Genomic DNA, 113,450 nt, shown 5'->3' on the forward strand with positions numbered 1-113,450 from the left:
ATTTCCTTGCAGCATCAAGTATCTCCTGTGACGTTAACTCCCTGTCAGAAGCTACGTAAACAATACCATGAACGCCAGTTAAGGAAGGAAAGCCTGCAGACATAATCCGAAGATGCGTTTCTTCACCGTTCGGATATTCCTGCCTGATAGAGGATATACCTTCCAGAACAGTCATGACTTTACAGGATTCAGCATTAAAGAAAACAAGGACTTTTATCATATTCCACTACCCTGTTCTCTCGTGGATGTAAACAGTCAGATGCCATAAGGTAAAAGCAAAGACGTGATGCTTTCGGAGGCAGCCTCGCCTCTTACGCACTTTATTATTTAACAAGCAGTTAGCTTCTGCTTTCAGACTTTTATGCAGCAGTCCTGCACTTCATCACATCGGTCAGCACACTCATAATTGCGAAAAAATATGCTGACCTGATATTAAGAATAAACGACTTTTATCTGATTTAAGTTATGGAACTGTCTACTCAGGAATAATTCTTCATCGGTATCGCAGATCCACAAAGATTTATTTATCGCAAAGTATTACGTTTGCAGCAGCAGGGCCTTTGTCACCACTGTGAATGGCGAATTCAACTTTCTGTCCTTCAAATAAGGTCTTAAAGTTGTCGCCGTTAAGCGCAGAAAAATGAACTGAGATGTCTTTACTACCATCAAGAGGAGAGATGAAGCCAAACCCTTTGTCTTCGTTAAACCATTTTACCAAACCTTTAATTCTTATGGACATACCAACTCCTGCCACACATGATTGTATTGATAGTAAACGCATAGTATTAAACGTATGGACTCAAAAGGGGGGGATATCAGCGATAACACCTGGTAATGAGGACTACACGGAAAATCTTTTAACGTTCGTCTGTACATTGAACTGATGGGATTCATTAAGGCACGGTAATTAATAATAAGCAAATTATATTTTAGCCATCCAGAGAATCTGCAAGAGAAATTAAACTGGCAAAGGCCTCAACCTCCCTTCAGGGTGCCTGTGGTTGCGAATATCTACCTCTCCTGAATTTAAGTGCCTCAAAATAAATAGATTAAAACTTAACCACATGTGATACGGTGAGGCTCGTTCATTGAAAGGTTAATGGTTATGTCTATTATCAATTACGCAATGAAACTCTTCACCAGTGCGTCTACCGCCACTGCCGTCTGCCCTGTTTGTGGCTTAAAATCGGCTCAACTTTTGTCAAAAATCCGGCGCAATCAGGCCATGCTTTGCCCTGGATGTAAGGCTCTGTTTATCTCCCGACGCTAGCTCGGCCAAAAAACGCAGACAAAACTCATATTCTATACTTAAGTCAAATCCCAGCAGCTGTTAAATCCCTGATGCCTTACGCCCATCCTGAGAGAACGTTTCTGAACTGATTTTGCAACTGCTCCTGCATGCTAACTCTGCATCAGAGCAATGCTATGAAAATGAACCCCAGGGCGTGGTTTAACCGCCCCCATATTCCGATGAATGCTACCGAAAGCGTAACGTTTTCGGCGAACGATCCTGCCGGTGAAGGCACTCTGCAGTCAGAACTCTTTTCGACCGCCCAGATGGAACGCTACGGTCAGAAGCTCGCCCGGACCCATAAATTATCGCCGGATAAACATCCTTATTATCTTCTAAAAAGACTCGGCGAGAATGAGGCCATCATCACCCAAAGCTGTTATGAGCTTAACGCGGGTAAAAAGACCAGCATCATGCCTGCCGGGGAGTGGTTGCTGGACAATTATTATCTTATTGAGGAACAAATCCGCACGGTCCGCCAGCACTTGCCGAAAAGCTTTGGTAAAGGTCTCCCGTCGCTGATGTCGCCGCTGAATTGCCCACGAATTTACAATATTGCATCAGAGGCCATTGCTCACGGTGACGGGCGCTGGGATGTCGCCAGCCTGACCAGCTATCTCACTGCCTATCAACAGGTGACACCGCTGACGCTGGGTGAAGTCTGGGCGTTACCGGGAATGCTGCGCCTGGCGCTGATTGAAAATCTTCGTCGTATCAGTATCGAAGTGATCAAAGCGCAGCAGGACAGAACGCTGGCTGATATGTGGATAACAAAGATTTTCGGATGTGCAGAGAATGCCCCTGGCGATTTAATCATGGTGGTTGCCGATATGGCACGCTCCCGACCTACGTTAACCAGTGCATTTGTCGCAGAGCTGGTGCGGCGCCTGCAGGGGCATGGCAATGCGTTGTCGTTACCTCTGACCTGGGTTGATCAGTGCCTTCGGGAACAGGGGATCACCACCGACGTTCTCATACATAATTTCAATCAACAGCTTGCCGCCAGCCAGCTATCTGTCAGTAACAGCATCGCGGGTCTGCGATTACTGAGTGAAACGGATTGGGCTGATTTCGCCGAAACGATAAGTGTCGTCGAACAGGCATTACGCAATGATCCTGCCGGTATCTATCCTCGGATGCACTTCAATACCCGGGATCATTACCGGCACGTTGTTGAGGTCCTGGCCAGGGACAGTGTTCTCAGCGAGCCTGAAGTTGCTGACAGGGTGCTGACGCTTTCAGGGAACAGTGCTCCCGATACACTGGAACATCATGTTGGTTATTATCTCGCAGGCGAAGGTCGGCAGGCGCTGGAAATTCATCTGTTAGCAGACACCTCAAGGCTCATGCGCTTGCGGCACAGTTTCAACAGAATAACCCTGCTGTCATGGCTTGGAAGCCTGGCGTTGTTGACAATCGCAACGACCGCAACGATTTTGCACGAAACAGCCATGCAGGGCGCAGACTGGCTGTTGATCGCAGTGATATTCCCTCTGATTATCGCTGTAACTCAGTTAATGAGCGATTTACTCAGTGACGCAACCACCCGTTTTCGCGTTCCTCGCCCATTGCCGCGGATGGATTTCTCAACCGGCATTCCCCCTGACAGCGCCACTCTGTTAGTCATCCCCTGCATGCTGACCAGCCACGAAAGTTTCAGCCAGCTCCTCACCAGTCTTGAAGTCTGCTGGCTGGGGAATGAAAACGAAAATCTCAGGTTTGCGCTGCTCACTGATTTCGCTGATTCTGCAAATGAACCCTCGCCGGAAAGCCAGATGCTGCTCAGACAGGCGATCGCTGATACGCAGGCGCTGAATCGCCGCTATCCCTCCAGCCGCCCACGTTTTTATCTGCTACACCGCCAGCCTGAATGGAACCCCGCGGAAGGAACGTGGATGGGCTATGAACGCAAGCGGGGAAAACTGGCGTTACTGAATAGTTGGTTGCGCCATCCGGGGACACAATTCGTCAGCGTTGCAGACATGCCTGCTAACCTTTTACCGGGCCACATTAAATACGTCATTACCCTGGACAGTGATACGGTGCTGCCGCGCGATACGGCGCACAAACTGGTCGCGACGATGGCGCATCCGCTGAATATGCCAGAGTATGATCCGGTACACCAGAGGGTTGTCAAAGGATTTGGTATTTTACAACCCGGCCTTGCGGAGGAGATACCACGCAACGGTCAGGGACGTTACGCCGCCATGCGCAGCAGCATACCGGGCAATAATCCCTATTCGATGATGTCTTCGGATATCTATCAGGATCTTTTTGGGGAAGGATCGTTCGTGGGCAAAGGGATTTACGATGTTGACATTTTTATGCAAGCCACTGCCAACACCTGCCCGGAAAACCTGGTTCTCAGCCATGATCTACTCGAAGGATGCTATGCACGTTCGGGTCTGCTGAGTGAGGTGTTACTCTATGAACAGTACCCGAATAATTATCTGTCGGATGTTGTACGCCGTTCACGCTGGATCCGGGGGGACTGGCAACTGCTTAACTGGCTGAAACCACGTGTCAGAAGAGCCGATGGAACCCGGACCAGGAATCCGCTGACCGCGCTTTCTTACTGGAAATTACTCGATAATCTGCGTCGCAGTCTGGTCGCCCCTTCATTACTGGTATTGCTGTTCTTCACCCTGCTAGGGGTACCTAATCCTGTTTACTGGCTGGGCGTACTGTCGCTGATATGGCTGTTGCCAACTATCCTCTGCATCACCCATGACCTGCTGCATAAACCTCTGCGTCGCCGCCTGAAGCCGCATCTGTTACTGGTAGGGGCGGGCGCGCTGAAGCGTTTGTCAGGTATCGGCCTTAATTTTGCGATACTGCCGCACGAAGCCGGATATTCGCTAAAAGCGATCGCCGTGACGTTATGGCGATTGGGGATCAGCAGGCGTCACCTCAGCCAGTGGGTCAGCCACAGCCTGGACAGCAATCAGGCCGGACCCACTGTCGCGCGTTTTTATCAGGCGATGTGGCTGAATGTTGCATGTGGTGTGATGCTGATAATACTGACCGGACAATTTGCTCCACAACTGCTGGGGATTGCGTTGCCGATCGGTTTGTTATGGTGTGTGGCACCGCTGCTGATGAGCTGGCTGAGTCGCCAGCCTGCGCGTAAGGTGTTTTCGCCCAATCCGGAACAAAAACAGCTGTTGCGCCAGACAAGCCGTGAAATCTGGGCGTTTTTTGAAACCTTTGCCACAGAAAAAGAGAACTGGCTTCCGCCTGATAACTACCAGGAAATACCGCAGCCGACGGTGGCCCATCGAACTTCTCCTACCAATATTGGCCTTTCCCTCATGGCTAACCTGACGGCATGGGACTTTGGCTACCTGCCCGGCGGGGAAGTGCTACGGCGCGTGTCGCTCACGCTCGACACAATGGATAAAATGGAGCACTACCGGGGCCATCTCTACAACTGGTATGACACTCGTACGCTGGCCCCCCTCAGCCCACGCTATATCTCAAGCGTCGACAGCGGCAACATGGCAGGGCATTTGTTGACACTGCGTGCAGGGCTGTCCGCCATGCGTCATCAGCCAGTTTTAAACCGCCAACAGATACTGGCAGGACTGAACGATACGCTGGATATTCTGGAAAAACAGTGGGGTCAGAACCCGCCTGACAGCTTGCGGTTGCTGCGAAAACACTGCCTGAGCGCGGTGTCGCTCTCTCCGCAGACATTTTTCAGCGAGCTGAAAAATATGCGCACCCAGTGCAATCACCTGAACACGCTATGCCGACAGGGATCTCCTCTTCAGATGCGTTGGGCAGGACATCTGGAGCATCAACTGGTTCAGCTTTGCCATGAGTGGTCGCTGCTGCTTGGCTGGTTACCCGCATCCTGGAACGAACAGACGCTGCCGACTTTGTGTGAGCTTGCCCGCGCAACATTTACTGGTGCAGGAACCCCCCCGGCGTCAGCGACGGAGCAGGCCCGGATGCGACTCAATATTATCACTGAACTTGAACAACGGCTGGATGAGCATGCCCGGATGGATTTCGCCTTTCTGTACAGCGAACCAACCAGTCTGCTCAGTGTTGGCTATAACTGTGACACGAATATGCCTGACAAGAGCCACTACGATCTTTTGCCGTCTGAAATCCGCCTGACCAGCTTTCTTGCCATTGCCACTAATCAGCTACCTCTTAAAAGCTGGTACGCGCTGGGGCGACTGTTCACCACCATTGACAATGAAACAGCCCTGATGTCATGGAGCGGGTCAATGTTTGAATACCTGATGCCGAATCTGGTAATGCCCACCTGGCCTGGCAGTCTGCTCGATGAAATGAGTCAGTCGGCGGTTATGCGCCAGATTCATTGGGGGAAAGAACGCGGAGTACCGTGGGGCGTTTCAGAGTCTGGTTATCATGCTTTTGATGTTCAGCATAATTATCAATATCAGGCATTTGGTGTGCCGGGTCTCGGCCTGCGAAGGGGGCTTGCTGATGACATGGTTGTCGCCCCTTACGCCACACTGCTGGCGTTGATGGTTTCCCCACAGAAAGCTTGTGAGAACCTGATAAGGCTGCAAAAAAATGGCGCACTTGGTGAATACGGTTTTTATGAAGCGCTGGACTATACTCCCTCACGCCTCGCAACCGGTCAGCTCTATGCGGTGGTTCAGTCCTGGATGGCGCATCACCAGGGGATGGCGTTTCAGGCGCTGGCTCATGTGCTACTTGACGCCCCGATGACTGAACGCTTCATGTCCAGTACGGTCTTCCGCTCAGCGAGCCTGCTGTTACAGGAACGCGTGCCGGATGCAGTCGATCTGTACAGTCCGCGCCGTCATTTTGAATCTCATGAGGGCAGGGTCAAACCCGTTCGCTATGAACCCCGTATTTTCTATGGCGTGGACACGCCGGCCCCGGATATTCAACTGCTGTCCAACAACCATTATCATCTGATGTTGACCACGGGCGGCGGCGGCTATAGTCGCTGGAATAACATTGCGCTCACGCGCTGGCGCAGTGATACCACCCGCGATAACTGGGGAGCATTCTGCTATATCCGCGATATACAGACGGGGAATGTGTCGAGCAATACCTGGCAACCGACAGCCCACACCAGCGGGCATGACGAGGAAGTGATATTCACCGATGCGAGTGCTGAATTCAGACGCTCTTTCGATGGGCTCAGCGTCAAAACTCAGGTTGTGATCTCCCCGGAGGATGATATTGAGTTGCGACGACTCACACTGATTCATCGTGGTCGCCAGCCTCGCTCTCTGGAAGTGACAACCTATGCCGAAGTAGTACTGGCACCTGAAGCCAGCGATCTGGCGCACCCGGCATTTAGCAATTTGTTTATTCAGACGGAACTGGATCCTGAGCGTGACGCTATTCTTTGCCACCGGCGCCCGCGTTCTCCGGGTGAAGCGAGTTCCTGCCTGTTTCACATGATGGTGGTGCATGGCGATAACCGTCATAACGTTTCGTTTGAAACAGACAGGGCAAAATTTCTTGGTCGTGGCAGAAACCCTGCGGATGCCCAGGCAATAAAGGCAGGCGGGGCGCTCAGCAACACGTCGGGGTCAGTGCTGGATCCGATCCTGGCAATACGCCACGCCATCACTCTGCAGCCGGGGCAGCCGGTCACGATTGATATCATTTATGGCATCAGCGAGACCCGCCAGCATAGCCTGGCATTGCTGGAAAAATACCGCGATTACCCTATCGCTGATCGTGTATTTGAACTGGCCTGGTCTCACAGTCTGGTGGTGTTACGCCAGATGAACGCCAGTGAAGATGATGCCACTTTGTTTAATCGTCTTGCCAGCGCGGTACTTTACCCTGTCCAGGAGCTGCGCGCCGAAGGCCAGGCGATCAGCCGCAACCGGCGTGGTCAGTCCGGTCTGTGGGGCTGGGCAATTTCAGGTGATCTGCCGATAGTGCTGATCAGTATTACCAGCGAGGAAAGTATTGCTTCAGTGACCACACTGATTCAGGCACACCGTTACTGGAGACAGAAAGGACTGGATGTTGATTTGGTTATCCTGAATAACAGTCCCGGCGGCTACCAGCAGGGCTTACAAAATCAGATTATGGACTTAATTTATGCCGGGTCTGAAGCCAGTCTGCTGGACAAAACGGGCGGTATTTTTGTTCGTAATGGCGAGCATCTCTCTGCTGAGGATAAGTTGCTTTTGATGAGCGTGGCCTGTCTTTATCTTGATGACCGCACAGGTAATATCAATGAGCAGCTTAATCAGCGTACTCATACCCTTAAACCTCAGGCCAGAGCACTCATTCCACGGGCTGTACGCGAGCGTAATCAACATACGGACTGGAGTCCCGATATCAGTCAGTTATGCCATTTCAATGGGTACGGTGGATTTTCTCAGGATGGTCGGGAATATCAGATTGTTCTGCGGGAAGATGCGCAGACACCGGCACCCTGGTCAAACGTACTGGCAAATGCCCGTTTTGGCACTGTGATTTCAGAGGCGGGACAGGCCTACTCCTGGTATGAGAATGCACATGAATACCGGTTGACACCGTGGGAGAACGATCCTGTGAGCGATCGCAGCGGCGAGGCGTTTTATCTGCGCGATGAAGAGAGTGGTGAGTGTTGGTCACCGACGGCTTTACCTGTTCGCGGACATGGTGATTACCTGACCCGCCATGGTTTTGGTTACAGCGTGTTTGCCCATCGAGAGAATGGTATAGACAGCGAGCTGACGGTCCTGGTTGCCGAAGAGGCGCCGGTTAAACTGGCGCTCCTGACGCTCAGTAACTCTTCGGGTCGGACACGCAAACTTTCCGTCACCGGCTATGTGGAGTGGACGCTCGGAGGAACACGAACTCGCTCAGCCCCTCACATTGTGACACATACGGCCAGACCACTTGGCGGCTGCGGAGTGCTGGCGAACAACTTTTATGGCGATAACGGTAGCGGTCGTACTGCCTTTTTTGCCGTCAGCGGTAATGACTGTTCGTTGACCGGGGACCGCCGGGAGTTTATCGGTCGTAATGGTTCTCTGCACGCCCCGTCGGTCATGAAGCTACGCAGGCTTTCAGGTAAAACGGGCGCCGGTCTGGATCCCTGCGGGGCAGTACAATCGGCGGTAACATTAATTGATGGGGATCAGAGGACGTTTATTTTTATCCTCGGCGCAGAGGAGGATCATATTCGAGCTCAGGAGACGCTTGCCCGTTATATGAATGAGGAGACGGTCCGCGAGGAGCTGAACCGGGTTCACAACCACTGGCACAATGTGCTCGATAAAATTGTGGTTAACACTCCCGACACATCGGTAAATTTACTGGTGAATGGCTGGCTATTGTACCAGACGGTAGCCTGTCGCCTGATGGCTCGCAGCGGTTACTACCAGTCCGGCGGCGCATTTGGTTTTCGCGATCAACTGCAGGATACGCTGGCGCTGAGCCATGCTGATCCGAACCGGATGCGAGAACAGATGATCCTGTGTGCATCACGGCAATTTATTGAGGGTGATGTACAGCACTGGTGGCACCCGCCACACGGCAATGGAGTGCGCACTCGCTGTTCCGATGATTATCTGTGGCTTCCGCTTGCCGTTTGCCACTATGTTGAAACGACGGGGGATATGGATGTACTGGAAACACGTATTCCTTATCTGGAGGGACGTCCGCTTCAGCCTGGTGAAGAGTCTGCCTATGATACGCCGGTGATCAGCGGTACCGAAGAGACACTCTGGTTACACTGCGTCAAAGCCATTAAGTATGGACAACAGTTCGGGGAGCATGGTCTGCCTCTGATGGGGGCTGGTGACTGGAATGACGGCATGAACCGGGTGGGGATCGAAGGCAAAGGTGAAAGCGTCTGGCTGGGCTTCTTCCTGTTCGACATTTTGCAGCGGTTTGCGGCACTGGCTGATCGCAGGCTGGATGAAAGCGTCGCCTCAATGTGCCGTTCACAGGCTATGCGCCTGCAAAGCAATCTCGAAGCCCACGCTTGGGATGGTGAATGGTACCGGCGTGGATATTTTGACGATGGTACTCCCCTGGGGTCGAAGGCTTCACAGGACTGCCGGATTGATGCGATTGTGCAGAGTTGGTCTGTATTGTCCGGGGCCGCAAGCCCGGGACGGTGCGCAATGGCCATGCAGGCGCTGGATAAGCACCTTGTGGATAACGAGGGGGGACTGATAAAACTATTAACACCTCCTTTCGATGGGCACGGTCCAAATCCTGGTTACATACAGGGTTACCTGCCTGGTGTGAGGGAAAACGGAGGACAGTATACACATGGCGCTATCTGGGCTGTGATGGCATTTGCCCGAATGGGGAATGCCGAACGCGCCTGGCAACTCTGGTCAATGCTCAACCCGATAAATCATACTCTGAATACAGACTCGGCCGGGATTTATAAAGCTGAACCTTATGTCATGAGTGCTGATGTCTACAGTGTCGCTCCCCATATCGGACGTGCAGGATGGAGCTGGTATACTGGTTCTGCAGGCTGGGCCTGGCGTTTACTTACCGAGGAATTACTGGGGATAAAACGTTCCGGTGCTGACTTTACGGTTCATGCCAGGTTGCCGGATGGGTGGACATCTTTTTCTATGAGCTACCAATATGGCGAAAGCCATTATCAAATTAGTGTCTCACGCGGCGATGCAGAATATCGCGTGACACTGGATGGTGTTCTCCTCCCTGATGACAGAATACCGCTGAAGGATGATGGACAAAACCATATGGTTGAGATCATTCAGAACTGACACTGAGTCCGGAGGCGCATTAACGTCTGCCGTTAATGCGCTGATTATCCCTGAGAACATCAATCGCAGTTTGCATGGCGATTTTGTCATCCCGCCTTTTTTGTTTGCCCTGCATGAACTGAAGGTATTCCAGCAAGGTGCGGGTATTAATCGGTCGGCCCTGTTTACCCACAGCCAGCACGGCTTCGCCAAGAATAATTTTCACTGGCGGTAGTTGTGCCGGATACCAGTCAAGGGTGTCTTCTGATTTCATTATAAATCTCTCACGGAAGGGTAGTGTATCATAAATCAGACGTTCAATTTTCAATATTTGATATCCTGATTCAGACACAACTTAACATAACTTATGCCAGTTATTTTTATATTAAAGCGTATAATAATTACTGTATCCCTCAGAGAATTATTTATGTCTTATACAAAAGGGCTCAGATATTTTAAAGAAAGACCGGTTCATGTTGCCTGCCCGGTATGCGCACACAAAGCTGATCAGAAAGCAGGTAAACTAAGAAAAGATGCAGTTCTTGAGTGCCCTGCCTGCGGACTGTTGTTCAGACCTTCAGAATGCTGGTGTATCGGCGGCTGATCAGCTTCTGCCACTTAACGTCAGTGATGTCGGAAAATGACAACGTTCCTCCTGTACTGCAGTTGTCGAGGGTATGATAATGAAATCTAAAAAATCTGTTTTTATTGAAGGACATATCCTGTCAAACAGCTGTCACGGGCAGGCCGGTCAACCTTTCTGTATTCACCGGGTCAGGTTTAGTAATGGTAAATATGCGATTATCCGGGTGACATCCGGGATATGTTTCAAACCTGGCGAAATTATTCAACGAAAAGATTGCGAGTGGTTTTATAAACTTACCAAAATTCGCCTTCTTTCTTTTGAGTACCTTGAGGATGATGAATCAAGGAGACAATTTACTGAATATCAATGATAAATCCATGAATTTAATAACAGCCGTTACACGTTTCGGCAGAAACTAATTATGTGTTGAGCTACAGAGTTACATCAATGTGGCCTTTAGAACTAATATGCACAGCTATATTAATACAGATATTAACTCATAGAAAACATGGAATTAATCTGGTTATTCCCTCTGTTGTTAGGCTATCTGGTTAGAGATTTAAGAAATCATTCATCCACATATCAGCCTCTTCAAACATATCCTCCAGCATGCGGTTCAGCTTTTCCCGATCGCTTTTGCTGGCGTCGCTATTCAAGCCGTTCGCCTGCATCGGCTTCACCCTCACTTCGGCATCAGGGAAAATCTGGTGCACCCGCTTCGTCAGTTCGGCCAGAATGATCTCTCTGGCCCCTTCGAGTCCTTCAACATTACGCTTGTCATAAACCAGTTCTACGAACATACGTGCTTCACTAGTTACTGTTTGGATATACAGTATTTTTGCTTTGGCGGTTTTGTCTGTCAAGGCATGAACCACTTGTTTTTAAATTTTGGGGAACATACTGCTGGCGTGTTTGTTATCGATTTGCCCTGTAGGGCTGATGGGGGCTGGCGTTGACTAAAATTATGTGTGGGGCATGGATGGGGCAAAAGTGGTCTGTGAAGTTCGTTAAAGTTCATTAACTCTGATTTTCATCGATCTCGCTCATCCCTTGTTTTATGCGCTCCTGGACGATTTTTATCGATTTTAAAAACTATGAGTACATATTATGAAAATGTAGCAAAAAGGGTGTTTGTGCCTGAAAAGATGAACATTCTGCGTAGCGCGATTTACGCAACAGGAATAGACTGAAGCCGAGACTCTATTAAAGATGCTAAAGGTTTTTTTATGACACAACAGCCACAAGCCAAATACCGTCACGACTATCGTGCACCGGATTACCAGATTACTGATATTGACTTGACCTTTGACCTGGATGCTGAAAAAACCGTGGTCACCGCAGTGAGCCAGGCTGTCCGTCATGGCGCGTCCGATGTGCCCCTGCGCCTGAATGGCGAAGATCTGACCCTGGTGTCGATCCACGTGAACGACGAGCCGTGGACAGAGTATAAAGAAGAAGAGGGCGCTCTGGTCATTAGTCAGTTGCCGGAACGTTTTACGCTGCGTATCGTGAATGAAATTAGCCCAGCGGCCAATACCGCGCTGGAAGGGCTGTACAAGTCTGGCGAAGCGCTGTGCACCCAGTGTGAAGCGGAAGGGTTCCGCCATATTACCTGGTATCTGGACAGGCCTGATGTCCTGGCGCGTTTTACCACCAAAATTATCGCCGATAAAACCCAATATCCGTTCCTGCTCTCTAACGGCAACCGTGTGGCGCAGGGCGAACTGGAAAATGGTCGTCACTGGGTACAGTGGCAAGATCCGTTCCCGAAACCGTGCTATCTGTTTGCGTTGGTAGCCGGTGATTTCGACGTTCTGCGCGATACCTTTATCACCCGTTCCGGGCGTGAAGTGGCGCTGGAACTGTACGTCGATCGCGGCAACCTTGACCGCGCGCCGTGGGCGATGACCTCGCTGAAAAACTCCATGAAATGGGATGAAGAGCGCTTTGGCCTCGAGTATGACCTCGACATCTATATGATTGTCGCTGTGGATTTCTTCAACATGGGCGCGATGGAGAATAAAGGTCTGAACATCTTTAACTCCAAATATGTGCTGGCACGTACCGATACAGCCACCGACAAAGACTACCTCGATATTGAGCGCGTTATCGGTCATGAGTATTTTCACAACTGGACCGGCAACCGTGTGACCTGCCGTGACTGGTTCCAGTTGAGCCTGAAAGAAGGCTTAACCGTGTTCCGCGATCAAGAGTTCAGTTCCGATCTTGGCTCACGCGCGGTAAACCGCATCAGCAATGTGCGCACCATGCGTGGTCTGCAGTTTGCTGAAGATGCCAGCCCGATGGCGCACCCTATCCGTCCGGATATGGTCATTGAAATGAACAACTTCTATACCCTGACCGTGTACGAAAAGGGCGCTGAAGTCATTCGTATGATCCACACCCTGCTCGGTGAGGCTAACTTCCAGAAAGGGATGCAACTTTACTTTGAGCGTCATGACGGAAGTGCTGCAACCTGTGATGATTTCGTGCAGGCGATGGAAGATGCTTCTAACGTTGATCTCTCCCATTTCCGCCGCTGGTACAGTCAGTCCGGTACGCCGATTCTGACCGTGCGTGATGACTACAATCCGTCAACTGAGCAGTACACGCTGACGATCAGCCAGCGCACGCCGGCCACGCCGGATCAGGCCGAAAAACAGCCGCTGCATATTCCTTTCGCCCTCGAGTTGTATGACAACGAAGGGAAAGTGATCCCGCTACAAAAAGGCGGGCACCCGGTGAATTCTGTACTCAACGTCACCCAGGCAGAGCAGACGTTTGTCTTCGATAGCGTCTACTTCCAGCCGGTTCCGGCGCTGCTGTGCGAATTCTCCGCGCCGGTAAAACTGGAATACAAATGGAGCGATCAGCAACTGACCTTCCTGATGCGTCATGCGCGTAACGATTTCTCTCGTTGGGACGCGGCGCAAAGCCTGCTGGCGACCTATATTAAGCTTAACGTTGCCCGTCATCAGCAGGGACAACCGCTGTCGCTGCCGGTACACGTGGCTGATGCATTCCGCGCAATTTTACTGGATGAGAAAATCGATCCGGCGCTGGCGGCAGAGATCCTGACGCTGCCTTCAGTAAATGAAATAGCCGAACTGTTCGACATCATCGATCCGGTGGCGATAACCGAAGTACGCGAAGCGTTAACCCGCACGCTGGCGGCCGAGCTGGCAGATGAATTCCTCGCCATCTATAACGCTAATCATCTTGATGAGTACCGCGTTGAGCATGCCGATATTGGCAAGCGTACGCTGCGCAATGCCTGCCTGCGTTTCCTGGCCTTTGGCGAAACCCATCTGGCTGACACGCTGGTAAGCAAGCAGTATCGAGAAGCGAACAATATGACCGATGCGCTGGCGGCTCTATCCGCGGCAGTGGCGGCGCAGCTACCTTGTCGCGACGCGCTAATGCAGGAGTATGACGATAAGTGGCACCATGACGGTCTGGTGATGGACAAATGGTTTATCCTGCAATCCACCAGCCCGGCGAAAAACGTGCTGGAAACGGTACGCGGCCTGCTGAAGCATCGCTCTTTCAGTATGAGTAACCCGAACCGAATCCGTTCGCTGATCGGTGCCTTTGCAGGTAGCAACCCGGCGGCATTCCATGCGGAAGATGGTAGTGGATATCAGTTCCTGGTCGACATGTTGACTGAGCTTAATAGTCGTAACCCGCAGGTGGCGTCACGTCTGATTGAGCCGCTGATTCGCTTAAAACGTTATGATGCAAAACGTCAGGCGAAAATGCGTGCGGCGCTGGAACAGCTGAAAGGTCTGGAGAATCTCTCCGGCGATCTGTTCGAGAAGATTGACAAAGCGTTAGCCTGAAACGTTGACCTGTAGTTTAGTAGGCCGGATAAGGCGGTAACGCCGCCATCCGGCAAAAGGCCCGGTAAGCGCTACCGGGCCTGGTTTTCTGAGCGGTTATCCATGTCGAAGGATCGGTTGTTCCGTCTCGCCGCGTTTCATAACCCGGTTCAACACTTCCGCTTCCAGATCGGCTAACCGTACCGATCCCAAACGGCGGGGGCGCTGAATATCCACCGTCAGATCCAACCCGATTTTTCCGTCCTCAATCAGCAACACGCGATCGGCCATTGCCACCGCTTCACTGACGTCATGAGTGACCAGCAGTACGGTAAAGCCGTGCTCTTGCCATAAAGAGACGATCAGATCCTGCATTTCAAGGCGGGTTAGGGCATCCAGAGCGCCGAGGGGTTCATCCAGCAGCAGCAAACCGGGGCGATGAATTAATGCCCGTGCCAGGGCTACACGCTGTTTTTGTCCACCGGACAGCGCAGCCGGCCATTCGTGAGCACGACTCTCCAGCCCAACGGCGGCCAGCGCATCTCGGGCCGCATCGCGCCACTGACCTTTCAGACCCAGGCCCACATTATCGATAACCGTCTTCCATGGCAGCAGACGCGCATCCTGGAACATCATACGCGTATCATCCTGAATTTCCGCCAGTGGGGTGGTTCCGGCAAGTAATGCGCCTGAGGTCGGCGATTCCAGCCCTGCCAGCAGACGCAGCAACGTACTTTTACCACCGCCGCTGCGGCCAACCACGGCAACAAACTGTCCGGCCGGAATATGCAAATCTAATTGATTGAGCACTGTATTGGCGGCGTATTGTTTTGTCACGGCGCTCAGCAACAGCGGTGTACCCTGGTTCAGGCGAGCGGTATTCATACGGTAGCCTCCTTTACATGGTAAGCCGGATGCCAGCGTAGCCAGACTCGCTCCAGCAATTGGGCGCTGACGTCGGCAAGTTTGCCGAGCAGGGCGTAGAGAATAATGGCCACCACGACCACATCGGTTTGCAGAAATTCGCGGGCGTTCATCGCCAGGTAACCAATACCTGCATTGGCAGAAATAGTTTCCGCCACAATCAGCGTCAGCCACATCAGCCCGAGAGCAAAACGCACGCCGACCATAATCGAGGGCAGGGCGCCGGGGAGGATCACATGAACAAACAGTGAAAAGCCGGATAATCCATAGCTGCGCGCCATTTCTACCAGCCCACGATCGATACTGCGGATCCCATGCCAGGTGTTGATGTAAATTGGGAACAGCGTGCCCAACGCCACGAGAAAGATCTTGGCGGATTCATCAATGCCGAACCACAAAATCACCAGCGGGATCAGCGCCAGATGCGGTACGTTACGCAGCATCTGCACCGAGGTATCCAGCAGGCGTTCTCCCCAACGCGAAAGACCGCTGATAAGTCCCAGTGTCAGGCCAATCGATCCACCGATGGAGAATCCGATCAGCGCGCGCCAGGAACTGATGGCCAGATGCTGCCAAAGCTCGCCGCTGGCGGAAAGCGTCCAGAAAGCTTCGATAACACCTTCCGGAGAGGGCAGAATGCGAGTGGACAGCCAGCCCATTGAAGATGCGAGCTGCCAGAGCGCCACCAAACCTACCGGTAAAAACCAGGGCGCGAGGCGTAATAACCACCTGTTTTTCGGCGTTGCCATTAGCCGCTCCTTAGCTTTGCGCGACTTTGCGCGGGATAAATTCGTTTGCCACCGCTTCACCTTGTTGTTGCAGGTATTGCGGCTGCGGAATTTCCGGTATAGCAACATCCAGATGCGGGAACAGCAGCTCGCCAACCTTGTATGCCTCTTCCAGATGTGGGTATCCGGACAACACAAAGCTGTCGATTCCCAGCGCGGCATACTCGTTGATACGCGCCGCGACAGTCGGACCATCTCCGACCAGCGCGGTACCCGCACCACCGCGTACCAGTCCAACGCCTGCCCACAGGTTCGGACTAATTTCCAGTTTGTCGCGTTTACCATTGTGCAGTGCAGCCATTCGCTGCTGACCAACCGAATCCGTTCTTGAGAAGGCGGCCTGGGCTTTGGCAATGGTGTCGTCATCAAGGTGGGCTATCAGACGATCCGCTGCCTGCCACGCCTCGTGGGTTGTCTCCCGTACGATCACATGCAGACGAATACCAAAGCGGATCTTGCGCCCGAGCGCCGCTGCTTTGGCCCGCACCTGTTCAATCTTCGCTTTCACCTGTTCCGGCGGCTCACCCCAGGTCAGATAGAGATCAACCTGCTCGGCAGCAAGGTCTTGTGCGACATCAGACGAGCCGCCGAAATAAAGTGGTGGCCGGGGTTGTTGTACGGGAGGGAAAAGCAGCTTCGCGCCGCGGACATGAATATGTTTGCCGTTGAAATCCACCGTTTCACCTTGCAGCAAGCGCCGCCAGACTTGAGTAAATTCAGCAGAGGCTTCATATCGTTCTGTGTGATCGAGGAACACGCCGTCGCCTGCCAGCTCCTGCGGATCGCTGCCGGTCACCAGGTTAAATAACGCCCGGCCATTTGAGAGTCTGTCGAGCGTCGCAGCCTGACGTGCGGCAACCGTTGGCGAGGTGACGCTTGGGCGCAGCGCGACCAGAAACTTTAATCTCTGGGTGACCGGGATCATCGAAGCGGCGACCAGCCAGGCATCTTCGCAAGAGCGACCGGTTGGGATCAGGACGCCGGTAAATCCAAGACGATCGGCCGTTTGCGCGATTTGTTGCAGATAACTGTGATCGACCGGGCGCGAACCTTCTTCCGTTCCAAGATAATGACCGTCACCGTGGGTGGGTAAAAACCAGAACATATTCAGACTCATAATTTTTCTCCTGCCTGCTGAGTGGGTTGCCAGATACGCTGGCGAATATCGATTTTTTTCGGCACCAAACGGTTGTCATAAAACAGATCGGCGGTTTGTTGTTGCAGGGCAGCAACAGAGGCGTTGACTGGCACAATGGTGGTTGGCGGACGGTGATCCAGATAAGACGCAATCACCGGTTCGGGCAGCCCCATGGTTTTGGCCAGCAGGGTAATGCTTTGCTGGCGCTGACTGAGCGTTAACGCATCGGCCTGGCTAAAGGTATCCAGTACGCCAAGTACAAAAGCGCCATTTTTCTCGGCATAAGGACGGGCGGCGAGATAAAACGAACCGGTTTGCTTGAGGTCTGAGCCGTCTTTCAGTACGCGTACATCACCTTGCAGTAACGCGGCGGAATAATAGGGATCCCAGATAGCCCACGCATCCACGTTTCCTTGCTGAAAGGCCGCTCGCGCATCGGCGGGAGTCAGATACGTCGGTTGAATATCGGTAAATTTCAGTCCGGCCTGTTGCAGCGCCCGGAGCAGTAAATTGTGGGCGCTGGAGCCTTTCTGGAAGGCGATTTTATGTCCTTTAAGCTGCGCGACGCTCTGGATCGGGCTATTTTTTGGCACCAGAATCACTTCGGCTTTCGGTTTGGGCGGCTCGACGCCCACGTAAACCAGATCGGCCCCGGCTGCCTGGGCGAAAATCGGCGGAATGTCACCGGTACTGCCGAGATCGATACTGCCGATATTGAGTGCTTCCAGCATTTGCGGCCCAGCCGGGAATTCGACCCACGAGATTTTAGTCTGCGGATAGCGTTTCTCGAGTAGCTGATGGCTTTTGGCCAGCACCATACTGACGCTTCCTTTCTGGTAACCAATACGCAGGGCATCGGGGGCCGATTCTGCGGCATGCCCCAGTGTTGACAGCGACAACAACCCGGTCAGTGCCAGCCATGACGTGTGACGCCTGAGAAAATCAAGCATGAGCGGCACCTCGCAGGGTGTTCAGTTGAGGAAGTTGGACATCGCGACGATGCAACGCCAGCCAGAAGGTATCGAGCGCACTGTCCAGACGCTGCTGAAGGTTGGGCGTAAATTGGGGTTTATGCTGATAATCAATCACCTGTGAATCATCGGCAAACACACCGTGCAGGATCTCCTGGGCCTTTAATGCGCTCAGTACCGGTTTCAGCGCGTAATCGACGGCAAGTAAATGCGCCACGCTGCCGCCGGTCGCCAACGGCAAAACCACTTTCCCTTCCAGCGCCCGCTCGGGGAGTAGGTCGAGCAGGGTTTTCAGGGCGCCAGAGTAAGCGGCTTTATAGACTGGTGTTGCGACAATCAGCCCGTCTGCATCCTGCAATTGTTCGATAAATGTGTTCAACGCCGGACTGTCGAAACGAGCATAGATCAGGTCTTCCGGGGCAAAATTGTGCAGGTTCCAGTGAAAGATTTCGACATCCTGACCGTGAAGTTTTTCTCGGGCATATTCCAGTAACGCACTGGATCGAGAGGGAAAGCGAGGGCTCCCCGCCAGAGTGATGACGCGCATAATTTCATTCTCCCCTTATAACTAATTGTTTGCTTTTGGTTAACATTGATAACAATTTGAGCAGTCTGGCAGAGAGATTTTGTTTATCGAAATGATTTATACGGGATAGAAAAGTTGGAAATTGAATAAAAAAGCAGAGGCGAGGAAAACGATTGCTATTTATTGCCGCAGGTCAATTCCCTTTTTGCTCGCGATCGCACATAATACGCCCCCGGTTTGCACACCGGGAATCCAGGAGAGTTCATGTACTACCCCTTCGTTCGTAAAGCCCTTTTTCAGCTCGATCCAGAGCGCGCTCATGAATTGACATTCCAGCAATTACGTCGCATTACCGGCACACCGCTTGAAGCGCTTGTACGCCAGAAAGTACCGGCAAAACCGGTTACCTGTATGGGGTTGACGTTTAAAAATCCGCTCGGGCTTGCTGCCGGACTGGATAAAGACGGGGAGTGCATTGATGCGCTCGGCGCGATGGGATTTGGTTCCATTGAGATTGGTACCGTGACGCCACGCCCTCAGCCGGGTAACGATAAACCGCGTCTGTTCCGTCTGGTCGATGCAGAAGGTTTGATCAACCGCATGGGGTTTAATAACCACGGGGTTGATAACCTGGTTGAGAACGTTAAAAAATCGCATTTCGACGGTATTCTGGGTATTAATATTGGTAAGAACAAAGATACCCCAGTAGAGAACGGCAAAGATGACTATCTGATTTGTATGGAAAAAGTCTATGCTTATGCTGGTTATATAGCGATTAATATCTCTTCGCCGAATACGCCGGGATTACGTACTCTACAATACGGCGAGGCGCTGGACGATCTCCTGACGGCAATTAAAAATAAGCAAAACGATCTGCAAGCGATCCACCATAAATATGTTCCGGTGGCAGTAAAGATCGCGCCGGATCTTTCTGTGGAAGAACTGATCCAGGTCGCCGATAGTTTAGTTCGTCATAATATTGATGGCGTAATTGCGACTAACACCACCCTCGATCGTTCTCTTGTTCAGGGAATGAAAAATTGCGATCAAATGGGTGGTCTGAGCGGTCGACCGTTACAATTAAAAAGTACAGAAATTATTCGCCAGTTGTCTCAGGAATTAAAAGGTCAGCTGCCGATTATTGGTGTTGGTGGTATCGACTCGGTGATTGCTGCACGTGAGAAAATAGCTGCTGGTGCAACCCTCGTACAGATTTATTCGGGCTTTATTTTTAAAGGTCCGCCGTTGATAAAAGAAATCGTCAGCAATATCTGAATGCTACCTTAATCACAAACCAGGGCTTTATTTCTAGCCCTGGTTGTTTTATATTCCTTTACTGTTGCTTATTTAAACATTCTGAGCTTTTATTATTAGGGCAATAAACGAAGCGGCAAAAGGATACTGTCGTAACGGTGATGATTAAGGAAAGGAGAGAAACTGATGCGAATTAAACCCGACGATAACTGGCGCTGGTATTATGATGAAGAGCACGATCGTATGATGCTCGATTTAGCCAATGGCATGTTATTCCGTTCGCGTTTTGCTCGTAAAATGCTCACTCCTGATGCATTTTCTCCGTCAGGTTTTTGTGTTGATGACGCCGCGCTTTATTTTTCCTTTGAAGAAAAATGTCGCTACCTGGATTTAGCCAAAGAACAAAAAGCGGAACTGGTGCTTAATGCGCTGGTGGCGATTCGTTATCTCAAACCGCAAATGCCAAAAAGCTGGCACTTTGTCGCACACGGTATTAACTGGTCGCCGGTCGTGGGTGACGCAGCCTGTGTTGATTTAAGCGATACCGATGAACAGGTAAACCTGTTAGTGGTTGAGCCGGGTGAAAACGCCGCGCTTTGCCTGCTTGCGCAACCTGGCGTGGTTATCGCCGGGCGTACGATGCAGCTTGGCGATGCGATTAAAATAATGAATGACAGACTGAAACCGCAGGCCGTTGTTGACAGTTTCAGCCTTGAGCAGGCGGTTTAGCTCTCCAGCCTGATTGCCGTTTTGGGAACACAGCTGCAGCACAGAATTGTTCCGTCGTCCCCCATCGCTGATTTCTTCAACGGGCTAACTTCACCTTCTACCAGTCGAATTCGACAGCATCCGCAAATGCCTGCCCGGCATGAATAGGGAACCCGGATACCCTGGTTTTCCAACTGCTCAAGCAATACCTGCTGATTATTTCCGCGAAAGGTCTGTCCCTGCCAGTCAATAAGCACCGTGGCATCAGGTTGTTGTTCGGGCGTAGTTTCGTCTGATTCAGCCGCGCCGTACGCCCTGGCGGGGCCGGTTGCCAAAATTTCTACCTCATCGCCGACGCGAATAACGCCACTGTTACGCGCGATAAGATTCTGACCGAAATCGACATCGCCGTTATCTACCGCAGTGCGGAAGGTTTGCAATGTGGCAAGCGGTTCACCGGATGGATGTTTCTGGCCTTTTTCCGGGCTAACTGTCGTGAAAATACAGCGGCTACAGGGTTTTGCTACATCAAAAATGACGTCGCCAATACGAATCACTTTCCAGGTATCTTCTTCCCAGGCACCAGCTCCCGAAACTACTATATTGGGGCGAAACTGTTCCATTTTGACGCTTGCCGGACAGCGCTGTTGCACATCGCGCAGGGATGCTTCGTTGGCCAGCAGATAGGGATAACCATCAGCGAAGGATAAAGGAACATCAACATGGCGTTTTACACGGCGCGTCAGCTGCGGGCCGACCCAGCGTAACTGCACGTCACGGGAGAAAAAGCCGCTAAGCCACTTGTTGATAGCCGCTGGCGCAATACGCGCGGTAAAATGATTTCCCCATACTTCTGTTGGTGCATCCTGGAGAGCGAAGTCGGCAAATCGCACGAGCGCGCTGCTGCCATCTGGCGCTGTAAGATGCAGCCCATCGTGGAATGGGGAAGGCGTAAAACGGACCATTTGTGGGAACTGGCGGGCAGTTATGAACGTTCCGTCAGGTTCAGTGATCATAAATATGCGATCAAAGGCGAGACCGCTAATATCTGCCAGGGCATGCGTAAGCCCAATGCCGCGCATTGATTTAACCGGATGAATAAAAAGTCGGGTTAACGTGACCACTGTACAGCCCCTCGAATGAAAATAAGCCTTCAACTTTATGACATACAGCCCATATTAGCTATAATGCGCAGCAATTTTCTCGGAGTAAAAGTGACATTATGAATTCTCTGTTTGCCAGTACGGCCCGCGGGCTGGAAGAGCTGTTAAAAACTGAACTGGAAAACCTCGGCGCGCTGGAGTGTCAGGTCGTTCAGGGTGGGGTCCATTTTAAGGGCGACACGCGGCTTGTTTACCAGAGCCTGATGTGGAGCCGCCTGGCCTCGCGCATTATCCTGCCGATGGGAGAGTGCAAGGTCTACAGCGATCTTGATCTGTACCTCGGCGTTCAGGCAATCGACTGGACAGAGATATTTAACCCTGGTGCTACGTTTGCCGTCCATTTTAGCGGACTGAACGAGACCATTCGTAACAGCCAGTACGGCGCGCTGAAGGTCAAGGATGCGATTGTCGATGCCTTTACCCGCAAAAATATGCCGCGTCCGAATGTGGATCGTGAATCTCCGGATCTGCGCATCAACGTCTGGTTGAACAAAGATACTGCCAGCATTGCGCTCGATCTGAGCGGTGACGGTTTGCATCAGCGTGGCTATCGCGATCGCGCGGGTCAGGCACCGATTAAAGAGACGCTGGCCGCGGCAATTGTTATGCGTTCTGGCTGGCAGCCGGGAACCCCGTTACTCGATCCGATGTGTGGTTCCGGCACACTGCTGATTGAAGCGGCAATGTGGGCGACCGATCGCGCGCCGGGTCTGCACCGTGGATACTGGGGCTTCAGCGGTTGGGCGCAACACGACGAAGCTGTCTGGCAAGAAGTTAAAGCCGAAGCGCAGGTGCGTGCGCGTAAGGGACTGGCTGACTATACCTCGCATTTTTATGGATCCGATAGCGATGCGCGCGTGATTGAAAAAGCGCGTAGTAATGCTCGCCGCGCCGGTATCGCCGATCTGATGACGTTTGACGTGAAAGATGTCGCCAAACTGAGCAATCCGCTGCCGAAAGGACCGTATGGGACAGTTATCAGTAACCCGCCTTACGGCGAACGTCTGGATAGCGAACCGGCGCTGATTGCCCTGCACAGCCTGCTGGGCCGTACGATGAAAAACCAGTTTGGCGGCTGGAATTTGTCGCTGTTCAGCGCCTCGCCGGATCTGCTCAGCAGCCTGCAATTACGTGCCGACAAGCAGTTCAAAGCGAAAAACGGCCCGCTGGATTGTGTGCAGAAGAATTATCACGTTGCAGAGACCACTGCGGACAGCAAGCTTGCCACGGTCGCGGAAGATTATGCCAACCGCCTGCGCAAGAATATTAAGAAGCTGGAAAAATGGGCGCGTCAGGAAGGCATTGAATGCTATCGCCTGTATGACGCTGACCTGCCGGAATACAACGTTGCAGTAGATCGTTACGGTGATTGGGTCGTGGTTCAGGAATACGCACCGCCGAAGACGGTCGATGCGCAAAAAGCACGTCAACGCTTGTTCGACATCATTGCCGCCACGCTGTCAGTACTGGAAATCGCGCCAAACAAACTGGTGCTGAAAACCCGTGAGCGTCAGAAAGGCAAGAATCAGTATCAGAAGATGAATGAGAAGTGTGAATTCATTGAGGTAAGCGAGTACAACGCGCGCCTGTGGGTGAACCTGACTGACTACCTTGATACGGGTTTATTCCTCGATCACCGTATTGCGCGCCGTATGTTGGGGCAGATGAGTAAAGGTAAGGACTTCCTCAACCTGTTTTCCTACACCGGTAGCGCCAGCGTACATGCAGGATTGGGCGGTGCGCGTAGCACCACGACGGTCGATATGTCTCGTACCTATCTGGAATGGGCGGAACGTAACCTGCGCCTGAACGGATTGAGCGGTCGCGCTCACCGTTTAATTCAGGCCGATTGCCTGGGCTGGCTGCGCGATGCGAATGAACAGTTTGATCTGATTTTCATCGATCCGCCGACGTTCTCTAACTCAAAACGTATGGAAGATTCGTTTGATGTGCAGCGCGATCATCTGGCGCTGATGAAAGATCTGAAACGTCTGCTGCGTAAAGACGGCACGATCATGTTCTCCAACAACAAACGTGGGTTCCGTATGGATCTCGACGGTTTGGCTGAACTGGGATTGAAAGCACAAGAAATTACCCAAAAAACGCTTTCCCAGGATTTTGCCCGTAACCGTCAGATCCACAATTGCTGGCTGATTACCGCAGCCTGAAAGGATAAATAAATGTCATTGATCAGTATGCATGGTGCATGGCTGTCGTTCAGCGATGCGCCGCTTCTTGATAATGCAGAACTGCATATCGAAGATAACGAACGCGTCTGTCTGGTTGGCCGTAACGGCGCAGGTAAATCGACGCTGATGAAGATCCTGAACCGTGAGCAGGGGCTTGACGACGGGCGTATCATTTATGAGCAGGATCTGGTTGTGGCGCGTCTGCAACAGGATCCGCCGCGTAATGTTGAAGGCAGCGTGTATGATTTCGTTGCCGAGGGTATCGAAGAGCAGGCCGAGTATCTCAAACGTTATCACGATATTTCGCGTCTGGTGATGACTGATCCGAGCGACAGAAATCTGAATGAGATGGCGCGGGTTCAGGAAATGCTCGATCATCACAATCTGTGGCAGCTCGAAAGCCGTATTAATGAAGTGCTGGAGCAGTTGGGGCTGGATCCAAACGCCGCACTTTCTTCGCTTTCAGGCGGTTGGCTGCGTAAAGCGGCGCTGGGCCGCGCGTTAGTGAGCAATCCGCGTGTACTGCTGCTGGATGAACCAACAAACCACCTGGATATTGAAACTATCGACTGGCTGGAAGGGTTCCTGAAATCCTTCAATGGGACAATCATCTTCATTTCCCATGACCGTTCATTTATACGAAATATGGCGACGCGTATCGTCGACCTCGATCGTGGCAAGCTGGTGACTTATCCGGGGAATTACGATCAGTATCTGCTGGAAAAAGAAGAAGCGCTGCGCGTAGAAGAGTTACAAAATGCAGAGTTTGACCGCAAGCTGGCGCAGGAAGAGGTCTGGATCCGTCAGGGGATCAAAGCGCGCCGTACCCGTAATGAAGGCCGCGTGCGCGCACTGAAAGCCATGCGTCGCGAGCGTGGCGAACGCCGCGAAGTGATGGGCACGGCGAAGATGCAGGTCGAAGAGGCGAGCCGTTCAGGCAAGATTGTTTTCGAAATGGAGAACGTGGATTACCAGGTTGATGGAAAGCAGCTGGTAAAAGATTTCTCCGCACAGGTACAGCGCAGCGACAAAATTGCGCTAATCGGACCGAACGGCTGCGGCAAAACAACGCTGCTGAAGCTGATGTTAGGCCAGCTTCAGGCTGACAGTGGACGCATTCACGTCGGCACCAAGCTGGAAGTGGCCTATTTCGATCAGCACCGCGCCGAACTGGATCCCGATAAAACCGTGATGGACAACCTGGCTGAAGGTAAGCAAGAGGTGATGGTTAACGGTAAACCTCGCCATGTGCTGGGTTATCTGCAGGACTTCCTGTTCCATCCGAAACGCGCGATGACGCTAGTGCGAGCGCTCTCTGGTGGGGAACGAAATCGCCTGCTGTTGGCGCGTCTTTTTCTGAAACCCAGCAATCTTTTGATTCTCGATGAACCAACGAACGATCTTGACGTCGAAACGCTGGAACTGCTTGAAGAACTAATTGATAGCTATCAGGGGACTGTACTGCTGGTAAGCCACGACCGTCAGTTTGTGGATAATACTGTAACTGAATGCTGGATCTTCGAGGGCGGTGGTAAAATTGGTCGTTATGTCGGCGGTTATCATGACGCGCGCAGCCAGCAATCTCAGTATGTGGCGTTTAAACAACCGGTCGCGAAAAAAACAGAGGAAGCTGTTGCTCCTAAAGCAGAAATTGTCAAACGTGGCACGAGCAAACTAAGCTATAAACTGCAGCGCGAACTCGAGCAACTCCCCGCGCAGCTTGAAGAACTGGAAGCTAAACTGGAAAGGCTACAAGCGCAGGTTGCTGACGCCGCTTTTTTCAGTCAGCCACATGAGCAAACGCAGCAGGTATTAGCTAATCTGAACGAAGCGGAACAAGAACTTGAGCAAGCCTTTGAGCGCTGGGAGTATCTTGAGTCTTTGAAGAACGGCGCATAATTTAAAGGAGCACATATGTGCGAACATCACCATGCCGCGAAGCATATTTTGTGCTCGCAGTGTGACATGCTGGTGGCGTTACCTCGCCTTGAGCATGGTCAAAAAGCGGCATGTCCACGATGTGGCACTACGTTAACGGTTGAGTGGGACGCGCCGCGGCAGCGTCCTACCGCCTATGTATTAGCAGCATTATTCATGCTGCTTCTGTCAAACCTCTTCCCCTTTGTGAATATGAACGTTGCAGGGGTGAGCAGCGAAGTGACGTTGCTGGAGATCCCCAGCGTTCTCTTTTCTGAAGACTACGCCAGTCTCGGCACCTTCTTTTTATTATTCGTGCAGTTGGTCCCCGCGTTTTGCCTGCTGACTATCCTGCTGCTGGTGAATCGGGTGCAGATGCCCGCCAGACTTAAGGCGGGTCTTGCACGCGTCCTGTTCCAGTTAAAAAGCTGGGGGATGGCGGAAATCTTCCTTGCCGGCGTGCTGGTCAGCTTCGTTAAGCTTATGGCTTACGGCGATATCGGCGTGGGCAGCAGCTTTATTCCGTGGTGCTTCTTTTGCGTTTTGCAACTGCGCGCATTCCAGTGCGTTGACCGTCGCTGGCTGTGGGATGATATTGCGCCAATGCCAGTGATTAAGCAGGAGTTAAAACCTGGCGTGCCCGGCATTCGACAGGGACTGCGTTCCTGCTCTTGCTGCACCGCGATTCTTCCCGCTGATGAACGGGTGTGTCCGCGCTGCCAGACGAAAGGCTATGTGCGGCGTAAAAACAGTCTGCAATGGACGTTGGCATTACTGTTTACGTCAATCATGCTTTATCTTCCTGCCAATATTTTGCCGATTATGATTACCGATCTGCTCGGGTCAAAGCTGCCATCAACGATACTTGAGGGGGTGGTTTTAATCTGGAGCGAAGGCTCGTATCCGGTGGCTGCGGTTATTTTTATCGCCAGTATTATGGTGCCGACGTTGAAAATGATTGCCATTGCCTGGTTATGTTGGGATGCCAAAGGCCACGGCAAACGCGACAGCGAACGTATGCACCTGATTTATGAAGTTGTGGAATTTGTCGGTCGCTGGTCAATGATCGACGTCTTTGTGATTGCGGTACTCTCTGCGCTGGTGCGCATGGGAGGGTTAATGAACATTTATCCTGCAATGGGTGCTTTGATGTTTGCTTTAGTCGTCATTATGACAATGTTTTCTGCGATGACATTTGATCCGCGTCTGTCGTGGGACCGTGAACCAGAACCAGGCCATGAGGAGTCCTGACAGCATGGAATCTAAAAGTGGGGAAGCCAAAGTGCAAAAGGTAAAAAACTGGTCGCCCGTGTGGATATTCCCTATCGTCACTGCACTCATTGGCGCGTGGGTTCTGTTTTATCACTACAGTCATCAGGGGCCGGAAGTCACGCTGATTACCACCAATGCCGAAGGTATTGAAGGGGGCAAAACGACGATTAAGAGCCGCAGCGTGGATGTCGGTATCGTCGAGAGCGCAACCCTGACTGATGATTTGACCCATGTGGAGATTAAAGCGCGTCTTAACTCCGGAATGGAAAAGCTGCTGCATAAAGATTCTGTCTTTTGGGTGGTGAAGCCGCAGGTTGGACGTGAAGGTATCAGTGGGCTCGGCACGTTATTGTCCGGGGCTTATATTGAACTACAGCCTGGCAATAAAGGCAGTAAGCTGGAAAATTACCAACTGCTGGATTCACCGCCGCTGGCCCCGCCAGATGCAAAAGGGATCCGTGTGATTCTGGACAGCAAAAAAGCCGGTCAGTTGAGCCCAGGCGATCCGGTGCTTTTCCGCGGCTATCGTGTGGGCTCGGTTGAAACCAGCACGTTTGATGCGCAAAAGCGTACGATCAGCTATCAGCTTTTCATCAATGCGCCTAACGATCGTCTGGTGACCAGCAATGTACGTTTCTGGAAAGACAGCGGGATCGCCGTAGATCTTACCTCAGCAGGTATGCGCGTAGAAATGGGATCGCTCTCCACGCTGTTTGGCGGTGGTGTAAGTTTTGATGTGCCCGAAGGACTGGAACAAGGTCAACCGGTTGAGCAGCAGGCCTCATTTAACCTCTATGACGATCAAAAAAGTATTCAGGATTCCCTGTATACCGATCATATTGATTACCTGATGTTCTTTAAAGATTCGATTCGTGGCCTACAGCCTGGTGCACCGCTGGAATTCCGTGGCATCCGCTTGGGTACGGTGAGTAAAGTACCTTTCTTCTCACCGAATATGCGTCAGGTATTTAACAATGATTACCGTATTCCGGTGCTGGTGCGTATTGAACCAGAACGTCTGAAGGCACAGCTGGGAGAAGATACCGATGTTGGCGCTCATTTGGAGCAACTGCTTAAACGCGGATTACGAGGATCGCTCAAAACCGGGAACCTGGTGACCGGCGCGCTGTATGTCGATCTCGACTTCTACCCGAAAGAGCCGCCGATTACCGGTGTACGCGAATTCAATGGTTATCAAATTATTCCGACCGTGAGCGGTGGTCTGGCGCAGATCCAACAGCGTCTGATGGAAGCGTTGGATAAGATTAACAATCTGCCGCTGAACCCGATGATTGAGCAGGCAACCAATACGCTGTCGGAAAGCCAACGCACGATGAAACATCTGCAAACCACGCTGGATAACATGAACAAGATCACGTCCAGCCAGTCGATGCAGGATCTGCCGGCGGATATGCAGAACACGCTACGTGAACTGAATCGTAGTATGCAGGGCTTCCAGCCTGGTTCCGCGGCCTACAACAAGATGGTGGCGGATATGCAGCGTCTTGATCAGGTACTGCGTGAACTGCAACCGGTACTGAAAACGTTGAACGATAAGAGTAATGCGCTGGTATTTGAAGCGAAGGACAAAAAAGATCCAGAGCCGAAGAGGGCGAAACAATGAAAAAGTGGCTAGTGGTGATGATGGCGGTCTGGCTGACGTCATGCAGCTCCAGCGGAGAAAATAAAAGCTATTATCAGCTCCCTATCGCACAAGGCGGAGTGCAGAGCTCCGCCAATCAGGGAAACCGTCTGCTGTGGGTTGAACAGATTGCGGTACCTGATTATCTGGCCGGTAATGGGGTGGTTTACCAGACCAGCGATGTGCAATATGTGATAGCCAATAATAATCTCTGGGCCAGCCCATTAGATCAGCAATTGCGTAATACTCTGGTTGCGAACCTCAGTATGCAGTTGCCTGGCTGGGTTGTCGCTTCACAGCCGCTGGGAAGCACTCAGGATACGCTGAACGTTACCGTAACCGGCTTCCACGGTCGGTACGATGGTAAGGTTATTGTGAGCGGTGAATGGTTGCTGAATCATCAGGGACAACTGATCAAACGCCCGTTCCACATCGAAGCTGTACAGACTAAAGACGGCTACGATGAGATGGTGAAGGTTCTTGCCAACGCCTGGAGTCAGGAAGCAACGGCCATTGCTCAAGAGCTGAAACGCATCCCTTAAGCTTAAATAATTGTAAATTATGCCGCCCCTGGTTCATTGCCCGGGGCGGTTTTTTTTATTTTTTTAGCCGTGAAGATAGCTGTTCTGACTGACTATTTTTGTACAAATGATTTAGAGGCTAGCTCACAAATATGACACTGGCGTGAATTTTGCGCATTGACGAGCCTGATGTTTAGGGGTATTCGTTTAGTGTGATTGCACACTTAGTAATCACTGTTTTCTTTTCCACCAGACCCAAAAATGAGGGAAACGAGGCATGAAGAGACAAAAACGAGATCGCCTGGAACGGGCACATCAACGTGGATATCAGGCCGGCATTGCCGGACGCTCAAAAGAAATGTGTCCCTATCAGACGCTGAATCAGAGGTCATACTGGCTGGGAGGCTGGCGAGAAGCCATGGGGGATAGGGTTTTAATGGCCTGATTCTGTCTCTTTAGATAAAAGAAACCTCCGCAGAGCGGAGGTTTCGCCTTTTTGCATGCCAGATAAGACGTAGAAACGTTAATGTCTGGCTGCTACGCAGTCCTGGATTAGAATGCGGAAGTGTCCTGGAAAAGACCCACTTTCAGATCGTTTGCGGTATAGATCAGGCGACCATCAACCAGCACTTCACCATCAGCCAGGCCCATGATCAGGCGGCGGTTAACGATGCGTTTGAAGTGAATGCGGTAAGTGACTTTCTTCGCGGTCGGCAGAACCTGGCCGGTGAATTTAACTTCGCCTACGCCCAGCGCACGGCCTTTACCTTCGCCGCCCAGCCAGCCGAGATAGAATCCAACCAGTTGCCACATGGCGTCGAGACCCAGGCAGCCCGGCATCACCGGATCGCCGATAAAGTGACAACCGAAGAACCACAGGTCCGGGTTGATATCCAGTTCAGCTTCAACATAACCTTTGTCAAAGTTGCCACCGGTTTCGGTCATCTTGATGACACGGTCCATCATCAGCATGCTTGGTGCTGGCAGTTGTGGCCCTTTAGCGCCAAACAGCTCACCGCGACCAGAGGCAAGAAGGTCTTCTTTCGTATAGGATTCGCGTTTATCTACCATGTTCTCTGTAAGCCTTATTTTATTGAAGCACGCAGGATAGCTAACACGTGTACGCTGAACAAGTCCGATCAGTTCGGAATAATCCAGTTCAGCCAACGTAGCGGCCATGGAAAACGGTGACGACCTTCCTGTTGCGTTGCCGTGGCAATACGCTCCTGAATGGTTTGCATCAGCGTTGTCTGGCCTTCGCCATCCCACACCAGATTTAACAACAGTGGCAGCGCATCGGTCACGTCGTCCACCGCCCAGATAGTGAATTTTTCTTCTTCTATGGCCTGTAGCAGCGCAGGCTGCAGGCTGAGGTGTCTGACGTTAGCCGAAGGAATGATAACGCCCTGCGTGCCCGTCAGCTCACGCTGCTGGCAGATGGTGAAGAAACCTTCAATTTTCTCATTCAGACCACCGACAGGTTGTGCCCGACCAAACTGATCGACAGAACCGGTAATGGCGATACTTTGATTTACAGGAACGTCGGCGAGAGCGCTAATCAATGCGCACAGTTCTGCCATAGACGCGCTGTCACCGTCCACCTCACTGTAAGATTGCTCAAAGGTCAGTGAGGCAGAGAAGGGGATTTGTTGCTCCAGCTGGAGTTCCGACATCAGGAACGCCTGCATAATCATCATACCCTTGGCATGAATATTTCCGCCAAGCTCGGCTTTGCGCTCAATATCCGTAAACTCGCCGTCGCCAATATGCACGACGCAACTGATACGAGAAGGCTCGCCAAATGCGCGTGGGTGGCCCGGAAACTCAATCACCGACAAGGCGTTGATCTGGCCAATACGCTCGCCTTCTGTCTCGATAAGGATCTGCTCTTGCAGAATTTCATCCTGCATGCGTTCAGCCAGGAATCCCTCACGCCATTCGCGCTGAGCCAGCATCAGGCTGAACTGTTCAGCGTTGCAGGTTTCGCCCTCGCATAACGGAGCCACCTCTTTGAACTGTCGGGTGATCCACAGCGGGTTAAGCGGCAATGTATCCTGTTCACCGGTATAGCGAACGGCTTCACGGATCAGAACCTGCCAGGCATCGGGAGCGGGGTAAGGCAAATTATTGCGCATGGCAGTATGCGTGACCCATTGACACCACTGTGTCATGGTTTCGGCATCGACTATCTGCAGGTTGTCTTCAAATTCGCTGTAAATGGCCTGCTCAGCCAGTTCTGGCTCCATGTCCTGAAAATCCGCCAGTGATTCGCGTTCACCGACTAAAATCACTTTCAGTTTAAGCGGCATAGGCGGAACGGAAACGGGTAATGGGCGAGACTCATCAAAAGCTACCCAGTCAAAACGCTCGTGGCTGACAATGGCTTTCAGGCGCATCCATAACAGCGGTTGGGCCAACAGCGTGCGCAATGAGATAACCAGCACACCCCCATTGGCCAGATGTACCAGACCTGGCTGCAGCGTAATTTCGCCTTTGAACTGACGCAGACAGCCAAACAGTTGTTCGGCTTCGGCCCAGTCAGCGCTGACCACCTGCGTCAACGTCGCAAAATTGTCTTCCGCTTTCTCAGCTGTACGATAACGAATAGTGTGACCGGAGATGTCGTAATGACCGCCAGTCAGGCTTCCTGCATCCGTGTGAAAGGGACGTGCAGCCTTTGCAATAAGGTTGAGATACTCAAGCTCTTCCGGTGCTTTTACCAACATGAACGAGGATGTTGTCCAGTGCTGAAGAAGCTGCTCTAGCGCGAATTGTAAACGTGGCTGAGTATCACTAAGTAAGGTGTCGGTGTCGTCAGTGACGTGCGGCTGTGCAAATACTTCCTGATAACTGTCGGTATCAGGAACCAGATCACGCCATGCAAGTTTCGTAATGGTCAAAGTTGATGTTTTTTAGTCTGTTGTAAAAAACGAGATTATACCGTAACCCTCACCACTAAACACCTGGAAAGCACCGTGAAACGGTTTGATGACACGCGACAGTTCACAGGCTGGATATTCTTTTCTTCAGATGCCGAAAAAGCTGATATTCTGATAAGAGTTACACGGTAACATTGAGATCGCAATGAAATATCAACAACTTGAAAACCTTGAAAGCGGCTGGAAATGGAAGTATCTGGTGAAGAAGCATCGTGAGGGGGAATTAATCACCCGTTACGTCGAGGCCAGCGCTGCCAAAGAAGCCGTTGATTTATTGCTAACCCTCGAAAATGAACCGGTTCGGGTCAATAGCTGGATTGAAGAACACATGAATCCTGCGCTGCTTAATCGTATGAAACAAACCATACGTGCCAGGCGCAAGCGGCACTTTAATGCTGAGCATCAGCATACCCGGAAGAAATCCATCGATCTGGAATTTATGGTCTGGCAGCGTCTGGCTGGTCTTGCGCAGCGGCGCGGAAAAACGCTTTCTGAAACTATTGTGCAGCTAATTGAAGACGCAGAGCATAAAGAGAAGTACGCGAACAAAATGTCGACATTGAAACAGGATTTACAGGCGTTGCTGGGGAAAGAGTAGCGGTCGGCTGGTTTAATGCGTGGCTTACATTGGATGAAAACAGATGAAAAAAAACCCCGCATAGCGGGGTTTTTTATAAGACGATAACTTAAGCCTGAGGCTGAGTTACAACGTCTTTGATGCCTTTAACTTCGATCTCAACACGACGATCCGGAGCCAGGCAGTCGATCAGTGCAGCGCGAGCTTTCACGTTGTCACAGGTGTTGCCAGTAACTGGGTTGGATTCACCCATGCCACGTGCAGAGATTTTGTCAGAAGGAATACCTTTAGAGATCAGGTAATCAACAACGGACTGAGCACGTTTCTCGGACAGAGCCTGGTTGTAAGCGTCAGAACCGATACGGTCAGTGAAGCCCAGAACTACTACGGAACCGTCTTTCGGATCCAGGTTGCTCAGCTGGCTGTACATCTGATCCAGAGCCTGCTGGCCTTCTGGTTTCAGAGTTGCTTTGTTGAAGTTGAACAGAACGTCAGACTTCAGAGTGAAGTGCTTGGTCTGTACTTCTGGAGCCGGAGCCGGAGCAACAACTACTGGAGCTGCTTCTTCCTGCTGACCGAAACGGTAAGAAACACCAACGCTCAACAGGCCGTTATCCGGACGACCACCAACGGTGTTCGCGTCACCGATGTTGTTGGTCCACTGGTATTCCAGACGGGTAGCGATTTCAGGAGTAATTGCATACTCTACGCCACCAGCGAATACTGGGGATACACCAGTATCGTGGTCTTTGAAGCCTTCGTTGTTTTTAGCGTCTGCACGCCAAACCATACCACCCAGACGAGTATAAACGTCCAGATCGTCAGTGATTGGGTAACCCAGTTTAGCGGTCAGCTGAACGCCCTGAGCTTTGAAAGCGCCGTTTTGATGAGTCGAGTCGGTGTAGCCTTTGTACGGCATACGGCCCAACCAGTCGTAACCCATTTCAAAACCAACGTACGGGTTAACCTGATAACCACCAAACGCACCAGCACCCAGTTGGCTTTCGTGGGTAGGACCGGCGTTGTTGATCTGGTTGTTGCCAATATCATGGTACTGAGACCAGCCCATTTTAGCACCAGCGTACCAGGTGTTATCTTTCGGAGCGGCCTGCGCCACGGTAGCGAAACCAGCCAGTGCCACTGCAATTGCGATAGCTGTCTTTTTCATTTTTTGCGCCTCGTTATCATCCAAAATTCGCCATGAATATCTCCGAAGAGAGATAACACGGTTAAATCCTTCACCCGGGGACCAGTTCAATAGTTACTCTACCGATATCTGCGGCTTACGCCGAGCACCCCTGGCGATGTAAAGTCTACAACGTAGTTGAAAACTTACAAGTGTGAAGTCCGTCAGGCATATGAAAAAAAAAGGCTTGTATACACAATATTTAACATTTATGGCTGAATAAATGTACTGAGGATATCCTGAAAACCGCTTCAGACAAGCGTTCAGACGAAAAACACATTACAGCTCAAAGACAAATTGAGAGATGAAAAAAAATTCCAGGATAAATCCTAATTTTACTCAATGATACAAATTCGAGTGAATTTTTAGCCCGGAATGCTGTCTCCCCGCAAGTGTCTGGGCGCGAACCGGACGCATGATAAAACCCATCGCATTACCTTCATCAGCCGCTTTGACCAGTTCGGCATGTTCATCTTCCGTTAATTCTTCCGCCAGCCAGCCAATAACGACGCTGTAATTACCCGTGCGCAGCGCACGAATCATCGATTCCAGCGTATTGCAGGGGGAGAGCTGACTAATTTGCATGACTTTCGTCAATGGAAGTCCAGCTGACTGCACCCACTCCCGGCTTAATTTTTGCTGAGGCGTCAGCCACAGCTGCCAGCGTGATTGTTGCCCTAACTGTTGCAGCAGGGGAAGCAGCAGCAGTTGTGTCATCATGGGCTGGTCCTCGCGATAGACAACTTCACTGATAAGCCCAGCGGTTGCGTTCTCTGATGAAACGCGCGCAATGTTGCTTGATGTGGAAGAGAACGACGATGAACGATTTGCATAGCCTGAAGTGTACATAATCAATCCAGCCCTGTGAGTTACTGTATGGATATACAGTAACCCTGCCATCAACAAAGATCAACCTTATTTTCGGAAACAGGTTCGCAATTTTTAGTCGTCGTCACGGGAAAAATAAAATTCATCTTGCCCCATACGCATAAGTTGCCTATTTTCGTCATTAACGGATCCGCTACTGAAAATCATTTGCTTACGTTATGATTTAAAAAGGATTTTTATGAAAGAGCTTTCTTATGCAAGGATCTATAAATCGCAGGAATATCTGGCTTCTCTGGGGACAATTCACTATCGCTCACTGTTTGGTGGCTACAGTCTGACGGTTGGCGATACGGTCTTTGCCATGGTCGCTAATGGTGAGCTGTATCTTCGCGCCTGTGAGCAGAGCGCCCAGTATTGTGTACAAAATTCTCCTGTCTGGCTGACATTTATTAAGCGCGGACGTCCTCTTGTACTTAATTATTACCAGGTGAACGATGCCCTGTGGCAAAACCAGCAGCAGCTGGTGTCGCTATCGCGATATTCGTTGGATGCAGCGGTTAAGGAAAAACAGAGTCGCTTTGCCCAGCATCGTCTGCGGGAATTGCCGAATATGACGTTTCATCTGGAGACTCTGTTGAATGAAGCTGGAATTAAAGATGAGGGGACCATGCGTTCGTTGGGAGCACAAATGTGCTGGCTGAAACTTCGGCAAAATAACCCGGCTCTGACGGTAAAAGTACTCTATGCCCTTGAAGGCGCGGTAGGGGGGATACATGAAGCCGCGCTCCCGGCGACGCGTCGCCAGGAGCTGGTTGAGTGGGTAAGTTCTCTTACGCCGGAGCCGGGGTATTAGACGGCAGCACGTCAATTTGCTGCTGTAATCGCCGGATCTCTGGGAGCAGGGCGATCAATAGCCCAACTTGCTGAACGACCAGCGGCTCTTTACTGTCCGGGCGTGGTTCCAGGTGCTGAATTCGCTGCTTCAGCCCTTCTAACGCCTGATATACACGCTGCTCGTCAGCGGGTTGATGGTGAAGGGCATCATCAACATAGCAAACAGCGTCATCCAGCAATGCCAAAACGTCTGGATTGGTCAGCTGTTCGCGATGTGCGCCCAGCGCAGAAATATAGCTGGTAAACGTATGGTTGAGACACAGTAAACGGAACGCCGTTTCGCGCGTTTGGGCCGTGACATCAGGCTCGCTCGACATGTTTGACACCACGGAGGCGAGTTCAGCATCACGGTTATGCGCGTCACGGCGAGCGATACGGTAGGCCAGACGATTATCACGACCCTGATGATATTGTTCGAGAATTGCATCAAGGTAGCGGCAGTTAGCGTCAGTCGCCCGTTCAATTACCCGTGGTAGGTTACGAAAACGCCAGTCTGGCCAGATGAAACTGACAGCAGCCCAGGCGATAGCACAGCCAATTAGCGTATCGATGACACGCGGCAGCGCAACCTCAAAACCTTCGCCGAGCAGGTTAAAGCACAGTAACACCAGCAGCGTGATAAACATGGTGGCGTGTGCATACTGGACGTTGCGAAAGGCAAAAAACAGTACACCAGTGATCACCAGGAGTATCAGCTGCCCTTCGAGAGAGGGCACAAACCACAGGATCGGTAAACCAATGGCAATCCCAACCAACGTGCCGATAATCCTGAGCGCCAGGCGATGTCGGGTGGCGTTGTAGTTTGGCTGACAGACAAACAGGCTGGTCAGCAAGATCCAGTATCCGTGATTCATGCCGGTTATCTGGATAATGGCATAACCAACACAGAGCACTAACGACATGCGAACGGCATGGCGAAACAGAGCAGACTCAGGGGTGAAATTACGGCTCAGGCGTAACCAGATATCACTGAATCCATGGGGACTGTCATCGGCAAGCTGATTTTCAGACTCATTGCGCGAGAGTACCTGAGCCTGTTCAGACTCTATGGTAGCAAGCTGTGCGTCGATTGCCCGTAGGTTTGACAGTAAAAAGCCCAGCGTATTGAGCAGGTCGGCAGGTTCACCATTGGCGCGCATGCGCTCAAGTGCGGCATCTATATGAGTGAAGACGCGCTCAAAGTGCGGATCGTGCTGGTAAGGTGTGCGTAATAAAATACAACGAGACAATTGTGAACAGGCTTGCCCTTGCATCGACATCAACCGCTGGAAACGGAACATCACATCGCTGTGACGGAAATGATCGCGTAGCGTTTGATACTGAATATGTGAGGAGCTTGCGCGTTCATGAATATCCTGCGCCACAAAATAGTAATGTAGCGTGCGACGTGTTCCTCGTTGTCCACGGTCACCGCGCAGGCGCGTCAACAGCGACACTTTAGTCTGATTCAGCGTTGCCATCAGTTGGCCATTCGCGAGAGCTAAATCATACAACGGTGCCTGGCTTTCATCTTCTATGTCGGGGTCAAAAAGACGCGATTTCAGTTCCAGGTAGTGCGCTAACTGTTCGTAGCTGCGTGCAAGATTGTCCTGTAAGGGGCGGATGGGGAACAGAAGATGACCGGTGAGCGTCAGCAGGTTATACCAGATAGCGCCAGCGAGCAGCAGGATGGGTTGTTGATACCACTGATCGTAAAGCGAGGTGCCCAGCATCGTGTAAATGGCGATCAGCAATGCACCAAAAGCAATAGTTGCATAGCGCTGGCCTAATCCCCCCAGCAGAATAAAGCCGCTGGTGGAAAGCGTTAAACCAATAGCAAACAGCCATGGCCATGGGAAGAGCAGTTCAACGGAGGCTGAGGCAATAAAAAAGCACACCAGTGTGATGATTAAATTGCGCAGTCGGCCTGCGAGACGATCGTCCAGATCGGTAAGTGCGGCAGCGACCATACCTAGCGTGAGTGGGATAGTCAGCTTGACGTCACCCAGCCACCAGGGTAGCGCCGTTGTGCCGCATAGCGCGATAAAAATCCGCACGTAGTACAGCCATGTGCTGTTCCAGGTATAGCGTTTGAGCAGAGGACTTAACATAAAGGCCATCGGTCCTGATTATTCAAAACGACGACGTGCATTGGCTTCACGCGCTGCACGGGCAACTTCTACTGAAACCACCCGGCGACCCACCGGCCAGAGCGCAATGGCAGCGATTTTAAAGTTCGCAATGCCAACCGGAATACCAATAATCGTTATGCACTGGGCAATACCAGAGATAATGTGCATCAGGCACAACCACCAGCCGAAGAAAATCAGCCAGAAAATATTGAGCACGGTGCCGCCGGTATTTAACAGGACGCTTTTACCGGCCGGATTCAGTTCATCGACATGAATCGCTTCGTTACCATAGGGAAACAGCGAAAGTCGGGTTATCTCCCAGCATGAACGGGTCAAGGGTAAAGTAAAAATAAGCACGACACTGACCAGCGTTGCCAGTAACCAGGCCAGGGTGGTGGCGAACCCCCCAAGCACAAAATTTAAAATATTCAGAACAGTACGCATAAACCCTCGGTTAACTCTGGTTTTCTGTGAATTCGGCAATTGTAACGTTTTTTTGGGCTGGAGCACGTTTTCTCTGGCGGTTACACTGATAAGCAAACCTCTTCGTGTGGATCCGCTTGAGTCTTATGGAACTGAAAGCAACTTCTCTTGGAAAACGTCTGGCACAACACCCTTACGATCGGGCCGTTATTCTCAATGCCGGGATTAAAGTTTCCGGCGATCGTCACGAGTATCTTATTCCCTTCAATCAGTTACTGGCTATTCATTGCAAACGCGGCCTGGTATGGGGCGAGCTGGAGTTTGTACTCCCGGATGAGAAGGTGGTTCGTCTTCACGGTACAGAGTGGGCGGAAACCCAGCGCTTCCATCATCATTTGAATGCGCTCTGGCAACAGTGGAGCCAGGAAATGAGTGACATTGCTGCCGGGGTTTTACAGCAGCAATTGGATGCGATAGAGGCGCGTACTAGTGAAAGTAAATGGCTGACGCGCGAACAAACGTCAGGGCTGCAGCAGCAGATTCGCCGTGCCTTTGCCGCGTTACCGCTCCCGGTTAATCGGCTGGAGGAATTTGAAAATTGCCGGGAGGCGTTACGTCAATGCCAGGCATGGTTGAAAGACATTGAAGCCTGTCGCTTACAGCACAATCAGGCGTACACCGATGCAATGCTGGAAGAGTATGCCGAGTTTTTCCAGCATATTGAATCTTCGCCGTTGAACCCTGCTCAGGCGCGCGCGGTGGTGAATGGTGAGCAATCATTGTTGGTACTTGCAGGTGCTGGAAGCGGTAAAACATCTGTGTTGGTTGCCCGGGCTGGTTGGTTGCTTGCACGAGGAGAAGCTGCACCAGAACAAATCCTGTTGCTGGCGTTTGGACGCAAAGCAGCCCAGGAGATGGATGACCGCATCCGTGAGCGTCTGCATACGGATGAGGTCACCGCACGGACGTTCCATTCACTCGCGTTGCACATTATTTCGCAAGGCAGCAAAAAAGTCCCAACGGTGAGCAAGCTTGAAAATGATGCTATCGCGCGCAACAAACTCTTTATAACAACCTGGCGTCAGCAGTGCAGTGAGAAAAAGGCTCAGGCTAAAGGCTGGCGACAATGGTTAGAAGAAGAAATGCAGTGGTCTGTACCCGAAGGTAACTTCTGGGATGACGAAAAATTACAGCGCCGTCTGGCTTCCCGGTTGGATCGCTGGGTTAGTTTGATGCGTATGCATGGCGGAGCACAGGCGGAGATGATTGCTAATGCTCCGGAGGAGATCCGTGATCTGTTCAGTAAACGCATAAAGCTAATGGCGCCGCTGCTCAAGGCCTGGAAGAGTGCCCTGAAGGATGAGAATGCCGTCGATTTCTCCGGGTTGATCCATCAGGCTATTGTCATTCTGGAGAAGGGGCGGTTTATCAGTCCGTGGAAACATATTCTGGTTGATGAATTTCAGGATATTTCCCCTCAGCGCGCCGCCCTGTTAGCCGCCTTGCGTAAGCAAAACTCGCAGACTACGCTGTTTGCCGTGGGAGATGACTGGCAGGCCATTTACCGGTTCAGCGGAGCACAGCTTTCTCTGACAACCGCATTCCAGCAAAACTTCGGCGAGGGCGATCGCTGTAGTCTGGATACGACTTACCGTTTTAATAGCCGTATTGGTGAGGTAGCAAACCAGTTTATCCAGCAAAATCCCCATCAGCTCACGAAACCGCTGAACAGTCTGACGACCGGTGATAAAAAAGCCGTCACGTTGCTCGACGAAAGCCAGTTAGATCTGTTGCTGGATAAGCTGTCGGGTTTTGTGAAAGCCGAAGAGAGAATTCTGGTGCTGGCGCGATACCATCATCTCAAACCTGCCAGCCTGGACAAAGCGGCCACCCGCTGGCCCAAGCTGCAGCTGGATTTTATGACTATTCATGCCAGCAAAGGGCAGCAGGCGGATTATGTCATTATTATGGGGCTTCATGAAGGGAATGACGGTTTCCCGGCTCCGGCTCGCGAGTCGATTATGGAAGAGGCGTTACTCCCGGCTGTTGAAGATTTTCCTGATGCAGAAGAGAGACGGTTGCTGTATGTGGCGCTAACGCGTGCGCGGCATCGGGTATGGCTACTGTTTAGCAAAGACGCGCCATCATGCTTTGTTGATGAGCTTAAGCAATTAGACGTTCCGGTGACCCGGAAACCCTGAAAAGCAGGCGGTAATTACCGCCTGCTTAGCGTTTATTTGAGGCGTTCTGCCAGATAACGGGCGTAATCCGGGATCAAGATATCCGTTGCGTCGTTGAAGTTTGGCGACTGGATAATAAAATCAGCCGTTGACACGTTGGTAGCGACTGGAATGTTCCAGACCGTGGCCAGGCGTAGCAGGGCTTTAACATCAGGATCGTGGGGAACGGCGTTGAGCGGATCCCAGAAGAAAATCAGCACATCAATTTTCCCTTCTGAAATCAGTGCACCCACCTGCTGGTCACCCCCCATTGGGCCGCTCAGCATGGCGTTGACGTCCATTCCTGTCGCGCGTTGAATTAAGTTTCCTGTTGTTCCAGTTGCATACAGAACGTGTTTTTCCAGTAATGGCTGGTGGCGTTCAACCCAGCTCATCAACATCTTTTTGCAGTGATCGTGTGCGACCAACGCAATATGTTTCTGCGCTGGCAATGTGCGAGTCGTTAATTCCATAGTACAGCTCCCAAGTTAACCTTGTTACAGAGTACTGGAAGCACTTGACGCTGCAAGAGAAAGACAAAAAAAATGCGTATACGAACATAAATGTCACGATGGGGGTTGTTTCTCCGCCCATTGTAAGAAGTTACTTCGCGTTTGTGCGTCAGCCTGTTGAAACCAATATTTTAAGCGCTGCTCGGTCAGTGTTTGCGACTGAGGCGGCACGCGATCCAGTTCTGACACCCCGGAAAGCAGCGAACTGTCATCGGCCATCATTGTGGCAAATTGCGGTAAAGACGCATGCTTAGCCGCTTTGTTATAGCGCTCTGTTTCCATTTCATAATCTACGATTTTTGCGGTGGACGTGATTGACAGAATATCCAGCTTAACCGGTATAGGCATGGAGTCCCCATCCAGCAGTTCTACGCGCGGGGCATCATCAAAATGCGTTGCATCCCGCTCGTTGCTCAGACGTGGGAGGTGGAAATTAACCTGACTGACGAGTTGGGTATCAAAGCTGATGACCAACGGAGGCGAAATATACAGACGTTCTTCGTGGCTGGACAGGCGAATGGTTTTTTCTACGCGAAACACGAGCTGGTGCCGACCATTTTCCAGCTCAATACTGTCGGCACCACGCAGTAATGAGCTGGAGACTTTTTTTCCGTCCAGTACCAGAAGGTCAATATCATTAGACAGACGTAAAGAGGTAGCAAAAACGGTTACCGGCAAACATAGGGCAATCAAGGCTGTCACAATGCCGGCTTTCATAGGTTTCTCCTGTCCAGAAAATATCTGTATAAGATGTATCTAAATTTTTCGATAATCATGTTTACTAACATATAGACATATTTTTGAGTTTAGCTCTCATGCGCCAGTATGGGATGAATGGTTGCGGGGGCAGGTTTGTCGTACACTTTGCTAAACAGCCTGGAGGAAAACGATGAAAGAGACCGATATTGCTGGCATTTTGACAACGACCCGTACGATTGCGCTGGTGGGGGCAAGCGATAAACCCGATCGTCCAAGCTATCGGGTGATGAAATATTTACTCGATCAGGGTTATCACGTTATTCCTGTTTCACCGAAGGTTGCCGGAAAAACGCTGCTGGGGCAGCAGGGCTATGCGACGCTGGCAGATGTGCCAGAGAAAGTGGATATGGTAGATGTCTTCCGTAATTCTGAAGCGGCGTGGGGTGTTGCTCAGGAGGCAATTGCCATCGGAGCGAAGACCCTATGGATGCAGCTCGGCGTGATTAACGAGCAGGCAGCCGTGCTGGCTCGCGATGCAGGGATGACGGTGGTGATGGATCGCTGCCCGGCGATTGAGATCCCGCGGCTGGGACTGGCGAAGTAAGGCTGATCTGTAGCCGAACAAAACGCACAGGCCCGATTAGCGAATCGCCATCGGGCCTGTGTTAGCATCAATTGCGCAGGCGCGGGGCCTGAAGCTGTTTTCGAATTGTTCGCGCCAGTTCATCCATCGACGGTTGCTCCGGATGTTCTTCCTGTAGCTCACTACTCAGTTGTGCTTCGGCCAGATACGTATGCACTGGCAGACCATTATCGTCTTCCATCACCACGTGATACCAGGGAGCGGCGCGAAGTTCGTCGTTAACCGCCAACTCATCGGCTGACGGTTGATCAAGCGAATATTCCGGGTCGATATCCACGACCACTCCGAGGTAACCTAACAGGGAATGGCGGACCTGCTGGCCGATACCGAATTTGCTGGCAATCATAGTCACCTCCCGGGAAATAGATACCCTCTATGTAAGGGTAATATTCCACTTTTCAAGTTACATGATGCGACAGGCAAACCCTTTCAGATACAGCCCTTCCGGGTAGGTAGCGATCACCGGGTGATCGGCGGCCTGACGGAACTGCTCTATAAATTGTACATCACGACCAGCATCTATTGCGGCATCAGCGATGATTTTCTGAAATAAATCGGTGGTCATAAGCCCAGAGCAGGAGAAAGTCAGCAGCACACCGCCCGGATTGAGCAACTGAATAGCCAGCATATTGATGTCCTTATAGCCGCGGCAGGCGCCCATCAACTGGCTTTTGTTTTCGACAAATTTCGGCGGATCCATCACGATGACGTCGAATTTCTCACCACGATCGCGATAAGCACGCAGAAGTTTGAACACATCATCACGCACGAACTCAGCTTTGCTCAGATCCAGCTTGTTCAATTCTACGTTCTGGCGGGCAATATCGAGCGCTTCCTGAGATGTGTCAACGCTGACAACCTGACGGCATCCGCCCATTAATGCTGAGACCGCAAAGCCGCCGGTATAAGAGAAACAGTTCAGCACACGCTGATTTTCCACATAACGACGCGTGGCCAGGCGGCTGTCGCGTTGATCGAGGTAATAGCCGGTTTTGTGACCATGCTGAATATCAACCAGCAGCTTCATTCCGTGCTCTTCAATTGGCAGCAGGGCTGGCGGAAGCTCACCCGTTACTGGCCCTTGAGTCAGCTCCATACCTTCTTTTTTACGTACGGCCACATCGCTACGGTCATAAATGGCGCAGTCCGGGAAAACAATTTGCAGAGCGCTAATCAGCGCGGCGCGTTGGTATTCAGCCCCCGCGCTGAGCAACTGCAACACCAGGAAGTTGCCGAAGCGGTCAATGGTGATGCCCGGCAGGCCATCGGATTCTCCGGCGATCAGACGGTAACTGTCCAGACCGTCTTTTTTCGCCAGCCAGTCACGCCATGTCTGCGCCTGCTGCAGACGACGGGTGAAGAAATCAATATCGATGGACTCAGACTTGTCGAATGTCCAGACGCGTGCACGGATCTGCGACGCGGGTGAGTACGCGCCGCGTGCTAACCATTTACCCTGATGGTCAACAATATCGATGGTTTCACCGAGGTTGGCTTTACCTTCCATACGTGCGACAGCACCGGAAAATACCCACGGATGGCGGCGCAGTAATGATTTTTCGCGCCCTTTGGCTAACACTAAACGAGGATAATGTGGAATTGTAGATTCAGTCATGCGGAGCAACCTCTCACAAACAGTGACGCGGGCTGGAGTAAAGTACCAACCTGAAACCATTAAAATAAAATGGCGCGTAGAGTAGCACAGATGGTGAGGTCAATCATCAGGGTATGGCGTTGAGCGTTTCGGCACAAAACTCAATCACAGAGGCACAGTTTCTTTTATGCCCACCGTTTACATTGCTATTTCTTAATCAGAAAAAGGAAATGCAATGAAAGCTGTCTACTTTCTGGCTACCGCCGCCATTGTTGCGTTGAGTTTTAATACCTCTGCCGCCTCGACGTTTCGCCTCAACAGCACCGACATACCCACTAACCTGAAGTTAACGCAAAAACAGGTGTTTAAGGGATTTGGCTGCAGTGGCGACAATATCTCCCCGCAACTGAGCTGGCAAAATCCGCCAACTGATGCCAAAAGTTTTGCCATTACGCTGTTTGATCCTGATGCGCCAACGGGAAGCGGCTGGTGGCACTGGACCGTTGTAAATATTCCTGCTCAGATCCACACTCTTCCTGGCGGGGCCAGCATGGATAAGTTACCCGCTGGAGCAGTTCAGGGACGCAATGATTTCGGTTATGCTGGATTCGGTGGCGCCTGTCCACCGCCGGGCGATAAACCTCATCGCTATCAGTTTACCGTGTGGGCGTTAAATACAGACGAGTTGCCAATTGACAGTAACGCCAGCGGTGCCCTAGTCGGTTTTATGCTGAACAGCCACGTGATTGCTAAAGCTGATTTAACCGCCACTTACGCAAGAAAATAAAGAGGATACTCTGGTGCAGGATGTACATTTTCGCCATAACAACCTTACCACCGCTGAGGTGCGTTCCGGCCATCTGCACCACTTGCATCGGGTTAAACTGTTTTCTGCTGCTATTTGCCATATTACGCAGGGAAGTAAGGTCATTATTCAGGATGAAAATCGTCTGGTTGCAGGACCGGGTGAGCTGATTATCATCCCGGCGAATACGCCTCTGGAGATTATTAATCAGCCGGAACAGGGAGCATTTCGCTCGGATTTGTTGTTGCTATCGACGAGCATCATTACCGCGTTTAAAAATAACTGGGTCGAGGATTTCCCTCCGGCAAAATTGACGTCGCTATGTACGCCAATGAGCAACGGACTGGCTTTTATGTGGGAAAGCTTGCTGGATGCAGTACGCCAGGACTTACCTGCAATATTGCAGGAGCATCAGGCGATGGGATTATTGCTGGCGCTACTGCATGATGGTGTGGCGGGGCCTCTGCTTATCGAGCGGCGGTTTAATCTTACTGAACAGGTGCGACAACTAATTATGTTATCCCCTGCTAAGCTATGGACAGCTCAGGAGATTGCTGGTCACCTGTCTATCAGTACCTCGACGTTACGCAGACGATTACAGATGGAATCGCAGAGTTACCGGCAGATAGTCGAGGAGGTGCGAATGTCCTGTGCGCTCTCTCAACTACAGTCGACCACGCTGCCGATTGGCGAAATAGCGTTACGCTGTGGCTATCTGTCAGGTTCACGATTTACTGCAAGATTTCGCCAGCATTACGGATGTCTGCCGAAACAGGTGCGATGAGGCCTCGGTACCTGTTCCTTCATATACGTTAATAAGGAGAACCGCAATGTCGAAAGTCTGCATAATCGCCTGGGTCTATGGCCGGGTTCAGGGGGTAGGATTTCGCTACACCACCCAGCATGAAGCACAACGGCTGGGGTTGACCGGCTACGCGAAGAATATGGATGACGGCAGCGTAGAGGTTGTCGCCTGTGGTGAAAGCGACCGGGTAGAACAACTGATGAAGTGGTTGAAAGCCGGGGGGCCGAGCAGCGCCAGGGTTGACCGGGTTCTTAGTGAACCACATCGTCCTGGCGACGAGCTAAAGGGATTTAGTATCCGCTATTAAATACATTTCACCGGTTTCGGCAGGCCGGCAATTTTAGTCGCCTGCTTGGCCGGACCTTTCGGGAACAGGCGGTAGAGATAACGGCTGTTGCCTTTCTCTTCGCCAAACTTGTTGGCCATTGCTTTTACCAGCATGCGGATAGCGGGGGAGGTATTAAACTCCAGATAAAACTCGCGGACAAAACGCACCACTTCCCAGTGTTCCGCGGAGAGCGTAATGCCTTCGTTTTCGGCGATTCTCTCCGCCAGCGCCTCGCTCCACAGCGTGGTATCTTTCAGATAGCCTTCGCTATCGGTACTGATTTCTTTACCTTCAAAGATCAACATAATTCGTCACTGCGTTAGTCAAACTGGCGGCAGTTTACCAAAAAAGAAAGCCCCGCATAAGCGGGGCTGGATAATGCGTGTGGACATCTTAATCGCGGCTGGCGAAGCCCAGAATACTCAGCAGGCTGACGAAGATGTTGTACAGCGAAACATACAGGCTAACGGTGGCACGAATATAGTTGGTTTCACCGCCGCGGATGATATTGCTGGTTTCAAACAGGATTGCGCCTGAAGAAATCAGAATGAACACCGCGCTGATTGCCAGATGTAATGCTGGCAGTTGCAGGAAGATATTGGCAACCATACCAATCAACACCACTACAACACCCGCCATCAGCATACCGCCGAGGAAGGACATATCTTTACGCGTGGTCAGCACATAGGCTGAGCAGCTGAAGAAGACCAGCGCCGTACCGCCCAGCGCCATGGCGATAACATCACCCATGCCTGCGGACAGGTATGTATTCAGCATCGGTCCCAAGATGTAGCCCAGGAAGCCAGTGAAGGCGAACGCTGACAGAATACCAACCGGTTTATCTGCCGTTTTATAGGTCAGGAACATCAGACCATACATACCCACCAGCGTCAGGATAAGTCCCGGAGAAGGTAACATCAGTACGGTACTGGCGGTCGCAGTGATCGCTGAAAACGCCAGCGTCAGGCTGAGCAGGAAATAGGTATTGCGCAGCACCTTATGCGTGCTGAGTAGCGATGTACGCTCGCGCGAAGAACTAATAATACGATCCATGAGTCACTCTCTTATGACAGATGTAATTAATGATGGAGGATAATGAAATCAAGGGGAATGACACAGCGGTTTTACCCATCTTTACGCATTTTAGCCCGCCAGACTTAAGCATATTATTTCAACAAAAGTTCCCGAACTAGATGTTAGCACTGTATGTGCAAAAATGTCAGATCGCTATCTACCAGGTAACTGAAAAATATTGCGTTATTCCTGAATCTCTCTGACAGTGACAGCGGTGTCTACATAAAACAGAGCAATAAGGTAAAGGGAATGATTCAACATAAATCGAAGATATTGACGTTTACGCTGTTGACTGTCTGTTTGATGTCTATAAACGGCGCGGCGAGGGCGGCAAATGTTCCCGCAGGAACACTACTGGCAGAAAAACAGGAACTGGTCAGAAACAACGGCAGTGAGCCGGCATCTCTGGATCCGCATAAAGTTGAAAGCAACGTTGAGTTTAATTTAATCAGCGATATGTTCGACGGTCTGGTTGCTGTCAAGAAGGATGGGTCTATCGAACCCCGTCTAGCCGCGTCCTGGGAGAATAAAGGCAACACTGTCTGGACCTTCCATTTACGCCCGGGCATAACCTGGTCAGATGGATCTGCTATTACCGCACAGGATGTCGTCTGGAGCTGGCAGCGTCTGGTTTCGCCGCAAACGGCTTCACCTTATGCTTCGTATCTGGGCAACATGCACGTTGCGAACGCGGTTGATATTGCCCACGGGAAAAAAGATCCCGCCACGCTGGGAGTCAAAGCCCTGGATGATACCACCCTGGAAATTACCCTGACGCAACCGACGGCGGCGTTTCTGGCGATGCTGGCGCATCCATCTCTGGTCCCGCTGGATAAAGTGTTGATAGGTCGTTTTGGCGATAAGTGGACCAGGCCAGAGCATTTTGTCAGCAGCGGGCCGTACAAATTATCGCAGTGGGTGGTTAATGAGCGCATCGTTGCCGAGCGTAATCCACATTACTGGGACGATCGGCATACGGTTATTAATAAAGTTACTTATTTGCCCATTAGCTCAGAGTCGGCTGACGTAAATCGCTATAAGGCCGGTGAAATCGACATAGTGTATAGCGTACCGGTTAATCAGTTCGCGCAACTGAAAAAAACGATGGGGGATGAACTGCATGTCTCGCCTCAGCTTTCAACGTATTACTATCAGTTCAATACAAACCGCGCGCCGTTTAATGATCCGCGCGTGCGCCGGGCGCTGAATATGGCGTTGGATAAAGACATCATTGCGCAAAAGGTGATGGGGCAGGGGCAGCGAGCAGCGTGGGTTATCAGCCAGCCGGAAATAGGTGGGGTGAAACTGCATGCGCCGGAGTATGCGTCATGGCCGCTCGAAAAACGTATTGCTGAAGCCAAAAAACTGCTGGCTGAAGCCGGTTTTGGTTCTGAGCATCCGCTTAGCTTAAATCTGCTCTACAACACCTTCGAAACGCACCAGCGTATTGCGATTGCCGCATCGTCGATGTGGAAGAAAAACCTTGGCGTCGAGGCGAAGCTGCAAAACCAGGAATGGAAAACCATGCTGGACACTATGCACACCGGTAATTTTGACGTCGTGCGCTATGCGTGGATAGCAGACTATGATGATGCCTCAAGTTTCCTCAATATCTTCCGGACCGGTGATAGCGAGAACACCACCAAGTACAGTAACCCCGCCTTTGATGAAGCGATGCGTAATGCGGCGAAAGCAAGTTCACTGGAAGAACGCGGCAAATACTATCAGCAGGCTGAAGACCTTTTAGGTGAGGATGTGCCCGCGATTCCGGTTTACCACTATGTCCGCACGCATCTGGTGAAGCCGTGGGTGGGGGGATTTGCGCCGGATAACCGGGGAAATTACTACACCAAAGATATGTACATCAAAAAACATTAAGCGCTATAGCCGGTATTCGTGCTGAATAAATGGTCAATTTGTTGTTATTTCAGTCGATTAACAACATTTTGGCTGTTTTTCAGGCAAACGAACACATTGGTGCTTTACAGGTCCGTTCGGGATGTTTATAGTGCGCCTCATTGGAAGCGTGGCCGAGCGGTTGAAGGCACCGGTCTTGAAAACCGGCGACCCGAAAGGGTTCTAGAGTTCGAATCTCTACGCTTCCGCCAAACATGAAAAGGGGTTACCGAAAGGTAACCCCTTTTTGCTTTATACTTTTGGCGCAAGTCAGCTGATATAAGGAGATTATGATGATAAAAGTTGGCACCTTGCTGGCGCTAAGCATTCTGTCATTGTCGGCGTACGCAGCAACGACTGGGCTAAACACTCCAGCGCCGGGCGTATTGTGCGATAAAACCATCTGTGCCGATGAACACGGTTTGTCGGTGGCATTGACCTCGAAATATCTTGGCAAGCAGCAGGGCGAAAAACTGGCAGCTGCCGGACAGTTCGATACCTCGGCTTTTACATTCCGCGGTGGCCTGTTTTGTGACACCAACGAACGTTTGTGTCGGGATGACCGCTATTTCGGCACCGACGGTAAGCGCAGCGGTAAAATAAACACCCATTACACCGCGTTACTGTTCGGAAAGGTCGACAAGCCCTGACAATCTCTGACGTGTCCCCAGCCTGTATTGCGGGGGCACTACACCACTAACTCTCAAAAATGAGAGGCCGATCCTCTGAGCAGGACTTTTGTCCTCAATCACCTCACAAACGTCTGGTTACAATCCCTGCATATCTTCAATACCCATAATTCAGGAATTGTTATGACTGCACATATTAATGCCAAGCCAGGTGATTTCGCGCCAACCGTTATTATGCCGGGCGATCCGCTCCGCGCTAAATTTATTGCTGAAAATTATCTAATGGATTACCGCGAAGTCACCAATGTACGTAATATGCTGGGTTATACCGGTTTATATTTTGGGCAACCTGTTTCGGTGATGGGACATGGAATGGGCATTCCTTCAATGACGCTTTATGCCCATGAACTGGTACATGATTTTGGTGTGCAAAGAATTATTCGCGTCGGCAGTTTAGGGGCAACACAACATCATGTCAAAATGCGCGATATTATCCTGGCCGTCGCCGCCGGAACGGATTCAGTCACAAATTTAAAACGTAGCGCAGGCTATGCGATGGCAACATCCGCCTATTTCCCATTATTGCAGCAGGCGTGGACGCTGGCACAGAAGGCCTGTATCGATATTAAAGTCGGCAATGTTTTCAGCGGCGATCTTTATTACGATCCTGACGAAAATTTAATACCGGCACTGGAAAAATTCGGTGTGCTCGGTGTGGATATGGAAGTAGCAGGCTTATACGCTTTAGCGCATCAGTTTAATATTGAAGCGCTGGCTATTTTAACTGTCTCCGATCATTGCCTGACCGGAGAAGAAACAACCGCAGAAGAACGACAATTGACCTTTAACAACATGATTGAGTTGGCGCTAAATACTGCTGTTACCGCTTAGTTCCGGCTTTTAATTGAACCAATCAGAGATGGCATTATATGAAGAATAAAATAGCACTTACGCTGATTAGTTTTCTGGCAAATTTTATTATGGCAGGGTTTGCCAGTCAGTTCGGTATGCTAATCGAACCGATTGCAGTACGCTACGGTGCCGATGTGAATACCGTTGCTTCGATATTTTCGTTGCTCAATGGTGGAGCATTAGCCGGCACCATCGCCGCCTTTTTCCTGATTGAGAAAATCGGTGTGAAGCGTATGACGCTCATTATCTATTCGATAGTGTTCCTTTGCGCTCTGGTAATGCATTTAAGCCCTGGCTTATGGCCTGTGATGGTCGCCATGACCCTGGTGGGTTTTTGCGGTGGTATCGGTCTGTGCGTGGCGGGAACGATTGTGGTATCGGTCTGGCAGGATCGTATTCAAAGTACGATGCTGGTGGTGCAGGACGCCACTTTCAACGTTGCGGGCGTGGTTTTTCCGCTGATCACGACCTTCGCCCTGACGCACAATATGTCGTGGAGTTACAGCTATCTGAGCGTAGGTATGGTGGCCTTACTCACGCTGGGCGTTGTGGCGCTCACCCGCTTTACTGCCTGCGAGACGGCGCCCACGGCAGATCGGACAGACAAGGTAAAATCGGAGTGGAATCCAGGGATCATCAGCGGAGGCATTGGCCTGTTCTTAGGTATGCTGGCGCTGTACACCTTCCTGACCTGGGCACCATTATTTGTGAAGAACAAATTTGGCATTCCCTTTGAAGAAGCAGGAAATATTATTACGCAATACTGGGGCGCTGCGCTGGTCGGGGCATTAGTATCAACCGTCATTGTTTCTCGGGTGAAGATACATTATTTCCTGCTAAGTATTATTTTGCTGGCTAGCATTATTACCACAATTATCGTCACGAAGGATAATATCTCCGGGCTTGATTATCTGGCATACAGTTACGGGTTTGTCTGTGCTGCGTTGTATAACTCATTTATTGCCTATGGTGTTTCTTTCGTGAAGCGTGCGAGCAGTCAGAACGTTTCTTATATTTTAATTAGCGGCAGTGCCGGGGCCATGTTTAGTCCGGCGATCAGCGCGCTCATGGAAAAAACAATGGGATTGCAGAAAATTATGTACGCGATACCGGTGTTGTATTTAATTATCTTTGTCATGTTGATGGTGACATTAAAACTCAAACGTAATTAAAAGCACTGATAACACTTACCTCTTTAATTAAATAGCCAGTCGCCACACCATTTATATGGTGGGGCGATACTCAACCTTACTCAAAGGAATTGAAAAATGCTGAAGAACAATAAGTTAATGATTAAAAAAACAATCCTGGGTGCAGTAGTGGCAATGAGCTGTATGCAAGCATTCGCGGCTGACTATACTGATGGCAACATCCGTAAAAATGATTTTAACTGGATGCAGATGAACTTAATGCAAAGTGTGGACGCGAAAGTGCCATATGGTATTCGCAATGACACCTATCTGGAACTGGAGTTTGGTGCACGCTCTGGCATTATCGATCTGTACGGTTATGTGGATTTTTTTGATATTTTGGATCGCGATCAGGACGATCGTCACGGCGGTGATAACTTCTTTGCCAAGATATCTCCGCGTTTTTCCCTGGACGCCATTTTTAATAAAGATTTATCCGTTGGGCCGTTTAACGAATTCTATATTGCAACGGTAAATAACATTGGCGACCGGGAATTATTTGAACATTACGTTGGCCTGGGTACAGATGTGAAGGTCCCGTGGTTTGGTCTGGTGGGAATGAACATCTATGCGCACTATGTTCGTGAAAACTACGGTGCGGATAACGAAGGAAAGTGGGATGGCTATATGTTCTCGACTAACTGGTCGACGCCATTCTATACCTTTGCCAACGGCAGTTATCTGAACTATCAGGGGTACTTTGACTACCAGTTCGCCGCGAATAAGATTGCTAATCAACCGTTATACAGCAATAACGCGATTGAATGGTATAACGGTATCTACTGGCATTCAGAGCATTATGCAGTCGGTTATGGCCTGAAGTATTTCCGTAACATGGCATTGATGGAAAACCACGGCGGAGCAGGGCGTACCACCGGGCTCGGTCACTATTTCAGCCTCACCTATAAGTTCTGATTGCGCCGAAATGACACACCAATGTTCTGTTAACGAGCGTTGGTGTGTCAGTCAATGATGTCATTGCCGAGAAATTTACGCAGCCCATCCAGATCCTTAATTTCCAGTCCTTGCTTCGTTCGCGTTACCAGCCCGGCATCCGTCAGCGCTTTAACCGCCCGCCGATAGACCCGGTCGGTAGTACCGAATCGCTCAGCTTCCTGGTATTTTTTATGGAAACCATCCATCGGCTGCTTGTTCTGATGCTGGCGATACAGGTCATACGCCACGTTATGTACGATAGGATAGAGCATCCGGTGCAGGAAGATTTCCAGCATATCCTGATAATCAATCGCCATTGCACTGGCAAAAAATATCGCCAGTCTGGGGTGCTGATTTAGCGCTTCTTCCAGACGGTCACAGCTGCACACCGCTACGGTCAGTGGTTCTTCCGCGACGATATCAAGCTGGCAGCGATACCCGGTAAAAAACTCCATTTCACCAAACAGCTGCTCGTCGCATTCCATGGCGCCCAACTGGAATCGGCGACCATTCTCCGCGCTGTAACGCAGCGAAATTCTTCCGGATTGCACCATGATCAGTCGATCGACAACCTGTCCCTGGCGGTATAGATACTCATCTTCCTGGATAATCTGTGTTTCAGAGAGCAGTTCCTGAAATATCTTCTCAATCAAGGCATCATCCTGCTGCCAGATGTTGTGAAAACGACCTTTCGTGAGGGGTTTAAGCTGCATGACTCAACGTCTTATTGTTTGAGATAATTCTTATCTCAGAATGTATGTCATCTGCTGGGCAATGTCATTAAGAGCCCGGGGCGGATAATAAAAGGACCAGCACCATGCTGGTCCTGACACACTACGGATGGCTGATAAAGCGAGACAGGCGCTGGCGCAGCAGGCGGTTTTCCTGGCGTAACTGAGCGTTCTCCTCCAGCAACGTCAGCGCAACGGCAATCCCTGGCCAGTCAAGTTCCAGCTCCTGACGCAGGCGCACCGCGCGACGCATGACTGTCAGCGCATGATCGTCAAACGTCTCGTCTTCATGGGGTTCTATCACCCCTAAGCCGACAATCTCATGCAGTTCTTCTTCTGACACACCGGTGTACAGACAAAATTCGGTAATGGTAAAAGTGACGGTAACGTTAGCCATTATGCTTTCCCCCACTCTTTGCGCGGATCAAAGGCCTTTTGTGCATCCGCCAGTTGTTGCCACAGGGCGGCACTGGCGTCGTCAGGTTTCGGTGGCATGACTATTTTGATCACCGCATACAAATCGCCGGTATGTTTTTTACTTACCAGACCCTTGCCTTTAATGCGGAGTCGCTGGCCGGCCTGGCTGTCCGCAGGAATGGTCAGCAGGATGCTCTCTTTCAACGTCGGAACGGTTACTTTCGCACCCAGCGCAGCTTCCCACGGCGCGAGGGGAACGACAACTTCCAGATCCTGATTAACAATATCGAACAGCGGATGCGGCGCAATATGAATCACCAGCCACAAATCACCGTTCGGCCCACCGTTTTCGCCGGGGGTACCCTGGCCTTTCAGACGGATACGCTGACCGTTACCGACGCCAGCCGGAATTTTCACATTCAGCGTTTTAGGAATTTCTCGTTCTACCATGCCAAACGCATTATAGACTGGCAGGTTGTAACTGATAGTGCGGCTATGCTCAGTAAGCGTTTCTTCGAGGAATACGGCAACTTCAATTTCAATGTCGTGCCCGCGGCTGGCAGGGCGCTGGCGCGACTGGTGCGCACGCTGGCCAAAAATGGAGGAGAAGATATCGTCGAAATCTTCGGCGCTGTAGCTTTGATTCTCTCCTTGCTGGAATTGACGGCTGAACTGTGGGTCGTTGCGGTGCTGCCACAGCTGGTCGTACTCGGCGCGTCGCTGCTCATCACTCAATACTTCCCAGGCTTCTGCAACCTCTTTAAACCGGGCCTCTGCGTCAGTCTCTTTGCTGACATCAGGATGATATTTACGGGCGAGTCGACGATAGGCGGTCTTGATTGTCTTGAGATCGTCTGTCGGTTTCACGCCCATAATGGCGTAATAATCCTTTAATTCCATAGCGTTCTCTCGTGTAAATCAACACTTGCAGAAGGTGAACCCTGACAACAGGTATCACCGCTAAGTTTAGGGTAATCCTGATAACGGCGAATGCCAACCGGGAAGGGAGGATATTGCGATAAACGATGCAGGCATTGCACCACCAACAGCGCAGTCGAGGTTACGGCATCTGTTGTGTGGTGCGAAAAATGAGATTAGCTAAACATCAGGATTTGCTTATCAGGAAGCGGACCGTATCAGCATAGTTTTGCACGAATGCATTAAGATCATCTGACTTCAGTCCTTTTGGATTGATCATATATTTTCCGTTGATAAAAATGGCGGGCACACCGGTTAAATCAACTGCCTTCGCCATTTCTTGCTGCTTAGCGGTCAGTGATTTCACGGCAAAGCTATTCCATGCCGCATCATAATCGCTGGCGCTGACGCCCGCGCTGATAAATACGTTACGAATATCGTCCGCTGTTTTAACGGTTTGTTTTTTCTGAACGGCATCAAAAAGCAACGGCTTAACTTTATCTTGTACGTTCAACAGCATGGCGACGGACCAGGCGTGGGTCATGTCTTGCCCCAGCGGACCTAAAAAGTCGACGTGGTATTCGGTGAGTTTGACATCTGCAGGCAATACTTTTTTCACGTTATCAGTGATTTCAAAAACTTCATCGTACTGATAACAGGAAGGGCAATAGAATGAGAAAAACTTCAGTGCGGCTGGAGCGGAAGCGACAGGTTTTTCCAGTGAGATATACTCTTTGCCGTCGGTAAATGATGCTGCCTGAGCGCTAACTGTAAAAAGTAACCCAATCAGGGGTAATAAATATTTTTTCATTTCCATATACTCTAAATAACATTTAATAAACAAATTATCTGCTAATGAATACGTTATTCATTGCGTCTGAATATAATAAGGAAATTCTCTGGAAATGCGCTGACCCTTACTTTCATTTACGCATCAGTACGTGGTGGGCATTATCTGTGTGCTGTCATGGAAATATCTTTTGGCATTCTTCGTAAATAGTGAATGATAACTTGCGTGATATTTTCAGGGGTGTTTTTAGCAATGTTATAGTGTAATAAATAAAGGCGGGAATATGATTAATTATCATTTCGTTTTTAAAGCGTGAATTGCAGGTTGTTGCGTTAAGTTCTACAAATAACTCCGTAGATTTTCTTTTTCTTGTCGCGCGTGAATGAATAGGGTAAGTGTCAGAGATGAGCAACCCAAATGGATATCGCTATGATTGACCACCTGGATCACCTGGTACTAACCACCAATCATGAAGAGGCTTGCGTTCGTTTCTATGTCGAGCTTTTAGGCATGAGGCTGGAAACCTTCGCGCAAGGTCGGAAAGCCTTCGTCTTTGGCAATCAGAAAATCAATCTCCACATTCGGGGAAAAGAGTTTGAACCCAAAGCCTACGCGCCAACGCCGGGGGCGCTGGATTTATGTTTTATCACCACGCGTACGCTGGAAGAGGTGATGGAGACGTTTCAAACCCACGGAGTCGAGATTATTGAAGGGCCCGTTGCACGTACCGGTGCGACAGGACCTATTCGCTCGGTGTATGTCAGGGATCCCGATCTCAATCTGATTGAAATCGCGGTATATCCAGCAGATAGCAGGACATAACTTTACAGCGGAAAGGTTGCCAAAACCTGGCGAGTGGTTAAGATAACTCGCATCAATGAGTGAGGGTATAATGGCGAAACGTCAACGGATGGGATGGTGGTTCCTCTGTCTGGCATGTGTTGTGGTGATGGTTTGCACCGCACAACGCATGGCGGGCTTGCACGCGTTGCAGATGGATACCGCCGTTACAAGCGTTGTCGCCAGCGCACAAGTGCAGACCGATGAGGCCTCACCCGTTACCCCTTGTGAACTGAGTGCGAAATCATTACTGGCTGCGCCACCCGTATTGTTTGAAGGTGCTATTCTGGTGCTGTGCCTGCTGCTGTCGTTGCTGGCGCCAGTACGGGCGTTTCGTCTACCTTTTTTCCCACCGCGAGCCATCTCGCCGCCCACTCTCCGGGTGCATCTCCGATTTTGCGTCTTCCGTGAATGACAGAACAGCCGTTGCTGACTGTTAGATAATTATTCACGGAGAAAAACTATGATGACTGTTTTCAGACAGGCGCTGCTCTGTCTGTTATTGCTATGGCTGCCCGTATCCTGGGCGGCTGAACCCGGCTGGCTGCGTTCACCCGATAACGATCACGCCAGCGTGCGGTTACGCGCTGATACGTCCGCAGGCGGAGAAACCCGTCTGTTGCTGGATGTCAAACTGGAGGACGGCTGGAAAACCTACTGGCGTTCTCCGGGCGAGGGAGGCGTTGCACCTGCTATCGCCTGGAAAGGGGAAATGCCCGCGGTCGACTGGTCCTGGCCAACCCCTGCTCGTTTTGAGGTCGCCAATATCACTACTCAGGGGTATCACGATAAGGTGACGTTCCCGATGGTGGTGCGCGGTAGAGCGCCCGCCACGCTCAGCGGCGTTTTGACGCTATCCACCTGTAGCAACGTTTGCCTGTTGACGGATTTTCCTTTTTCCGTGAAGCCCACAGCCCAGGACCCGACTTTTGCACATGACTATGCTCAGGCGATGGGACAGATCCCACTTGCCAGCGGCCTGACCGATGTTCTGAGCGCTGGCGCACGGGCGGGAGAGTTAGTCGTCGAGGCTCGCCGTGCGGGAGGCTGGACTGAACCAGGGCTGTATCTGGATGCTGTTGATGATGCGGATTTTGGCATGCCGCAAATTCATGTTGAGGGGGATACGTTACGCGCTACGGTACCTGTACATGACGGTTGGGGAGAAGGCGCGCCGGATCTGCGTGGTAAGTCAGTCACGCTGGTGCTGGCAGATAACGGTGTTGCCCAGGAGAGTCGTCTTGCGATTGGCGAAGCCCCGGTTGTTGAGAACGCCTCACTCCCACTGTGGCAAGTGGTGCTCATGGCACTGCTGGGTGGTTTGATCCTCAATCTGATGCCTTGTGTGTTACCGGTTCTGGGCATGAAGCTGGGCTCTATTTTGCTGGTCGAGGAAAAAAGTCGTCGCCAGATCCGTCGTCAGTTCCTCGCATCGGTAGCCGGAATACTGGTCTCGTTTATGGCACTGGCGCTATTGATGACGGTGCTGCGTTTAACCAATCAGGCCCTTGGCTGGGGGATCCAGTTTCAGAATCCGTGGTTCATTGGCGTCATGGTGCTAGTGATGCTGACGTTCAGCGCCAGCCTGTTCGGGTGGTTTGAATTCCGACTCCCTTCTGCAATGACCACCACGCTGGCGACTCACGGCGGCAACGGACTGTCGGGACATTTCTGGCAAGGTGCATTTGCGACACTGCTTGCCACGCCGTGCAGTGCCCCGTTTCTGGGAACGGCGGTGGCGGTAGCATTGACTGCTTCGCTGCCGACGTTGTGGGGATTGTTTATCGCACTTGGGCTGGGGATGAGCTTACCGTGGCTGCTGGTGGCCCTGCGTCCCGGTCTGGCGCTGCGTTTGCCGCGGCCAGGGCGGTGGATGAATATTTTGCGGCGTCTGCTTGGCGTGATGATGCTGGGTTCGGCTATCTGGCTTGCGACGTTGCTGCTCCCACACTTAGGGTTTAGCGGACAAAGTAGCGCTAAAGAAAGCGTGAACTGGCAACCGCTAAGCGAGCAGGCGATTGAGGATGCGCTGGCGCAACATAAGCGCGTGTTCATTGACGTCACAGCCGACTGGTGCATCACCTGTAAGGTAAATAAATACAACGTGTTGCATAAAGAAGACGTACAGGCCGCATTGCAACAGCCGGATGTGGTGGCGCTGCGCGGCGACTGGACACTCCCTTCTGAAGCTATTACCGAATTTCTAAAAAAACGCGGCCAGGTTGCTGTGCCGTATAACCAAATTTATGGCCCCGGTCTGCCGGATGGCCAGGCGTTACCCACGTTGTTAACCCGCGATGCGGTACTGCAAACGTTGAATGATGCCAAAGGAGTAACCCCATGAAAATGATGATTGTTCTGTTGTTAACCCTGTTTTCTGCCGTCAGTATCGCGAAAGAGCCTGCGCCGTTTACCCCGGAACAGGAAAAGCAAATTGAAGCATTAATTCAGGAAGCCTTGTTTAACGATCCCAACAGCCCGCGGATTGGCGCGAAGCAGGCGAAACTGACCCTGATAAACTTCACCGATTACAACTGCCCATACTGCAAGCAGTTGGATCCAATGCTGGAAAAAATTGTGCAGAAATACCCTGACGTGGCGGTAGTGATTAAACCGCTGCCGTTTAAAGGTGAAAGTTCGGAACTGGCGGCGCGGACCGTGCTGACGACATGGCATGAGCATCCGCAACAGTCCCTGGCATTACATGAAAAATTGATGCAGAAGAAGGGCTATCATACCGACGTCAGTATCAAACAGGCGCAGGAAAAAGCGGGGGCCAGTCCGGTGACGCTGGACGCCCAAAGTGCTGAAACGCTGAGCACTAACCTGCAACTGGCGCGACTGGTGGGGGTGCAGGGAACCCCGGCAACGATTATTGGTGATGAACTTATTCCCGGCGCGGTGCCGTGGGAAACCCTTGAGGAAGTAGTAAAAGAAAAACTGGCGGCGGCCAATGCTCAGTAAACTGCGCCGCTGGTTGCGCGAAGGGCTGATCTTACTGGCACTGTTGGCGGGGGCAATGTTGCTGATGGATGTCTGGCGCGCGCCGCAGCTCCCTGCCTCCTTTGACAGCACGCCTTTACAAACACTGGATGGTGAAACCGTCACGCTGGCGGCGCTCAGCAAAGACGAGCCGGTGTTGCTTTATTTCTGGGCGAGCTGGTGCGGCGTATGCCGCTTCACGACGCCGGAAGTCGCCAGGCTGCGTTCGGAAGGGGAAAATGTGATGACCATTGCGTTACGTTCCGGAAATGAAGCTGAGGTATCTCGCTGGCTGTCGCGTAAAGGCGTGGACTTTCCGGTCATCAATGATGCGAACGGGGCCATTTCCCGCAGTTGGGCAATCAGCGTCACGCCAACGCTGGTGGTGATGTCACAAGGTCGGGTAGTATCAACCACCAGCGGCTGGACCAGCTACTGGGGCATGAAACTTTGGTTGTGGTGGGCGAAAACGTTCTGATAAATGTGCCGGGGAAACCCGGCATTTTTTATGGCGTCGCCCTCCCTAGGAAGGCATATTTTGTTGCCTGACGAAGCAAACACGGTGATTAACGTCCAGAATCAGTCATCTTCTCTTTTCCAGGAAAGTGCAACATGACGAGTTCTTTAGCGTTCGGACCCGCTCTGGTGGTGATGATTGCCGTCACATTTGTCCTCGCCGGGATGGTGAAAGGCGTTACGGGTATGGGGTTACCCACCGTGGCTATGGGGATCCTCGGATCGCTTATTTCGCCGGTTGCCGCGGCGGCCATGCTGTTATTGCCTTCGCTGATAAGCAATTTGTTCCAGTTTGGCGGAGGTGGAAATACACGCCAATTACTCAAACGACTGTGGCCAATGCTGCTGACAGTAGTGGTGGCGACACTGCTTGCCAGCGCCTGGATTACCGGTGGTGACACCACCCGAACCCAGTTTGCACTCGGCGTAGCGCTGGTGGCCTACGCTATCTGGACGCTGGCGGGAAAGAAAATCGCGGTGGCCCCGCAGCGTGAAAAACCGTACTCCCTCGTTATTGGATTTGTGACCGGCTTATTGACCGGCGGAACCGGGGTGTTTGTGATGCCCGCCGTGCCCTGGATCCAGTCCCTCGGCTTTGAGAAAGATGAACTGGTGCAGGCGCTCGGGATCTCTTTTGCCTTTTCGACCCTGGCATTGGCGCTGGGTCTGTGGTGGCACAACGCGCTGCCCATACAATCGTTAAGTTTGTCGGCTTTGGCCATTGTTCCTGCGCTGATTGGCCAATGGATAGGTACCCGTGTGCGAAGGGTTATTTCTCCGCTCGTGTTTAAACGCTGTTTTCTGTTTTGTCTGGTCGGGTTGGGTACAGAGATGATGCTGCGTGCTGTGTGACCGGTGCGGTGACTTTGCGCGACTTTCATGGCATCGTTAATTCAGAGATTCAGGGCCAATGAGGTCGTTATGGCATCCGTGATGTTACATGAAGAAGAGGGCGATCTGGAGTCGAAAATGGCACTCACTGCGGCAGTGATGGCCGATAAATCGCGCTCGCGTATGTTGTGCGCCCTAATGGATGGCTGCGCCTGGACTGCAACTGAGCTCAGCGCGGTGGCGGATATATCCGCGTCGACCGCCAGCGCGCATCTGGCGCGTCTGTGCGAACAACGTTTTGTTGTCGCGTTGGCGCAGGGCAGACATCGTTATTTTCGTCTTGCAGGTTCCGATATCGCTGAACTGCTGGAACGCCTGATGGGCGTTGCGTGGGCGACATCAACGCCCCGCAGAATCACTACACCGCCAGGTTTGCGCCATGCCCGCACCTGCTACGACCATCTCGCCGGAGAGGTCGCGGTGAGGTTGTTCGATACGCTGGTTTCCCGTCAGTGGTTAACGCCGGATGGTGAAACGCTGACTCCTCTTGGCCTGGAAAAGCTGGCACAGATGGGGATTGTCCTGGCGGCGGGCTCATCCCGGCGGAAGTTAACCTGCGGTTGTCTGGACTGGAGCGAACGACGTTATCATCCTGGTGGTGTGCTTGGCGCAACGCTGCTGCGCTGGTTCACTGAACAGCGATGGATAAAAACCGAACAGGGCAGCCGCCATGTCATCTTCACACCTCTTGGCATTCGTAAACTCGAAACCGAGTTTGGTGTTAAAACGACACGCTAGATGGTCTGTTTTGCGAAAGCGTTCCCGGAAATATGTCATATTTCTGTCACACTCTGTTGTGATTGATAACAACAAGAGGTCGTAGGGATGAATAAATCGTTAATCGCCACAGCCGTGGCAGGGGCTGTCTTATTGTCAACCGCCGCGCAGGCGCAGACCGCGCCGGAAGGCTATCAGCTTCAGCAAGTATTGATGATGAGTCGGCATAACTTACGCGCACCTTTAGCCAATAATGGCAGCGTTCTTGAGCAGTCCACCCCCAAACAATGGCCAGAATGGGATGTCCCCGGTGGGCAACTCACTACTAAAGGCGGTGTGCTGGAAATCTATATGGGCCACTACATGCGAGAGTGGCTGGCAGAGCAGGGGATGGTGAAATCGGGCGAATGCCCGGCACCGAACACGGTCTATACCTATGCTAACAGCCTGCAGCGTACGGTCGCCACGGCGCAGTTCTTTGTCACCGGTGCTTTCCCTGGTTGCGATGTTCCGGTCCATCATCAGGAAAAAATGGGCACCATGGATCCCACCTTTAACCCGGTGATCACCGATGATTCCGCCGCCTTCAGCCAGCAGGCCGTTCAGGCCATGGAGAAAGAGCGCAGCAAAATGCAGCTCAACGATAGCTATCAGTTGCTTGAGCAAATGACCGACTACAAAGACTCTCCGTCCTGCAAAGAAAAACAGCAGTGTTCCCTGACCGATGCCAAAGATACGTTTAGCGCGAAGTACCAGCAGGAGCCAGGCGTTTCGGGGCCGCTGAAGGTGGGGAATTCGCTGGTTGATGCCTTCACGCTGCAATATTACGAAGGCTTCCCGATGGAAAAAGTTGCCTGGGGCGAGATTAAATCCGATCAGCAGTGGAAGGTTCTGTCGAAGCTGAAAAACGGCTATCAGGATAGCCTGTTCACCTCCCCGGAAGTGGCGCAGAACGTCGCCAAACCACTGGTGAAATATATTGATAATGCGCTGGTTACTGAACGTGCGAAAGCACCGAAAATAACCGTGCTGGTGGGGCATGATTCAAATATCGCTTCGCTGCTCACCGCGCTGGATTTTAAACCGTACCAGCTTCACGATCAGAACGAGCGTACGCCGATTGGCGGGAAGATTGTCTTCCAGCGCTGGCATGACAGCAATGCAAATCGTGATCTGATGAAAATCGAGTATGTGTATCAGAGCTCGCAGCAGTTGCGTAATGCAGACGTTCTGACGCTGAAATCCCCGGCGCAGCGCGTAACGCTGGAGCTGAAAGGATGTCCGATAGATGCGGATGGTTTTTGCCGGATAGATAAGTTCGATAGCGTGCTGAATGAGGCGGCTAAGTAAAAGAAAACTCCCCCGTGTTCGCGGGGGAGTCAGCGCGCTAGACGTTTTTGCGTTCGATAGTCTGTTCACCCCAAAAGAGCGAATCTTTGTCTGTTTTTTCAAAGGCTTTGATGAGTACCTCATCGCTACCTTCTTCCCAAATTTTTTCCGCCAGTTTCTCGTCATAATGTGCGACTTCAAAAATGGCTTCGGCTATTTCCGGCGATGTATTGCGCAGACTTGCCCATTCGCCGACGCGATGGGCTTTCGCTTCTTGAGTTGGCATTCGAATCCTCCTGTTGAAGATTAGCCGTTGAGTTTTACTGCCAGACCTGCGACATATTCACCCTGATAGCGGGCGATAGATAATTCTTCCTGAGTTGGCTGGCGGGAGCCGTCGCCTCCGGCAATGGTGGTTGCACCGTAAGGGGTACCGCCGCGAACTTGAGAGACATCAAACAGCTCTTGCGCCGCGTAACCGATAGGTACAATCACCATCCCATGGTGGGCAAGCGTAGTCCAGGTTGATGTAATGGTTTGTTCCTGACCGCCGCCGGTTCCCGTTGAGCTGAATACGCTGGCGAGTTTGCCGTACAGGCCGCCAGAGGCCCACAGCCCGCCAGTCTGGTCGAGGAAGGTACGCATCTGACCGGACATATTGCCAAAGCGCGTGGGGGTACCAAAAATGATGGCGTCGTAATCAGCCAGTTCTTGCGGGGTTGCGACTGGTGCGTTTTGTGTTTTGCCGCCAGCCTTAAGGAAAATCTCGGGCTGCATGGTCTCTGGTACACGCTTAATAATCACTTCCGCGCCATCTACCTTATTTGCGCCTTCTGCGACTGCGTGGGCCATAGTTTCAATGTGTCCGTACATGGAATAATAAAGCACCAGAACTTTTGCCATTTTACACTACTCCTCGAGTTAACCGTGTCCGTAGCGATTCGCTACCTACCTTTAAAGATATGACGTACTGTCAGGAGTGCAAATTTCACAATCACTTCTTTGATTTATAACAATTTTTATAACAACCTTCTTTGTAGCAAAATGATACATATTTAACCGGGTAGAATTCGGTAGTCATAAGAAAGACTTATTGATTTCTTATGGTGATTATTTCTTTGTCACTCCTGATCCTGTTGCAGGATATTACAGTTAGCGTCTGCCCTGGTCACACTTCACTATGCTTATTCCCACGCAGTTATTTTCAGGGCCTCGCCCGTAACGCTGCGTGAGGTATCACTCCTCAGTACCTATGCAATATGATGTCTAATCAATGACGGAGGTCAGTAATGGCAAACCATCGGGGCGGTTCCGGCAACTTTGCGGAAGACCGCGAAAGAGCATCAGAAGCAGGTCGAAAAGGTGGCCAGCACAGCGGGGGCAACTTCAAGAATGACCCGCAACGCGCTTCAGAGGCAGGCAAAAAAGGGGGCAAAAATAGTCACGGCAACAACAAATCGTAATTGTCGGGCTATCTGTCAGATATGTCGTGACGGCTGAGAGTCAGAGACAGACGTTACATAGCCACCGCCGCCGGGTCTTTCCGGCGGTTTTTTTGTCTGCAAGGTTGAACTGTAACAAAACGCAACGCAGACTAATGACATTCAGTTAATCGGGTGTCTCATGTCATTACTTTCTCGTTATTCCTTCTCTGTTAAACCTCAGGAAGCGATCCTCATTGTGATCACCATGTTCTGGGGGGGCACGTTTTTGGCGGTGCAATATGCCGTTACCCTGAGCGGCCCTTTTTTCTTTGTCGGTGTGCGTTTTGCCACTGCCGCGGTGGCGGTCGCGCTTTTGTCGTTACACACACTGCATAAGCTGACGTGGCTGGAAGTTAAAGCAGGGGTTGCAATCGGTATCGCAATTGCGCTGGGTTATAGTCTGCAAACCTGGGGGTTACAGTTTATTCCCAGCAGTAAATCGGCGTTTATTACCGCGATGTACGTACCGTTGGTGCCGCTTTTACAATGGTTGTGTCTGGGACGCATGCCAGGTCTGATGCCGTGCGTCGGCATTGTGCTGGCCTTTATCGGATTGATTTTTCTGGCCGGACCGGGAGGCAATTTACTGGCTTTAGGCGAAGGCGAGTGGATCACGCTCGCCGGTGCGGTGGCGATTGCGGCAGAAATTATCCTGATTAGCGCGTGGGCAGGAAAAGTGGATGTTCGTCGGGTAACGGTAGTGCAACTGGCAACCGCTTCGATAGTGGCGTTTATGGCGATGGGACCGGCCGGAGAGACCGTACCACCAATGTCTACCGGATTGCTGGTGGTGGCGCTGGGGCTGGGTATTTTTAGCGCGATTATTCAGGTCACCATGAACTGGGCGCAGCGCAGCGTTTCGCCGACGCGCGCGACGGTTATTTATACCGGTGAACCGGTGTGGGCGGGGATCTTTGGCCGTCTGGCGGGTGAACGCTTACCGCTACTTGCATTGCTTGGTGCGGCATTCATTATTGTTGGCGTACTGGTCAGCGAGCTGAAGTTCAAAAAGAAAAAAGCGCTTGGACAAGAGGCGCCGCCGGAATCGCTTTAATTTAACCATTCACCGCGTGATTTGGTATGCTGACGCCCTCACAAGAAGGAGAGGGCGCATGGTCCAACGCGCAGAGAAAAAAACAGGTAAGCGCTCGCAGGCCGTCAGTGCAAAACGCGAGGCCATCTTAACCGCGGCATTAAATATCTTCTCCCAATATGGGATCCACGGCACGCGCCTGGAGCAGGTGGCAGAGCAGGCGGGCGTGTCAAAAACCAATCTACTTTATTACTACCCGTCAAAAGAGGTGCTTTATATTGCCGTTTTACGGCAGATCCTCGACATCTGGCTGGCTCCATTGAAAGCTTTTCGCGAAGACTTTGCGCCGCTGGTGGCCATTAAAGAATACATTCGCCTTAAGCTGGAAGTGTCGCGCGATTACCCTCAGGCCTCACGGCTGTTTTGTATGGAGATGCTGGCCGGAGCGCCTTTATTGATGGCAGAACTGGAGGGGGATCTTAAAACGCTAATTGATGAGAAATCCGCGCTGATTGCCGGTTGGATCAAAAGCGGAAAACTGGCTCCGGTCGATCCGCATCATCTGATTTTTATGATTTGGGCTTCAACTCAGCACTACGCCGATTTTGCCCCACAGGTAGAGGCGGTGACGGGCGCAACGCTGCGTGATGAAGCCTTTTTTAACCAAACGGTGGAGAGCGTACAGCGGATGATTATTGAAGGGATCCGCGTGCGTTAACTGGCCGGCGGTAACGGGCAGCTTAAATCGCCTTCTTCACACTGCAAAAGTGAGGCGAGAAACGCTTCGCGCTCGTTGGTCTTATCCGTCAGGCACTGGCTGGAAATCATCGCCTGAACGCTACCGCCTTCAGTGCCAGAACTGATTAACGCACAGTCCGCATCGCGCAAAGTTATCCAGGATATTTGCGCTTTTTTCAGTAAATCGCGCTGGGTTGGGGCGGCGCGCTTCAGCGCATTCTGATAAGTTTCATTAAGTTTGGCGTCGGCCGCCTTATACTGCTCTGCCGCACAGGTGTTCATCTCAATCTGCGTGTTCGCGTTGGCGCAGTCATCCGCCAGCGCCTGGGCGCTAAGCAGCAGCGCTGCACATGTCAGTACGATTCGTTTCATGCTTCCCTCTGGCTTAATAAAAAAAGGCCCCGTTACCGGAGCCTTAATTAACCACAACCTTAGCCGATTGTCATCAGGCTGGCGTTCCCCCCAGCTGCGGCGGTATTGACGCTCAGGGAGCGCTCAATATACAACCTTTCCAGCAGGATATTGCTTTCGCCGCGGGCAAAGCCCTGGACCGACACAATCGCCCCTTCGCGGGCCGCCACCGCTTCACACAGTGCGCGAAGCTGATCGGAATCACCGTGGAAAATAACCGCATCAAACGGCTGCGTAGTGATGTTGTCTGCTTTGGCAAACTGGATGCGCCCGGAAACTACTGCTGGCAGGCGTTTTGCCAGGTCGCGATGGAATGTATCATCCGGCCACAGAATTAAGCTACCAACGGAAGTTACAGCGGCAACCTGTACCAGCGCATCCTGTTCATCATCGGCGATACACAGCACGCGTTCGCGCGGCAACAGCGTCCAGGTATTGCGCTCGCCGGTGGGTCCTGGCAGCAGGCGTTGCGTTCCGGCCTGCGCCAGTTCGCCAAACTGTTGGCAGAGCGCACGCAGTGCTGGACGATCGGTTGCCCATTCGCTAAGCGCTTCCAGCGGCTGAACGAGCGCCGTTTTAAGCTGTGCATCGACAGGGTATTCGGCATCCTGACGGGCAAGCGTAATGCCTAACGCATTTTCCGGACGGTTTGCCAGCAGGCGGTACAGATACAGCGGTCCACCCGCTTTTGGCCCGGTTCCTGACAAGCCTTCGCCACCGAATGGCTGCACTCCGACGACGGCGCCGACCATATTGCGGTTAACGTACAGGTTCCCCACATGTGCCGAACCCGTGACCTGGGCGATGGTTTCATCGATACGGGTGTGCACGCCCAGCGTCAGGCCATAGCCGGAGGCATTAATTTGCTCAATCAGACTGCCCAGATTGTTGCGGGTGTAACGCACAACGTGCAGTACCGGACCGAACACCTCTTTTTGTAATTCGTCGAAGCTTTCCAGCTCGATAAGCGTCGGCGCGATAAAGGTACCGGTTTGCCATTCACGCGCATCATCGCTGTTTTCACGCGCGGCCTGAAACACCGGACGCCCTTTGGCGCGCATGGCCTGAATATGGCGCTCAATATTGGCTTTGGCTTCTTCATCGATTACCGGTCCAATATCGGTGGTCAGGCGGCCCGGGTTACCCATGCGGCATTCCGCCATCGCGCCACGCAGCATTTTCAGCGTATGGTCGGCGACATCGTCCTGCAGACACAGGACGCGAAGCGCAGAGCAGCGCTGTCCGGCGCTGTCGAAGGCAGAAGCCAGAACGTCGACCACGACCTGTTCCGTTAATGCAGAAGAGTCGACGATCATGGCGTTCATCCCGCCGGTTTCGGCGATAAGCGGGATTGGACGCCCCTGAGCATCCAGGCGGGTCGCGATATTACGTTGCAACAGCGTGGCGACTTCCGTTGAGCCGGTAAACATGACGCCGCGTACGCGCTCATCGGAAGTGAGCTGTGCCCCGACCGTTTCGCCCTGGCCGGGCAACAGTTGCACCACGCCTGGCGGCACACCTGCTTCGAGTAAAATGGCAATACCCTGGGCGGCAATCAGCGGAGTTTGTTCCGCGGGTTTTGCCAACACGCTGTTGCCCGCCGCCAGCGCAGCGGCAATCTGCCCGGTGAAAATGGCCAGCGGGAAGTTCCAGGGGCTGATACAGACCACCGGCCCTAACGGACGATGGGTTTCATTATCGAAATCATCGCGGACCTGACCGGCATAATAGTGCAGGAAGTCTACCGCTTCGCGCACTTCCGCAATGGCGTTGCTGAAAGTTTTGCCCGCTTCGCGCACCAGAATGCCAATTAACTGCTGCATCTGGCCTTCCATCAGAACGGCGGCGCGATGCAAAATAGCGGCGCGCTCTTGTGGCGGTGTGGCGAACCAGATCGGCGCGTTATTTACCGCGTTCTGCAATGCCTGTTCCACTTCGCTGTGAGTCGCTTCACGCACATAACCGACAATGTCTTTCGGTTCGGCCGGGTTGACGACTGGGGTCATTTCACCGTCAGCAACCGGATGTTCGAGCATCGGTTTAGCGTGCCATTTTTGCAGCGCGCTGTTAAGCAGGGCGGAGGACAGTGAGGCCAGACGATGTTCGTTCGCTAAATCCAGCCCGCCTGAGTTTTCGCGGCCTTTACCGTACAGGTCACGCGGCAGGGCAATCTTCGGATGTGGCAGACCAGCCTGGCCTTCCTGCTGCGCCAGTTTTTCAACGGCTTCGACCGGATCGGCTACCAGTTCATCCAGCGGCAGGGTAGTGTCTGCAATGCGGTTGACGAACGAGGTGTTGGCGCCGTTTTCCAGCAGACGACGCACCAGATACGCAAGCAGCGTTTCATGCGTGCCGACTGGCGCATAAATACGGCATGGACGGTTCAGTTTGCCATCGGCAACTTTACCTGTGACCTGCTCATACAGCGGTTCGCCCATACCGTGCAGGCACTGGAACTCGTACTGACCCGGATAGTAGTTTTGACCGGCCAACTGATAAATCGCCGCCAGCGTATGGGCGTTGTGGGTGGCGAACTGCGGGTAGATCAGATTCGGTACCGCAAGCAGTTTTTTCGCGCAGGCCAGATAGGAAACGTCAGTGTAGACCTTACGGGTATAGACCGGATAACCTTCCAGACCGTCCATTTGCGCACGTTTGATTTCGCTATCCCAGTAGGCGCCTTTAACCAGGCGGATCATCAGGCGACGGCGGCTGCGCGTGGCGAGGTCAATCAGGTAGTCGATAACATACGGGCAGCGCTTCTGGTAGGCCTGAATAACAAAGCCGATACCGTTCCAGCCCGCGAGTTCAGGTTCAAAGCACAGTTTCTCCAGCAGATCGAGGGAGATCTCCAGTCGGTCGGCCTCTTCAGCATCGATATTGATACCGATGTCGTACTGGCGGGCCAGCAGAGTAAGCGACTTCAGACGCGGATAGAGTTCATCCATCACGCGGTCATACTGCGCGCGGCTATAACGCGGATGCAGCGCTGACAGCTTGATAGAAATGCCCGGCCCTTCATAGATGCCGCGACCATTTGAGGCTTTACCAATGGCGTGGATTGCCTGTTGGTACGAAACCATATAAGCCTGGGCATCGGCGGCGGTCAGAGCCGCTTCGCCCAGCATGTCGTAAGAGTAGCGGAAACCTTTTTCTTCCAGTTTACGGGCGTTAGCCAGCGCTTCGGCGATAGTCTCTCCGGTGACGAACTGCTCGCCCATCAGGCGCATTGCCATGTCGACGCCTTTACGCACCAGTGGTTCACCGCTTTTACCGATAATACGGTTGAGTGAGCGTGAGAGGCTGGCTTCATTATGCGTAGAAACCAGACGACCGGTAAACAACAGCCCCCAGGTCGCCGCGTTGACGAACAGGGACGGGCTACGTCCAATGTGCGACTGCCAGTTGCCGTTGCTGATTTTGTCGCGGATTAACGCATCGCGGGTTGCCTTATCAGGAATACGCAGCAGGGCTTCGGCCAGGCACATCAGCGCGACCCCTTCCTGCGAAGAAAGTGAGAATTCCTGCAATAAACCCTGTACCATCCCGGCGCGGCCGCTGGCGGTCTTTTGGTTACGCAGTTTGTCGGCCAGATCGTACGCCAGCTTGTGCGCTTGCTCCGCGATGGGTTGCGGCAGACGAGCCTGTTCCATCAGCATCGGCACAGCATCGGTTTCGGCTCGGCGGTACGCGGCGGTGATTGCTGCGCGGGAAACTGACTGCGGCAGGATCTGTTCGGCAAATTCCAGGAAAGGCTGATGCGCTTCATTCTGCGGCGTGGTTGACTCCTCACCCTCATTCGCGGCACCCGCCAGCAGGGCCGGCAGTTCAGGAAGCGCGTCGTCATTTTCCAGTCTTTCGAGATAATTAAAGATGGCTTGCTTGATCAGCCAATGTGGCGTGCGATCGATTCGTGATGCTGCTGTTTTAATACGCTCGCGAGTGGCGTCATCCAGTTTAACCCCCATCGTGGTGGTTCCCATGCCGTTTACTCCTGTTGTACTGAAATACGGGTCTGATAGTTACCGAGAAATATCCACTATGTTGCAACTTTGTGCAACCGTGTTAAATGTGACTTGGTTTGCAAGCTTGGAAATGAATGAGATGTTAATAAATATGAGTCTTATGATGTGGGCTGTAAAAATTACAGAATCTTTTTCTCTGCGGTAGTTAACACTTTTAAAAGGTGCAACCGAAAAAAATGTGAGAGAGTGCAACCTACAGAAAAATGCTATCTACTCTGGATTAAATTTGATGTAAATGGTGTGTTAAATCGATTGTGAATAACCATCGCTTCCGGCAGGATACGGTCGCCCTGGTCAACATAGATATCTTTGCCACGTTCCGGCAGGGTAATAAAACGGCAAGCCACGGCATTGCTGATACATAATTTTGGAGAGTTTTGATGGCTATTAGCACACCGATGTTAGTGACATTCTGTGTCTATATTTTCGGCATGATATTGATAGGGTTTATTGCATGGCGTTCAACCAAAAACTTTGACGATTACATTCTGGGTGGACGCAGTCTGGGTCCATTCGTGACCGCGTTATCCGCCGGGGCATCTGACATGAGCGGCTGGTTGCTGATGGGTCTGCCTGGCGCGATTTTCCTGTCGGGGATTTCAGAAAGCTGGATCGCCATCGGCCTTATTTTGGGCGCCTGGATCAACTGGAAGCTGGTGGCCGGACGTTTACGCGTACACACCGAATACAATAACAATGCGCTGACGTTACCGGATTACTTTACCGGTCGCTTTGAAGATAAAAGCCGAATTCTGCGTATTATCTCCGCGCTGGTTATTCTGCTGTTTTTCACCATCTATTGTGCTTCCGGTATTGTGGCAGGGGCTCGTCTGTTTGAAAGCACCTTTGGCATGAGCTACGAAACAGCACTGTGGGCGGGCGCGGCCGCGACGATCATTTATACCTTTATTGGTGGTTTCCTGGCGGTTAGCTGGACCGATACCGTCCAGGCCAGCCTGATGATCTTTGCTTTGATCCTGACGCCGGTGATGGTAGTCATTGGCGTGGGTGGATTCGACGATTCGCTGGAAGTGATTAAACAAAAGAGCATTGAGAACGTGGACATGTTCAAAGGGCTGAATTTTGTTGCCATCATTTCCCTGATGGGCTGGGGTCTGGGCTACTTTGGTCAGCCGCATATTCTGGCGCGCTTTATGGCTGCAGATTCCCACCATAGCATCGTTCATGCTCGCCGCATTAGCATGGCCTGGATGATTCTGTGTCTGGCAGGTGCTGTAGCCGTGGGCTTCTTTGGTATTGCTTACTTTAACAACAACCCACAGCTTGCCGGTGCCGTTAACCAGAACGCCGAGCGTGTGTTTATTGAACTGGCGCAAATCCTGTTCAACCCGTGGATTGCCGGTATTCTGCTGTCTGCGATCCTCGCTGCGGTTATGTCGACCCTGAGCTGCCAGCTGCTGGTGTGCTCCAGCGCAATCACCGAAGATTTGTACAAAGCGTTCCTGCGTAAAAATGCCAGCCAGAAAGAGTTGGTGTGGATTGGCCGCATCATGGTGTTGGTCGTGGCACTGGTGTCTATCGCGCTGGCGGCGAACCCTGAGAACCGCGTACTTGGTCTGGTAAGCTACGCCTGGGCGGGCTTCGGCGCGGCGTTTGGTCCGGTGGTTCTGTTCTCGGTAATGTGGTCGCGTATGACCCGCAACGGCGCGCTGGCAGGGATGATCATCGGTGCGGTGACGGTAATCGTCTGGAAGCAGTTTGCCTGGCTGGGTCTGTATGAAATCATCCCGGGCTTTGTTTTCGGCAGCATCGGTATTGTGGTCTTCAGCCTGTTGGGTAAAGCGCCTTCAACTGCTATGCAGCAACGTTTTGCCGAGGCTGATGCGCATTATCACTCAGCTCCGCCATCGCGTTTACAGGCAGAATAATCTGCCTCTGTCTTCAAGCCCGCCGCGAGCGGGCTTTTTTATTGCTTCCGTTGTAAACCTGCCGTAACCGTTACCCGCCTAACTGTTTACATTAAGTCATCATTCTCAAAACATTCTGCTTGAGTTTTTCTTTGCTGTAATGATAATCACTATCACTGTAATTTACTTTTCTTTTCATCAATTGACTGAGAATAACGTTTAAGGGTTCTTCGCATGTTTGTTCCATTTCTAATTATGTTGCGCGAAGGGTTAGAGGCCGCGCTGATTGTCAGCCTGATTGCCAGCTACCTGAAACGGACTCAGCGTGGTCGATGGATTGGTGTGATGTGGATTGGTGTTCTGCTGGCGGCGGCGTTATGCCTGGCGTTAGGGATTTTCATCAACGAAACCACCGGTGAATTTCCGCAAAAAGAACAGGAGCTGTTTGAAGGCATCGTGGCGGTCATTGCCGTGGTGATCCTTACCTGGATGGTGTTCTGGATGCGTAAAGTTTCGCGCAACGTCAAAGTCCAGCTTGAACAGGCTGTCGATAACGCGTTGCAACGTGGCAACCATCACGGCTGGCCGCTGGTAATGATGGTCTTTTTTGCCGTTGCCCGAGAAGGGCTGGAATCGGTGTTCTTCCTGTTGGCGGCATTCCAGCAGGATGTAGGCATCTGGCCGCCGTTAGGCGCGATGCTGGGACTGGCTACCGCGGTGGTACTGGGTTACCTGATTTACCTCGGCGGCATTCGCCTCAACCTTGGGGCATTCTTTAAATGGACCAGCCTGTTCATTTTGCTGGTGGCTGCCGGTCTTGCTGCTGGGGCAATCCGCGCTTTCCACGAAGCCGGGTTGTGGAATCATTTTCAGGATGTGGCGTTTGACCTGAGCAGCGTGCTGTCGACGCATTCACTGTTTGGCACATTGATGGAAGGCATTTTCGGCTATCAGGAAGCGCCAAGCGTTAGTGAAGTCGCTGTCTGGTTTATCTACCTGATTCCGGCGTTGATTATGTTTGCGTTACCGCCGCGTTCAGGCACTACGGCATCGCGTACCGCACCTTGATAAAAACGCGATGCAGAATACTTTTTAGTTACAACATACTTATTTATAGGGATAGGTTATGACGTTTAATTTTCGCCGTAGTGCGCTGCAGCTAGGTATAGCCGCGCTGTTTGCCTCCGCTTTTAATGCACAAGCTGCCGATATTCCGCAGGTGAAAGTCACGGTTAACGACAAACAATGTGAACCGATGACTATCACGGTTAATGCCGGGAAAACGCAGTTCATCATCCAGAACCATAGCCAGAAAGCGCTGGAGTGGGAGATCCTCAAAGGCGTTATGGTGGTTGAAGAGCGCGAAAACATTGCACCAGGCTTTAGCCAGAAAATGACCGCTAACCTCCAGCCTGGCGAATATGATATGACCTGCGGTCTGTTGACTAACCCGAAAGGTAAACTGATCGTAAAAGGTAGCGCAACGGCGGATGCCGCACAAAGCGATGCTCTGCTGAGTCTGAGCGGCGCGATTACCGAATACAAAGCCTATGTGACAGCTGAAACCGCGCAGTTGGTTGCGGGCACTAAAGCCTTTACCGATGCGATTAAGGCAGGTGATCTGGAAAAAGCGAAATCGCTGTATGCGCCAACCCGTCAGCATTATGAGCGTATTGAACCGATTGCTGAACTGTTCTCCGATCTCGACGGCAGCATCGATGCGCGGGAAGATGATTACGAACAAAAAGCCGCCGATCCTAAATTCACCGGCTTCCACCGCCTGGAGAAAGCGCTGTTTGGCGACAATACCACCAAAGGTATGGATAAGTACGCCGACCAATTAAACAGCGATGTTCTTGACCTGCAAACGCGTATTAGCGAGCTGGCTTTCCCACCGTCTAAAGTTGTTGGCGGGGCAGCAGGACTGATTGAAGAAGTTGCTGCCAGCAAAATCAGTGGGGAAGAAGATCGCTATAGCCATACCGATCTGTGGGATTTCCAGGCCAACGTCGATGGTGCGCAGAAAATTGTCGATCTCCTGCGTCCTCAGTTGCAAAAATCCAATGCTGAACTGCTTGCGAAGGTGGATGCGAACTTCAAAAAGGTCGATACCATTCTGAGCAAGTACCGTACCAAAGACGGCTTTGAAACCTATGACAAACTGACTGATGCCGATCGTAATGCACTGAAAGGGCCAATCACGACGCTGGCGGAAGATTTGTCGCAATTACGCGGTGTTCTGGGTCTGGATTAAGCACTATGCAGCAAGATAATGAAAACGGCGTGAGCGAACCGTCACGCCGACGTTTACTGAAAGGGATGGGCGCCCTGGGTGGGGCGCTGGCGCTGGCGGGTGGGTGTCCAGTTGCCCACGCGCAAAAAACACAAAGCGCGCCGGGCACGTTGTCTCCGGATGCACGTAGTGAAGCGCAGCCGTTTTATGGTCAGCATCAGGCGGGGATCCTGACGCCGCAGCAGGCATCAATGATGCTGGTGGCATTCGATGTTCTTGCCAGCGACAAGGCCGATCTTGAGCGTTTATTCCGGTTGCTGACCAGCCGGTTTGCGTTTCTGACCACCGGTGGACCTGCGCCGGATACGCCGAATCCGCGTCTCCCCCCTATGGATTCAGGTATCCTCGGCGCATACATTGCGCCAGACAACCTGACGATGACGTTGTCAGTCGGCTCCTCGCTGTTTGATGAACGCTATGGACTGAAATCGCAGATGCCGAAAAAGCTGCAAAAAATGACCCGTTTCCCGAATGATTCGCTGGATGCGGCGCTGTGCCATGGCGATGTGCTGCTGCAGATTTGTGCCAACACCCAGGACACCGTCATCCACGCGTTGCGCGATATCATTAAACATACGCCCGATCTCCTTAGCGTGCGCTGGAAACGTGAAGGTTTTATTTCCGACCACGCCGCACGTAGTAAAGGCAAAGAGACCCCGGTCAATTTGCTTGGCTTTAAAGACGGCACCGCGAATCCGGACGCTACGGATGCGAAGTTGATGCAAGACGTGGTGTGGGTTACGGACGGTCAGGGCGAGCCTGCCTGGGCGCAAGGCGGAAGCTATCAGGCCGTCAGGCTCATTCAGTTTCGCGTTGAGTTCTGGGATCGTACGCCGCTGAAAGAGCAGCAAACGATTTTTGGTCGCGATAAACACACCGGCGCACCGCTGGGTATGCAGCATGAGCATGATGTGCCTGACTATGCCAGCGATCCTGAAGGCGAGGTGATTGCGCTCGACAGCCATATCCGTCTCGCAAATCCGCGTACGAAAGAGACCGACTCCAGCCTGATGATGCGTCGTGGCTACAGTTATTCGCTCGGTGTGACTAATTCCGGTCAGCTGGATATGGGGCTGTTGTTTGTCTGCTATCAACACGATCTGGAAAAAGGTTTTTTGACAGTGCAGAAACGTCTGAACGGTGAAGCGCTGGAAGAATATGTCAAACCGATTGGTGGGGGATATTTCTTTGCTTTGCCGGGTGTTAAAACTGCAGATAATTATCTGGGACAGTCTCTGCTTGAAGCCTGATGATTATGCCCCGCAGTACAGCGGGGTTTTTCCTGACATCTTGATGAAGGAACAAACTATTTTTTATGATCGGTATGCGACTGAAATAATTCTGTCATCTTTCTGCAAGAGACTGTCTCTGGTGATAAGATAGAATTTAAGTTAACAACAAGTAAAAATATTGTTGCATTAGCGAAAGGTTATGATGTACTTATAAGTAATAGCGGTAGTTCCCGGCGGTGATTGTCATTCACTATGGAGATCGCGAATGGAAAAGTCCTGTACTGGACACATTTTTCACAGTAACAGCAGTACCTTACGCGGACGTTTCTCTTCCGGTAGCCTCCTCGTCACCGCTAAATCTCTCTCTCATTCACTTCTTATCTTCGCAACTGATGCCCTGTACGGTGCGCGTAGCTGTGCGTGGCGTCTTATCCGAAAGCAAGCAATGGCTTACAAGGAAGCCAACCCTCAGATGTTCGTGCGCATAATCGTGCCGCCAACGGCGCGTGTGATGTATACCTACAACTCAAGGTGCTATCCATGGGAAGACAAAAAGCAGTGATCAAAGCTCGTCGTGAAGCAAAACGTGTGCTGAGGCGGGATTCGCGTAGCCATAAGCAACGTGAAGATGAATCGGTCACCTCGCTTGTGCAGATGGGCGGCGTAGAAGCGATTGGTATGGCGCGTGACAGTCGCGACGCCTCGCCAATCACGGCGCGGAATGAAGCTCAGGCGCACTACCTGAATGCTATCGAGAGTAAACAGCTGATCTTCGCCACCGGTGAAGCCGGGTGTGGTAAAACCTGGATCAGCGCGGCAAAAGCAGCAGAGGCCCTGATCCATAAAGATGTGGACAGGATCATTGTAACCCGTCCAGTTCTGCAAGCTGATGAAGACCTCGGCTTCTTACCTGGAGATGTTTCCGAGAAGTTTGCTCCCTATTTTCGCCCCGTGTATGACGTGCTTGTCAAACGGCTGGGAGCCTCCTTTATGCAATATTGCCTGCGACCTGAGATTGGTAAGGTGGAAATCGCGCCGTTCGCCTATATGCGTGGACGTACATTTGAAAATGCAGTGGTCATTCTTGACGAGGCTCAGAACGTCACTGCTGCGCAAATGAAGATGTTTTTGACCCGCCTCGGGGAGAATGTGACGGTGATTGTGAATGGGGATGTGACCCAGTGCGATCTACCAGCTCACGTTCGCTCAGGGCTTAGCGATGCTCTGGCCCGTTTCGAAGAAGATGAGATGGTTGGGATTGTTCGTTTCAATAAAGACGATTGCGTCCGCTCTGCGCTCTGTCAGCGGACGCTCAACGCTTACAACTGATAAGTACTCCGTCTTCAAGGCCCGGGAAACCGGGCTTTGTTGTTTGACGCCAGTACATGACCGGTCGGGGCTTCTCATCCCCCCGTAGATGTGCAACATGCGAAAAAAAAGCCCGTACTTTCGTACGAGCTCTTCTTAAAATATGGCGGTGAGGGGGGGATTGACTCGCTTCGCTCGCCCTTCGGGCAGCCCACTCACTCCGTTCGCGGTCTGTCCAGCTGGCTGCGCCAGCAGTCGAACCCCGGTCGGGGCTTCTCATCCCCCCGTAGATGTGCAACATGCGAAAAAAAAGCCCGTACTTTCGTACGAGCTCTTCTTAAAATATGGCGGTGAGGGGGGGATTGACTCGCTTTGCTCGCCCCTGCGGGGCAGCCTGTTCGCTGCGCTCCCGGTCTGTCTAACTGGCTGCGCCAGTAGTCGAACCCCGGTCAGGGCTTCTCATCCCCCCGCAGATGTGCAACATGCGAAAAAAAAGCCCGTACTTGCATACGAGCTCTTCTTAAAATATGGCGGTGAGGGGGGATTGACTCGCTTTGCTCGCCCCTGCGGGGCAGCCTGTTCGCTGCGCTCCCGGTCTGTCCAGCTGGCTGCGCCAGCAGTCGAACCCCGGTCAGGGCTTCTCATCCCCCCGCAGATGTGCAACATGCGAAAAAAAGCCCGTACTTTCGTACGAGCTCTTCTTAAAATATTGCGGTGAGGGGGGGATTGACTCGCTTCGCTCGCCCTTCGGGCAGCCCACTCACTCCGTTCGCGGTCTGTCCAGCTGGCTGCGCCAGCAGTCGAACCCCGGTCGGGGTTTCTCATCCCCCCGCAGATGTGCAATATGTGAAAAAAAAGCCCGTACTTTCGTACGAGCTCTTCTTAAAATATGGCGGTGAGGGGGGGATTCGAACCCCCGATACGTTGCCGTATACACACTTTCCAGGCGTGCTCCTTCAGCCACTCGGACACCTCACCATATTGTTGTTCCTGTGCTACCGGAACGGGCGCTAATGTAGGGGAAACACCGCCCCGCCGTCAATCAACTTTTTGAAAAAAATGTGCATTTACACAAACTTCAAGCAACATGGAGCATAAATAAGCGGGAATTGTTTTTTTTGCCAGCATCCTAAAATTTGCTACTCTGATGTTCCCTCGAAAAATGATGATAATAAGTGCGAGAAAGTTCCGCACAACAATGTTCAGGAGACAATATGGATATAATTTTCTATCACCCAACATTCGATACGACCTGGTGGATTAATGCGTTGGCAAAGGCAATACCTGGTGCGAACGTACGTGAGTGGAAAGCGGGTGATAATGCACATGCTGACTATGCGCTGGTCTGGCATCCGCCGGTTGAAATGCTCGCAGGACGAAAATTAAAAGCCGTATTTGCGCTGGGAGCGGGTGTCGATTCTATTCTCAGTAAACTCAATGCTCATCCGGAAATGTTGGATGCGTCGATCCCGCTTTTCCGTCTGGAAGATACGGGTATGGGCCTGCAAATGCAGGAATATGCTGTCAGTCAGGTGCTGCACTGGTTTCGTCGCTTTGATGATTATCAAGCATTGAAAAATCAGGCGAAATGGCAGCCGTTGCCAGAATATACTCGCGAGGAGTTTACCGTCGGGATCATGGGGGCTGGGGTATTGGGCGCAAAAGTTGCCGAAAGCCTGCAGGCATGGGGATTCCCACTGCGCTGCTGGAGTCGTACGCGTAAATCCTGGTCTGGCGTGGAAAGCTTCGCCGGTACTGAGGAACTGGGCGCGTTTTTGAGTCAAACTCGCGTGCTGATCAACCTTCTGCCTAATACGGCAGAAACCGTAGGCATTATTAACGCTGATTTACTTAGCCAATTGCAGGATGGCGCCTACGTGCTGAACCTTGCACGCGGTGTTCATCTCAATGAAGACGATCTTCTGGCATCGCTGGAAAGCGGCAAGGTGAAGGGGGCCATGCTGGATGTTTATAGTCGTGAACCGCTGCCAGAAAACAGCCCATTATGGAAACATCCGCGTGTGGCGATGACGCCACATATTGCCGCAGTTACCCGTCCGGCAGAAGCGGTGGACTATATCTCCCGCACGATTATGAACCTGGAGAGCGGGCAAGTCGTAACAGGTCAGGTCAATCGCGTTCGGGGATATTGATGGTAACCCGGCAAGTACCGGGTTTCAGCTAAAATACCCGTCATACTTCAAGCTGCATGTGCGTTGGCTACGGTTGTTCACCTGAATCACCTACGTAAGTAAGTGATTCAGGTATCACTCCCTTGCCACCTGCCTGCGACTCGAATTTTAGGGTATTAATGGCGGCGATACCTGCTATCCTTGACGGAAAATGACTACAGGAGAGAGTTATGTATCCCGTTGACCTGCATATGCATACCGTCGCCAGCACCCACGCCTACAGCACCTTAAGTGATTACATCGCGGAAGCTCGTCGCAAAGGCATCAAGCTATTTGCCATTACCGATCATGGACCGGACATGGCGGATGCGCCTCACCACTGGCACTTTATCAATATGCGTATTTGGCCACGTGTCGTGGATGGCGTGGGGATCCTGCGCGGAATAGAAGCCAATATTAAGAATATTGAAGGTGAAATTGACTGTTCAGGTCCGATGTTTACCTCCCTGGACCTCATTATTGCGGGCTTCCATGAGCCGGTTTTTGCACCTCACGATAAAGACACCAATACCCAGGCAATGATAGCTACGATGGCCAGCGGTAATGTGCACATCATAAGTCATCCGGGAAATCCCAAATATCCTGTTGATATTAAAGCAATTGCGCAGGCGGCGGCAAAGTACCAGGTTGCACTGGAAATCAATAACTCTTCGTTTTTGCATTCGCGTAAGGGCAGTGAGGATAATTGCCGTGCGGTTGCTGCGGCTGTGCGTGATGCTGGTGGATGGGTGGCGTTAGGGTCGGATTCACATACCGCTTTCACGCTGGGAGAATTTGGCGAATGCCGTAAAATCCTGGATGATGTTAATTTCCCTGAAGACAGAATTTTAAACGTCACACCTAAACGTCTATTGGCGTTTCTGGAATCGCGAGGCATGGAGCCGATCGCGGAATTTGCTGAACTGTAATTGTTACTAACTGGAATATATCAATGAACGAGTTTTCTATCCTGTGTCGTGTACTGGGCTCGCTGTTTTACCGCCAACCGCAGGACCCTTTACTGGTTCCCCTGTTTACCCTGATTAGTGAAGGTAAACTGTCCGCCAACTGGCCGCTGGAACAGGACGAACTGCTCACCCGTTTACAGAAGAGCTGCGATATGCCCCAGTTGGCTGCAGATTACAACGCGCTGTTTGTCGGTGACGAGTGTGCAGTGCCGCCTTATCGTAGTGCCTGGGTAGAAGGGGCGAAAGAATCCGATGTTCGTGCATTTCTTTCAGCCCGGGGCATGCCGCTTGCTGATACACCGGCAGATCACATTGGTACGCTGTTGCTGGCGGCTTCATGGCTTGAGGACCAGTCTGCGGAAGATGAAAGTGAGGCGCTTGAAACCTTGTTTGTAGACTACTTGCTGCCCTGGTGCGGTACGTTCCTTGGTAAAGTTGAAGCGCACGCGAACACGCCTTTCTGGCGTACGATAGCACCGCTGACGCGTGATGCCATTGGTGCGATGTGGGACGAATTGCAGGAAGATACAGACGAATAAAAGTGACCTACGTCACTTAAAAGTGCAACTCAATTTATAAGCTTGCATAAATTGTGTGCGCGATCTCATTACCATGCCGTTTTTCTGCTAAGATGCGCGGCATGAACATACTTCTCTCAATTGCAATCACAACGGGCATTCTCTCCGGGATCTGGGGATGGGTGGCCGTTTCTCTTGGTTTACTCAGTTGGGCTGGCTTTCTGGGTTGCACGGCTTATTTCGCCTGCCCGCAAGGTGGGTTAAAAGGACTGTGGATCTCGGCGTGTACGCTGCTAAGCGGTGTGGTGTGGGCGTTGGTGATTATTAACGGTAGTGCGCTTGCTCCGCATATGGACATTATTGGTTATGTCATGACAGGAATTGTCGCGTTTCTGATGTGTATCCAGGCAAAGCAATGGCTGCTTTCATTTGTACCGGGCACGTTCATTGGCGCATGTGCAACATTTGCAGGGCAGGGCGACTGGCGACTGGTTGTATCGTCACTGGCACTGGGCCTCGTATTCGGCTATGCAATGAAAAACAGTGGTCTGTGGCTGGCATCTCGCCGTGAAAATAGAATATCGTCGACGCTGACCAGTAAATAAAAAAGCGTGAGGGTTTTCCTCACGCTTTTTATGCTGTATAGACCCATCAGGATTCTGGCGGTACCGACATATGACGGTATTTAACCAGGATGTCATTATCAACTTGTTTCTTATCCTGCAAATCCCACAATCCGCGATCGATGCCGTCATTAATCAGGAAGATAACGCCCGTTTCAATCGCTGACATCAGACAAAGCATAACCGGTTCGTTAGAGGTGTAGCCAATTTCACCTTCCAACAGACGCTGGTAGTCAATAAAGCGGAACACCCCAGCCTGTACTTCATAAGACAGAATGGTTTTACTGGTATTCACTGACGACAGGATCTCACCGGTGCTGACGTTAACTACGCGCAGGTTTACCGCTATCTGGTCGAGCTGGTATTGCGTATCGGCGCCAATACCAAAATAACGTGCACCGACACCACCCGATTTAACGTTGCTTTCATAACCGATAATTGATCCTTCCACCATGACGTTTGCCGCGGTCAGGGACTGTAGCGGGATCCGGTTATTAATCGCAACCGTACCGTTTTCCTGAGCTGCACGAATGATTTTGCGTTCGTTAAGCAAGTTCTGTAACCCCTGACGTTCCAGTGGGATGAACCAACGAGAATCTTTCAATGCGGTGACAAGCATAGCCGTGGCGCTTTGCGGGACGGCGGTTGAGAAGTTACTTGCCGGGTAAGGTTTAAATTGGCCAGTCTCATCCTGAATGTTGTATACCGACACAAAGATCTTACCTGTAGGCATAGGCAGATGCGTCAAGTCTTTATAGCTTTGGGCTCGGGGCATTAATGTCGGCTTAGCGGCTTCTTGAGGCGGAGCTGTTAAACATCCGCTGAGTAAAATTACTGCCACCATGATAAGTAAACGCTGCATGATTATTTCCTTTCGTGGCTATAACTTAGAAGTCGGTCGACTGTGTTTGTAAACCCGACACTTCAATTGTCGAAGTTTTCCCCGATTTCCTGTCGGTGACATTCAATTGCAGTTGTCCGTCCCGGTTGGCGATATCAATGATAAAATCATTGGTCACCATTCTTCCTGGTTTACCGGTATTAATGTTGGTGAGTAGGCCACCGAGAATTTGTGACTGAATCGCCTGAGTAAAGTTATCCAGAGCTGACGGGGTTTCAATACCGTAATCGTCATAGCTTGGATCTTTATATGAGTTCTGGGCCTGGGCGCTGTTCAACAGAAAAGCACCATTATTCGGGTTGCCACCAAAGTTTGGGTTGCGAAACTGGAACGTCATGTTTCCGGCCCAACTTAATGGTGAAATTAGCATGAGCAAAACCACTGCATGTTTAACACGCATGAAAGCCTCCGGACAAAATCATGTTTTAGAATTCATCACGCGCTAAATCGCTAGTGCTTAATAGTGTTTGATCTATTTGCCGGCGATTTAATGCTTCCTCAGTTTGTGCCAATGCGAAGACTACAATTTTGTCGAAGTCTTTTTTCGTCGGAAATAAAAAAGTCTGGAAGATAACGTCCTGATTGACCGTTATGTTGATCCAACTTCCCCAACGCGCACTGGGTCTTTCATTAATGGTTAAGTTTCCTGTGTACTCGCTTTCCCACTTATCACTAAAGGCCCGATAAAAATCATGCCCGATTGAAGAGACAGTGTGGTCAGTTAACAGCCCGGGAACCTCCACCTCTACGGTTGTCGCTGCGTGCAGACTCCCGGCAGCAAAGAATAAATTTGCTGCCACAATCCAGGTCAAATACCGTTTCATGGCTTTATCGCCTGAGGTTATCATTGGCCCATGAGACCGCCTGCGTACGGTTTTTGACAGCTATCTTTTTGAAAAGATTATAAAGATGTGTTTTTACCGTATTTTCACTGATAAACAGTGAACGAGCGATTTCAATATTTGAGGCGCCGATACGCAATTTATTAAGGATCTCTTTTTCACGGTGCGTCAGCAGTGCCGACTCCGTGCTGTTATAACGATAATTTCCAGAGTGCGTGATCAGATAACTGGCAAGTTTTTGCGTGAAGTAACATTCACCGCGCAAGATACCCTGCAAGCCGCTTACGACACGCTGCTCGTCTTCAGTTGCGTAAAAAACACCATTGATATGCGGCCAGTTTTCGATATCCCGATAAGGGTAATCATCAGGAGTATTCAACAATAACGTCTTTATATTGTTGTTTTTTCTACTCAAATTATCTTGCCAGTAATGGATCAGTTTTTTATCTGCCTCCATCATATCCAGTAAAACAATGCAGCTGGAGGATATATCATCCAGAGAACGTTGAATATTATGTAGTTTTCCGGTGAGTGCCAGTGATTGTTTTAAATGCTGTAATAATGCAGTTGCCTGCAAAGAAGGTTTTGTGATCAACAATAATGTATGACCATGAATACTATGGACTTCATTAAACATGATGAAACTCCACTTTTTAGTCGCACACCTGACAGCTGTCTCTACTAAAATAGAGGCACCAGAAGTACTGACAGATGTTGCACTGCTGTGTAGATATAAAATATCGACCCAAAGGGGTGAAAATATTAAAACAAATGGACTTCAACTGATTTCAATCTAGCTATTACAAATCTTAAAGCAAGTGTTAAACATGTAACAACTTGTAAAATTATATATTAAAATGTGATTTTATGGTTTTATTAGAGTTTAGATTTGATAGGAAAGTTGTACATTTTACCTTTGCTGCATAGATTTAAAAAATCATACAAATTATAGTATCGCATTGATTTTAAATCAGTTAATTAATGGTTGTTGAGTTTTAGATTTCTAATGAATTCTAAAATCCTTGTCTCAATTTACGTTGGTCAATTTTAGATGGAAAAAAATGACCTTTGTCACGACTTGTACCGATGTCTATCTCGACGTTGTACTGAGAGGCCCTGATATCGTGCAAAATGCACTTTCTCAGTGACTGCATAGAAATTCATTACTGATAGCAAAATAAAAATAAAAGCCAGACCTGAAGCGGTGTTATTCACTGTTAATTAGTACTTTGGTGTGAATCCGGATATAAAAATACCACTCGCGGGTGAGTTATTTAAAATGTTTCCACAGACATACTCTTCATCGTAACGTGGCGTTAACAAATGTAAGTCATGTTAACAACAATTTGAGTGGTAATTAATTTAACTTCATGTACGACCAGGTCCAGGGTGACAACATGAAAAACAAGTTGTTATTTATGATGTTTACAATACTGGGTGTGCCTGGGATTGCATCCGCAACCAGTTATGATTTAGCTAATTCAGAATATAACTTTGCGGTAAATGAATTAAGTAAGTCTTCATTTAATCAGGCAGCCATTATTGGTCAGGTTGGTACTGCTAATAGTGCAAATACTCGCCAGGAGGGCACCAAGTTATTGTCGGTCATTTCGCAAGAAGGTTCAGGTAACCGGGCGAAAACAGATCAGACGGGATCAAATAACTTTGCATATATTGATCAAACGGGTAGCTCTAATGATGCGAGTATTAAACAAAGCTCTTACGGTAATACGGCGATGATTATCCAGAAAGGCTCTGGTAATAAAGCCAATATTACCCAGTACGGTACACAAAAAACAGCAGTTGTGGTGCAGAGACAGTCGCAAATGGCAATTCGCGTTACTCAACGCTAATCCATAAACGACGTTTAAATCAATCCGATGGGGGTTTACCATGAAACTTTTAAAAGTGGCAGCATTCGCAGCAATCGTAGTTTCTGGCAGTGCTCTGGCAGGTGTTGTTCCGCAATGGGGCGGTAATCATCATGGTGGCGGTAGCAACTATGGCCCAGACTCTTCAATGAGTATTTACCAATTTGGCTCTAGTAACGTTGCGAATGCGCTGCAAAGTGATGCACGTAAATCAGACGTGACTATCACACAACACGGACATGGTAACGGTGCGACCGTCGGCCAGGGTGCTGATGACAGTACCATTAGCCTGAAACAGACCGGCTTCCAGAACAGTGCTGATATCAATCAGTGGAATGCAAAAAATGCTGATATCAGCGTAACTCAGTTCGGTGGTCGTAACGGTGCTGTGGTTAATCAGACAGCGTCTGACTCCAATGTGCTGATTCAGCAGGTTGGTTATGGCAACAATGCTACAGCTAACCAGCACTAATTCAGTTTTCTGACTGATAATAAACAGGGCGAAAGCCCTGTTTTTTTTCGGGAGAATATTATGCACACGCTATTACTCATTGCCGCGTTGGCAAATCAAATAACATTCAATACAACTCAGCAAGGTGACATGTACACCATTATTCCTCAGGTGACATTAGCTCAACCGTGCGTATGTGAAGTGCAAGTCCTTGCCGTACGTAAAGGAAAGGGCGGACAAAGTCAGTCACAGCAGAAAACAAGCCTTTCGGTCCCTGCTAATCGGCCAATTGAATTAACAAAAATGAGCTTTAATATTTCACTGGAGGATTCGGTCAAAATTATCGTTACCGTTTCTGACGGGCAGTCTCTGCATCTGTCGCAACAATGGCCTGACTCAAACAGTCACCCATAATTTTTTGCCGGATTTGCATTAAGGGTGTGGCTGGGAGTGCAGTGCTGTTCTATGAATATAGAAACGAACAAACGTTTTATTTGATCGTAACTCGCAGCGGTGAAGGATCATTGCGATCCCTCAAGGATGATTAATCATTGAGGAACCCTTATGTGTACATTATTAAAGCGTATTTTAAATACCGGTTTGTGGGCTTTTTCTCTTTTAACCCTCCCCGCAATGGCGACGCAAATCTTACCCGGCGGGGTTATTCATTTTCGCGGTGCAATAGTTGAAGCACCTTGCGACGTTAACACTCGACAACAACAGATTGAATTGTCATGTATGCGTGATGGCACGATGAGTAATAGTCTCTACGACCTGCAACAGGTCACGACAGCGCCTCAGAGTGTGGAACAAATTGCCACGGTGAAAATGCATTACCTCAATGAACAGAAAAGCATGGCTATTCTGAATATTGAATATAAATGAATCATTCTGGCGTAGGTATGCACGCTTATGGCTAAAAAGTGAGATTTCAAGGAAAACCCTGCTGTACACTTAACGGAGAGTGTTTTGTCAGGGGGAACTTATGCAATCGCGTGTTCATGTGTTACAGGGCGACATTACGACGATCGCGGTAGATGTGATCGTCAATGCGGCCAACTCCTCGTTACTGGGAGGAGGTGGAGTCGATGGCGCGATTCATCGTGCTGCCGGGCCTGCGTTGTTGGAGGCCTGCAAACAGGTTATACAACAACAGGGAGAATGCCCGACCGGGCATGCCGTTATCACGCTGGCTGGAGCGCTTCCGGCAAAAGCAGTTATTCACACCGTAGGACCCGTCTGGCAAGGCGGTGATCACCACGAGGCTGAACGACTTGAAGAGGCCTATCTAAATACATTGCAACTGGCCTTAGCCAATGGTTATCAATCCATTGCTTTTCCTGCTATAAGCACCGGAGCCTATGGTTACCCACGTGCTGCAGCGGCAGAGATCGCGGTGAAAACGGTGTTGAAATTTATCACCCGACGTACGCTTCCCGATCAAATATACTTCGTGTGCTTTGATGAAGAAAACGCTCGACTATACAAGAGATTACTTACCCAACAAGGCGATGAACGCACGGACTGATATGACGCGACTTGAGCGTGCCATCACGCCGCTATGCGTAAACCACCCGGGAGAATGCGGCATTCTGACGTTGGATGACAGCCTGGATGCGTTTGCTGCTCGCTATCGGTTGACGGAAATGGCGGAACGTACCCTGGATGTTCAGTATTACATCTGGGAAAGCGACATGTCCGGGCTATTGTTATTTTCCGTTTTGCTGGCCGCAGCGAAGCGGGGCGTCCGGGTGCGTTTGTTGCTGGATGATAACAACACACCAGGTCTGGATGACACGCTGCGTTTGCTGGACAATCACCCTAATATTGAAGTTCGCCTGTTTAATCCCTTTTCCTTTCGCATCCTGCGTGCCCTGGGCTATTTAACCGATTTTGCCCGGTTGAATCGACGTATGCACAACAAAAGTTATACCGCTGACGGCGTCGTAACTCTTGTGGGGGGGCGAAATATAGGCGATGCCTATTTTGGCGCAGGCGAACAACCACTGTTTTCCGATCTGGACGTTATGGCAATTGGACCGGTTGTCCAGGATGTTGCAGACGACTTTGAGCGTTACTGGCACTGCCGCTCGGTTTCAACATTGCAAAACGTACTTGAGGTGGCTGAACCAGCTTCTACGCAAAAAATCGAACTTCCTGAATCCTGGTATAACGATGACATCACGCGTCGCTATCTACATAAGCTGGAAACCAGCCAGTTTATGACCCATCTCGATCAGAGGTCGCTGCCGCTAATTTGGGCGAAAACGCGCTTGTTGAGTGATGATCCTGCAAAAGGAGAGGGGAAAGCGCCGCGCCACTCACTATTACCGCAGCGTTTGTTTGATGTGATGGGATCTCCGACCGAGCGTATTGATATTATTTCCGCCTACTTTGTACCAACCCGCGCCGGTGTGGCGCAGCTCCTGAGACTGGTGAGAAAAGGCGTTAAGATCGCAATTTTAACTAATTCTCTGGCAGCGAATGATGTCGCAGTCGTTCACGCGGGCTATGCGCGTTGGCGAAAAAAACTCCTGCGCTACGGCGTGGAGTTATACGAGCTCAAACCAACCCGCGATCGCGTTTCAGCAGTACACGACCGGGGATTAACCGGTAATTCAGGCTCCAGCCTGCATGCGAAAACCTTCAGTATTGACGGTCGTAAAGTGTTTATCGGATCGCTTAATTTTGATCCCCGTTCAACGCTGCTCAATACGGAAATGGGGTTTGTGATTGAGAGTGAAGTACTGGCTGAGTTGATTCATAAACGTTTTATGCAAAGTCAGCGTGATATGGCCTGGCAACTACGTCTTGACCGTTGGGGCAGAATTAACTGGGTTGATCGGCTTTCTGGCAGCGAACAGGTACTGAAAAAAGAACCCGCTACAGGATTCTGGAAGCGGGTTCTGGTGAGGCTTGCATCTGTGCTGCCCATTGAATGGTTGCTCTGAACCATTCAATACAAGAAAACTAACCGGCAACCGCCTTGTTTTTATCCTGCTTAATGGGCGGTTTACCCGAAAAGAGAAACTTCAGCACCGGGATCCGTAAATGGATTTCGTACAGTATGACCGCAATTCCAACCACAAAAAGCAGACCGCAGAGAAAACCCAGCAGATTCGACTTGATATGCGGTGTGATATACGCGCCAAAAAACAGCGTTAACGGGTGGTGCACCAAATAGATGAACAGCGACGCGTTGACAAAATAGGTCACGCGAGCCGACTGGAAATTCAGTAAACGGTGGCCAAGCGAAAAGACGACATTCACCATCCATAGCCCCATGATCATGGTAATGACATATTCGGTTTCATACATCCAGGCATCGCCGTTGCCGTAACGTTGATTGAGCAGGTATGCGACAAATGCGAATGCGGCACCTAGCGTGCAGCCGCGCGATGGCGTGGTAAACAGTGCTTTCAGATTCGGATTGATAAACGCCAGCGCACCGAGCATAAAGAAAGGCACATAGAACAGCGTTTGCATAACGATAAAATTAAACATGCCATCGCTGAGAATCGAAGGGTAGAGGATGAAAATCGTTCTTCTGACGGCGGCATAGCCGACACCCAACAATATAAAAATCAGCGTTAATTTGGTCATTGATACCCCCGATGCAGGGGTACCGTCTCCACGCGATAGTCTGTTTTTCATCTGGGTAAACACCCACATGCTCAGGGTCGTTAACACCACCAGAACCAGTAAAAACCACAGATGGGAAATCAGCTCCCAGGCCAGCGCATTGTATTTGTCATAGCCGCTGAGGGTATGCCAGCTGTCTGCTTTCCCTTTCACGTATTGCAGCATGATAAATTGCGGCAGCGTAAGCAGCGGAATCGCGGTCAGCATGGGGATCCCCACGCGTTCTACACGCACCTTCCACCAGCGTTTTAACGGATAGCGCAAAAAAAGCATGTAGGAAAAATAACCTGAAATGACAAAGAAGACCTGCATGCGAAATGCATGGATAAAGTCGTTAAAAAGGGTTAACCACCATGACGGTTCTGCGCTGTTCACGTGCCAGGTGTGGGTGGAGTAGATCAATGAAATATGGAATGGGATCCCTAACAACATTAGCCAGGCACGGATGGAGTCAAGAAAATATTCACGTGGTGGTGATACAGAGCTCATAGACAGTTACGTATTCTCAGACTTTTCGTCTTATCCCTAAGACGAATAATGGTTACATTCGAGGGCAACCCTACACGAAGTCCAACAACCTGTCTCCAGGATAAGCACGCAAAGTGAAAACAGGCAGATGAACCTGCTTAAACCATGAGCCAGCGCGCGAACAATACAGGGATTCAGTTGTCGGAGTACCCGATTATCCATTAAAATGGATCGGATCAATATAAGCACACAAAGGGGGAAGTGCTTACTAATTATGAAACATAAACTACAAATGATGAAAATGCGTTGGTTGGGTGCAGCAGTCATGTTAACGCTGTATACATCATCGAGCTGGGCGTTCAGTATTGATGATGTTGCAAAACAAGCTCAATCCTTAGCCGGGAAAGGCTATGAGGCGCTAAAAAGTAACTTGCCCTCCGTTTTCCGCGACATGAAATATGCGGATTATCAACAGATCCAGTTCAATCGCGATAAAGCGTACTGGAGCAATCTCAAGACCCCATTTAAGCTCGAGTTCTACCACCAGGGTATGTACTTCGACACGCCGGTCAAAATCAACGAAGTTACCGCCACGGCGGTGAAAAGAATCAAATACAGCCCGGATTATTTTAATTTTGGCGATGTTCAGCATGATAAAGACACGGTAAAAGATCTCGGCTTCGCCGGGTTCAAAGTGCTGTATCCGATCAACAGCAAAGATAAAAACGATGAAATCGTCAGCATGCTCGGTGCCAGCTATTTTCGCGTTCTGGGTGCAGGTCAGGTCTACGGCCTGTCAGCGCGTGGCCTCGCGATTGATACCGCTCTGCCTTCTGGTGAAGAATTTCCCCGCTTCCGTGAGTTTTGGATCGAGCGTCCGAAACCGACTGATAAACGTTTAACCATTTATGCTTTGTTGGATTCTCCGCGTGCAACCGGAGCGTATCGTTTTGTCATTATTCCAGGCCGTGACACGGTCGTGGATGTTCAGTCCAAAGTTTACCTGCGCGACAAAGTGGGCAAACTGGGTGTGGCACCGTTAACCAGTATGTTCCTGTTTGGACCGAACCAGCCGTCTCCGGCGACAAACTATCGTCCGGAACTGCATGATTCTAACGGTTTGTCTATCCACGCGGGCAATGGGGAGTGGATTTGGCGTCCGCTGAATAACCCGAAACATCTCGCGGTGAGCAGCTTCGCAATGGAAAACCCGCAAGGATTCGGACTGTTGCAGCGTGGCCGTCAGTTCTCGCGTTTTGAAGATATCGACGATCGTTACGATCTGCGCCCAAGCGCCTGGATCACGCCAAAAGGTGAATGGGGTAAAGGTAAGATTGAGTTAGTTGAAATCCCAACTAACGATGAAACGAACGATAACATCGTTGCGTACTGGACGCCGGATCAACTGCCTGAAGCGGGCAAAGAGATGAACTTCAAGTACACTTTGACGTTCACGCGTGATGAGGACAAGCTTCATGCGCCGGAAAGCGCCTGGGTACAGCAGACTCGTCGTTCTACCGGTGATGTAAAACAGTCCAACCTGATTCGTCAGCCTGACGGTACCATCGCGTTTGTGGTGGACTTTACCGGCACAGATATGAAAAAGCTGCCGCAGGATACCCCGGTTACCGCACAAACCAGTATTGGCGACAACGGTGAAATCGTTGAAAGCACTGTGCGCTATAACCCGGTATCTAAGGGTTGGCGTTTGATGCTGCGCGTGAAAGTGAAAGACGTGAAGAAAACCACTGAAATGCGTGCTGCCTTGGTCAATGCCGATCAGACGCTGAGTGAAACCTGGAGCTACCAGTTACCTGCCAATGAATAAGACAACTGAGTATATTGACGCAATGCCGCTTTCGGATATCGAGAAAGCGGCACTGCCGAAAACTGACATCCGCGCCGTTCATCAGGCGTTGGATGCCGAGCATCGTACTTACTCGCGCGAAGATGATTCACCGCAGGGTTCTGTGAAAGCTCGCCTTGAGCAAGCATGGCCGGATTCTTTGGCTAAAGAGCAGTTGGTTAAGGACGATGAGGGCCGCGATCAGCTGCAGGCGATGCCAAAAGCAACGCGTACCTCTATGTTCCCCGATCCCTGGCGTACCAACCCGGTTGGTCGTTTTTGGGATCGCTTGCGTGGGCGCGATGTGACGCCGCGTTATCTTTCGCGTTTGACGAAAGAAGAACAGGAAAGCGAGCAAAAATGGCGTACCGTAGGCACCATCCGCCGCTATACGCTGTTGATTCTAACGCTAGCGCAAACGGTCGTAGCAACCTGGTATATGAAGACGATCCTCCCGTATCAGGGGTGGGCATTTATTAATCCGGTAGACATGATGGGACAGAACTTGTGGGTCTCCTTTATGCAACTGCTGCCCTACATGCTGCAAACCGGAATTCTCATTTTGTTTGCCGTGCTTTTCTGTTGGGTGTCTGCGGGATTCTGGACCGCGCTGATGGGCTTCCTGCAACTGTTGATTGGACGAGATAAGTACAGTATCTCGGCCTCAACGGTCGGGGACGAACCGCTGAATCCCGAACACCGTACCGCGCTGATTATGCCTATCTGTAACGAGGACGTTGACCGCGTATTTGCGGGACTTCGCGCCACGTGGGAATCGGTCAAAGCAACGGGCAACGCCGAACATTTCGATGTTTATATCCTGAGCGACAGCTACAATCCTGATATCTGCGTAGCAGAACAAAAAGCGTGGATGGAGCTGATTGCTGAGGTGCAGGGCGAAGGACAGATTTTCTACCGCCGTCGTCGTCGTCGCGTGAAGCGTAAAAGCGGCAACATTGATGACTTTTGTCGTCGCTGGGGAAATCAGTACAGCTACATGGTGGTGCTGGACGCTGACTCAGTGATGAGTGGTGACTGTCTGAGCGGCCTGGTGCGTCTGATGGAAGCGAATCCGAATGCCGGGATTATCCAGTCTTCACCGAAGGCTTCCGGTATGGATACGCTGTATGCGCGCTGCCAGCAATTTGCGACCCGTGTTTATGGACCGCTGTTTACCGCCGGGCTTCACTTCTGGCAGTTAGGGGAATCACATTACTGGGGCCACAACGCAATTATCCGCGTGAAGCCATTTATCGAGCACTGTGCGCTCGCGCCGTTACCGGGCGAAGGCTCGTTTGCGGGATCGATCCTCTCCCATGACTTCGTGGAAGCGGCATTGATGCGTCGTGCTGGCTGGGGTGTGTGGATTGCTTACGATCTGCCGGGATCTTATGAAGAGCTGCCGCCGAACCTGCTGGATGAACTCAAGCGCGACCGCCGCTGGTGCCACGGTAACCTGATGAACTTCCGTTTGTTCCTGGTGAAAGGGATGCACCCGGTTCACCGTGCGGTGTTCCTGACCGGTGTAATGTCCTATCTATCTGCGCCGCTTTGGTTTATGTTCCTCGCGCTCTCTACCGCATTGCAGGTGGTGCATGCGTTGACGGAGCCGCAGTACTTCCTGCAACCGCGTCAGTTGTTCCCGGTTTGGCCGCAGTGGCGACCTGAACTGGCGATCGCGCTGTTTGCTTCAACGATGGTGCTGCTGTTCCTGCCGAAGCTGCTGAGTATTTTGCTCATCTGGTGTAAAGGGACGAAAGAGTACGGCGGGTTTATCCGCGTCACGCTGTCGCTACTGTTGGAAGTTCTGTTCTCCGTGTTGCTGGCGCCGGTGCGTATGCTGTTCCACACCGTCTTCGTTGTAAGCGCTTTCCTCGGTTGGGAAGTTGTGTGGAATTCACCGCAGCGTGATGACGATTCGACCCCGTGGGGTGAAGCGTTTATGCGTCACGGTTCTCAGTTACTGCTGGGGCTGGTGTGGGCTGTGGGTATGGCCTGGCTGGATCTGCGTTTTCTGTTCTGGCTGGCACCGATTGTCTTCTCGCTGATCCTGTCACCGTTTGTTTCCGTGATTTCCAGCCGTTCCACGGTGGGGTTACGTACCAAGCGCTGGAAGCTGTTCCTGATCCCGGAAGAGTATTCTCCGCCGCAGGTGCTGGTGGATACCGATACCTATCTGGTGATGAACCGTAAACGTACGCTGGACGATGGCTTTATGCATGCGGTGTTTAATCCGTCGTTTAACGCACTGGCCACGGCCATGGCGACTGCACGCCACCGCGCCAGCAACGTGCTGGAGATTGCACGCGATCGTCATGTGGAACAGGCACTGAACGAAACGCCGGAGAAACTGAATCGCGATCGCCGCCTGGTGTTGTTGAGCGATCCGGTGACCATGGCGCGTTTACATTACCGTGTCTGGAATTCACCTGATAAGTATTCTTCGTGGGTGAACTACTATCAGGGACTGACACTGAACCCGCTGGCGCTCAGGAAAAAATAAGCGTTCTGTAACGTGAAAATACCGGCCTGGTGCCGGTATTTTTTTATATTGAATAGAATGAGTCGTGAGGTAGCAGGTGCGAATATTGGCTGTAGGAATAATGATCTTCTTCCTGAGCGGATGCGGCAGCATTATTAGTCGTACCATCCCAGGGCAAGGACACGGAAACCAATACTATCCTGGCGTGCAATGGGATGTTAGGGACTCCGCATGGCGCTACGTCACTATCCTCGATCTGCCATTTTCGCTGGTGTTTGATACGTTGCTGCTGCCGCTCGACATACATCATGGACCTTACGAGTAATTATCGCTCATCCCATTCATCGGCTGCGGTCTGTCCCTCTTCAGTATCAAGGGGAGGTTCCAGCTGGAATTCACCTTCATCCCATTCGTGAAGCGTATTTTCTTCCTGCCACTCCTGGCGGATTTCAATTTCATCATAGTCGCCATCAAAAACGCTCTGGGCCGCTTCTCCGCTCAGGATTGGAAGACATTCACCATCTACATCATCCTCGTCAGCAAAGAATTCCGCCTGCCACATAATGTCGCCATCCTGTAGCACGTATTTTTGGACGCTTAGCTGTTGAACGCTGGCGTCGTCTGACTCAAGGTCAGGGTTATCAGCCAGAAACACTTCACGAGCTGCATCAATGGCCTCTTCCAACGTGGCATAAAAACTCATGTCATTCTTTGCCATATTTCTTCTCCTAAGGCGAACAATAAAGGGGGATGATTCAATCTATAGACGGCGATCCGCAGAGCGTCAAACCCGTTAGCTGCATGGCTCACTCAATCAGATGATTACTGCCTGCAATGCCTACGAGACTGGGGGAAAGTAACTTCGGTTGTTTATGAAAAAATTTACATTGGCAGATACTGAAGCCGACGTAATATCAGGAAAAAAATTCAAGAAAAAATAGTAATGTATGTGATTTGCAATGTAGTAATGAAAATCAAAAAATTAAAAAATGACGTTATATAAGGAAATCTTCAGGGTTGAACGTTATTTTTTATGTGTTTTAGAGAGGGAATCCGATCGCTTATGACGTAATATTTCATAACTTAATAAAAACAAAGAAGAAAATTAATGCCCAATACGGAAGTGTCGCAGGTGCAATCAATGAAAGTGGCTAAACTTAGTGGTGTCTCTGGTAGTGACAAAGTATCTTTTGTGTATGAGGGCTGTGAATGGTGTGAGTGATACTAAAATAGTATACATAATAAAATGTTATTAATGACAAAGGTTATAAATCTATAAGAAACCATTAAATAAGAAATGAATTAGTGTCATTGAATCTGTGCAGATATAATAGTTTGCAAAATCTTATGCTTTATTATATAAAATGCAAAATTAAGAGAGCCCTTAAGGTTGTTATGGATAACGGCAATTCAAATAATAGAAGGTTAATGGCTTTCTATATAATCTGTTTGGCTAGCTATGTTCTTGGTGGAGTGTGTCTTACACAATTTAAATTAACGATACAAAGTGTGCCGCAAACAGTATATCTGATTATAATTGTAGGGTTATTCTTTTTATATGGGATAATCTTCCTGTTTATGTTATTCCAGTATCTTTGTAGAAAAGATCTCACCTGCCTTATGATATTAGGTATGGCGTTTCTTGGGAATAACATATTTTTTATCGAGACTATCTACATCGTTCAGGACTTGATTAATGATTATGCCTCAATCGAAAAAAGAACTAACGATATAGCCATATTCTATTACTTTCGGCAGATTAGTTTCATTGCTCTGCTATTTGTTTCATTAAAATCTTATAAAGTATCCTCGACAGTTATTGAAACCAAAGAAAGAGAACCTTGCTATATCGTTCTGTCTTTTTTAATCATGCTTGTTATCGCGGTGGTGGCGCACGCTCTGGCCAGTTACAACCCTAATTTTACACTCGAGATCACAAGCCTGAAGCCTGATAATGTCACCGTGCACTGGCATATTGGGTACATTTATTCGCTTATTGTATCCTGGGGACTGGTCCTGTTGTATTTAATCATTAAAACCAGAACGCATAACATCTTGTGGAAAAGTATAGGGCTACTGTGTTGCTCAGCAATATTGACCAATGTACTACTTCTGAGCCTGGATGAATATAGCATGTATATTTGGTATGTAAGCCGGGGGATTGAGGTGATAAGTGCCCTGTGTATAATCTCAATACTGATGTACAACACCTTCATCATCTTAAAAAAAGAAACGGATTCAGCTATTAAAGACGCAATGACTAAAATATATAATCGTAAACTATTCTATAAGTCATTAAAATCATCATTAGCAAAAGGCACAGTATGTGTAATGGTTCTGGATATTGATAAATTCAAACGGATTAATGATACTTACGGTCATCAGGAAGGTGACAGAGTGATAATCAGCATTGTCGATATTGTCAATAAATCAATCAGAGATACGGATATTTTTGCCAGAGTAGGCGGTGAAGAATTTGCGATCCTTCTTAAGTGTAACGATAAAGATGAGGCAATTGTTGTTGCAGAGCGAATTAGGCGAAATGTAGAGAATGGTACGACAATACCAAATTCGTATGAGTTAAAAGAAAAAATGACTATAAGTATCGGTGTATATTGCAGTAAAATTGATGATGAATCAGCGGATAAAGTTGTTTCATACGCCGATGCCGCATTGTATGAAGCCAAAAATTCTGGCAGAAATAAGGTGTGTTACTATTATCATTAAGGTTGAAATATACGCCGTGTAAGATAAGTTTATTATTCCGAACCGGCGAATACAAATACACAAATCATCCCACGACCTCTGTACTCCGACGACGGCGCAGGCTATTCCACGAGTACAGGGCGTTAAACAGTACGACGCCCGCGGTCACACAGAAAACGGCACGAAAACCGTAGTTGGCGGATATCGCTGCCCCCATTAGAGGTCCTGTTACGTTACCGATATCGCGAAATGACTGGTTATAACTGAAAATACGTCCAGCTATTTGATTGGTCGAGTTGTAAACCAGCAGCGTTTGTACCGCCGGGAGCAGAGCGCCGTCGGCCGCACCCAATAAAAAGCGCAGAACACCAAGCTGCAAGGGCGTATGGACAAATGACATTGGAATAAGCAGTAACACAGAAACGATCAGCGCGACGATCAGGATCTTCTCCGGGCCAATTCGATCGCCTAATTTGCCAAGTTTCGGGGCGCTGATTAATGCCGCAACGCCGGGGACAGAGGCTATCATCCCACTGATAAACGCAATATTGCTGACGTTGCCAGCCAACTCTCGAACGTACAGAGTCAGTATTGGCGCGATAGAACCGGTGGCTACCTGAATGATCAAAGTGGTGATAAACAGGCTCAGCACCAGTTTGGGGTTCTTTAAAGAGGCCACGACTTCACGAATGTGCAGCATCTCCTTCTTGCTCACCGGCTGGAAACGCTCGCGGATAAAAAATAGCGTCAGGATGAAGCAGACCAGCAGCACGCTGGCGGTGATGAAAAATACAGGGCGTAATCCGTACTGATCCGCGAGGAGGCCGCCAGCTAGCGGCCCGAGCAGTGCGCCACTAACGCCACCGGTTGAAAGCGTTCCCAGTGCCCAGCCGCTTTTATTGCGTGGAACCTGGGTGGCGATCAGTGCATTCGCATTGGGGATGAATCCACCAAGCAGCCCTAACAAGGCGCGCAGGATTAAGAACTGCCAGATATTTTGCGCCAGTCCCATCAGCAGCATCACAATTGCCATGCCCAACGCGGAACGCAGCAGCATGATTTTTCGTCCTTTGCGATCGGCAAGGCCACCCCAGAAAGGAGAAGCAATGGCTGAAAAGAGAAAGGTGATGCTGAAGACCAGGCCTGACCACATATTCAGGGCGCTATGACCCGTGACGCCGAGACTCTCGACGTAAAGAGGCAAAAAGGGCATGACCAGGCTAAATGCTGCTCCGGTTAAAAAACAACCTAACCAGGCAACGGTGAGGTTGCGTTTCCAGTTTATGGGGGCATCTGAGGGTGACATAGCGATCCGCAGTGTGATGCGCTGTTTGCGCTATCGATTGAATATAAGTAAGCAGGCTAATTATGCGCCTGGTTGATAGTTGCTGCAATGCGGATAGCAGTTAAACCTAAAACGGGTAGGGAGCGGGTTGCAGCCCACTGGGCTGCAACTCTGCGTCAGTACAGAGAAGGGGAGCCTTCAGGACGCGTCTTGAAGCGACGATGCAACCACATATACTGCTCTGGCGCCATCATGATGCATTGCTCAACAATTTTGTTCATCCACGCAGCTGTAGTCTCTGCGTCGTCCAACGGTGGTGAACATTCTGGAGGCAACATAATCAATTGATACCCTTTACCGTCAGGTTTGCGGCGGGGAACAAACGGTACCAGGCAGGCATTGGACATGCGTGAAAGCATCCAGGTCCCTGAGGTTGTTGCGGCTTGTTCAACGGCAAAAAGTGGTACAAACACGCTGGCGCGAGGGCCGTAATCATGATCCGGCGCGTACCAGACCACTTCGCCCTTTTTCAAGGCTTTAATCATCCCTTTCAGGTCTTTACGATCGAGCATTGATTTATTCGAGCGCATGCGGCCCCAGGTTTGTAGCCAGTCCAGCAGCGGATTGTCGTTAGGCCGATACACACCAATACCCGGCTCCTGCAAGCCAAACTGGCGCGCACCCAGTTCCAGAGTCAGAAAATGCAGACCCACTAACAGAATCCCGCGTTTTTGCGCCTGAACGTCACGGATATGTTCCATTCCGATCACTTCCGTCCAGCGCGAAATACGCTTATCGGGCCAAAACCAGGCCATCCCGGTTTCCATTACGCCCATACCTACGGATTCGAAGTTCTTGACGACCATCTGCTGGCGTTCCTGCTCACTCATCTGCGGGAAGCACAGTTCCAGATTTCGGGAAACAATTTTTGCCCGACGTTTCATCAAACGTAGCGCTAGTCGACCTAACGCACAGCCCAACTTAAAGAGGATGGGGTAGGGTAACTGCACGATTAACCAAAGGATGCCAATACCCAGCCAGGTTAACCAATAACGTGGATGCAGTAACGCAGCCGAAAACTTGGGTAAATTCGTCATGTCTATCCTGTCTTCAAACGACCAATTCCCTGTATTGTCGCATTTTTTCGCGCGTATCAAAAATTTGTGACGGGAGAACGGTGATTAATTCCGCAATTGTTGTTGCGATTTTATCGTGAAGTATGAAATGTAGCGTAAAATGTGTGGATGTAAATTGGCGATGTTTGCTTTATTATGCCGCCGATTTTCATTTATTCCTTATTTGCAGGATACGTACACCATGCCAGTGTTACACAACCGCATTTCGAACGACGCCCTCAAAGCCAAAATGCTGGCCGAGACCGAGCCGCGCACGACGATCTCATTCTATAAATATTTCACCATTGCCAATCCTCAGCACACGCGTGATGCGCTGTACCAGATGTTCACCGCATTGAACGTCTTCGGGCGAGTATATCTTGCCCATGAAGGAATTAACGCGCAAATCAGCGTACCGCAAAGCAACGTCGAGGCATTTCGCCAGCAACTCTATGCGTTTGATGCTGCATTGAAGGATTTACGTCTGAATATTGCGCTGGATGATGACGGTAAATCGTTCTGGGTACTGCGTATGAAAGTCCGCGAACGTATCGTGGCGGATGGTATTGACGATCCAGACTTTGACGCCAGCAACGTGGGGGATTATCTCAAGGCGGCAGAAGTAAATGCCATGCTGGACGATCCTGAAGCGGTATTCATTGATATGCGCAACCACTATGAATATGAGGTGGGTCATTTCGAGAATGCGCTGGAGATCCCGGCAGACACGTTCCGCGACCAGTTGCCGAAAGCTGTTGAAATGATGCAGGCGCATAAAGATAAAAAAATCGTGATGTACTGCACGGGTGGGATCCGCTGTGAGAAAGCCAGCGCCTGGATGAAACACAATGGATTTAGCAAAGTCTGGCACATTGAGGGCGGTATTATTGAGTATGCCCGCAAGGCGCGTGAACAGGGACTCCCGGTACGTTTTGTCGGTAAAAACTTTGTCTTTGATGAGCGTATGGGCGAAAGGATCTCTGAAGATGTTATCGCGCATTGCCATCAGTGCGGCACGGTGTGCGATAGCCATACTAATTGCAAAAATGATGGCTGCCATCTGTTGTTTATTCAGTGCCCGGCTTGTGCGCAGAAATATAAAGGCTGCTGTAGCGAGCTGTGTAGCGAAGAGAGTGAGTTGCCGGAAGAGGAACAACGGCGTCGTCGTGCGGGACGTGAAAATGGCAATAAAATCTTCAATAAATCACGCGGTCACCTGAATACCAAACTGGGTATTCCAGACCCTGCGAAATAACATGATGCCGGATGAGGGGCAGAACCTCATCCGGTAATTCATGCGTTACTTCTGCTGAACACCTTCCACTGAGATGATCAAATCGACTTCCTGCGATGCAGGTCCGAGATCGGTGGTGATGTTGAAATCCTTCAGCTTAATCTTACCTTGCGCTTCAAAACCAGCGCGCGTACCGCCCCAGGGATCGCCACCCTGACCGATGAGCTTCGCGTCCAGCGTAACCGGTTTAGTAACGCCGTTCAGGGTCAAATTACCGGTGATATCCAGGTCATTCCCCTCTTTTTTCACGCTGGTGGAGCTGAAGGTAGCCTGCGGGAATTTTGCCACGTTAAGGAAATCTGCACTGCGCAGATGCTTGTCGCGTTCGGCGTGATTAGTGTCAACGCTGTTGGTGTTGATGGTTACGTTAACCTTATCGGCTGCGGGATTTTTCTCATCAAAGGTAAACGTACCGTCGAAATCTTTGAAAGTGCCGTACAGCCAGCTGTAACCCAGATGCTGAATACGGAAATTAACAAAGGCATGCTGTCCTTCCTTGTCAATTTTGTAATCTGCCGCCACGGCCGACCCGGTGGTGAATAAAAGAGAAGCGAGTGTAAGTCCCAGCAGGTTTTTTTTCATTTTAAGCTCCATAGTCAGATGACGATTTTCCCAACATGCGATTGAGGGTATCGTCGTTATCAATAAAGTGATGTTTCAGGGCCATCAGTCCGTGTAGTAGGGATAAAATCACCACGGTCCACGCAAGCCACAGGTGCAAGCTACCGGCGAGGTCGGCCTGGGAACCCGCATTGGCCAGGGTGGCGGGAATGTCGAACCAGCCAAAGACGCTTATCGCTTTGCCATCTGCGGTGGAAATCAGATATCCGCTGATGACTATTGAAAAGAGCAGCAAATAAAGTACGAGGTGACCCATTGCCGCGGCGATACGGGTTAAACGGGAGTAGCTTGCCAACGCAGCAGGCGGAGGGGAGAACAACCGCCAGATAACGCGGATAACCAGTCCCATCATGAGTAGGATGCCGATGCTTTTATGCAGTTCGGGGGCCTGGTGATACCAGCCATCATAGTAGCTAAGCGTGACCATCCATAACCCCAACGCAAACATGCCATATACAGCAATCGCAACCAGCCAATGTAATGTGGCTGACACTACGCCATAGCGCTGTGGAGTATTATTGAATTGCATAAGCACACCGATTGATATTTCAGAAGTGAATGAAAATGGCGTGTAAAAGACATTAATGCAACTAATAAATAACAATAGTGATGATATTTATTTTTTGTTCAATAAAGTTGACTGATTGTTGAGGTAATCATCAAGGGATTAGTGCGAAAATATGTGGCGGGGCTTAGTCTATGGGGTGTTGTGGTTTTTGTTATTGTTCAGTTTATTGCAATGAAAATTAAGCTAATCTCAATTTTTGTCAATTATTGTCAGCGCGCAGGAATTAGAAAAACATAATATATATTACATCCATAATGGCCAGCAGCGACCATAAAATAATGTAGAGCATAAGGTGCTCGCGAATATTATTAACCAGATAGTGAAAGATACGGCGCATTGACGTTATTCCTGTCATTAAAAATGGCCTCACCAACGAGGCCATTCATTTATTATCACTTAAAACGGCTTAGCCTGAAGGGGGTCAGGTCAAATTCAGACTGTTTGTCCTGAGCGAAGTCTGCCGCAATCTCTCCCAGTACAGAAGCAAACTTAAAGCCATGTCCGCTCAGCCCAGTAATGATCAGCGTATTGTCATGTTCCGGCAGAGTATCAATGATAAAGTCCTCATCCGGTGAATTATCGTAAGTGCAGGATGCGCCGTGCAGGCAACAGCCAACGCCAGGCAGAATTGTGCGCAGGAATGGGAAGGCTTCAGAACCGTCGCTGGCTACAGCGGCAAATGGCTTACGCTCTTCTGCAGAGTGAATTACCTGTCCGCCATTGTGCTTACCAATTTTCAGCTCGTCGTTTTCAGCCGGGAAACCGTAGTATTGATCGCCATTTGGCAGTTCGCCGGTGAAGGCCGGGAAGTTATTCTTAACGCTGTAGCGCCCATCGGCCTGATACCAGGCGAACACTTTGCGCACAGGTTGTATCGGTAGTTCAGGGACTAAAGCCTGCACCCAGGTGCCGGCGCTGATCACTGCTTTCTTCGCGTGGTAGTCACCGTCAGCCGTTTCTACCGTGATGCCATCATCACCGTGATGAATTGCGCTGACCGGGCATTTAAACAGTTGCGCACAGCCTGCTTCTTCCGCCAGACGGATCCAGGTTTTAATTGCTAACTCACTGCGTAAAAAACCGGACTCCGCTTCAAACAGACCGACATAGTTGTCAGGTACGCGAATTTCCGGCCAGCGAGCCATGATGGCCGCTGCATCTAATTGTTCAACGTTAAGTTGCCACTGTTTTGCGCTTTGCGCTGCAGTTGCTAAGAAGGTTGACTCTGCCGGACCGAGGTTGATAACTCCGGAGCGAACAAAAATCGGTTCTTCATTATGGGTGGACAGTTCATCCCACAATGTTTGTGCACGTAGCACCAGCGGAACGTATTTTTCTCCTTCGCCATAAGCATGACGAATTAATCGAGTATCGCCGTGGTGGCTGCCCTGTTGATGTGGTGGCATATGCGCATCGATCATCAGAACCTTCAGACCGGCACGAGTGGCATAGTATCCAGCTGCGGCGCCTACCGAACCGCTGCCAATAATGATTAAGTCGTATTTCATCCGCTTCTCTCTGCAATCGCGATAGTAGAAGGGTAAATAACTGACCTGGAATATTCAACCTGGAAATAAGAAAGGCACCGCTAAGGTGCCTTTTGATGGTTGGATGTATCAGGTTTAATGTCGCTGATACTCATTTTCCTGGTAATCGCCAGATTCAATTTTGGCGATTCCTGCTTCTAATATCGAAATAAATTGCCTGGCAACATCAGTGGTTAACCAGAGCGTTTGACCAACTTCAGTCCCATCCGGGTCAGGGCGGTTCGGGGTTTGGTAGTGCAAACGCAGCATCAGCGCATCGTAGCTATCAACAGTGCTGATGTCCCACCCTACAAGCGGATGAGTCTGAATGACTTCATTATTCTTTTCCATCATGCCCCCTAATTCGTGTTACTAGACAACGGTTTTCGAGGTTCAATGCGTTTTTTTCTGAAGCAACTTCAGTATATCAATAAATAAGGGTATTCATTGAAAATTTAAAGAGGGAAGGGCATAAATTTTTTGTTTTCAGCGTTATCTGACTAAGAAACCGACATGTTATTCATTTTTTTTTAGTATGTTGCACAATTATTTTGTTGCTTTGGTTAAAAGATAATCGGTGGGTTAATATTAAATTAAATGCTCGTCAGAAGAAATGCGCAATTGATTACAAGATAGCGTGTATAAAAAAGCCGGGGCGACCCGGCAAACAAACATCACTGCATATCGTTATTTATTCGTTGATGAACCAGTCATCCGCGCTTTCCCAGGTTTCCTGTAGGATCTCGCTGATGCGTTCTTTGTCCTCTTTGGTCGCGCCAATAACCGACAGATTGTTTGCGCCGGCATAACGGACGGTAACGTTACCTTCGTTATCCGGAAAATGGTGCTGAATACGGCGGGAGAGTTCACCTGCCAGTGCGTCAATTGCACCGGCAGGTAAAGGTGAAGTTTTGGCAATAGTGACTTCAATACGCATAGTAGCCCCCTGTTGAATATACTGTTTATTTATACAGTTAATCGAATCAGTTGGCTACACTTTTTTTAGCTTTTTACTGACCAGCGTACCGTTTCGCCACCCAGGAAAGGCACCAGCGTATCGTCTTCCAACGCTATGCTCTCAGGAACAAGGTGCTCCATGCGTTCCAGCTCAATAAAGGTCTCATTTACCGGCAAACCATAGAACTGTGGGCCGTTGAGTGAGCAGAAGGCTTCGAAATGGTCCAGCGCATTCATCTCTTCAAACACGGTGGCATAGCTGCCTAGTGCGGTCGGTGCATTAAAGCATCCAGCACAGCCACAGCTTGACTCTTTGCGATGACGTGCGTGCGGCGCTGAGTCGGTACCGAGGAAGGCGCGCGTAAACCCGCTGGCAACCAGTTCACGCAGCGCCTGTTGGTGGACGTTACGTTTGAGGATCGGCAGGCAGTACAGGTGAGGACGAATCCCGCCAACCAGCATGTGGTTGCGGTTAAACATCAGGTGCTGTGGCGTAATAGTCGCTGCCAGAAGCTCGTTACCGTCGCGCACGTATTCGGCAGCATCTTTGGTAGTGATATGCTCGAACACTACTTTCAGCGAGGTCAAACGCTGGCGCAGCGGTTCCATCACCGTTTCAATAAAGCGCGCTTCGCGATCGAAAATATCGATATCTGCATGCGTCACTTCGCCGTGCACCAGCAGCGGCATACCCAATTTTTCCATCCTCTCCAGCACCGGCATGATGGCGTCAATAGAGGTTACGCCATGCGTCGAGTTGGTGGTGGCATTGGCCGGATAGAGTTTTGCTGCGGTGAATACGCCTTCGTTAAATCCACGTTCCAGCTCGTTGGGATCCAGCGTATCCGTTAAGTAGCAGGTCATTAATGGTGTGAAGTCGTGTCCAGCAGGTACCGCGTCAAGAATGCGCTGGCGATAAGCGATAGCCGCGTCAACCGTGGTGACGGGCGGTGCCAGGTTCGGCATGACAATGGCGCGACCATAAATTTCACTGGTGTAGGGCACGACAGTTTTTAACATGTCGCCATCGCGAAAGTGAAGATGCCAGTCGTCTGGGCGGCGGATCTTTAAAACCTGGGATGGTGCAGTCATTAATATGCTCCGGCTGAGGATAGTCTTTTTTGCCGGAAACAAAGGATAAGCGGAAACGTTTTCGTTTGCACGAAAAAAAAGGGCGCATCGGCGCCCTCAGTTTTATTAGTCGGTGAACGGGATGATGATTTCCCCCGGTTTCACCTCAATTCCCTTCGCCAGTTTTTTCGCCAGTGCTTCACCCTGGCTACTGTCATCCTGCAGAATGTAGGCTGGCTGCTGGTTGAAATAGTTACGCAGCGACTGGTTTAAATAAGGCATCAGCGTTTGCAGTACCGACTGCATTTTTTCTGGTGTCACGGTCGCATCCACGACTTCCATCTCTTGCAGATAAATTGCGCCTTTCTCTTTGTTGAATACCGGTAAGGCTTTTAACTTCAGCTTCATGGTCGCTTTTTGGCTGCCAAACAGGGAATTCATGTCCAGGTTGGCATCTCCGGTCAGCGTCACTTTATTGGGTTCTTCACGGCCAATCTGACTGGCGAGATTATTTAGTACGATGTGTGCTTCAGCAACGCCGGGCAAGCCGATATCTTTAGAAAAGTTATTATGCTTTGCCAGGGCCTGATTAATTTCTTGCTCGCTAACCGTGTATTGCGTGAGTTGATTACAACCAACCAACAGGCCGCTGACAATCAGTGCAGCGGCAAAAAAAAACTTTTTCATGGGGTTCCTCAACATGATGCATGTGGCGTAATCGTGACACAAAGCATCATCGAGTACCAGCGCCCCGGACGCCAGCAGAAAAAACTGAAAAGCGCCCGGAAGCAGGTTCGGCTATCAGGCGTCTGGCTCCAGCATGCCTCTCGTTGGGCGTTTGAGACTGAATTGCCAGCCCAGCGCCAGGAAGGTGATGAGGCCGATAATACCGAGCATCATCCAGGGCAACTCAGGCTGTGCCAGGGCCTTGCCCATATCAAACAGCCAGCCGCCGCCGATATATCCAATTGCGCCGCCGATAGCGAGCCCCAGTCGACTGAAGCCCATATAGCTTCCTCGGGCACGTGCATTCGCCAGTGAGGCGCTAAGGGTTTCACGCGCTGGTTCGGCGATGATCGAGCCAATATAGAACGTACAGATCAGGGTGAACAACTGCTGCAAATTCCCCACCAGACCGATCGGCATCATGCTCAGAGACATCACCAGCAGACCGGCCATCAGACGATGTTCAAGGCGAAAACGTTTTTCACTCCAGCGGGCAATTGGGTAGAGCAGCGTCAATGAGAGGCACGCCTCGATGGCATACATCCATTTCACGGCGGCCGGTGAACCTGCGATGTCGTTCACCATGATTGGCAGCATCAGCATCACCTGTACCGCCAGCATGTAATAGCCCGCCAGCGTCAGCACATAGGTGACAAAGCGCTTGTCATGCATCACGTGGCTCATCCCTTCGCGCACTGGAATTTTCACTGTCGACAGCTTCCATGCCGGGAGCAGCCAGGCGTTAAAGGCCGCGCACAGAACGAACAAAATTGCGCCGGTGGCACAGACAAGACGGAAATCGTATTGCAATAACCAACTGCCAAGCAACGCGCCAACCACGGCCCCGGCGCTATCCTGCATCATCAGAATAGAGAAAAAGCGCCCGCGCTTTTCCGGGCGGATCAGTTTAACCACCAGCGCCGAGCGGGGTGGGTCAAATAGTGTACCGCCCAGTCCGGAAAGAAAGCAGGAAAACCACAGCAGCCACGGCTCATGGGCAATGCCCATGGTGGCGAACCCGGCAGCGCGCATCAGCATGCCGGTGACGATCATCGGTTTTGCACCGAAACGGTCCGCAATAGCACCGCCGAAAATACCCAACCCCTGCTGGATAAATTGACGTAATCCTAGTGCAATACCGACCATCACGGCGGCCCAGCCCATTTGGTCGACGAAACGAATTGAGATCAGCGGGAAAACGACGAAGAAACCCAGCACGACCAGCATATTATCGATGAGAAGGAAGTATTTACCCAGGTTCCTTGCCTGCGAGACTTGCGACATTTCCCCTCCAGGGAAAAACTCGTCACTCTGGATAGAGTTTAAAAGATAAGCACCTCCTATTCTGCGGTGTCGTCATCGCTTTTCCCACCCTTCGCGGGACAATATTTTTTATCAAAAGTCCGTCTTGATAGAGAGTTTTCATCAAAATGTGTGAATAATTCAAAAAATGGCATTTTGCTCTTTTCACAGGGCGTATTCGCACAGGTATAGTAATGCGAATAGCGTATTGAAGACGTTACGGGAAGGAGTAGGTATAGAATGTTTGGCTATCGCAGTAACGTGCCAAAAGTGCGCTTAACCACCGACCGCCTGGTCGTGCGTTTAGTGCATGAGCGTGATGCCTGGCGTCTGGCAGATTATTACGCAGAAAATCGTCATTTCTTAAAACCCTGGGAACCTATTCGCGATGAAAGCCACTGCTATCCGTCCGGCTGGCAGGCGCGTCTGAGCATGATCTCTGAGTTTCATAAACAGGGCACCGCCTATTATTTTGCGCTGCTCGATCCGGACGAAAAAGAGATTATCGGCGTTGCGAACTTCTCAAACGTAGTGCGGGGATCCTTCCATGCCTGTTATCTCGGCTACTCCATTGCGCAGAAATGGCAGGGGCAGGGGCTAATGTATGAAGCCTTAACCTCGGCCATCCGTTATATGCAGCGCACGCAGCATATTCACCGCATTATGGCTAACTACATGCCACATAATAAGCGCAGCGGTGACCTGCTGGCGCGACTGGGTTTTGAAAAAGAAGGGTATGCCAAAGACTACCTGCTGATTGACGGGCAGTGGCGCGATCACGTGCTGACGGCGTTGACCACATCAGAATGGACCCCCGGCCGCTAAGTTTCAGATGCAGCTATGATTAATGGAGAAGACGATGAAATACGAATTAACCGCCACCGAAGCGCGAGTGATTGGCTGTTTATTAGAAAAACAAGTGACCACGCCGGAACAGTACCCACTCTCCGTTAATGGAGTCGTAACAGCCTGCAATCAAAAAACGAATCGTGAACCGGTGATGAACCTGTCGGAATCGGACGTGCAGGAGCAGTTGGATAACCTGGTTAAGCGACATTTTCTGCGCACGGTGAGCGGTTTTGGCAATCGCGTCACGAAATATGAGCAGCGTTTCTGCAACTCTGAATTTGGCAATCTGAAGCTTAGTGCCGCAGAGGTGGCCATAATCACCACACTGCTGCTGCGGGGCGCTCAGACGCCTGGTGAACTGCGTAGCCGCGCATCCCGTATGTACGAATTCAGCGATATGGCCGAAGTGGAGTCGACGCTGGAAAATCTGGCGAACCGGGAAGATGGGCCTTATGTGATCCGCCTGGCGCGTGAGCCGGGCAAACGTGAAAGTCGCTATATGCACCTGTTTTGTGGTGAGGTTGATGAAGCCATTGCCGCGGCAGATGAACCCCCTGTAGCCTCCGGTGATCTGCAGGCGCGCGTGGAAGCGCTGGAAACGGAAGTCGCAGAACTTAAGCAGCGACTTGATTCCTTGCTGGCGCACCTGGGAGACTAACGTGAAAAAATTACGTATCGGCGTAGTCGGCTTGGGCGGTATTGCACAAAAGGCCTGGCTACCCGTGCTAGGCACCTCCGCGGACTGGACGCTGCAAGGCGCATTTTCACCTTCACGCGATAAAGCGCAGCGTATCTGTGATACCTGGCGAATACCCTACGTGGATTCATTGAAGAATCTGGCGCAAACCTGTGACGCGGTTTTCGTCCACTCCAGTACCGCGACGCACTATGCGGTAGTCAGTGAATTGCTGAATGCCGGAGTTCACGTGTGTGTGGATAAACCGCTGGCGGAAAATCTGCACGAGGCTGAGCAACTGGTCGAGCTGGCCGCGCGGAAAAAACTCACGCTGATGGTCGGGTTTAACCGTCGATTTGCACCGCTGTACCAGGATCTCAAAACCCAGTTGAGCACCGCAGCGTCTGTACGTATGGATAAGCACCGTACGGATAGCGTTGGGCCGCACGATCTGCGCTTCACTCTGCTGGACGACTATCTGCACGTGGTCGATACCGCTTTGTGGCTGGCGGGAGGGCAGGCGCAGTTAAAAAACGGCACGCTGCTGACCAATGAATCTGGTGCGATGCTCTACGCCGAGCATCATTTTTCTGTCGGTCAAATGCAGATAACGACCAGTATGCATCGCCGTGCCGGTAGCCAGCGCGAGAGCGTGCAGGCGGTGACGGACGGCGGCCTGATTGACGTAACTGATATGCGGGAATGGCGGGAAGAGCGTGGGCAAGGTGTTGTTCATAAGCCGATAGCGGGCTGGCAAACGACCTTAGAACAGCGTGGTTTTGCCGGATGTGCGCGTCATTTCATTGAGTGCGTGCAAAATCAGACGGTTCCCCAGACGGCAGGCGAGCAGGCGCTACTGGCCCAGCGTGTTGTTGAAAAGCTGTGGCGGGAGGCGATGGCTGAATAACCCCCTGTAACATCTGGCGGTAGTAATTCATTGTAATCCAGGTACTATATGCCCACTCAAAATAACACCTCTTTTCAACCATAGGCTGGTTTGTCGGCCTGATAAGGTGCCAGGGTGTCGCCATCAGGCACAGCAAAAGTGTCGGATGGCGGCGAGAATGCCTTATCCGACCTACGGGCAGGTTTGTCGGGGTTTTGCCTCAGAGTCTGGAATACAACATAGATGAATTTATTAAAGTCGCTGGCAGCCGTCAGCTCGATGACGATGTTTTCACGTGTGCTGGGTTTTGCGCGTGATGCGATTGTCGCCAGAATCTTTGGTGCAGGGATGGCGACAGATGCCTTTTTTGTGGCATTCAAACTTCCTAACCTGTTGCGCCGAATTTTTGCCGAAGGCGCATTTTCGCAGGCATTTGTGCCGATTCTTGCTGAGTACAAAAGCAAGCAGGGGGAAGATGCTACCCGCGTGTTTGTTGCCTACGTTTCCGGACTGCTGACGCTGGCGCTGGCCGTGGTGACGGTAGCCGGGATGTTGGCTGCGCCATGGGTGATATTAGTCACCGCGCCGGGATTTGCCGACACAGCGGATAAATTTGCGCTGACCACTCAACTGCTGCGGATCACTTTTCCCTATATTCTACTGATTTCACTGGCCTCACTGGTTGGTGCGATCCTTAATACCTGGAACCGCTTTTCCATTCCTGCGTTTGCCCCGACCTTTCTGAATATCAGCATGATCGGCTTCGCGCTATTTGCGGCACCCTATTTTAACCCGCCGGTGCTGGCGCTGGCGTGGGCCGTTACGGTTGGCGGCGTGCTACAGCTGATTTATCAGCTTCCGCACTTGAAGAAAATTGGCATGCTGGTGCTGCCGCGCGTGAACTTCCGTGATGCGGGGGCGATGCGTGTCGTCAAGCAAATGGGCCCGGCGATCCTTGGGGTATCGGTCAGCCAGATTTCACTGATCATCAATACGATTTTCGCCTCGTTTCTGGCCTCTGGCTCAGTTTCATGGATGTATTATGCCGACCGTCTGATGGAGTTTCCGTCCGGTGTTCTGGGCGTGGCGCTGGGGACTATCCTGCTGCCATCGCTGTCCAAAAGCTTTTCCAGCGGTAATCATGATGAATATTGTCGTCTGATGGACTGGGGCCTGCGCTTGTGTTTCCTGTTGGCATTACCGAGTGCCGTAGCGTTGGGTATTCTGGCCAAACCGCTGACGGTGTCTCTGTTCCAGTACGGTAAATTTACCGCCTTTGATGCCGCGATGACCCAGCGTGCGCTGGTGGCGTACTCGGTAGGTTTGATTGGCTTGATCGTGGTGAAAGTGTTGGCTCCGGGCTTTTACTCGCGCCAGGATATTAAAACGCCAGTGAAGATTGCCATTGTGACGCTGATTATGACCCAGGTGATGAACCTGGCGTTTATCGGGCCGTTAAAGCATGCCGGGCTGTCGCTGTCGATTGGTCTGGCGGCATGTCTGAACGCTTCACTGCTGTACTGGCAACTGCGGAAACAGAAAATCTTTACCCCACAACCGGGCTGGAGCTGGTTCCTGGCGCGTCTGGTGATTTCCGTGCTGGTGATGTCTGCGGTGCTGGTTGGGATGCTCTACATCATGCCGGATTGGTCGCAGGGAACGATGTTGTGGCGTCTGCTGCGTCTGATGGCGGTCGTGGTGGCAGGTATTGCCGCTTACTTCGCAGCACTCGCCGTACTGGGCTTTAAAGTAAAAGAGTTTGTGCGCCGGACGGCGTAAAGGATCAATGCCGGATGGCGGCATAACGCCGTATCCGGCCTACAAAAGGCGTAGGCCTGATAAGCAAAACGTTATCAGGCTGACATCAAATAGAGAATTTTTTCCCGCCGCGGTGCGCAGCAGAGGTTTGACCGTTTGCGCCATACAACGCCGGTTCCTGGTGCGGTTTCAGCACTTGTATTGCTTGTTGATTACGCTCGATCTGCCCTTCCAGCAGCCAACCGTTGTGCTGGTTGAGGTCGCGTAAATGCTGTGTTTTCTTGGTGATAGTCTGCCAGCGTTCAGCAATCTCATCATTGGCGCTGCGCGTGGCGTCATGTTCCAGGCGGCGCTGCTGCTCAAGATAATCAAGGGTTGCCAGCAAGGAGCTTTTTTCTTCTGTAATACGCTGTAGCTGGCTGCCGTTGATATGCCCTGCGGAAAGCTGCTGCTGTTCAGCATCCATTACCGTTTTTAGGTCATTGAGGACGGTCGTCATCTGGTCAAGTATTTCTGACAAACGAGTCATACTTTATTTACTCTGTAGGTAGCTCTGCGCCTCGCGAATCAGCGAGTCGGCAATTTTTCCGGTATCCATTTTCAATTCACCGTTACGGATTGCGGTTTTCAGTGCTTCCACACGTTCCATATTGATGTCATTGGTGCCGGGCTGCATCAGTTTGGCCTGAGCGTCGCTCAGCATGACGCTGGTGCTGGTGGTCGCGGTGGTTTTTTCCTTCCGCGCTTTTTGTACCGGCGCATCGCTGGTTTCACGCGGCTGAACGGTGCTTACTGGCTTCAATGGTGAGGTACGATCAATGCTCATTTTATTTTTCCTCATCGAGGGGTTACGCTATAGCGGCCCGCTGTAATCATTGGTTGTTTATCTATCGGCACACGCTAAAAAATCTTTAACCTATTATAGGTTAATAAGAATATTCCCATCAGAATCGACGACGCCGCTCACCACCTGGCCTGAAATCATCCGCACTCGCGCATTCTGTGCGACAGCGGCGTTGTTCAGCGCTTTACCTTCGGCATTGACCCGAAAGCCATCTCCGTTGGCAATAACCAGTACGCGCTGACCGGCCTTGATCCGCCATGCCTGGCGCAACATCGAAAGCTGTATCGGTTGGCCCGGCACCAGATCGCGCAGGCTCACTGCATCTTGCACCTGGCTCATATCCAGCACCGCGCGCGGCGGTAGTTGGTCCAGTCGACCACGTTTCAGCGTTACGCTGGCTGGGGTCAGGGTGCTACCTCGCGCTACGGATGCAGCGGCAACAACGTAGTTTCCCGTCGCCTGCACGTTCACTTGCAGATAACGTTTTTCGTTGGCACAGCGGGCCAGCACATTCACATTGCCCCACAGTTTTGCGCTACCTGACACGCTTAATGCCGGTTGTTCGCAGTTGGGCAATAAGTTTGGTGACGTTCGGATAGTGACTACCACCTCATCGCTAAATCCGGCCAGGCGCTGGGAAAACCATGCCGTTAGCTGCGAATTCAGGTCTTGTGCCAGCGTCATAGGGCTGAACAGCAGTGCTGCCACGACTATTCCACGTTTAAACGTTTGCATCAAAACCTCGCGCTTTTTCAGGTAGTGGCAGGATTTTACCTGTGTGACGCAGTCATCAACGCAACAAATAGCGACGCATTTTGCGTTTATTCCGGCGATAACGCGCGCGTAATGGGATTTAAGCTGTCGGCTGAATTTTGTCATTTGCGGAGGAGATATGCTCGATAAGCTCGACGCCGCCTTACGTTTTCAACAGGAAGCGCTGAATTTGCGCGCCCAACGCCAGGAAATATTGGCGGCCAACATTGCCAATGCCGACACGCCGGGGTACCAGGCGCGCGATCTGGATTTCGCCAGTGAATTAAAAAAAGTCATGGTGCGAGGACGGGAAGAAACCGGCGGCGTTTCGTTGACGCTGACCTCTGCACAACACATTCCGGCCCAGACCGTTTCTGCGCCGTCTACGGAGCTGCTCTACCGTATTCCTGACCAGCCGTCTCTTGATGGCAACACGGTAGATATGGACCGGGAGCGCACGCAATTTGCAGACAACAGCCTCAAGTATCAAATGGGGCTGACGGCGCTGGGTGGACAAATCAAAGGCATGATGAACGTGCTGCAAGGAGGGAACTAATTCGTGGCGCTGTTAAATATTTTTGATATCGCAGGTTCTGCGCTGAC

Annotated in this window: 113 protein-coding genes, 2 tRNA genes and 2 other RNA genes (2 of these 117 only partly in view); 64 read left to right on the top strand and 53 right to left on the bottom strand. The window is 50.9% G+C overall.

Features of this window, described 5'->3' with window-relative positions:
- On the bottom strand, positions 1-220 hold the 5' portion of the coding sequence (locus C2U43_RS29735; RefSeq protein ID WP_080625050.1) for a hypothetical protein. The gene continues 8 nt to the left of window position 1, outside the view; the window shows 220 of its 228 coding nt (coding positions 1-220); it begins with the start codon at positions 218-220; its stop codon lies beyond the left edge, outside the window.
- A 300-nt stretch (positions 221-520) separates the two neighbouring features.
- On the bottom strand, positions 521-739 hold the full coding sequence (locus tag C2U43_RS09000) for a cold shock domain-containing protein (RefSeq protein WP_079938047.1): 219 nt from the start codon (positions 737-739) through the stop codon (positions 521-523).
- A gap of 366 nt (positions 740-1,105) precedes the next feature.
- Between C2U43_RS09000 and C2U43_RS29740 the strand changes: the two genes are divergently transcribed.
- Entirely contained in the window at positions 1,106-1,270 is a 165-nt protein-coding gene (locus tag C2U43_RS29740) for a YnfU family zinc-binding protein (protein WP_216350678.1), read from the top strand.
- 155 nt (positions 1,271-1,425) lie between these two features.
- The gene (locus C2U43_RS09005) at positions 1,426-10,008 is read left to right on the top strand and encodes a GH36-type glycosyl hydrolase domain-containing protein (RefSeq protein ID WP_079938046.1); all 8,583 of its coding nucleotides are present in this window, start codon (positions 1,426-1,428) and stop codon (positions 10,006-10,008) included.
- Between the two features lie 19 nt (positions 10,009-10,027).
- Here the strand turns inward: C2U43_RS09005 and C2U43_RS09010 are convergent, their stop codons facing one another.
- Positions 10,028-10,261, bottom strand: coding sequence for a hypothetical protein (locus C2U43_RS09010; protein WP_079938079.1), 234 nt, complete (start codon positions 10,259-10,261; stop codon positions 10,028-10,030).
- Between the two features lie 153 nt (positions 10,262-10,414).
- Here C2U43_RS09010 and C2U43_RS30185 point away from each other — a divergent pair, with 153 nt between their 5' ends.
- The gene (locus C2U43_RS30185; protein WP_216350677.1) at positions 10,415-10,591 is read left to right on the top strand and encodes a YnfU family zinc-binding protein; all 177 of its coding nucleotides are present in this window, start codon (positions 10,415-10,417) and stop codon (positions 10,589-10,591) included.
- Positions 10,592-10,670: 79 nt separating this feature from the next.
- Entirely contained in the window at positions 10,671-10,943 is a 273-nt protein-coding gene (locus C2U43_RS29575) for a hypothetical protein (protein ID WP_172313143.1), read from the top strand.
- A 181-nt stretch (positions 10,944-11,124) separates the two neighbouring features.
- Here C2U43_RS29575 and C2U43_RS09020 read toward each other — a convergent pair whose 3' ends face one another.
- The gene (locus C2U43_RS09020) at positions 11,125-11,373 is read right to left on the bottom strand and encodes a DinI family protein (RefSeq protein ID WP_103284984.1); all 249 of its coding nucleotides are present in this window, start codon (positions 11,371-11,373) and stop codon (positions 11,125-11,127) included.
- Positions 11,374-11,799: 426 nt separating this feature from the next.
- Here C2U43_RS09020 and pepN point away from each other — a divergent pair, with 426 nt between their 5' ends.
- Positions 11,800-14,412 (top strand): aminopeptidase N, encoded by a 2,613-nt coding sequence (gene pepN, locus C2U43_RS09025; RefSeq protein WP_103284985.1) that lies wholly within the window; start codon positions 11,800-11,802, stop codon positions 14,410-14,412.
- A gap of 96 nt (positions 14,413-14,508) precedes the next feature.
- Here the strand turns inward: pepN and ssuB are convergent, their stop codons facing one another.
- The 5 genes from ssuB to ssuE are packed head-to-tail and all read right to left on the bottom strand — an operon-like array spanning position 14,509 to position 18,759.
- Positions 14,509-15,276 (bottom strand): aliphatic sulfonates ABC transporter ATP-binding protein, encoded by a 768-nt coding sequence (gene ssuB / locus C2U43_RS09030; RefSeq protein WP_032942896.1) that lies wholly within the window; start codon positions 15,274-15,276, stop codon positions 14,509-14,511.
- Positions 15,273-16,064, bottom strand: coding sequence for an aliphatic sulfonate ABC transporter permease SsuC (ssuC, locus tag C2U43_RS09035; RefSeq protein ID WP_048235702.1), 792 nt, complete (start codon positions 16,062-16,064; stop codon positions 15,273-15,275). Before ssuC ends, ssuB begins: the two co-directional genes overlap by 4 nt.
- Before the next feature lie 10 nt (positions 16,065-16,074).
- Complete coding sequence (ssuD, locus tag C2U43_RS09040) at positions 16,075-17,220, bottom strand: FMNH2-dependent alkanesulfonate monooxygenase (RefSeq protein WP_048214511.1); 1,146 nt, start codon at positions 17,218-17,220, stop codon at positions 16,075-16,077.
- Positions 17,217-18,191 carry a sulfonate ABC transporter substrate-binding protein gene (locus C2U43_RS09045; protein WP_103284986.1) on the bottom strand — a complete coding sequence of 325 codons (975 nt, stop codon included), beginning with the start codon at positions 18,189-18,191 and terminating at the stop codon, positions 17,217-17,219. Before C2U43_RS09045 ends, ssuD begins: the two co-directional genes overlap by 4 nt.
- Entirely contained in the window at positions 18,184-18,759 is a 576-nt protein-coding gene (gene ssuE / locus C2U43_RS09050) for an NADPH-dependent FMN reductase (RefSeq protein WP_032942900.1), read from the bottom strand. The genes C2U43_RS09045 and ssuE overlap by 8 nt, the downstream gene beginning before the upstream one ends.
- 243 nt (positions 18,760-19,002) lie before the next feature.
- Here ssuE and pyrD point away from each other — a divergent pair, with 243 nt between their 5' ends.
- Complete coding sequence (gene pyrD, locus C2U43_RS09055; RefSeq protein WP_003831973.1) at positions 19,003-20,013, top strand: quinone-dependent dihydroorotate dehydrogenase; 1,011 nt, start codon at positions 19,003-19,005, stop codon at positions 20,011-20,013.
- A 165-nt stretch (positions 20,014-20,178) separates the two neighbouring features.
- Positions 20,179-20,721, top strand: a complete 543-nt coding sequence (gene zapC / locus C2U43_RS09060) for a cell division protein ZapC (protein WP_003035852.1) — start codon at positions 20,179-20,181, stop codon at positions 20,719-20,721.
- Here the strand turns inward: zapC and C2U43_RS09065 are convergent.
- Positions 20,718-21,824: a YcbX family protein gene (locus C2U43_RS09065; protein WP_103284987.1), complete on the bottom strand. Its 1,107-nt coding sequence runs from the start codon at positions 21,822-21,824 to the stop codon at positions 20,718-20,720. The two genes, zapC and C2U43_RS09065, sit on opposite strands and share 4 nt — an antisense overlap.
- Before the next feature lie 98 nt (positions 21,825-21,922).
- On the opposite strand from C2U43_RS09065, the gene rlmKL reads away from it, so the two are divergent.
- From rlmKL to rmf, 6 genes are all read left to right on the top strand, one after another.
- A complete protein-coding gene (rlmKL, locus tag C2U43_RS09070; RefSeq protein ID WP_103284988.1) occupies positions 21,923-24,031 on the top strand; it encodes a bifunctional 23S rRNA (guanine(2069)-N(7))-methyltransferase RlmK/23S rRNA (guanine(2445)-N(2))-methyltransferase RlmL in 2,109 nt (702 codons plus the stop codon).
- Between the two features lie 12 nt (positions 24,032-24,043).
- The gene (locus tag C2U43_RS09075; protein WP_103284989.1) at positions 24,044-25,951 is read left to right on the top strand and encodes an ABC transporter ATP-binding protein; all 1,908 of its coding nucleotides are present in this window, start codon (positions 24,044-24,046) and stop codon (positions 25,949-25,951) included.
- 15 nt (positions 25,952-25,966) lie between these two features.
- A complete protein-coding gene (gene pqiA, locus C2U43_RS09080; protein ID WP_032942902.1) occupies positions 25,967-27,220 on the top strand; it encodes a membrane integrity-associated transporter subunit PqiA in 1,254 nt (417 codons plus the stop codon).
- Positions 27,221-27,224: 4 nt separating this feature from the next.
- Positions 27,225-28,865, top strand: a complete 1,641-nt coding sequence (gene pqiB / locus C2U43_RS09085) for an intermembrane transport protein PqiB (protein WP_048235695.1) — start codon at positions 27,225-27,227, stop codon at positions 28,863-28,865.
- Entirely contained in the window at positions 28,862-29,425 is a 564-nt protein-coding gene (gene pqiC, locus C2U43_RS09090) for a membrane integrity-associated transporter subunit PqiC (RefSeq protein ID WP_003035868.1), read from the top strand. The genes pqiB and pqiC overlap by 4 nt, the downstream gene beginning before the upstream one ends.
- Positions 29,426-29,681: 256 nt before the next feature.
- Positions 29,682-29,849: a ribosome modulation factor gene (gene rmf / locus C2U43_RS09095; protein ID WP_003035871.1), complete on the top strand. Its 168-nt coding sequence runs from the start codon at positions 29,682-29,684 to the stop codon at positions 29,847-29,849.
- A gap of 107 nt (positions 29,850-29,956) precedes the next feature.
- Here the strand turns inward: rmf and fabA are convergent, their stop codons facing one another.
- Both fabA and C2U43_RS09105 read right to left on the bottom strand, forming a co-directional pair.
- Positions 29,957-30,475, bottom strand: a complete 519-nt coding sequence (gene fabA / locus C2U43_RS09100; RefSeq protein WP_003035875.1) for a bifunctional 3-hydroxydecanoyl-ACP dehydratase/trans-2-decenoyl-ACP isomerase — start codon at positions 30,473-30,475, stop codon at positions 29,957-29,959.
- Positions 30,476-30,543: 68 nt separating this feature from the next.
- A complete protein-coding gene (locus tag C2U43_RS09105; protein WP_103284990.1) occupies positions 30,544-32,304 on the bottom strand; it encodes an AAA family ATPase in 1,761 nt (586 codons plus the stop codon).
- Positions 32,305-32,488: 184 nt separating this feature from the next.
- Here C2U43_RS09105 and matP point away from each other — a divergent pair, with 184 nt between their 5' ends.
- The gene (matP, locus tag C2U43_RS09110) at positions 32,489-32,941 is read left to right on the top strand and encodes a macrodomain Ter protein MatP (protein WP_032942905.1); all 453 of its coding nucleotides are present in this window, start codon (positions 32,489-32,491) and stop codon (positions 32,939-32,941) included.
- A gap of 88 nt (positions 32,942-33,029) precedes the next feature.
- Here matP and ompA read toward each other — a convergent pair whose 3' ends face one another.
- Entirely contained in the window at positions 33,030-34,088 is a 1,059-nt protein-coding gene (gene ompA / locus C2U43_RS09115; protein ID WP_048235693.1) for a porin OmpA, read from the bottom strand.
- Positions 34,089-34,445: 357 nt separating this feature from the next.
- Entirely contained in the window at positions 34,446-34,955 is a 510-nt protein-coding gene (gene sulA / locus C2U43_RS09120; RefSeq protein ID WP_008784287.1) for an SOS-induced cell division inhibitor SulA, read from the bottom strand.
- 217 nt (positions 34,956-35,172) lie between these two features.
- On the opposite strand from sulA, the gene C2U43_RS09125 reads away from it, so the two are divergent.
- Positions 35,173-35,787 (top strand): TfoX/Sxy family DNA transformation protein, encoded by a 615-nt coding sequence (locus C2U43_RS09125; protein ID WP_003831996.1) that lies wholly within the window; start codon positions 35,173-35,175, stop codon positions 35,785-35,787.
- Here the strand turns inward: C2U43_RS09125 and yccS are convergent.
- Both yccS and C2U43_RS09135 read right to left on the bottom strand, forming a co-directional pair.
- The gene (gene yccS, locus C2U43_RS09130) at positions 35,765-37,918 is read right to left on the bottom strand and encodes a YccS family putative transporter (protein WP_103285976.1); all 2,154 of its coding nucleotides are present in this window, start codon (positions 37,916-37,918) and stop codon (positions 35,765-35,767) included. The genes C2U43_RS09125 and yccS overlap by 23 nt on opposite strands.
- Positions 37,919-37,936: 18 nt before the next feature.
- Positions 37,937-38,383 carry a YccF domain-containing protein gene (locus C2U43_RS09135; protein ID WP_003831998.1) on the bottom strand — a complete coding sequence of 149 codons (447 nt, stop codon included), beginning with the start codon at positions 38,381-38,383 and terminating at the stop codon, positions 37,937-37,939.
- A 125-nt stretch (positions 38,384-38,508) separates the two neighbouring features.
- Here C2U43_RS09135 and helD point away from each other — a divergent pair, with 125 nt between their 5' ends.
- Positions 38,509-40,563 carry a DNA helicase IV gene (gene helD, locus C2U43_RS09140; RefSeq protein WP_103284991.1) on the top strand — a complete coding sequence of 685 codons (2,055 nt, stop codon included), beginning with the start codon at positions 38,509-38,511 and terminating at the stop codon, positions 40,561-40,563.
- A gap of 32 nt (positions 40,564-40,595) precedes the next feature.
- On the opposite strand, the gene mgsA is transcribed toward helD, so the two are convergent.
- Together mgsA and csgI are read right to left on the bottom strand one after the other, a co-directional pair.
- A complete protein-coding gene (gene mgsA, locus C2U43_RS09145) occupies positions 40,596-41,054 on the bottom strand; it encodes a methylglyoxal synthase (protein ID WP_003035897.1) in 459 nt (152 codons plus the stop codon).
- Between the two features lie 93 nt (positions 41,055-41,147).
- Entirely contained in the window at positions 41,148-41,810 is a 663-nt protein-coding gene (csgI, locus tag C2U43_RS09150; RefSeq protein ID WP_016149882.1) for a curli synthesis inhibitor, read from the bottom strand.
- 172 nt (positions 41,811-41,982) lie between these two features.
- Here csgI and C2U43_RS09155 point away from each other — a divergent pair, with 172 nt between their 5' ends.
- Positions 41,983-42,396, top strand: coding sequence for a CoA-binding protein (locus C2U43_RS09155; protein WP_032942909.1), 414 nt, complete (start codon positions 41,983-41,985; stop codon positions 42,394-42,396).
- Between the two features lie 67 nt (positions 42,397-42,463).
- Here C2U43_RS09155 and hspQ read toward each other — a convergent pair whose 3' ends face one another.
- Together hspQ and rlmI are read right to left on the bottom strand one after the other, a co-directional pair.
- Complete coding sequence (gene hspQ / locus C2U43_RS09160; RefSeq protein WP_003035905.1) at positions 42,464-42,781, bottom strand: heat shock protein HspQ; 318 nt, start codon at positions 42,779-42,781, stop codon at positions 42,464-42,466.
- A gap of 57 nt (positions 42,782-42,838) precedes the next feature.
- Positions 42,839-44,050 carry a 23S rRNA (cytosine(1962)-C(5))-methyltransferase RlmI gene (gene rlmI / locus C2U43_RS09165; protein ID WP_048227015.1) on the bottom strand — a complete coding sequence of 404 codons (1,212 nt, stop codon included), beginning with the start codon at positions 44,048-44,050 and terminating at the stop codon, positions 42,839-42,841.
- 214 nt (positions 44,051-44,264) lie between these two features.
- Between rlmI and C2U43_RS09170 the strand changes: the two genes are divergently transcribed.
- The 3 genes from C2U43_RS09170 to yccX are packed head-to-tail and all read left to right on the top strand — an operon-like array spanning position 44,265 to position 45,946.
- A complete protein-coding gene (locus C2U43_RS09170) occupies positions 44,265-44,816 on the top strand; it encodes a YbhB/YbcL family Raf kinase inhibitor-like protein (protein ID WP_032942912.1) in 552 nt (183 codons plus the stop codon).
- A gap of 13 nt (positions 44,817-44,829) precedes the next feature.
- On the top strand, positions 44,830-45,618 hold the full coding sequence (locus C2U43_RS09175; RefSeq protein WP_103284992.1) for a helix-turn-helix transcriptional regulator: 789 nt from the start codon (positions 44,830-44,832) through the stop codon (positions 45,616-45,618).
- A 46-nt stretch (positions 45,619-45,664) separates the two neighbouring features.
- Positions 45,665-45,946, top strand: coding sequence for an acylphosphatase (gene yccX, locus C2U43_RS09180; RefSeq protein ID WP_020996508.1), 282 nt, complete (start codon positions 45,665-45,667; stop codon positions 45,944-45,946).
- Here the strand turns inward: yccX and tusE are convergent.
- Positions 45,943-46,272 (bottom strand): sulfurtransferase TusE, encoded by a 330-nt coding sequence (gene tusE / locus C2U43_RS09185; protein WP_008784296.1) that lies wholly within the window; start codon positions 46,270-46,272, stop codon positions 45,943-45,945. The genes yccX and tusE overlap by 4 nt on opposite strands.
- Before the next feature lie 88 nt (positions 46,273-46,360).
- Complete coding sequence (gene yccA / locus C2U43_RS09190) at positions 46,361-47,020, bottom strand: FtsH protease modulator YccA (protein ID WP_008784297.1); 660 nt, start codon at positions 47,018-47,020, stop codon at positions 46,361-46,363.
- Between the two features lie 270 nt (positions 47,021-47,290).
- Here yccA and C2U43_RS09195 point away from each other — a divergent pair, with 270 nt between their 5' ends.
- From C2U43_RS09195 to C2U43_RS09220, 6 genes are all read left to right on the top strand, one after another.
- Entirely contained in the window at positions 47,291-48,919 is a 1,629-nt protein-coding gene (locus C2U43_RS09195) for an ABC transporter substrate-binding protein (protein ID WP_103284993.1), read from the top strand.
- A gap of 142 nt (positions 48,920-49,061) precedes the next feature.
- Positions 49,062-49,149, top strand: a tRNA-Ser gene (locus C2U43_RS09200).
- 78 nt (positions 49,150-49,227) lie between these two features.
- Entirely contained in the window at positions 49,228-49,587 is a 360-nt protein-coding gene (locus tag C2U43_RS09205) for a YcgJ family protein (RefSeq protein ID WP_103284994.1), read from the top strand.
- Positions 49,588-49,749: 162 nt separating this feature from the next.
- On the top strand, positions 49,750-50,457 hold the full coding sequence (gene deoD / locus C2U43_RS09210; RefSeq protein WP_103284995.1) for a purine-nucleoside phosphorylase: 708 nt from the start codon (positions 49,750-49,752) through the stop codon (positions 50,455-50,457).
- A gap of 38 nt (positions 50,458-50,495) precedes the next feature.
- Positions 50,496-51,650: an MFS transporter TsgA gene (gene tsgA, locus C2U43_RS09215; protein WP_032942923.1), complete on the top strand. Its 1,155-nt coding sequence runs from the start codon at positions 50,496-50,498 to the stop codon at positions 51,648-51,650.
- A gap of 96 nt (positions 51,651-51,746) precedes the next feature.
- A complete protein-coding gene (locus C2U43_RS09220) occupies positions 51,747-52,583 on the top strand; it encodes a nucleoside-specific channel-forming Tsx family protein (protein ID WP_103284996.1) in 837 nt (278 codons plus the stop codon).
- Positions 52,584-52,630: 47 nt separating this feature from the next.
- Here the strand turns inward: C2U43_RS09220 and C2U43_RS09225 are convergent, their stop codons facing one another.
- The 4 genes from C2U43_RS09225 to dsbA all read right to left on the bottom strand — a co-directional run bounded on the left by C2U43_RS09225 (position 52,631) and on the right by dsbA (position 55,481).
- On the bottom strand, positions 52,631-53,317 hold the full coding sequence (locus tag C2U43_RS09225) for a Crp/Fnr family transcriptional regulator (protein WP_003832031.1): 687 nt from the start codon (positions 53,315-53,317) through the stop codon (positions 52,631-52,633).
- A 121-nt stretch (positions 53,318-53,438) separates the two neighbouring features.
- Positions 53,439-53,732: a chaperone modulator CbpM gene (cbpM, locus tag C2U43_RS09230; RefSeq protein WP_003832033.1), complete on the bottom strand. Its 294-nt coding sequence runs from the start codon at positions 53,730-53,732 to the stop codon at positions 53,439-53,441.
- Positions 53,732-54,652 carry a curved DNA-binding protein gene (cbpA, locus tag C2U43_RS09235; RefSeq protein ID WP_103284997.1) on the bottom strand — a complete coding sequence of 307 codons (921 nt, stop codon included), beginning with the start codon at positions 54,650-54,652 and terminating at the stop codon, positions 53,732-53,734. The genes cbpM and cbpA overlap by 1 nt, the downstream gene beginning before the upstream one ends.
- A gap of 205 nt (positions 54,653-54,857) precedes the next feature.
- Complete coding sequence (dsbA, locus tag C2U43_RS09240; protein ID WP_008784313.1) at positions 54,858-55,481, bottom strand: thiol:disulfide interchange protein DsbA; 624 nt, start codon at positions 55,479-55,481, stop codon at positions 54,858-54,860.
- 396 nt (positions 55,482-55,877) lie between these two features.
- Between dsbA and C2U43_RS09245 the strand changes: the two genes are divergently transcribed.
- From C2U43_RS09245 to agp, 8 genes are all read left to right on the top strand, one after another.
- Complete coding sequence (locus C2U43_RS09245; RefSeq protein WP_003832040.1) at positions 55,878-56,282, top strand: VOC family protein; 405 nt, start codon at positions 55,878-55,880, stop codon at positions 56,280-56,282.
- A gap of 70 nt (positions 56,283-56,352) precedes the next feature.
- The gene (locus C2U43_RS09250) at positions 56,353-56,715 is read left to right on the top strand and encodes a hypothetical protein (RefSeq protein ID WP_008784315.1); all 363 of its coding nucleotides are present in this window, start codon (positions 56,353-56,355) and stop codon (positions 56,713-56,715) included.
- A 48-nt stretch (positions 56,716-56,763) separates the two neighbouring features.
- Positions 56,764-58,644, top strand: a complete 1,881-nt coding sequence (locus C2U43_RS09255; protein ID WP_057067496.1) for a cytochrome c biogenesis protein CcdA — start codon at positions 56,764-56,766, stop codon at positions 58,642-58,644.
- Complete coding sequence (locus C2U43_RS09260; RefSeq protein WP_008784317.1) at positions 58,641-59,264, top strand: DsbA family protein; 624 nt, start codon at positions 58,641-58,643, stop codon at positions 59,262-59,264. The genes C2U43_RS09255 and C2U43_RS09260 overlap by 4 nt, the downstream gene beginning before the upstream one ends.
- Positions 59,254-59,760: a protein disulfide oxidoreductase gene (locus C2U43_RS09265; protein ID WP_103284998.1), complete on the top strand. Its 507-nt coding sequence runs from the start codon at positions 59,254-59,256 to the stop codon at positions 59,758-59,760. The genes C2U43_RS09260 and C2U43_RS09265 overlap by 11 nt, the downstream gene beginning before the upstream one ends.
- A gap of 134 nt (positions 59,761-59,894) precedes the next feature.
- Complete coding sequence (locus C2U43_RS09270) at positions 59,895-60,650, top strand: sulfite exporter TauE/SafE family protein (RefSeq protein ID WP_103284999.1); 756 nt, start codon at positions 59,895-59,897, stop codon at positions 60,648-60,650.
- A 69-nt stretch (positions 60,651-60,719) separates the two neighbouring features.
- A complete protein-coding gene (locus C2U43_RS09275; RefSeq protein WP_103285000.1) occupies positions 60,720-61,427 on the top strand; it encodes an ArsR/SmtB family transcription factor in 708 nt (235 codons plus the stop codon).
- An 87-nt stretch (positions 61,428-61,514) separates the two neighbouring features.
- The gene (agp, locus tag C2U43_RS09280) at positions 61,515-62,756 is read left to right on the top strand and encodes a bifunctional glucose-1-phosphatase/inositol phosphatase (RefSeq protein WP_103285001.1); all 1,242 of its coding nucleotides are present in this window, start codon (positions 61,515-61,517) and stop codon (positions 62,754-62,756) included.
- A gap of 37 nt (positions 62,757-62,793) precedes the next feature.
- On the opposite strand, the gene C2U43_RS09285 is transcribed toward agp, so the two are convergent.
- Together C2U43_RS09285 and wrbA are read right to left on the bottom strand one after the other, a co-directional pair.
- Positions 62,794-63,021: a YccJ family protein gene (locus C2U43_RS09285; protein ID WP_003036015.1), complete on the bottom strand. Its 228-nt coding sequence runs from the start codon at positions 63,019-63,021 to the stop codon at positions 62,794-62,796.
- A 20-nt stretch (positions 63,022-63,041) separates the two neighbouring features.
- Positions 63,042-63,638, bottom strand: a complete 597-nt coding sequence (gene wrbA, locus C2U43_RS09290; RefSeq protein ID WP_048227001.1) for an NAD(P)H:quinone oxidoreductase — start codon at positions 63,636-63,638, stop codon at positions 63,042-63,044.
- 386 nt (positions 63,639-64,024) lie between these two features.
- Between wrbA and C2U43_RS09295 the strand changes: the two genes are divergently transcribed.
- The 3 genes from C2U43_RS09295 to rutR all read left to right on the top strand — a co-directional run bounded on the left by C2U43_RS09295 (position 64,025) and on the right by rutR (position 65,970).
- Positions 64,025-64,198: a general stress protein gene (locus C2U43_RS09295; RefSeq protein WP_003036022.1), complete on the top strand. Its 174-nt coding sequence runs from the start codon at positions 64,025-64,027 to the stop codon at positions 64,196-64,198.
- Positions 64,199-64,358: 160 nt separating this feature from the next.
- Complete coding sequence (locus C2U43_RS09300) at positions 64,359-65,273, top strand: DMT family transporter (RefSeq protein ID WP_048235672.1); 915 nt, start codon at positions 64,359-64,361, stop codon at positions 65,271-65,273.
- Positions 65,274-65,331: 58 nt separating this feature from the next.
- Positions 65,332-65,970: an HTH-type transcriptional regulator RutR gene (gene rutR, locus C2U43_RS09305; RefSeq protein WP_103285002.1), complete on the top strand. Its 639-nt coding sequence runs from the start codon at positions 65,332-65,334 to the stop codon at positions 65,968-65,970.
- Here rutR and C2U43_RS09310 read toward each other — a convergent pair.
- Entirely contained in the window at positions 65,967-66,362 is a 396-nt protein-coding gene (locus tag C2U43_RS09310) for a lysozyme inhibitor LprI family protein (protein WP_103285003.1), read from the bottom strand. The genes rutR and C2U43_RS09310 overlap by 4 nt on opposite strands.
- Before the next feature lie 59 nt (positions 66,363-66,421).
- Positions 66,422-70,384 (bottom strand): trifunctional transcriptional regulator/proline dehydrogenase/L-glutamate gamma-semialdehyde dehydrogenase, encoded by a 3,963-nt coding sequence (gene putA / locus C2U43_RS09315; RefSeq protein WP_079934903.1) that lies wholly within the window; start codon positions 70,382-70,384, stop codon positions 66,422-66,424.
- Between the two features lie 422 nt (positions 70,385-70,806).
- Between putA and putP the strand changes: the two genes are divergently transcribed.
- From putP to phoH, 6 genes are all read left to right on the top strand, one after another.
- Positions 70,807-72,315, top strand: a complete 1,509-nt coding sequence (gene putP, locus C2U43_RS09320) for a sodium/proline symporter PutP (RefSeq protein ID WP_032942939.1) — start codon at positions 70,807-70,809, stop codon at positions 72,313-72,315.
- Positions 72,316-72,528: 213 nt separating this feature from the next.
- Positions 72,529-73,362, top strand: a complete 834-nt coding sequence (gene efeU, locus C2U43_RS09325) for an iron uptake transporter permease EfeU (RefSeq protein ID WP_103285004.1) — start codon at positions 72,529-72,531, stop codon at positions 73,360-73,362.
- Positions 73,363-73,420: 58 nt separating this feature from the next.
- Positions 73,421-74,548 carry an iron uptake system protein EfeO gene (gene efeO / locus C2U43_RS09330; RefSeq protein WP_003832073.1) on the top strand — a complete coding sequence of 376 codons (1,128 nt, stop codon included), beginning with the start codon at positions 73,421-73,423 and terminating at the stop codon, positions 74,546-74,548.
- A 5-nt stretch (positions 74,549-74,553) separates the two neighbouring features.
- Positions 74,554-75,837 carry an iron uptake transporter deferrochelatase/peroxidase subunit gene (gene efeB / locus C2U43_RS09335; protein WP_103285005.1) on the top strand — a complete coding sequence of 428 codons (1,284 nt, stop codon included), beginning with the start codon at positions 74,554-74,556 and terminating at the stop codon, positions 75,835-75,837.
- A gap of 247 nt (positions 75,838-76,084) precedes the next feature.
- On the top strand, positions 76,085-76,381 hold the full coding sequence (locus C2U43_RS29580; RefSeq protein ID WP_199771090.1) for a hypothetical protein: 297 nt from the start codon (positions 76,085-76,087) through the stop codon (positions 76,379-76,381).
- Entirely contained in the window at positions 76,360-77,148 is a 789-nt protein-coding gene (gene phoH, locus C2U43_RS09340) for a phosphate starvation-inducible protein PhoH (protein ID WP_003832078.1), read from the top strand. Before C2U43_RS29580 ends, phoH begins: the two co-directional genes overlap by 22 nt.
- A gap of 143 nt (positions 77,149-77,291) precedes the next feature.
- Here phoH and C2U43_RS09345 read toward each other — a convergent pair.
- From C2U43_RS09345 to C2U43_RS09355, 3 genes are all read right to left on the bottom strand, one after another.
- Positions 77,292-77,428: non-coding RNA, RtT sRNA (locus C2U43_RS09345), on the bottom strand.
- 408 nt (positions 77,429-77,836) lie between these two features.
- Positions 77,837-77,973: non-coding RNA, RtT sRNA (locus C2U43_RS09350), on the bottom strand.
- Between the two features lie 44 nt (positions 77,974-78,017).
- Positions 78,018-78,105 (bottom strand) — tRNA-Ser (locus tag C2U43_RS09355).
- A 236-nt stretch (positions 78,106-78,341) separates the two neighbouring features.
- On the opposite strand from C2U43_RS09355, the gene ghrA reads away from it, so the two are divergent.
- From ghrA to C2U43_RS09380, 4 genes are all read left to right on the top strand, one after another.
- Positions 78,342-79,280 (top strand): glyoxylate/hydroxypyruvate reductase GhrA, encoded by a 939-nt coding sequence (ghrA, locus tag C2U43_RS09360; protein ID WP_057067489.1) that lies wholly within the window; start codon positions 78,342-78,344, stop codon positions 79,278-79,280.
- A 209-nt stretch (positions 79,281-79,489) separates the two neighbouring features.
- Complete coding sequence (locus C2U43_RS09370) at positions 79,490-80,227, top strand: phosphatase (protein WP_008784332.1); 738 nt, start codon at positions 79,490-79,492, stop codon at positions 80,225-80,227.
- Between the two features lie 23 nt (positions 80,228-80,250).
- Positions 80,251-80,805 carry a TorD/DmsD family molecular chaperone gene (locus C2U43_RS09375; protein ID WP_003832084.1) on the top strand — a complete coding sequence of 185 codons (555 nt, stop codon included), beginning with the start codon at positions 80,251-80,253 and terminating at the stop codon, positions 80,803-80,805.
- Between the two features lie 101 nt (positions 80,806-80,906).
- On the top strand, positions 80,907-81,389 hold the full coding sequence (locus C2U43_RS09380) for a DUF1097 domain-containing protein (RefSeq protein ID WP_158654530.1): 483 nt from the start codon (positions 80,907-80,909) through the stop codon (positions 81,387-81,389).
- 46 nt (positions 81,390-81,435) lie between these two features.
- On the opposite strand, the gene csgG is transcribed toward C2U43_RS09380, so the two are convergent.
- From csgG to csgD, 4 genes are read right to left on the bottom strand one after another with little or no spacing between them, the layout of a single operon-like run.
- Positions 81,436-82,269, bottom strand: coding sequence for a curli production assembly/transport protein CsgG (csgG, locus tag C2U43_RS09385; RefSeq protein WP_008784335.1), 834 nt, complete (start codon positions 82,267-82,269; stop codon positions 81,436-81,438).
- 25 nt (positions 82,270-82,294) lie between these two features.
- The gene (csgF, locus tag C2U43_RS09390) at positions 82,295-82,708 is read right to left on the bottom strand and encodes a curli production assembly/transport protein CsgF (RefSeq protein ID WP_003832089.1); all 414 of its coding nucleotides are present in this window, start codon (positions 82,706-82,708) and stop codon (positions 82,295-82,297) included.
- Positions 82,709-82,733: 25 nt separating this feature from the next.
- Positions 82,734-83,132 carry a curli production assembly/transport protein CsgE gene (gene csgE / locus C2U43_RS09395; RefSeq protein ID WP_103285007.1) on the bottom strand — a complete coding sequence of 133 codons (399 nt, stop codon included), beginning with the start codon at positions 83,130-83,132 and terminating at the stop codon, positions 82,734-82,736.
- A gap of 4 nt (positions 83,133-83,136) precedes the next feature.
- Complete coding sequence (csgD, locus tag C2U43_RS09400) at positions 83,137-83,787, bottom strand: biofilm master transcriptional regulator CsgD (protein WP_003832092.1); 651 nt, start codon at positions 83,785-83,787, stop codon at positions 83,137-83,139.
- A 760-nt stretch (positions 83,788-84,547) separates the two neighbouring features.
- On the opposite strand from csgD, the gene csgB reads away from it, so the two are divergent.
- From csgB to C2U43_RS09430, 6 genes are all read left to right on the top strand, one after another.
- Positions 84,548-85,003 (top strand): curli minor subunit CsgB, encoded by a 456-nt coding sequence (gene csgB / locus C2U43_RS09405; RefSeq protein WP_032941802.1) that lies wholly within the window; start codon positions 84,548-84,550, stop codon positions 85,001-85,003.
- A gap of 40 nt (positions 85,004-85,043) precedes the next feature.
- On the top strand, positions 85,044-85,493 hold the full coding sequence (gene csgA / locus C2U43_RS09410; RefSeq protein ID WP_008784338.1) for a curli major subunit CsgA: 450 nt from the start codon (positions 85,044-85,046) through the stop codon (positions 85,491-85,493).
- 60 nt (positions 85,494-85,553) lie between these two features.
- Complete coding sequence (gene csgC / locus C2U43_RS09415; protein WP_103285008.1) at positions 85,554-85,886, top strand: curli assembly chaperone CsgC; 333 nt, start codon at positions 85,554-85,556, stop codon at positions 85,884-85,886.
- 150 nt (positions 85,887-86,036) lie between these two features.
- Positions 86,037-86,357: a type 1 fimbrial protein gene (locus C2U43_RS09420; protein WP_060682392.1), complete on the top strand. Its 321-nt coding sequence runs from the start codon at positions 86,037-86,039 to the stop codon at positions 86,355-86,357.
- A gap of 100 nt (positions 86,358-86,457) precedes the next feature.
- Complete coding sequence (ymdB, locus tag C2U43_RS09425) at positions 86,458-87,000, top strand: O-acetyl-ADP-ribose deacetylase (RefSeq protein WP_003832103.1); 543 nt, start codon at positions 86,458-86,460, stop codon at positions 86,998-87,000.
- Positions 86,933-88,423: a phospholipase D family protein gene (locus C2U43_RS09430; protein WP_442861427.1), complete on the top strand. Its 1,491-nt coding sequence runs from the start codon at positions 86,933-86,935 to the stop codon at positions 88,421-88,423. The genes ymdB and C2U43_RS09430 overlap by 68 nt, the downstream gene beginning before the upstream one ends.
- A 19-nt stretch (positions 88,424-88,442) precedes the next feature.
- On the opposite strand, the gene mdoC is transcribed toward C2U43_RS09430, so the two are convergent.
- The gene (gene mdoC / locus C2U43_RS09435) at positions 88,443-89,603 is read right to left on the bottom strand and encodes a glucans biosynthesis protein MdoC (RefSeq protein WP_103285010.1); all 1,161 of its coding nucleotides are present in this window, start codon (positions 89,601-89,603) and stop codon (positions 88,443-88,445) included.
- 271 nt (positions 89,604-89,874) lie between these two features.
- Here mdoC and mdoG point away from each other — a divergent pair, with 271 nt between their 5' ends.
- The 3 genes from mdoG to C2U43_RS09450 all read left to right on the top strand — a co-directional run bounded on the left by mdoG (position 89,875) and on the right by C2U43_RS09450 (position 94,235).
- The gene (mdoG, locus tag C2U43_RS09440) at positions 89,875-91,410 is read left to right on the top strand and encodes a glucans biosynthesis protein MdoG (RefSeq protein WP_103285977.1); all 1,536 of its coding nucleotides are present in this window, start codon (positions 89,875-89,877) and stop codon (positions 91,408-91,410) included.
- Positions 91,403-93,931: a glucans biosynthesis glucosyltransferase MdoH gene (gene mdoH / locus C2U43_RS09445; protein WP_048235662.1), complete on the top strand. Its 2,529-nt coding sequence runs from the start codon at positions 91,403-91,405 to the stop codon at positions 93,929-93,931. Before mdoG ends, mdoH begins: the two co-directional genes overlap by 8 nt.
- Positions 93,932-94,007: 76 nt before the next feature.
- Complete coding sequence (locus tag C2U43_RS09450; RefSeq protein ID WP_003832117.1) at positions 94,008-94,235, top strand: YceK/YidQ family lipoprotein; 228 nt, start codon at positions 94,008-94,010, stop codon at positions 94,233-94,235.
- Here C2U43_RS09450 and C2U43_RS09455 read toward each other — a convergent pair whose 3' ends face one another.
- Positions 94,236-94,613: a MysB family protein gene (locus C2U43_RS09455; RefSeq protein ID WP_103285978.1), complete on the bottom strand. Its 378-nt coding sequence runs from the start codon at positions 94,611-94,613 to the stop codon at positions 94,236-94,238.
- Positions 94,614-95,305: 692 nt separating this feature from the next.
- Here C2U43_RS09455 and C2U43_RS09460 point away from each other — a divergent pair.
- Positions 95,306-96,637, top strand: coding sequence for a sensor domain-containing diguanylate cyclase (locus tag C2U43_RS09460; protein ID WP_048236462.1), 1,332 nt, complete (start codon positions 95,306-95,308; stop codon positions 96,635-96,637).
- 64 nt (positions 96,638-96,701) lie between these two features.
- On the opposite strand, the gene mdtG is transcribed toward C2U43_RS09460, so the two are convergent.
- The gene (gene mdtG, locus C2U43_RS09465; RefSeq protein ID WP_048235661.1) at positions 96,702-97,922 is read right to left on the bottom strand and encodes a multidrug efflux MFS transporter MdtG; all 1,221 of its coding nucleotides are present in this window, start codon (positions 97,920-97,922) and stop codon (positions 96,702-96,704) included.
- Between the two features lie 155 nt (positions 97,923-98,077).
- Positions 98,078-98,998 (bottom strand): Kdo(2)-lipid IV(A) acyltransferase, encoded by a 921-nt coding sequence (locus C2U43_RS09470; RefSeq protein ID WP_103285011.1) that lies wholly within the window; start codon positions 98,996-98,998, stop codon positions 98,078-98,080.
- Positions 98,999-99,218: 220 nt separating this feature from the next.
- Between C2U43_RS09470 and trhO the strand changes: the two genes are divergently transcribed.
- Positions 99,219-100,271, top strand: coding sequence for an oxygen-dependent tRNA uridine(34) hydroxylase TrhO (gene trhO / locus C2U43_RS09475; RefSeq protein ID WP_103285012.1), 1,053 nt, complete (start codon positions 99,219-99,221; stop codon positions 100,269-100,271).
- A 45-nt stretch (positions 100,272-100,316) separates the two neighbouring features.
- On the opposite strand, the gene C2U43_RS09480 is transcribed toward trhO, so the two are convergent.
- The 9 genes from C2U43_RS09480 to mdtH all read right to left on the bottom strand — a co-directional run bounded on the left by C2U43_RS09480 (position 100,317) and on the right by mdtH (position 107,063).
- Positions 100,317-100,892 carry a YceI family protein gene (locus tag C2U43_RS09480; protein WP_003832130.1) on the bottom strand — a complete coding sequence of 192 codons (576 nt, stop codon included), beginning with the start codon at positions 100,890-100,892 and terminating at the stop codon, positions 100,317-100,319.
- A gap of 1 nt (position 100,893) precedes the next feature.
- Complete coding sequence (locus C2U43_RS09485) at positions 100,894-101,460, bottom strand: cytochrome b (RefSeq protein ID WP_048235659.1); 567 nt, start codon at positions 101,458-101,460, stop codon at positions 100,894-100,896.
- A 262-nt stretch (positions 101,461-101,722) separates the two neighbouring features.
- On the bottom strand, positions 101,723-101,836 hold the full coding sequence (locus C2U43_RS09490; RefSeq protein ID WP_003036148.1) for a YceO family protein: 114 nt from the start codon (positions 101,834-101,836) through the stop codon (positions 101,723-101,725).
- A gap of 55 nt (positions 101,837-101,891) precedes the next feature.
- Positions 101,892-103,007, bottom strand: coding sequence for an N-methyl-L-tryptophan oxidase (solA, locus tag C2U43_RS09495; RefSeq protein ID WP_032942951.1), 1,116 nt, complete (start codon positions 103,005-103,007; stop codon positions 101,892-101,894).
- A 114-nt stretch (positions 103,008-103,121) separates the two neighbouring features.
- Positions 103,122-103,376, bottom strand: a complete 255-nt coding sequence (bssS, locus tag C2U43_RS09500) for a biofilm formation regulator BssS (RefSeq protein ID WP_103285013.1) — start codon at positions 103,374-103,376, stop codon at positions 103,122-103,124.
- A gap of 340 nt (positions 103,377-103,716) precedes the next feature.
- Positions 103,717-103,962, bottom strand: coding sequence for a DNA damage-inducible protein I (gene dinI, locus C2U43_RS09505; RefSeq protein ID WP_003036157.1), 246 nt, complete (start codon positions 103,960-103,962; stop codon positions 103,717-103,719).
- A 65-nt stretch (positions 103,963-104,027) separates the two neighbouring features.
- Entirely contained in the window at positions 104,028-105,074 is a 1,047-nt protein-coding gene (pyrC, locus tag C2U43_RS09510) for a dihydroorotase (RefSeq protein ID WP_008784353.1), read from the bottom strand.
- 105 nt (positions 105,075-105,179) lie between these two features.
- Entirely contained in the window at positions 105,180-105,740 is a 561-nt protein-coding gene (locus tag C2U43_RS09515; RefSeq protein ID WP_020996498.1) for a lipoprotein, read from the bottom strand.
- A gap of 114 nt (positions 105,741-105,854) precedes the next feature.
- The gene (gene mdtH, locus C2U43_RS09520) at positions 105,855-107,063 is read right to left on the bottom strand and encodes a multidrug efflux MFS transporter MdtH (protein ID WP_003832142.1); all 1,209 of its coding nucleotides are present in this window, start codon (positions 107,061-107,063) and stop codon (positions 105,855-105,857) included.
- Between the two features lie 258 nt (positions 107,064-107,321).
- On the opposite strand from mdtH, the gene rimJ reads away from it, so the two are divergent.
- From rimJ to murJ, 4 genes are all read left to right on the top strand, one after another.
- Complete coding sequence (rimJ, locus tag C2U43_RS09525; RefSeq protein ID WP_003832145.1) at positions 107,322-107,906, top strand: ribosomal protein S5-alanine N-acetyltransferase; 585 nt, start codon at positions 107,322-107,324, stop codon at positions 107,904-107,906.
- 34 nt (positions 107,907-107,940) lie between these two features.
- The gene (locus tag C2U43_RS09530; protein WP_020996497.1) at positions 107,941-108,588 is read left to right on the top strand and encodes a YceH family protein; all 648 of its coding nucleotides are present in this window, start codon (positions 107,941-107,943) and stop codon (positions 108,586-108,588) included.
- A gap of 1 nt (position 108,589) precedes the next feature.
- On the top strand, positions 108,590-109,513 hold the full coding sequence (locus C2U43_RS09535; protein ID WP_048235654.1) for a Gfo/Idh/MocA family protein: 924 nt from the start codon (positions 108,590-108,592) through the stop codon (positions 109,511-109,513).
- Positions 109,514-109,735: 222 nt separating this feature from the next.
- A complete protein-coding gene (gene murJ / locus C2U43_RS09540; protein WP_003832150.1) occupies positions 109,736-111,271 on the top strand; it encodes a murein biosynthesis integral membrane protein MurJ in 1,536 nt (511 codons plus the stop codon).
- Between the two features lie 85 nt (positions 111,272-111,356).
- Here murJ and flgN read toward each other — a convergent pair whose 3' ends face one another.
- The 3 genes from flgN to flgA all read right to left on the bottom strand — a co-directional run bounded on the left by flgN (position 111,357) and on the right by flgA (position 112,829).
- Positions 111,357-111,779 carry a flagella biosynthesis chaperone FlgN gene (gene flgN / locus C2U43_RS09545; RefSeq protein WP_003036178.1) on the bottom strand — a complete coding sequence of 141 codons (423 nt, stop codon included), beginning with the start codon at positions 111,777-111,779 and terminating at the stop codon, positions 111,357-111,359.
- 3 nt (positions 111,780-111,782) lie between these two features.
- Positions 111,783-112,076 carry a flagellar biosynthesis anti-sigma factor FlgM gene (flgM, locus tag C2U43_RS09550; RefSeq protein ID WP_003832153.1) on the bottom strand — a complete coding sequence of 98 codons (294 nt, stop codon included), beginning with the start codon at positions 112,074-112,076 and terminating at the stop codon, positions 111,783-111,785.
- A gap of 93 nt (positions 112,077-112,169) precedes the next feature.
- On the bottom strand, positions 112,170-112,829 hold the full coding sequence (gene flgA / locus C2U43_RS09555; protein ID WP_008784358.1) for a flagellar basal body P-ring formation chaperone FlgA: 660 nt from the start codon (positions 112,827-112,829) through the stop codon (positions 112,170-112,172).
- A 157-nt stretch (positions 112,830-112,986) separates the two neighbouring features.
- Here flgA and flgB point away from each other — a divergent pair, with 157 nt between their 5' ends.
- Entirely contained in the window at positions 112,987-113,403 is a 417-nt protein-coding gene (gene flgB / locus C2U43_RS09560) for a flagellar basal body rod protein FlgB (protein ID WP_003036189.1), read from the top strand.
- A 3-nt stretch (positions 113,404-113,406) separates the two neighbouring features.
- On the top strand, positions 113,407-113,450 hold the 5' end (the start) of the coding sequence (gene flgC, locus C2U43_RS09565; protein WP_003036191.1) for a flagellar basal body rod protein FlgC. Its footprint extends 361 nt past the window's final position; only the first 44 of its 405 coding nucleotides appear in the window; it begins with the start codon at positions 113,407-113,409; its stop codon lies off the right edge, out of view.

It is taken from the genome of Citrobacter freundii complex sp. CFNIH9, assembly GCF_002903305.1.
Lineage (GTDB): Bacteria > Pseudomonadota > Gammaproteobacteria > Enterobacterales > Enterobacteriaceae > Citrobacter > Citrobacter portucalensis.

What these genes read in the sequence shown, in the direction of transcription:
- C2U43_RS09000 (WP_079938047.1), bottom strand. Translation starts at nt 739, where the DNA reads ATGTCCATAAGAATTAAAGGTTTGGTAAAATGGTTTAACGAAGACAAA.
- C2U43_RS29740 (WP_216350678.1), top strand. Translation starts at nt 1,106, where the DNA reads ATGTCTATTATCAATTACGCAATGAAACTCTTCACCAGTGCGTCTACC.
- C2U43_RS09005 (WP_079938046.1), top strand. Translation starts at nt 1,426, where the DNA reads ATGAAAATGAACCCCAGGGCGTGGTTTAACCGCCCCCATATTCCGATG.
- C2U43_RS09010 (WP_079938079.1), bottom strand. Translation starts at nt 10,261, where the DNA reads ATGAAATCAGAAGACACCCTTGACTGGTATCCGGCACAACTACCGCCA.
- C2U43_RS30185 (WP_216350677.1), top strand. Translation starts at nt 10,415, where the DNA reads ATGTCTTATACAAAAGGGCTCAGATATTTTAAAGAAAGACCGGTTCAT.
- C2U43_RS29575 (WP_172313143.1), top strand. Translation starts at nt 10,671, where the DNA reads ATGAAATCTAAAAAATCTGTTTTTATTGAAGGACATATCCTGTCAAAC.
- C2U43_RS09020 (WP_103284984.1), bottom strand. Translation starts at nt 11,373, where the DNA reads ATGTTCGTAGAACTGGTTTATGACAAGCGTAATGTTGAAGGACTCGAA.
- pepN (WP_103284985.1), top strand. Translation starts at nt 11,800, where the DNA reads ATGACACAACAGCCACAAGCCAAATACCGTCACGACTATCGTGCACCG.
- ssuB (WP_032942896.1), bottom strand. Translation starts at nt 15,276, where the DNA reads ATGAATACCGCTCGCCTGAACCAGGGTACACCGCTGTTGCTGAGCGCC.
- ssuC (WP_048235702.1), bottom strand. Translation starts at nt 16,064, where the DNA reads ATGGCAACGCCGAAAAACAGGTGGTTATTACGCCTCGCGCCCTGGTTT.
- ssuD (WP_048214511.1), bottom strand. Translation starts at nt 17,220, where the DNA reads ATGAGTCTGAATATGTTCTGGTTTTTACCCACCCACGGTGACGGTCAT.
- C2U43_RS09045 (WP_103284986.1), bottom strand. Translation starts at nt 18,191, where the DNA reads ATGCTTGATTTTCTCAGGCGTCACACGTCATGGCTGGCACTGACCGGG.
- ssuE (WP_032942900.1), bottom strand. Translation starts at nt 18,759, where the DNA reads ATGCGCGTCATCACTCTGGCGGGGAGCCCTCGCTTTCCCTCTCGATCC.
- pyrD (WP_003831973.1), top strand. Translation starts at nt 19,003, where the DNA reads ATGTACTACCCCTTCGTTCGTAAAGCCCTTTTTCAGCTCGATCCAGAG.
- zapC (WP_003035852.1), top strand. Translation starts at nt 20,179, where the DNA reads ATGCGAATTAAACCCGACGATAACTGGCGCTGGTATTATGATGAAGAG.
- rlmKL (WP_103284988.1), top strand. Translation starts at nt 21,923, where the DNA reads ATGAATTCTCTGTTTGCCAGTACGGCCCGCGGGCTGGAAGAGCTGTTA.
- C2U43_RS09075 (WP_103284989.1), top strand. Translation starts at nt 24,044, where the DNA reads ATGTCATTGATCAGTATGCATGGTGCATGGCTGTCGTTCAGCGATGCG.
- pqiA (WP_032942902.1), top strand. Translation starts at nt 25,967, where the DNA reads ATGTGCGAACATCACCATGCCGCGAAGCATATTTTGTGCTCGCAGTGT.
- pqiB (WP_048235695.1), top strand. Translation starts at nt 27,225, where the DNA reads ATGGAATCTAAAAGTGGGGAAGCCAAAGTGCAAAAGGTAAAAAACTGG.
- pqiC (WP_003035868.1), top strand. Translation starts at nt 28,862, where the DNA reads ATGAAAAAGTGGCTAGTGGTGATGATGGCGGTCTGGCTGACGTCATGC.
- rmf (WP_003035871.1), top strand. Translation starts at nt 29,682, where the DNA reads ATGAAGAGACAAAAACGAGATCGCCTGGAACGGGCACATCAACGTGGA.
- fabA (WP_003035875.1), bottom strand. Translation starts at nt 30,475, where the DNA reads ATGGTAGATAAACGCGAATCCTATACGAAAGAAGACCTTCTTGCCTCT.
- matP (WP_032942905.1), top strand. Translation starts at nt 32,489, where the DNA reads ATGAAATATCAACAACTTGAAAACCTTGAAAGCGGCTGGAAATGGAAG.
- ompA (WP_048235693.1), bottom strand. Translation starts at nt 34,088, where the DNA reads ATGAAAAAGACAGCTATCGCAATTGCAGTGGCACTGGCTGGTTTCGCT.
- sulA (WP_008784287.1), bottom strand. Translation starts at nt 34,955, where the DNA reads ATGTACACTTCAGGCTATGCAAATCGTTCATCGTCGTTCTCTTCCACA.
- C2U43_RS09125 (WP_003831996.1), top strand. Translation starts at nt 35,173, where the DNA reads ATGAAAGAGCTTTCTTATGCAAGGATCTATAAATCGCAGGAATATCTG.
- yccS (WP_103285976.1), bottom strand. Translation starts at nt 37,918, where the DNA reads ATGTTAAGTCCTCTGCTCAAACGCTATACCTGGAACAGCACATGGCTG.
- C2U43_RS09135 (WP_003831998.1), bottom strand. Translation starts at nt 38,383, where the DNA reads ATGCGTACTGTTCTGAATATTTTAAATTTTGTGCTTGGGGGGTTCGCC.
- helD (WP_103284991.1), top strand. Translation starts at nt 38,509, where the DNA reads ATGGAACTGAAAGCAACTTCTCTTGGAAAACGTCTGGCACAACACCCT.
- mgsA (WP_003035897.1), bottom strand. Translation starts at nt 41,054, where the DNA reads ATGGAATTAACGACTCGCACATTGCCAGCGCAGAAACATATTGCGTTG.
- csgI (WP_016149882.1), bottom strand. Translation starts at nt 41,810, where the DNA reads ATGAAAGCCGGCATTGTGACAGCCTTGATTGCCCTATGTTTGCCGGTA.
- C2U43_RS09155 (WP_032942909.1), top strand. Translation starts at nt 41,983, where the DNA reads ATGAAAGAGACCGATATTGCTGGCATTTTGACAACGACCCGTACGATT.
- hspQ (WP_003035905.1), bottom strand. Translation starts at nt 42,781, where the DNA reads ATGATTGCCAGCAAATTCGGTATCGGCCAGCAGGTCCGCCATTCCCTG.
- rlmI (WP_048227015.1), bottom strand. Translation starts at nt 44,050, where the DNA reads ATGACTGAATCTACAATTCCACATTATCCTCGTTTAGTGTTAGCCAAA.
- C2U43_RS09170 (WP_032942912.1), top strand. Translation starts at nt 44,265, where the DNA reads ATGAAAGCTGTCTACTTTCTGGCTACCGCCGCCATTGTTGCGTTGAGT.
- yccX (WP_020996508.1), top strand. Translation starts at nt 45,665, where the DNA reads ATGTCGAAAGTCTGCATAATCGCCTGGGTCTATGGCCGGGTTCAGGGG.
- tusE (WP_008784296.1), bottom strand. Translation starts at nt 46,272, where the DNA reads ATGTTGATCTTTGAAGGTAAAGAAATCAGTACCGATAGCGAAGGCTAT.
- yccA (WP_008784297.1), bottom strand. Translation starts at nt 47,020, where the DNA reads ATGGATCGTATTATTAGTTCTTCGCGCGAGCGTACATCGCTACTCAGC.
- C2U43_RS09195 (WP_103284993.1), top strand. Translation starts at nt 47,291, where the DNA reads ATGATTCAACATAAATCGAAGATATTGACGTTTACGCTGTTGACTGTC.
- C2U43_RS09205 (WP_103284994.1), top strand. Translation starts at nt 49,228, where the DNA reads ATGATGATAAAAGTTGGCACCTTGCTGGCGCTAAGCATTCTGTCATTG.
- deoD (WP_103284995.1), top strand. Translation starts at nt 49,750, where the DNA reads ATGACTGCACATATTAATGCCAAGCCAGGTGATTTCGCGCCAACCGTT.
- tsgA (WP_032942923.1), top strand. Translation starts at nt 50,496, where the DNA reads ATGAAGAATAAAATAGCACTTACGCTGATTAGTTTTCTGGCAAATTTT.
- C2U43_RS09220 (WP_103284996.1), top strand. Translation starts at nt 51,747, where the DNA reads ATGCTGAAGAACAATAAGTTAATGATTAAAAAAACAATCCTGGGTGCA.
- C2U43_RS09225 (WP_003832031.1), bottom strand. Translation starts at nt 53,317, where the DNA reads ATGCAGCTTAAACCCCTCACGAAAGGTCGTTTTCACAACATCTGGCAG.
- cbpM (WP_003832033.1), bottom strand. Translation starts at nt 53,732, where the DNA reads ATGGCTAACGTTACCGTCACTTTTACCATTACCGAATTTTGTCTGTAC.
- cbpA (WP_103284997.1), bottom strand. Translation starts at nt 54,652, where the DNA reads ATGGAATTAAAGGATTATTACGCCATTATGGGCGTGAAACCGACAGAC.
- dsbA (WP_008784313.1), bottom strand. Translation starts at nt 55,481, where the DNA reads ATGAAAAAATATTTATTACCCCTGATTGGGTTACTTTTTACAGTTAGC.
- C2U43_RS09245 (WP_003832040.1), top strand. Translation starts at nt 55,878, where the DNA reads ATGGATATCGCTATGATTGACCACCTGGATCACCTGGTACTAACCACC.
- C2U43_RS09250 (WP_008784315.1), top strand. Translation starts at nt 56,353, where the DNA reads ATGGCGAAACGTCAACGGATGGGATGGTGGTTCCTCTGTCTGGCATGT.
- C2U43_RS09255 (WP_057067496.1), top strand. Translation starts at nt 56,764, where the DNA reads ATGATGACTGTTTTCAGACAGGCGCTGCTCTGTCTGTTATTGCTATGG.
- C2U43_RS09260 (WP_008784317.1), top strand. Translation starts at nt 58,641, where the DNA reads ATGAAAATGATGATTGTTCTGTTGTTAACCCTGTTTTCTGCCGTCAGT.
- C2U43_RS09265 (WP_103284998.1), top strand. Translation starts at nt 59,254, where the DNA reads ATGCTCAGTAAACTGCGCCGCTGGTTGCGCGAAGGGCTGATCTTACTG.
- C2U43_RS09270 (WP_103284999.1), top strand. Translation starts at nt 59,895, where the DNA reads ATGACGAGTTCTTTAGCGTTCGGACCCGCTCTGGTGGTGATGATTGCC.
- C2U43_RS09275 (WP_103285000.1), top strand. Translation starts at nt 60,720, where the DNA reads ATGGCATCCGTGATGTTACATGAAGAAGAGGGCGATCTGGAGTCGAAA.
- agp (WP_103285001.1), top strand. Translation starts at nt 61,515, where the DNA reads ATGAATAAATCGTTAATCGCCACAGCCGTGGCAGGGGCTGTCTTATTG.
- C2U43_RS09285 (WP_003036015.1), bottom strand. Translation starts at nt 63,021, where the DNA reads ATGCCAACTCAAGAAGCGAAAGCCCATCGCGTCGGCGAATGGGCAAGT.
- wrbA (WP_048227001.1), bottom strand. Translation starts at nt 63,638, where the DNA reads ATGGCAAAAGTTCTGGTGCTTTATTATTCCATGTACGGACACATTGAA.
- C2U43_RS09295 (WP_003036022.1), top strand. Translation starts at nt 64,025, where the DNA reads ATGGCAAACCATCGGGGCGGTTCCGGCAACTTTGCGGAAGACCGCGAA.
- C2U43_RS09300 (WP_048235672.1), top strand. Translation starts at nt 64,359, where the DNA reads ATGTCATTACTTTCTCGTTATTCCTTCTCTGTTAAACCTCAGGAAGCG.
- rutR (WP_103285002.1), top strand. Translation starts at nt 65,332, where the DNA reads ATGGTCCAACGCGCAGAGAAAAAAACAGGTAAGCGCTCGCAGGCCGTC.
- C2U43_RS09310 (WP_103285003.1), bottom strand. Translation starts at nt 66,362, where the DNA reads ATGAAACGAATCGTACTGACATGTGCAGCGCTGCTGCTTAGCGCCCAG.
- putA (WP_079934903.1), bottom strand. Translation starts at nt 70,384, where the DNA reads ATGGGAACCACCACGATGGGGGTTAAACTGGATGACGCCACTCGCGAG.
- putP (WP_032942939.1), top strand. Translation starts at nt 70,807, where the DNA reads ATGGCTATTAGCACACCGATGTTAGTGACATTCTGTGTCTATATTTTC.
- efeU (WP_103285004.1), top strand. Translation starts at nt 72,529, where the DNA reads ATGTTTGTTCCATTTCTAATTATGTTGCGCGAAGGGTTAGAGGCCGCG.
- efeO (WP_003832073.1), top strand. Translation starts at nt 73,421, where the DNA reads ATGACGTTTAATTTTCGCCGTAGTGCGCTGCAGCTAGGTATAGCCGCG.
- efeB (WP_103285005.1), top strand. Translation starts at nt 74,554, where the DNA reads ATGCAGCAAGATAATGAAAACGGCGTGAGCGAACCGTCACGCCGACGT.
- C2U43_RS29580 (WP_199771090.1), top strand. Translation starts at nt 76,085, where the DNA reads ATGGAAAAGTCCTGTACTGGACACATTTTTCACAGTAACAGCAGTACC.
- phoH (WP_003832078.1), top strand. Translation starts at nt 76,360, where the DNA reads ATGGGAAGACAAAAAGCAGTGATCAAAGCTCGTCGTGAAGCAAAACGT.
- ghrA (WP_057067489.1), top strand. Translation starts at nt 78,342, where the DNA reads ATGGATATAATTTTCTATCACCCAACATTCGATACGACCTGGTGGATT.
- C2U43_RS09370 (WP_008784332.1), top strand. Translation starts at nt 79,490, where the DNA reads ATGTATCCCGTTGACCTGCATATGCATACCGTCGCCAGCACCCACGCC.
- C2U43_RS09375 (WP_003832084.1), top strand. Translation starts at nt 80,251, where the DNA reads ATGAACGAGTTTTCTATCCTGTGTCGTGTACTGGGCTCGCTGTTTTAC.
- C2U43_RS09380 (WP_158654530.1), top strand. Translation starts at nt 80,907, where the DNA reads ATGAACATACTTCTCTCAATTGCAATCACAACGGGCATTCTCTCCGGG.
- csgG (WP_008784335.1), bottom strand. Translation starts at nt 82,269, where the DNA reads ATGCAGCGTTTACTTATCATGGTGGCAGTAATTTTACTCAGCGGATGT.
- csgF (WP_003832089.1), bottom strand. Translation starts at nt 82,708, where the DNA reads ATGCGTGTTAAACATGCAGTGGTTTTGCTCATGCTAATTTCACCATTA.
- csgE (WP_103285007.1), bottom strand. Translation starts at nt 83,132, where the DNA reads ATGAAACGGTATTTGACCTGGATTGTGGCAGCAAATTTATTCTTTGCT.
- csgD (WP_003832092.1), bottom strand. Translation starts at nt 83,787, where the DNA reads ATGTTTAATGAAGTCCATAGTATTCATGGTCATACATTATTGTTGATC.
- csgB (WP_032941802.1), top strand. Translation starts at nt 84,548, where the DNA reads ATGAAAAACAAGTTGTTATTTATGATGTTTACAATACTGGGTGTGCCT.
- csgA (WP_008784338.1), top strand. Translation starts at nt 85,044, where the DNA reads ATGAAACTTTTAAAAGTGGCAGCATTCGCAGCAATCGTAGTTTCTGGC.
- csgC (WP_103285008.1), top strand. Translation starts at nt 85,554, where the DNA reads ATGCACACGCTATTACTCATTGCCGCGTTGGCAAATCAAATAACATTC.
- C2U43_RS09420 (WP_060682392.1), top strand. Translation starts at nt 86,037, where the DNA reads ATGTGTACATTATTAAAGCGTATTTTAAATACCGGTTTGTGGGCTTTT.
- ymdB (WP_003832103.1), top strand. Translation starts at nt 86,458, where the DNA reads ATGCAATCGCGTGTTCATGTGTTACAGGGCGACATTACGACGATCGCG.
- mdoC (WP_103285010.1), bottom strand. Translation starts at nt 89,603, where the DNA reads ATGAGCTCTGTATCACCACCACGTGAATATTTTCTTGACTCCATCCGT.
- mdoG (WP_103285977.1), top strand. Translation starts at nt 89,875, where the DNA reads ATGATGAAAATGCGTTGGTTGGGTGCAGCAGTCATGTTAACGCTGTAT.
- mdoH (WP_048235662.1), top strand. Translation starts at nt 91,403, where the DNA reads ATGAATAAGACAACTGAGTATATTGACGCAATGCCGCTTTCGGATATC.
- C2U43_RS09455 (WP_103285978.1), bottom strand. Translation starts at nt 94,613, where the DNA reads ATGAGTTTTTATGCCACGTTGGAAGAGGCCATTGATGCAGCTCGTGAA.
- C2U43_RS09460 (WP_048236462.1), top strand. Translation starts at nt 95,306, where the DNA reads ATGGATAACGGCAATTCAAATAATAGAAGGTTAATGGCTTTCTATATA.
- mdtG (WP_048235661.1), bottom strand. Translation starts at nt 97,922, where the DNA reads ATGTCACCCTCAGATGCCCCCATAAACTGGAAACGCAACCTCACCGTT.
- C2U43_RS09470 (WP_103285011.1), bottom strand. Translation starts at nt 98,998, where the DNA reads ATGACGAATTTACCCAAGTTTTCGGCTGCGTTACTGCATCCACGTTAT.
- trhO (WP_103285012.1), top strand. Translation starts at nt 99,219, where the DNA reads ATGCCAGTGTTACACAACCGCATTTCGAACGACGCCCTCAAAGCCAAA.
- C2U43_RS09480 (WP_003832130.1), bottom strand. Translation starts at nt 100,892, where the DNA reads ATGAAAAAAAACCTGCTGGGACTTACACTCGCTTCTCTTTTATTCACC.
- C2U43_RS09485 (WP_048235659.1), bottom strand. Translation starts at nt 101,460, where the DNA reads ATGCAATTCAATAATACTCCACAGCGCTATGGCGTAGTGTCAGCCACA.
- C2U43_RS09490 (WP_003036148.1), bottom strand. Translation starts at nt 101,836, where the DNA reads ATGCGCCGTATCTTTCACTATCTGGTTAATAATATTCGCGAGCACCTT.
- solA (WP_032942951.1), bottom strand. Translation starts at nt 103,007, where the DNA reads ATGAAATACGACTTAATCATTATTGGCAGCGGTTCGGTAGGCGCCGCA.
- bssS (WP_103285013.1), bottom strand. Translation starts at nt 103,376, where the DNA reads ATGGAAAAGAATAATGAAGTCATTCAGACTCATCCGCTTGTAGGGTGG.
- dinI (WP_003036157.1), bottom strand. Translation starts at nt 103,962, where the DNA reads ATGCGTATTGAAGTCACTATTGCCAAAACTTCACCTTTACCTGCCGGT.
- pyrC (WP_008784353.1), bottom strand. Translation starts at nt 105,074, where the DNA reads ATGACTGCACCATCCCAGGTTTTAAAGATCCGCCGCCCAGACGACTGG.
- C2U43_RS09515 (WP_020996498.1), bottom strand. Translation starts at nt 105,740, where the DNA reads ATGAAAAAGTTTTTTTTTGCCGCTGCACTGATTGTCAGCGGCCTGTTG.
- mdtH (WP_003832142.1), bottom strand. Translation starts at nt 107,063, where the DNA reads ATGTCGCAAGTCTCGCAGGCAAGGAACCTGGGTAAATACTTCCTTCTC.
- rimJ (WP_003832145.1), top strand. Translation starts at nt 107,322, where the DNA reads ATGTTTGGCTATCGCAGTAACGTGCCAAAAGTGCGCTTAACCACCGAC.
- C2U43_RS09530 (WP_020996497.1), top strand. Translation starts at nt 107,941, where the DNA reads ATGAAATACGAATTAACCGCCACCGAAGCGCGAGTGATTGGCTGTTTA.
- murJ (WP_003832150.1), top strand. Translation starts at nt 109,736, where the DNA reads ATGAATTTATTAAAGTCGCTGGCAGCCGTCAGCTCGATGACGATGTTT.
- flgN (WP_003036178.1), bottom strand. Translation starts at nt 111,779, where the DNA reads ATGACTCGTTTGTCAGAAATACTTGACCAGATGACGACCGTCCTCAAT.
- flgM (WP_003832153.1), bottom strand. Translation starts at nt 112,076, where the DNA reads ATGAGCATTGATCGTACCTCACCATTGAAGCCAGTAAGCACCGTTCAG.
- flgA (WP_008784358.1), bottom strand. Translation starts at nt 112,829, where the DNA reads ATGCAAACGTTTAAACGTGGAATAGTCGTGGCAGCACTGCTGTTCAGC.
- flgB (WP_003036189.1), top strand. Translation starts at nt 112,987, where the DNA reads ATGCTCGATAAGCTCGACGCCGCCTTACGTTTTCAACAGGAAGCGCTG.